Source organism: Rothia sp. HMSC064F07, from assembly GCF_001837265.1.
Lineage (GTDB): Bacteria > Actinomycetota > Actinomycetes > Actinomycetales > Micrococcaceae > Rothia > Rothia mucilaginosa.
In genome coordinates, this window is record NZ_KV831921.1 from 57,672 (window position 1) to 173,014 (window position 115,343).

The 115,343-nt window shown below is 57.8% G+C and carries 88 protein-coding genes and 2 tRNA genes (1 of these 90 only partly in view); 52 read left to right on the forward strand and 38 right to left on the reverse strand.

Features of this window, described 5'->3' with window-relative positions:
* The 6 genes from HMPREF2712_RS00935 to ilvA form a co-directional block, all read left to right on the forward strand.
* Positions 1 to 1,155, forward strand: the 3' portion of a protein-coding gene (locus HMPREF2712_RS00935) for an NAD(P)/FAD-dependent oxidoreductase (protein WP_070614686.1). The gene continues 231 nt to the left of window position 1, outside the view; the window shows 1,155 of its 1,386 coding nt (coding positions 232-1,386); the start codon falls outside the window, past its left edge; it ends in the stop codon at positions 1,153 to 1,155.
* Between the two features lie 288 nt (positions 1,156 to 1,443).
* Positions 1,444 to 1,517 (forward strand) — tRNA-Leu (locus tag HMPREF2712_RS00940).
* Positions 1,518 to 1,823: 306 nt separating this feature from the next.
* Positions 1,824 to 2,708: a Cof-type HAD-IIB family hydrolase gene (locus HMPREF2712_RS00945; RefSeq protein ID WP_083309134.1), complete on the forward strand. Its 885-nt coding sequence runs from the start codon at positions 1,824 to 1,826 to the stop codon at positions 2,706 to 2,708.
* Positions 2,709 to 2,905: 197 nt separating this feature from the next.
* Complete coding sequence (locus tag HMPREF2712_RS00950) at positions 2,906 to 3,913, forward strand: Bax inhibitor-1/YccA family protein (RefSeq protein WP_070614683.1); 1,008 nt, start codon at positions 2,906 to 2,908, stop codon at positions 3,911 to 3,913.
* Between the two features lie 171 nt (positions 3,914 to 4,084).
* Positions 4,085 to 5,311 carry an AI-2E family transporter gene (locus tag HMPREF2712_RS00955; RefSeq protein WP_049338706.1) on the forward strand — a complete coding sequence of 409 codons (1,227 nt, stop codon included), beginning with the start codon at positions 4,085 to 4,087 and terminating at the stop codon, positions 5,309 to 5,311.
* A 210-nt stretch (positions 5,312 to 5,521) separates the two neighbouring features.
* Positions 5,522 to 6,775, forward strand: a complete 1,254-nt coding sequence (gene ilvA, locus HMPREF2712_RS00960; RefSeq protein WP_005506856.1) for a threonine ammonia-lyase — start codon at positions 5,522 to 5,524, stop codon at positions 6,773 to 6,775.
* A 170-nt stretch (positions 6,776 to 6,945) separates the two neighbouring features.
* Here the strand turns inward: ilvA and greA are convergent, their stop codons facing one another.
* A complete protein-coding gene (gene greA, locus HMPREF2712_RS00965; protein WP_049327910.1) occupies positions 6,946 to 7,443 on the reverse strand; it encodes a transcription elongation factor GreA in 498 nt (165 codons plus the stop codon).
* Positions 7,444 to 7,861: 418 nt separating this feature from the next.
* Here greA and mca point away from each other — a divergent pair, with 418 nt between their 5' ends.
* From mca to HMPREF2712_RS00990, 5 genes are all read left to right on the forward strand, one after another.
* On the forward strand, positions 7,862 to 8,833 hold the full coding sequence (mca, locus tag HMPREF2712_RS00970; protein WP_070819023.1) for a mycothiol conjugate amidase Mca: 972 nt from the start codon (positions 7,862 to 7,864) through the stop codon (positions 8,831 to 8,833).
* A gap of 280 nt (positions 8,834 to 9,113) precedes the next feature.
* Complete coding sequence (gene uppS, locus HMPREF2712_RS00975) at positions 9,114 to 9,923, forward strand: polyprenyl diphosphate synthase (protein WP_070819024.1); 810 nt, start codon at positions 9,114 to 9,116, stop codon at positions 9,921 to 9,923.
* A gap of 111 nt (positions 9,924 to 10,034) precedes the next feature.
* Positions 10,035 to 10,562 (forward strand): prepilin peptidase, encoded by a 528-nt coding sequence (locus HMPREF2712_RS00980; RefSeq protein WP_049346792.1) that lies wholly within the window; start codon positions 10,035 to 10,037, stop codon positions 10,560 to 10,562.
* Between the two features lie 127 nt (positions 10,563 to 10,689).
* On the forward strand, positions 10,690 to 11,196 hold the full coding sequence (locus HMPREF2712_RS00985; protein ID WP_070819025.1) for an NUDIX hydrolase: 507 nt from the start codon (positions 10,690 to 10,692) through the stop codon (positions 11,194 to 11,196).
* A 416-nt stretch (positions 11,197 to 11,612) separates the two neighbouring features.
* Positions 11,613 to 12,884, forward strand: coding sequence for an MFS transporter (locus HMPREF2712_RS00990; protein ID WP_246823240.1), 1,272 nt, complete (start codon positions 11,613 to 11,615; stop codon positions 12,882 to 12,884).
* A gap of 132 nt (positions 12,885 to 13,016) precedes the next feature.
* Here HMPREF2712_RS00990 and HMPREF2712_RS00995 read toward each other — a convergent pair whose 3' ends face one another.
* Both HMPREF2712_RS00995 and HMPREF2712_RS01000 read right to left on the reverse strand, forming a co-directional pair.
* A complete protein-coding gene (locus tag HMPREF2712_RS00995) occupies positions 13,017 to 14,423 on the reverse strand; it encodes a class II fumarate hydratase (RefSeq protein ID WP_049338717.1) in 1,407 nt (468 codons plus the stop codon).
* A gap of 224 nt (positions 14,424 to 14,647) precedes the next feature.
* Positions 14,648 to 15,367 carry a carbonic anhydrase gene (locus HMPREF2712_RS01000; protein WP_070819026.1) on the reverse strand — a complete coding sequence of 240 codons (720 nt, stop codon included), beginning with the start codon at positions 15,365 to 15,367 and terminating at the stop codon, positions 14,648 to 14,650.
* A 417-nt stretch (positions 15,368 to 15,784) separates the two neighbouring features.
* Here HMPREF2712_RS01000 and glpX point away from each other — a divergent pair, with 417 nt between their 5' ends.
* The gene (gene glpX / locus HMPREF2712_RS01005; RefSeq protein ID WP_049327916.1) at positions 15,785 to 16,792 is read left to right on the forward strand and encodes a class II fructose-bisphosphatase; all 1,008 of its coding nucleotides are present in this window, start codon (positions 15,785 to 15,787) and stop codon (positions 16,790 to 16,792) included.
* A gap of 195 nt (positions 16,793 to 16,987) precedes the next feature.
* Here the strand turns inward: glpX and HMPREF2712_RS01010 are convergent, their stop codons facing one another.
* From HMPREF2712_RS01010 to HMPREF2712_RS01020, 3 genes are all read right to left on the reverse strand, one after another.
* A complete protein-coding gene (locus tag HMPREF2712_RS01010) occupies positions 16,988 to 17,989 on the reverse strand; it encodes a lipid II:glycine glycyltransferase FemX (RefSeq protein ID WP_070614668.1) in 1,002 nt (333 codons plus the stop codon).
* A gap of 19 nt (positions 17,990 to 18,008) precedes the next feature.
* Positions 18,009 to 18,647: a 5-(carboxyamino)imidazole ribonucleotide mutase gene (gene purE / locus HMPREF2712_RS01015; protein WP_070819027.1), complete on the reverse strand. Its 639-nt coding sequence runs from the start codon at positions 18,645 to 18,647 to the stop codon at positions 18,009 to 18,011.
* A gap of 99 nt (positions 18,648 to 18,746) precedes the next feature.
* Positions 18,747 to 19,937 carry a 5-(carboxyamino)imidazole ribonucleotide synthase gene (locus tag HMPREF2712_RS01020; protein ID WP_070614664.1) on the reverse strand — a complete coding sequence of 397 codons (1,191 nt, stop codon included), beginning with the start codon at positions 19,935 to 19,937 and terminating at the stop codon, positions 18,747 to 18,749.
* Between the two features lie 339 nt (positions 19,938 to 20,276).
* Here HMPREF2712_RS01020 and HMPREF2712_RS01025 point away from each other — a divergent pair, with 339 nt between their 5' ends.
* A complete protein-coding gene (locus tag HMPREF2712_RS01025) occupies positions 20,277 to 20,894 on the forward strand; it encodes a GtrA family protein (protein WP_070819028.1) in 618 nt (205 codons plus the stop codon).
* Between the two features lie 107 nt (positions 20,895 to 21,001).
* Here HMPREF2712_RS01025 and HMPREF2712_RS01030 read toward each other — a convergent pair whose 3' ends face one another.
* Positions 21,002 to 21,805, reverse strand: coding sequence for a TIGR03089 family protein (locus HMPREF2712_RS01030; RefSeq protein WP_070819029.1), 804 nt, complete (start codon positions 21,803 to 21,805; stop codon positions 21,002 to 21,004).
* 652 nt (positions 21,806 to 22,457) lie between these two features.
* On the opposite strand from HMPREF2712_RS01030, the gene HMPREF2712_RS01035 reads away from it, so the two are divergent.
* The 3 genes from HMPREF2712_RS01035 (at position 22,458) to HMPREF2712_RS01045 (ending at position 24,604) form a co-directional block, all read left to right on the forward strand.
* A complete protein-coding gene (locus HMPREF2712_RS01035; RefSeq protein WP_070819030.1) occupies positions 22,458 to 22,874 on the forward strand; it encodes a WhiB family transcriptional regulator in 417 nt (138 codons plus the stop codon).
* A 20-nt stretch (positions 22,875 to 22,894) separates the two neighbouring features.
* Positions 22,895 to 23,122, forward strand: coding sequence for a DUF3499 family protein (locus HMPREF2712_RS01040; protein ID WP_070614652.1), 228 nt, complete (start codon positions 22,895 to 22,897; stop codon positions 23,120 to 23,122).
* Between the two features lie 147 nt (positions 23,123 to 23,269).
* The gene (locus HMPREF2712_RS01045; RefSeq protein WP_070819031.1) at positions 23,270 to 24,604 is read left to right on the forward strand and encodes a TIGR01906 family membrane protein; all 1,335 of its coding nucleotides are present in this window, start codon (positions 23,270 to 23,272) and stop codon (positions 24,602 to 24,604) included.
* Positions 24,605 to 24,724: 120 nt separating this feature from the next.
* On the opposite strand, the gene HMPREF2712_RS01050 is transcribed toward HMPREF2712_RS01045, so the two are convergent.
* On the reverse strand, positions 24,725 to 26,371 hold the full coding sequence (locus HMPREF2712_RS01050; protein ID WP_005508926.1) for a dolichyl-phosphate-mannose--protein mannosyltransferase: 1,647 nt from the start codon (positions 26,369 to 26,371) through the stop codon (positions 24,725 to 24,727).
* Positions 26,372 to 26,555: 184 nt separating this feature from the next.
* Here HMPREF2712_RS01050 and rsmI point away from each other — a divergent pair, with 184 nt between their 5' ends.
* The 7 genes from rsmI to HMPREF2712_RS01085 all read left to right on the forward strand — a co-directional run bounded on the left by rsmI (position 26,556) and on the right by HMPREF2712_RS01085 (position 34,120).
* Complete coding sequence (gene rsmI, locus HMPREF2712_RS01055; RefSeq protein ID WP_005508925.1) at positions 26,556 to 27,479, forward strand: 16S rRNA (cytidine(1402)-2'-O)-methyltransferase; 924 nt, start codon at positions 26,556 to 26,558, stop codon at positions 27,477 to 27,479.
* Positions 27,480 to 27,529: 50 nt separating this feature from the next.
* Positions 27,530 to 28,603, forward strand: coding sequence for a TatD family hydrolase (locus HMPREF2712_RS01060; protein WP_070819032.1), 1,074 nt, complete (start codon positions 27,530 to 27,532; stop codon positions 28,601 to 28,603).
* Between the two features lie 216 nt (positions 28,604 to 28,819).
* The gene (locus tag HMPREF2712_RS01065) at positions 28,820 to 29,641 is read left to right on the forward strand and encodes a glycosyltransferase family 25 protein (RefSeq protein ID WP_070819033.1); all 822 of its coding nucleotides are present in this window, start codon (positions 28,820 to 28,822) and stop codon (positions 29,639 to 29,641) included.
* A gap of 389 nt (positions 29,642 to 30,030) precedes the next feature.
* Positions 30,031 to 30,852 (forward strand): glycosyltransferase family 25 protein, encoded by an 822-nt coding sequence (locus HMPREF2712_RS01070; RefSeq protein WP_070819034.1) that lies wholly within the window; start codon positions 30,031 to 30,033, stop codon positions 30,850 to 30,852.
* 45 nt (positions 30,853 to 30,897) lie between these two features.
* On the forward strand, positions 30,898 to 31,770 hold the full coding sequence (gene rsmA, locus HMPREF2712_RS01075) for a 16S rRNA (adenine(1518)-N(6)/adenine(1519)-N(6))-dimethyltransferase RsmA (protein ID WP_049332986.1): 873 nt from the start codon (positions 30,898 to 30,900) through the stop codon (positions 31,768 to 31,770).
* 68 nt (positions 31,771 to 31,838) lie between these two features.
* Positions 31,839 to 32,855: a GHMP family kinase ATP-binding protein gene (locus HMPREF2712_RS01080; RefSeq protein ID WP_070819035.1), complete on the forward strand. Its 1,017-nt coding sequence runs from the start codon at positions 31,839 to 31,841 to the stop codon at positions 32,853 to 32,855.
* Positions 32,856 to 32,932: 77 nt separating this feature from the next.
* Positions 32,933 to 34,120, forward strand: coding sequence for a glycosyltransferase (locus tag HMPREF2712_RS01085; RefSeq protein WP_070819036.1), 1,188 nt, complete (start codon positions 32,933 to 32,935; stop codon positions 34,118 to 34,120).
* An 86-nt stretch (positions 34,121 to 34,206) separates the two neighbouring features.
* Here HMPREF2712_RS01085 and HMPREF2712_RS01090 read toward each other — a convergent pair whose 3' ends face one another.
* Positions 34,207 to 36,051, reverse strand: coding sequence for an ABC-F family ATP-binding cassette domain-containing protein (locus HMPREF2712_RS01090; RefSeq protein WP_070819037.1), 1,845 nt, complete (start codon positions 36,049 to 36,051; stop codon positions 34,207 to 34,209).
* 234 nt (positions 36,052 to 36,285) lie between these two features.
* Here HMPREF2712_RS01090 and HMPREF2712_RS01095 point away from each other — a divergent pair.
* The 3 genes from HMPREF2712_RS01095 to HMPREF2712_RS01105 all read left to right on the forward strand — a co-directional run bounded on the left by HMPREF2712_RS01095 (position 36,286) and on the right by HMPREF2712_RS01105 (position 38,899).
* Positions 36,286 to 36,356, forward strand: a tRNA-Gln gene (locus HMPREF2712_RS01095).
* Positions 36,357 to 36,443: 87 nt separating this feature from the next.
* Positions 36,444 to 37,898: a bifunctional UDP-N-acetylglucosamine diphosphorylase/glucosamine-1-phosphate N-acetyltransferase GlmU gene (gene glmU / locus HMPREF2712_RS01100; protein WP_049352072.1), complete on the forward strand. Its 1,455-nt coding sequence runs from the start codon at positions 36,444 to 36,446 to the stop codon at positions 37,896 to 37,898.
* A gap of 20 nt (positions 37,899 to 37,918) precedes the next feature.
* Positions 37,919 to 38,899 (forward strand): ribose-phosphate diphosphokinase, encoded by a 981-nt coding sequence (locus tag HMPREF2712_RS01105; RefSeq protein WP_005508913.1) that lies wholly within the window; start codon positions 37,919 to 37,921, stop codon positions 38,897 to 38,899.
* Positions 38,900 to 39,036: 137 nt separating this feature from the next.
* Here the strand turns inward: HMPREF2712_RS01105 and HMPREF2712_RS01110 are convergent, their stop codons facing one another.
* Positions 39,037 to 40,167 carry an arsenate reductase/protein-tyrosine-phosphatase family protein gene (locus HMPREF2712_RS01110; RefSeq protein WP_070819038.1) on the reverse strand — a complete coding sequence of 377 codons (1,131 nt, stop codon included), beginning with the start codon at positions 40,165 to 40,167 and terminating at the stop codon, positions 39,037 to 39,039.
* Between the two features lie 721 nt (positions 40,168 to 40,888).
* On the opposite strand from HMPREF2712_RS01110, the gene HMPREF2712_RS01115 reads away from it, so the two are divergent.
* Positions 40,889 to 42,697 carry an ABC transporter ATP-binding protein gene (locus HMPREF2712_RS01115; protein WP_246828646.1) on the forward strand — a complete coding sequence of 603 codons (1,809 nt, stop codon included), beginning with the start codon at positions 40,889 to 40,891 and terminating at the stop codon, positions 42,695 to 42,697.
* 105 nt (positions 42,698 to 42,802) lie between these two features.
* On the opposite strand, the gene HMPREF2712_RS01120 is transcribed toward HMPREF2712_RS01115, so the two are convergent.
* Entirely contained in the window at positions 42,803 to 43,771 is a 969-nt protein-coding gene (locus HMPREF2712_RS01120; RefSeq protein WP_070819040.1) for a glycosyltransferase family 2 protein, read from the reverse strand.
* 2 nt (positions 43,772 to 43,773) lie between these two features.
* Positions 43,774 to 44,730 (reverse strand): alpha-1,2-fucosyltransferase, encoded by a 957-nt coding sequence (locus HMPREF2712_RS01125; RefSeq protein ID WP_168167385.1) that lies wholly within the window; start codon positions 44,728 to 44,730, stop codon positions 43,774 to 43,776.
* A 181-nt stretch (positions 44,731 to 44,911) separates the two neighbouring features.
* On the opposite strand from HMPREF2712_RS01125, the gene HMPREF2712_RS01130 reads away from it, so the two are divergent.
* The 12 genes from HMPREF2712_RS01130 (at position 44,912) to HMPREF2712_RS01185 (ending at position 58,727) form a co-directional block, all read left to right on the forward strand.
* Entirely contained in the window at positions 44,912 to 45,832 is a 921-nt protein-coding gene (locus HMPREF2712_RS01130; protein ID WP_070819042.1) for a glycosyltransferase family 2 protein, read from the forward strand.
* A 258-nt stretch (positions 45,833 to 46,090) separates the two neighbouring features.
* The gene (locus HMPREF2712_RS01135) at positions 46,091 to 47,089 is read left to right on the forward strand and encodes a CgeB family protein (protein ID WP_070819043.1); all 999 of its coding nucleotides are present in this window, start codon (positions 46,091 to 46,093) and stop codon (positions 47,087 to 47,089) included.
* The gene (locus HMPREF2712_RS01140) at positions 47,080 to 47,646 is read left to right on the forward strand and encodes an acyltransferase (RefSeq protein WP_012904026.1); all 567 of its coding nucleotides are present in this window, start codon (positions 47,080 to 47,082) and stop codon (positions 47,644 to 47,646) included. Before HMPREF2712_RS01135 ends, HMPREF2712_RS01140 begins: the two co-directional genes overlap by 10 nt.
* Positions 47,639 to 48,733 (forward strand): RNA-binding protein, encoded by a 1,095-nt coding sequence (locus HMPREF2712_RS01145; RefSeq protein WP_070819044.1) that lies wholly within the window; start codon positions 47,639 to 47,641, stop codon positions 48,731 to 48,733. Before HMPREF2712_RS01140 ends, HMPREF2712_RS01145 begins: the two co-directional genes overlap by 8 nt.
* The gene (locus HMPREF2712_RS01150) at positions 48,733 to 49,461 is read left to right on the forward strand and encodes an acylneuraminate cytidylyltransferase family protein (RefSeq protein WP_005508906.1); all 729 of its coding nucleotides are present in this window, start codon (positions 48,733 to 48,735) and stop codon (positions 49,459 to 49,461) included. Before HMPREF2712_RS01145 ends, HMPREF2712_RS01150 begins: the two co-directional genes overlap by 1 nt.
* Before the next feature lie 90 nt (positions 49,462 to 49,551).
* Positions 49,552 to 51,795, forward strand: coding sequence for an N-acetylneuraminate synthase family protein (locus tag HMPREF2712_RS01155; protein WP_070819045.1), 2,244 nt, complete (start codon positions 49,552 to 49,554; stop codon positions 51,793 to 51,795).
* A gap of 11 nt (positions 51,796 to 51,806) precedes the next feature.
* Positions 51,807 to 52,892 carry an acyltransferase family protein gene (locus HMPREF2712_RS01160; RefSeq protein WP_070819046.1) on the forward strand — a complete coding sequence of 362 codons (1,086 nt, stop codon included), beginning with the start codon at positions 51,807 to 51,809 and terminating at the stop codon, positions 52,890 to 52,892.
* The gene (locus HMPREF2712_RS01165; protein WP_070819047.1) at positions 52,889 to 54,004 is read left to right on the forward strand and encodes a glycosyltransferase family 4 protein; all 1,116 of its coding nucleotides are present in this window, start codon (positions 52,889 to 52,891) and stop codon (positions 54,002 to 54,004) included. The genes HMPREF2712_RS01160 and HMPREF2712_RS01165 overlap by 4 nt, the downstream gene beginning before the upstream one ends.
* Positions 54,001 to 55,404, forward strand: a complete 1,404-nt coding sequence (locus HMPREF2712_RS01170) for an O-antigen ligase family protein (protein WP_070819048.1) — start codon at positions 54,001 to 54,003, stop codon at positions 55,402 to 55,404. Before HMPREF2712_RS01165 ends, HMPREF2712_RS01170 begins: the two co-directional genes overlap by 4 nt.
* Positions 55,405 to 55,406: 2 nt before the next feature.
* Positions 55,407 to 56,447: a glycosyltransferase family 4 protein gene (locus HMPREF2712_RS01175; protein WP_070819049.1), complete on the forward strand. Its 1,041-nt coding sequence runs from the start codon at positions 55,407 to 55,409 to the stop codon at positions 56,445 to 56,447.
* Between the two features lie 66 nt (positions 56,448 to 56,513).
* Positions 56,514 to 57,467: a glycosyltransferase family 2 protein gene (locus HMPREF2712_RS01180; protein WP_070819050.1), complete on the forward strand. Its 954-nt coding sequence runs from the start codon at positions 56,514 to 56,516 to the stop codon at positions 57,465 to 57,467.
* Positions 57,468 to 57,479: 12 nt separating this feature from the next.
* Entirely contained in the window at positions 57,480 to 58,727 is a 1,248-nt protein-coding gene (locus tag HMPREF2712_RS01185) for a glycosyltransferase (RefSeq protein ID WP_070819051.1), read from the forward strand.
* An 84-nt stretch (positions 58,728 to 58,811) separates the two neighbouring features.
* On the opposite strand, the gene HMPREF2712_RS01190 is transcribed toward HMPREF2712_RS01185, so the two are convergent.
* The 4 genes from HMPREF2712_RS01190 to rfbA form a co-directional block, all read right to left on the reverse strand.
* On the reverse strand, positions 58,812 to 59,120 hold the full coding sequence (locus HMPREF2712_RS01190; protein ID WP_005506945.1) for a PqqD family protein: 309 nt from the start codon (positions 59,118 to 59,120) through the stop codon (positions 58,812 to 58,814).
* Positions 59,117 to 59,974: a nucleotidyltransferase family protein gene (locus HMPREF2712_RS01195; RefSeq protein WP_070819116.1), complete on the reverse strand. Its 858-nt coding sequence runs from the start codon at positions 59,972 to 59,974 to the stop codon at positions 59,117 to 59,119. Before HMPREF2712_RS01195 ends, HMPREF2712_RS01190 begins: the two co-directional genes overlap by 4 nt.
* Before the next feature lie 112 nt (positions 59,975 to 60,086).
* Positions 60,087 to 61,559, reverse strand: coding sequence for a tyrosine-protein kinase domain-containing protein (locus HMPREF2712_RS01200; protein ID WP_070819052.1), 1,473 nt, complete (start codon positions 61,557 to 61,559; stop codon positions 60,087 to 60,089).
* Between the two features lie 96 nt (positions 61,560 to 61,655).
* On the reverse strand, positions 61,656 to 62,516 hold the full coding sequence (gene rfbA / locus HMPREF2712_RS01205; protein WP_070688334.1) for a glucose-1-phosphate thymidylyltransferase RfbA: 861 nt from the start codon (positions 62,514 to 62,516) through the stop codon (positions 61,656 to 61,658).
* A 74-nt stretch (positions 62,517 to 62,590) separates the two neighbouring features.
* Between rfbA and rfbB the strand changes: the two genes are divergently transcribed.
* The 7 genes from rfbB to HMPREF2712_RS01240 all read left to right on the forward strand — a co-directional run bounded on the left by rfbB (position 62,591) and on the right by HMPREF2712_RS01240 (position 69,700).
* Positions 62,591 to 63,589 carry a dTDP-glucose 4,6-dehydratase gene (gene rfbB / locus HMPREF2712_RS01210; protein WP_044142793.1) on the forward strand — a complete coding sequence of 333 codons (999 nt, stop codon included), beginning with the start codon at positions 62,591 to 62,593 and terminating at the stop codon, positions 63,587 to 63,589.
* Positions 63,589 to 65,013, forward strand: a complete 1,425-nt coding sequence (gene rfbD, locus HMPREF2712_RS01215) for a dTDP-4-dehydrorhamnose reductase (protein ID WP_070819053.1) — start codon at positions 63,589 to 63,591, stop codon at positions 65,011 to 65,013. The genes rfbB and rfbD overlap by 1 nt, the downstream gene beginning before the upstream one ends.
* A 243-nt stretch (positions 65,014 to 65,256) precedes the next feature.
* A complete protein-coding gene (locus tag HMPREF2712_RS01220; RefSeq protein WP_005506952.1) occupies positions 65,257 to 65,877 on the forward strand; it encodes a 50S ribosomal protein L25/general stress protein Ctc in 621 nt (206 codons plus the stop codon).
* 187 nt (positions 65,878 to 66,064) lie between these two features.
* Positions 66,065 to 66,652, forward strand: a complete 588-nt coding sequence (gene pth / locus HMPREF2712_RS01225) for an aminoacyl-tRNA hydrolase (protein ID WP_070819054.1) — start codon at positions 66,065 to 66,067, stop codon at positions 66,650 to 66,652.
* A gap of 186 nt (positions 66,653 to 66,838) precedes the next feature.
* A complete protein-coding gene (locus HMPREF2712_RS01230) occupies positions 66,839 to 68,137 on the forward strand; it encodes an aminotransferase class V-fold PLP-dependent enzyme (RefSeq protein WP_070819055.1) in 1,299 nt (432 codons plus the stop codon).
* A 65-nt stretch (positions 68,138 to 68,202) separates the two neighbouring features.
* The gene (gene sufU / locus HMPREF2712_RS01235; protein ID WP_070616754.1) at positions 68,203 to 68,673 is read left to right on the forward strand and encodes a Fe-S cluster assembly sulfur transfer protein SufU; all 471 of its coding nucleotides are present in this window, start codon (positions 68,203 to 68,205) and stop codon (positions 68,671 to 68,673) included.
* 529 nt (positions 68,674 to 69,202) lie between these two features.
* A complete protein-coding gene (locus HMPREF2712_RS01240; protein ID WP_005508886.1) occupies positions 69,203 to 69,700 on the forward strand; it encodes an FAD synthase family protein in 498 nt (165 codons plus the stop codon).
* 159 nt (positions 69,701 to 69,859) lie between these two features.
* Here the strand turns inward: HMPREF2712_RS01240 and HMPREF2712_RS01245 are convergent, their stop codons facing one another.
* The 12 genes from HMPREF2712_RS01245 to HMPREF2712_RS01300 all read right to left on the reverse strand — a co-directional run bounded on the left by HMPREF2712_RS01245 (position 69,860) and on the right by HMPREF2712_RS01300 (position 89,260).
* Complete coding sequence (locus HMPREF2712_RS01245; RefSeq protein ID WP_070819056.1) at positions 69,860 to 70,357, reverse strand: DUF2505 domain-containing protein; 498 nt, start codon at positions 70,355 to 70,357, stop codon at positions 69,860 to 69,862.
* Positions 70,358 to 70,607: 250 nt separating this feature from the next.
* Positions 70,608 to 71,318: a glycosyltransferase gene (locus HMPREF2712_RS01250; RefSeq protein WP_070634151.1), complete on the reverse strand. Its 711-nt coding sequence runs from the start codon at positions 71,316 to 71,318 to the stop codon at positions 70,608 to 70,610.
* A 276-nt stretch (positions 71,319 to 71,594) separates the two neighbouring features.
* A complete protein-coding gene (pssD, locus tag HMPREF2712_RS01255; protein WP_049327955.1) occupies positions 71,595 to 72,077 on the reverse strand; it encodes a PssD/Cps14F family polysaccharide biosynthesis glycosyltransferase in 483 nt (160 codons plus the stop codon).
* A 201-nt stretch (positions 72,078 to 72,278) separates the two neighbouring features.
* Entirely contained in the window at positions 72,279 to 73,511 is a 1,233-nt protein-coding gene (locus HMPREF2712_RS09110; RefSeq protein WP_049327956.1) for a Wzz/FepE/Etk N-terminal domain-containing protein, read from the reverse strand.
* 66 nt (positions 73,512 to 73,577) lie between these two features.
* Positions 73,578 to 75,530, reverse strand: coding sequence for a lipopolysaccharide biosynthesis protein (locus tag HMPREF2712_RS09115; RefSeq protein WP_070819057.1), 1,953 nt, complete (start codon positions 75,528 to 75,530; stop codon positions 73,578 to 73,580).
* Positions 75,527 to 76,882, reverse strand: coding sequence for an O-antigen ligase family protein (locus HMPREF2712_RS01270; protein ID WP_070819058.1), 1,356 nt, complete (start codon positions 76,880 to 76,882; stop codon positions 75,527 to 75,529). The genes HMPREF2712_RS09115 and HMPREF2712_RS01270 overlap by 4 nt, the downstream gene beginning before the upstream one ends.
* 17 nt (positions 76,883 to 76,899) lie before the next feature.
* Complete coding sequence (locus HMPREF2712_RS01275) at positions 76,900 to 77,850, reverse strand: glycosyltransferase family 2 protein (RefSeq protein ID WP_005506972.1); 951 nt, start codon at positions 77,848 to 77,850, stop codon at positions 76,900 to 76,902.
* Positions 77,851 to 77,861: 11 nt separating this feature from the next.
* Positions 77,862 to 78,650: a CDP-alcohol phosphatidyltransferase family protein gene (locus tag HMPREF2712_RS01280; protein ID WP_070819059.1), complete on the reverse strand. Its 789-nt coding sequence runs from the start codon at positions 78,648 to 78,650 to the stop codon at positions 77,862 to 77,864.
* Positions 78,651 to 79,127: 477 nt separating this feature from the next.
* On the reverse strand, positions 79,128 to 82,502 hold the full coding sequence (locus HMPREF2712_RS01285) for a fibrinogen-like YCDxxxxGGGW domain-containing protein (protein WP_246828647.1): 3,375 nt from the start codon (positions 82,500 to 82,502) through the stop codon (positions 79,128 to 79,130).
* Positions 82,503 to 82,691: 189 nt separating this feature from the next.
* On the reverse strand, positions 82,692 to 83,552 hold the full coding sequence (locus tag HMPREF2712_RS01290; RefSeq protein WP_070819061.1) for a hypothetical protein: 861 nt from the start codon (positions 83,550 to 83,552) through the stop codon (positions 82,692 to 82,694).
* 344 nt (positions 83,553 to 83,896) lie between these two features.
* Complete coding sequence (locus HMPREF2712_RS01295; RefSeq protein ID WP_070819062.1) at positions 83,897 to 86,365, reverse strand: fibrinogen-like YCDxxxxGGGW domain-containing protein; 2,469 nt, start codon at positions 86,363 to 86,365, stop codon at positions 83,897 to 83,899.
* Positions 86,366 to 86,893: 528 nt separating this feature from the next.
* Positions 86,894 to 89,260, reverse strand: coding sequence for a fibrinogen-like YCDxxxxGGGW domain-containing protein (locus HMPREF2712_RS01300; protein ID WP_070819063.1), 2,367 nt, complete (start codon positions 89,258 to 89,260; stop codon positions 86,894 to 86,896).
* A 557-nt stretch (positions 89,261 to 89,817) separates the two neighbouring features.
* Here HMPREF2712_RS01300 and mfd point away from each other — a divergent pair.
* Together mfd and HMPREF2712_RS01310 are read left to right on the forward strand one after the other, a co-directional pair.
* Entirely contained in the window at positions 89,818 to 93,567 is a 3,750-nt protein-coding gene (gene mfd, locus HMPREF2712_RS01305) for a transcription-repair coupling factor (protein ID WP_070819064.1), read from the forward strand.
* A 153-nt stretch (positions 93,568 to 93,720) separates the two neighbouring features.
* Positions 93,721 to 95,139, forward strand: coding sequence for an NAD(P)H-quinone dehydrogenase (locus HMPREF2712_RS01310; protein WP_044142785.1), 1,419 nt, complete (start codon positions 93,721 to 93,723; stop codon positions 95,137 to 95,139).
* A gap of 143 nt (positions 95,140 to 95,282) precedes the next feature.
* On the opposite strand, the gene HMPREF2712_RS01315 is transcribed toward HMPREF2712_RS01310, so the two are convergent.
* From HMPREF2712_RS01315 to HMPREF2712_RS01330, 4 genes are all read right to left on the reverse strand, one after another.
* The gene (locus tag HMPREF2712_RS01315) at positions 95,283 to 96,683 is read right to left on the reverse strand and encodes an MFS transporter (RefSeq protein WP_070678591.1); all 1,401 of its coding nucleotides are present in this window, start codon (positions 96,681 to 96,683) and stop codon (positions 95,283 to 95,285) included.
* 383 nt (positions 96,684 to 97,066) lie between these two features.
* Positions 97,067 to 98,887: an acetyl/propionyl/methylcrotonyl-CoA carboxylase subunit alpha gene (locus tag HMPREF2712_RS01320; RefSeq protein ID WP_070819065.1), complete on the reverse strand. Its 1,821-nt coding sequence runs from the start codon at positions 98,885 to 98,887 to the stop codon at positions 97,067 to 97,069.
* Positions 98,888 to 99,038: 151 nt separating this feature from the next.
* A complete protein-coding gene (locus HMPREF2712_RS01325) occupies positions 99,039 to 99,770 on the reverse strand; it encodes a Maf family protein (protein WP_070819066.1) in 732 nt (243 codons plus the stop codon).
* 419 nt (positions 99,771 to 100,189) lie between these two features.
* A complete protein-coding gene (locus tag HMPREF2712_RS01330; protein ID WP_070819067.1) occupies positions 100,190 to 101,608 on the reverse strand; it encodes a dicarboxylate/amino acid:cation symporter in 1,419 nt (472 codons plus the stop codon).
* A 449-nt stretch (positions 101,609 to 102,057) separates the two neighbouring features.
* Here HMPREF2712_RS01330 and HMPREF2712_RS01335 point away from each other — a divergent pair, with 449 nt between their 5' ends.
* On the forward strand, positions 102,058 to 102,984 hold the full coding sequence (locus tag HMPREF2712_RS01335) for a hypothetical protein (RefSeq protein WP_070819068.1): 927 nt from the start codon (positions 102,058 to 102,060) through the stop codon (positions 102,982 to 102,984).
* 134 nt (positions 102,985 to 103,118) lie between these two features.
* Positions 103,119 to 104,411 (forward strand): glutathionylspermidine synthase family protein, encoded by a 1,293-nt coding sequence (locus tag HMPREF2712_RS01340; protein WP_070819069.1) that lies wholly within the window; start codon positions 103,119 to 103,121, stop codon positions 104,409 to 104,411.
* Positions 104,412 to 104,586: 175 nt separating this feature from the next.
* Here HMPREF2712_RS01340 and HMPREF2712_RS01345 read toward each other — a convergent pair whose 3' ends face one another.
* From HMPREF2712_RS01345 to HMPREF2712_RS01370, 6 genes are all read right to left on the reverse strand, one after another.
* Positions 104,587 to 106,344 carry a DUF885 domain-containing protein gene (locus HMPREF2712_RS01345; protein WP_070819070.1) on the reverse strand — a complete coding sequence of 586 codons (1,758 nt, stop codon included), beginning with the start codon at positions 106,342 to 106,344 and terminating at the stop codon, positions 104,587 to 104,589.
* Positions 106,345 to 106,577: 233 nt separating this feature from the next.
* The gene (locus HMPREF2712_RS01350) at positions 106,578 to 108,989 is read right to left on the reverse strand and encodes a restriction endonuclease (RefSeq protein ID WP_070819071.1); all 2,412 of its coding nucleotides are present in this window, start codon (positions 108,987 to 108,989) and stop codon (positions 106,578 to 106,580) included.
* A gap of 467 nt (positions 108,990 to 109,456) precedes the next feature.
* Positions 109,457 to 110,545: a restriction endonuclease gene (locus HMPREF2712_RS01355; RefSeq protein WP_246828648.1), complete on the reverse strand. Its 1,089-nt coding sequence runs from the start codon at positions 110,543 to 110,545 to the stop codon at positions 109,457 to 109,459.
* A gap of 297 nt (positions 110,546 to 110,842) precedes the next feature.
* Complete coding sequence (locus HMPREF2712_RS01360; RefSeq protein WP_246828649.1) at positions 110,843 to 111,256, reverse strand: acyl-CoA carboxylase subunit epsilon; 414 nt, start codon at positions 111,254 to 111,256, stop codon at positions 110,843 to 110,845.
* A 66-nt stretch (positions 111,257 to 111,322) separates the two neighbouring features.
* Positions 111,323 to 112,924 carry an acyl-CoA carboxylase subunit beta gene (locus HMPREF2712_RS01365; protein ID WP_005507002.1) on the reverse strand — a complete coding sequence of 534 codons (1,602 nt, stop codon included), beginning with the start codon at positions 112,922 to 112,924 and terminating at the stop codon, positions 111,323 to 111,325.
* Between the two features lie 325 nt (positions 112,925 to 113,249).
* Entirely contained in the window at positions 113,250 to 113,531 is a 282-nt protein-coding gene (locus tag HMPREF2712_RS01370) for a YciI family protein (protein WP_005508857.1), read from the reverse strand.
* A 231-nt stretch (positions 113,532 to 113,762) separates the two neighbouring features.
* On the opposite strand from HMPREF2712_RS01370, the gene HMPREF2712_RS01375 reads away from it, so the two are divergent.
* Positions 113,763 to 114,704 (forward strand): biotin--[acetyl-CoA-carboxylase] ligase, encoded by a 942-nt coding sequence (locus tag HMPREF2712_RS01375; RefSeq protein ID WP_070819073.1) that lies wholly within the window; start codon positions 113,763 to 113,765, stop codon positions 114,702 to 114,704.
* 123 nt (positions 114,705 to 114,827) lie between these two features.
* A complete protein-coding gene (locus HMPREF2712_RS01380) occupies positions 114,828 to 115,316 on the forward strand; it encodes a hypothetical protein (RefSeq protein ID WP_005508853.1) in 489 nt (162 codons plus the stop codon).
* Positions 115,317 to 115,343 lie beyond the last annotated feature (27 nt).

The following is a 115,343-nucleotide window of genomic DNA, read 5'->3' on the forward strand; positions in this document are numbered from 1 at the left end:
GACACCGAGCTGATTCCCGGCCGCGTTGTCTCCATCGACCACGCAGAGCGCACCGCTGTAGTTGAGCCCACCGACAACGGTGAGCCCTTCGAGCTGAAGTACGACGAGATTGTACTCGGTGCAGGCGCAGTGACCCGTGCATTCCCGATTCCGGGTCTGGCAGAGGTTGCTATCGGTCTGAAGACCATTGAAGAGGCAGTCTCCGTTCGTAACTGGGTTCTGGACCGCATCGAGGTCGCATCCATGCTGTCCGACGCTGAGGCACGCCGCCGCGCCCTGACCTTCGTCATCGTTGGTGGTGGCTTCGCTGGCGTTGAGACCATCTCCGAGCTCGAGGACATGGCACGCGTTGCTGTCGAGCGCAACGAGCGTCTCTCCGTTTCCGACCTGCACTTCGTCATGGTCGAGGCTGCACCGCGCATCATGCCCGAGGTCCCCGCAGACCGTGCAGAGAAGGTTGTTGCAGAGTTGCGTGCACGCGGCATCGAGATCCTGCTGAACACCTCCCTCTCTGACGCAACCGACGGCAACCTGCAGCTGATCAACATGGCTGACAAGTCCCCCGCAGGCGAGATTAAGACCGACACCCTGATTTGGACCGCAGGTGTGGCAGCATCCCCGATGCTGAAGAACACCGACTTCCCGATTGACGAGCGCGGCCGCGTTCGCGTGAGCGCAGACCTGCGCGTCACCGGCGACGACGGTGTGGTCGAGGGCGCTTGGGCAGCAGGCGACAACGCAGCTGTTCCGGATCTCTCCGGTGGCGGCGTGGGTGGCTTCTGCGTTCCCAACGCTCAGCACGCTTCCCGCCAGGCTGTTGTTCTGGCTAAGAACCTGCTGGCTGCTCGCCGCGGCGAGCCCCTGACCGACTACTACCACGAGACCATCGGTGTTGTGGCAGGTCTGGGTCTGTGGAAGGGCGTTGCAAACTTCAAGGGCAAGACCATTGGCGGCCCGCTGGCATGGATCATGCACCGCGGCTACCACGGCTCTGCAATCCCCACCACCGAGCGTACCGTTCGCGTTATGACCACCTGGGCTCTGAACCAGATTTTCGGTCGCGACACCTCCTCGATTCGCCACCAGCGCTCCCCGCGCCTGGCATTCCAGGAAGCAACCGGTACTGCACCGGCACGCCAGAAGGCAAAGCTCTAAAATAGCCTGACTTAGGGGTATGCCCCCTGAGATAGCGCACTTGAGATAAAGCAAAGGGCGGTGTGGAAGACTTTAGTCTTCTGCACCGCCCATTTTGCGCCTAGGTTTTTGTGTCTGGGTTTTTGTGTCTGGGCGCGTGCGGGCCGTCTAGCTTAGCCGCCCACCTGTGCTTTTGCATGGTGATTGCTGCGGCTGAGCGCGGGGAACCGTTTGAAATGTGTTTCCGCTTAGGTTCGGGTGCGTTTTCGTGGAATAATAGGTGTTTGTGCCCCGACGTATACGGGGTGCGCCCCCATAGTCCAATTGGCAGAGACAGAGGACTTAAAATCCTTGTGTTCTGGGTTCGAGTCCCAGTGGGGGCACTGCGTAGACACGCGTAGGTGCAGATAGGCGGCGGCTCTTCCCGTGGGGGAGGGGCCGCCGCTTGTGTGTCTGAGGGTTTACATGTCTGGGGTGTGGTGTTTGGAGTTTAAAAGGCGATGCCCCCGACCAGTTCGGTTGCCATGGGGATGCCCACCTGCTCGAAGGAAGCGATGGTACCCGTGGGCTCCACTCTCAAAAACGCCCGCATACCGTCTTCCGGAGCTCAAAAACGTGAGACCCTAGAAGAGACGCAGCCACAGATGCACCCCAGCCTGAATGGGGCAGCAGAGTCAGAAAGGCACAGCATGCAGACTATACCCTCCATCATTGCTGTCGATATGGACGGCACCTTCCTCACCGACTCCAAAACTTTCGACACCGAACGTTTCTCGCGCATCCTATCCCGCCTGCAGGCGCAGGGAATTCACTTTGTTGTGGCGAGCGGAAACACCTACGCCAAGCTGCGGGACTATATGCGTGGCTTTGAAGGGCGAGGTCTTACCTATATTGCTGAAAATGGGGCATACCTTGCTGATGAGAGCGGTCAGCTTGCCGTGCATCCCTTTGTGGAAGAGGATGTGCCGCGCATCATTGAGATAGTCCAGGGGCTGGATCAGATTGGTTTGCTGGTCTGCACTACCGAGGGTATCTACCTGCCTAAGGACCGCTGTGACCAGATTGTGCACATGATTCGCGGCTATTTTGAAGACACCGGTCAGGAGCTTCCCGAAACCCTCACCTTGGAGGACTTTGCGGCGTTCTTCTTCCCCGGCTCGGTCATGGTTGACTCTATTGAAGATTTTGAGGGTGCACCCATCAAGTTCCCGCTGCTGACCCCGCCGAAGCAGACGCAGCAGCTGAGCGTCTACCTGCGTGAGGCTCTTCCGCAGACCGTCACCCCGATGGTGAGTGGCTTCGGCGCCATTGACCTGGTGCGTACCGGTGTCAACAAGGCGACCGGTCTGAAGGACCTATGCGAGCGTCTGAACGCCGACCCGGCGGGCATTCTTGCCTTCGGTGACGGTGAGAACGACATGGAGATGCTCCGCTACGCGGGCTGGGGCGTTGCTATGTCTAACGCCCCGGAGGTTGTGCGAAATGCTGCTGACGAGGTGATTGGCTCGAACGAGGAACAGGCAGTTCTGGAGTATCTGGAGCAGCTCCTTGACCGTTTGGAAGCTTCGCAATAGACGCTTCACCAAGAGACGCGCAGAAGCGTTTGCGTGCGGGGCGGTGCGGACCTGGGTGAACCTCAGGTAAACACCGCCCTGAAATATTCTGGCAAAGCTGCTAGAAGCCCCTGCTGGTAACGAACAGCGCCCGTGAGCGCAGAATCTATCCGATAGAATTAACAGAATTAGTTTTGTACCCGTTTAAGGAGAGCATGATGGCGGGAAACCCGCTTCTGAATTCGATGACGAAGAATGTCACTCAGGGTGACTCTCGTTTCGGTCGCTTTGGTGCACAGCCTCAGCAGACCAGCCAGCAGGCGCAGTACGGTCAGCAGCAGACCTACGGCCAGTACGGTCAGCAGCAGTATGACCAGCAGGGCTACGGTCAGAATGCTTACGGCCAGCCCCAGTATGGTCAGCAGGCGCAGTACGGCCAGCAGCCCTATGGTCAGCAGTATGGCCAGCCCCAGTACGGTCAGCAGGCACAGTACGGCCAGCCGTACGGTGAGGCTGACTACGGCGTAGCAACCCCCACCTACTCGGAGCCCATCCCCGCAGGTGAGCGTCTGACCATGAACGATGTCATGGTTAAGACCGGCATCAACCTGGGCCTGGTCGCTGTCGGTGCCGCTGTTGCATGGAATGCACCGGTGCTGATGCTCCTGGGCCTGGTTGGTGGTCTGGTCCTGGGTCTGGTGAACTCCTTCAAGAAGAAGGTTTCCCCGATTCTGGTCATGACCTACGCGCTTATGGAAGGTCTGCTGCTCGGTGGCCTGTCCGCTGTTGTGGATATGCGCTACCCCGGCGTGGCAATTCAGGCGGTTCTGGCAACCCTCGTGGTGGCAGGTACCACCCTGGCTCTGTTCGCAAATGGCAAGCTGCGCGCAACTCCTAAGCTCAACAAGATTTTCATGATTGGCGCTATTGGTTACCTGGTGTACGGCCTCATCTCGATCCTGGGCGCGGGTATCTTCGGTTCCGCACTGGGTAGCGTGAGCCTCTTCGGTATTCCCCTGGGTCTGATTGTTGGCCTGTTCGCTGTTGCGCTGGCAACCTACTCGCTGCTGCTGGACTTCACCACCACCTCCGAAGCTGTGGAGGCGGGCCTGCCCGAGCGTGAGTCCTGGCGCCTTGCTTTCGGCCTGACCGCTTCTCTGGTCTGGCTGTACGTTGAGATCCTGCGTGTTCTCATGTACCTGGCAAGCATCTTTAGCAACGACTAAAGCTCACTTTGAGGCGGCGGTACCGTGATGGTGCCGCCGCCTTTGCCGCTTTACTTCCCTGCTGTATCGAGGCGCGGGGGAGAGCACACAATAACAACACCACACCGCCTCCGATGGGGTAGCTGAAGCTGCCCCTCACGAGTGCGACACCGATAACGATTTGGAGACACCGTGAAAATTACACCTGTTGCAGAAGAGCATGTAGCCGAGGAGGAGCGCGGCTACCGGGTTCCTTTTGCCATGGAAGTTGCCGGTGCTTGGGCGTGGCGCATCATTATGATTGCCGGTGCCGGCTGGATTCTTTGGAAGGGTCTGGGGCACGTCTCCCTGCTGGTTATTTCTCTTCTGGTGGCTCTGCTTCTGGCGGCTCTGTTGAGCCCCGCCGTGATGCTTCTGCGTAAGAAAGGTGTTCGTGCCGGTGGCGCGGCGGCTATTGCCGAAATCGGTATGATTCTGGTGCTCGCCGGTATTATTTCGCTGACCGGTCAGCAGATTCTGCGTGGTTTTGTGTCCATGGCGGATAAGGCGGTGCAGGGCTACCAGCAGCTGATTGGTTGGCTGAAGAACCTCGGCTACGAGTTCGGTGCCGACCAGATGAACCAGCTGTTGGATCAGATGGAGAGCGCTGTAACCAATAACCCCAGCTCCGTGCTGCACGGTGTATCTCAGGTGGGTTCGACTGCGGCTGAGGTTGCGACCGGTACCCTGCTGACCCTGTTTACCCTGGTTTTCTTCCTGATGGAGGGTGAGCGTATCTGGCTGTTCGTCACTCGCCTCTTCCCGAAGGACGCGCGTGCCGCAGTCAACGGTGCGGGTCGCGCGGGTTGGAAGTCCCTGGGTGCGTACGTGCGCGTTCAGATTCTGGTGGCGGCTATTGACGCTATCGGCATCGGTATTGGTGCCGCAATTCTGGGTGTTCCGCTGGCTATCCCGCTGGGTGTGTTGGTCTTCCTCGGTTCTTTCGTTCCGGTGATTGGTGCCCTCATTTCCGGTGCTGTGGCTGTGCTGCTGGCGCTGGTTGCTCTGGGTCCGGTGCAGGCGCTGATTATGCTCGGTATTGTTCTGCTGGTTCAGCAGCTCGAATCCCACATTCTGCAGCCGCTCATTATGGGTAAGGCTGTCTCCCTGCACCCGCTGGCTGTTATTTTCTCGGTAGCTGGTGGCTCCATGATTTTTGGTGCGGTGGGTGCTCTGTTCGCCGTGCCGACTCTGGCTGTGGTCAACGCGGTGGTGCGTTACCTGGCGAATCGTGACTGGGAGAAGGAGGCGCCTCGTGAGGAGGAGTTCCTCTTCCCGCATGAGTTGGAGCGCCGTAAGAAGGCTGAAGAGTCTGAAAAGGCGAAGGAAGCTAAGACTTACGAAAGCTCTGAAGAATCTAAGGAATCTGAGAAGGCTTAGAACTCAAGTCAATGTGACTAACCGCGGGCTAGACGCTCGCACATCACCTAGAGTAGGGGCTGTTTCTGCACTATCTGTTGAGAGTGTAGGGGCAGCCCCTGCTTTATGCCTGTGCATCCTCTAGAATGGAGTGTGCACTGTGCCACCGCGCGTCTTTCAGCGTGCGTGGCTAGGTGCCGCCAGAATACGTACCATCAGAATGGAAACCTCGTGAGCGTAGATCTCGACTCCCTGCCCGTGACCCTCACCGACATTGAACGTGCCGCAGAGCTGCTCGAAGGCGTTATTGAACGCACCCCCGTCGCTCATTCGCGTGCGCTGAGCCAGCGCCTCGGTTCAGAGGTTTTCTTTAAGTGCGAGAACTTGCAGCGTGCCGGTTCCTTCAAGGTGCGCGGTGCGTACGTGCGCATGGCGAAGCTCTCCGAGGAGGAGAAGAAGCGTGGCGTTGTGGCGGCGAGCGCGGGTAACCATGCGCAGGGTGTGGCTCTGGCGGCTGACCGTCTGGGCATTAAGGCTCGTATTTACATGCCGCTGGGTGCGGCGCTGCCGAAGATTACCGCGACCCGTGATCACGGCGCTGAGGTTGAGCTGCACGGCGTGACCGTGGATGAGGCTCTGGCGGAGGCGAAGCGCTACGCCGAAGAGACCGGCGCGGTGTTCGTGCACCCCTTCGACAATGAAGACATTATTGCCGGTCAGGGCACGATCGGTCTGGAAATCCTGGAGCAGGTTCCGGATGTTGACACCGTGATTGTGGGTGTTGGCGGCGGCGGTCTGTTGGCTGGCCTGTCCGCTGCTATCCGCGCGAAGGAGCAGAAGCTCGGCAAGAAAATCAAGATTATTGGTGTTCAGGCGGAGCACGCGGCGGCGTACCCGCTATCGCTGGCTGCGGATGCTCTGGTGCCGCTGAAAAAGGTTTCCACCATCGCTGACGGTATTGCGGTGGGCCGCCCCGGCCAGATGCCTTTCTCCATCATCAAGGAGCTGGTGGATGACGTGGCGACCGTGAGTGAAGACGATATCGCGCGCGCCCTCATCTTCCTGATGGAGCGTAACAAGCTTGTGGTGGAGCCTGCCGGTTCGGTACCCGTGGCGGCGCTGATGAACGGCAAGCTGAAGGAAGAGTACGGCGACCTGGGCACGGTCGTGTGTGTGCTCTCCGGCGGCAATATTGACCCGATGCTGATGCTGAAGGTGATTCAGCGCGGTCTGTCTGCGGCTGGCCGCTACATGACCGTGAAGATGATGCTTTCTGACCGCCCGGGTGAGCTGGCGACCATCTCCCGCATCATCTCTGAGAACGACGCGAACGTGACCGGTGTGGACCACACCCGCGTGGGTGGCTCGCTCTCCATGGGTGACGTGTCGATTACGATCGATATGGAGACCAAGGGTGTGGAGCACTGCCGCCAGGTTATTTCTGCCCTGGAGGATGAGGGCTTCAAGCCAATCATCGTCTACTAAGCCGATATATTTATTAGCTGACGAGCTGTAATAGGTGCGCCTGCGACTTATCGGCAGAACGCAAGAATAGACAAAAAAACAGTGCGGGGTGCTGACCGTTATAGTCAGCACCCCGCACTGTTTGTTTTAAATCTAGCGCTGTCTCGCAGCCTAGCTTCTTAGCTAGTCTCTTAGCCCTGGTAAGGGGTCACGGAGACAATCTTGGCGCTCAGTTCCTTACCGTTCGGAGCGGTGTAGGAAACCTCGTCGCCCTGCTTAGCGCCCATGATTGCGGCACCCAGCGGCGACTTCTCGGAGAAGACCTTCAGGTCGGTGCCGGCAGGGAGGGTGTCCTCAATTTCGCGGGAGCCGAGCAGGAACTTCAGGGTGCGGCCTGCAACCTCAGCTTCGATGACCATGCCGTGGCTTACCACGCCGTCATCAACGGGCGCCTCACCAATCTGTGCGGTTTCGAGCAGGTGCTTGAGCTGCTTGATACGCGCCTCGTTCTTAGCCTGCTCGTCGCGTGCTGCGTGGTAGCCGCCGTTCTCGCGGAGGTCACCCTCATCGCGCGCCTGGGCGATGCGGTCAACGATTTCCTGACGGTACGGACCGGAGAGGTGCTCCAGCTCCTGGGTGAGGCGGTCGAAGGCGTCCTGAGTGAGCCATGCACCGGTGTTTTCAGCCATGCGTGTCCTTTGCTTATGCGCCGGCTCTGCCGGTGCGAAACGAATAAACCCGCTACCGCGTGCCGCGTTCAATGCGCGGCGGTGCCGGTAACGGAATGAATCAACAGACCTATTCTAGAGCACCGGAGGATTTTCGGCTGTTATGCCGGTCGTATCTTCCCCTCTGAACGCATCTTCGTCGGTACGCACGCCGGTAGCTGAACACTCCGCCAGCATCAGCCTGTTTCATGCCCGTGAATCTGCTGATATGACGGAACGTTTCACGACGTCACACGGCGTCATCTGCGCTAGTGCACCGGCGCTATCCTTGGGTATCATACGAGAAGCTACAACCGTAAAATTTCTGCCGTGTAGCGCTCGTATTCGCGAGTCACAGACACATCATCGACCCCTGGCGCATCACCTAAAGGAGACCACCGTGAGCGAAGCCATTGAACAGCTGAAGGCAAACCTGCCGACTCACCCTCCCGTGGACTCCCTCAAACCGCTGGAGGAGGACTACACCGGTCTGCGCATCCTCGCGGTGCACGCCCACCCGGACGACGAATCCTCCAAGGGCGCCGGTACCGCCTCGGCGTATATTGCCCGTGGCGCCCGCTTCATGGTGGCGACGATGACCGGCGGCGAGCGCGGTGACATCCTGAATGAGGAGATCGATAAGAGCCCGCGTGCGCACCGTGACCTGCCGGGTCTGCGCCGCGCTGAGATGGCGGCTGCCCGCGAGATTATGGGTATTGAACACCGCTGGATTGGCTTCTTCGACTCTGGTCTGCCCGAGGGCGACCCCATGCCGCCGCTTCCCTTCGGTAGCTTTGGCACCATACCCCTGGACCGTGCCGCCGCGCCGCTCGTGCGTCTGGTGCGTGAGTACCGCCCGCACATCATCATCACCTATGACGAGATTGGCGGCTACCCGCACCCCGACCACATCATGACTCACAAGGTTGCCGTGGAAGCATTCGAGAAGGCAGGCGACCCGGAAGCCTACGTGGGTGAGGGCGAGCCCTGGACCCCGCTGAAGCTCTACTACGACCGCGCATTCAACCCCGAACGCACCCTCGCCCTGCACGAGCATCTGCTCGATACGCACGGTGAGAGCCTGCTGAGCGGCTGGATTGAGAACCTCGCGCACCGCGCCTCCTCGGGGGAGGCGCCTCGCCACGAGACTACGACCCGCATCCTGGTTCACGAGCACTTTGAGCAGCGCGATCAGGCTTTGCGCGCGCACGCCTCGCAGGTGGACCCGAACGGCGTGTTCTTCGCCGTTCCCAGCGAACAGCTGAAGGATATTTGGCCCTGGGAGGACTACACGCTGGCCGCCTCGCACGCTGAGGTTCAGCTGCCCGAATCTAGCCTGGACGAGGGCCTGAGCGACTACTACGTTATCTAGGCTGGGGTGCATCGCCCCGCGCGTTACAATGATGCCCTTCACCCACGATATGAGTTGTAGGTGAAGGGCATCATCCATTCTTAGGCGCGCGATGCGTGCAGCCCCTGTACACAACCCTGAATGCCGCCACCAGCCGCCATAAATTTTGAGCCGATTCTCAGCCCAACCGTGATGCCGATTGCCGCGAAGGTACGGCGCGGCGGCGTAGAATAAGAGCTTGGACTCTTTCGTTATGAGCCCGCTGAATTATCTGCCACGACAGCCGAATGAGGTATGAGCTATGAGCGCCAACGCCCTGCCCGCGATTACTGTGCACGGCCACGCCAGCAACCCCGGCACTGTCACTGAGCCTACCGTCTATGAGCAGGCTCTGGCGCGCTCGCTGAGCCCCGAATCCCTGCCGGCACATATTGGAGTGCTGGTGGACGGTAACCGTCGCTGGGCGGCTCAGCGCGGCTTGAGCACCCGTGAGGGCCACGCCGCCGGTGCGGAGCGAATTATTGATTTTCTTGCCTGGTGTACTGAGCTGTCGATTCCGCAGGTGAGCCTGTACATGCTCTCCACCGAGAACCTGAAACGCCCCGAGAAGGAACTGACCGGTCTGGTCGCTGTGATTGATGCGTTCTTGGTGCGTCTGGTGGAGTCCGCCTGCGGTCCGGTGCGCGCTATCGGCAATATTGACCTGATTCCTCGCCAGCTGCACGAGCGCCTGGACTGGGCGATTGAGCAGACTGCGCACCTGCCCGGTGTTCGCGTGAACATTGCGGTCGGTTACGGCGGCCGCCAGGAGATTGTGGACGCGGTCCGCTCGGTTCTGCGCGAGGCTGCCGCTGAGGGGGCATCCTTGGACTCGCTTGCCGAACAGCTGAGCGTGGAGGATATTTCTTCGCACCTGTACACCGCCGATATGCCCGACCCGGACCTGCTGATTCGCACTTCGGGCGAGCAGCGCCTGTCCGGTTTCATGACCTGGCAGAGTGCGTATTCTGAGTTTTACTTCTGCCGCGCCCTGTGGCCGGATTTCACACGCGTTGATTTTCTGCGTGCCCTGCGGGATTACGCGAACCGTTCCCGCCGCTTCGGTTCCTAGAACCTATGCGTTCTAGCGCCGCCGGCGCGTGTTTCTCGGCCGGCTGGCTGGCTGGTTCCTGGCTAGCAGCCTCCGGTAGTACAGCCTCCAGCAATACAGAATGGACGTTCTATGCTCGCTGAGCTTTCCCGCCTCTACAACGCTGGAGGCGCCTCCACAATTGCCGCTCTGGTGCTCGGCAGCTACCTGCTGTATTTTCTGTGGTGCGCCCTGCGGCTGTGGCGTATTGATGTGCGGGAGCACCGTCTGCCGCACCGCATCCTGATTCCTTTGGCTATTGCCACCTATACGGCGCTGCCGGTGTCTTTGCTTTTTGCCGGTCGCCCCGCCGATATTTGGCGTGTGATTGGTGCCGGTCTGGTGCTGTGGTTCTGCTACCTGCTTCTGCGTATCCTGTCTTTTGGCGCGCTGGGCCGCGGGGATGTGAAGCTTGCCGGTATTCTGGGCGGCGTGCTCGGGTACCTGTCCTGGGCGAATCTGGGCTGGGCGTCGCTGGTGACGTTCCTTGCCGGTGGTCTGGTGTCTTTGGCTCTGGTGTTGTTTACGAAGGCGCGCGGTAGCACCCGCATTGCGTTTGGTCCGTTTATGCTTTTGGGGGCGCTGGTGGCGTTGGCTGCTCCGGCGTATTCTCTGTGGTAGATTTCGAAGTAGGGTGACCGTCCGGCTAAGTGGCGGGCTTGTTCTGTATGCGGCTTATGGCTGTTTGCTCTGCTCTCTAGCACCTATTTCTCGGCAGAACTGCCGGGGCTTTTGAAAGGTTGATGTTATGCCTACTCCTCCCTATATCCGTAAGCTGCGTGAGCGGATCGGTTCGGATTACCTGTGGCTGTCCGGCGCGACGGCTGTGGTGTACCGTGAGCAGGATTCTAAGGTGCTGCTGGTGCGCCGTAGCGATAACGGGGCGTGGACCCCGATTACGGGCATTGTGGACCCGGGGGAGAGCCCCGCACTGACCTGCCTGCGTGAGGCGCAGGAGGAGGCGAACGTGCAGATTGAGGTGCTGGAGCTGGCGCAGGTGAAGGCTGACCCGCCGATGCAGTTCGGTAATGGTGACCGCTGCCAGTTCTTGGATCATACGTTCTTGTGCCGCTGGGTTTCTGGTGAGGCGAAGGTGAATGATGAGGAGTCCTCGCAGGTGCGTTGGGCGGATGTGTCTGACCCGGTGGAGCGTGCGTTGCTTTCGGAGCGGATGCTGGACCGTATTGATGCGGCGCTGAACTATGACGGCCACTGCCGTTTTGGTTTGGAGTCGGTGCCGCCGGAAGAGCTCTAGACCGGTTACTGGGACTGAGTAAAAGCTGCTGAACTAAACCTGCACATACAGAAGGAGGGGCGACCCGCCGTCATGGCGAGTCGCCCCTCCCTCATTTTTGTGACAGTTTGTTACATGTTATTGGGTGGTTCTTCCTGCTTTTCTGTGGGAGTGGGGGACTGGAAGCCTAAATGTTGCCGTGGTTTTATTTTGTTTTTGTCTTTTTTACCTTAAGTTGTGCCTGCGTATCGAGCTATGAGTGGTGTACATGAGATGCTTTATATATGACACGGGTTACATTGGGAGTGACGGCCCCGTATTAGTCAGTAACCCGAGAAAGATTCGTTCACGTGATGTTCTGGTGAGCGTAGTCGCTTTCCTTTTACTCTGCCTATAAATCTTTAAGGCATGCCATTTTTCTGTGAACTAGGCTCATTGTGTTCATCGCAATTCTTGGGCGCTATTTTGATGCGTCCTGGAAGGAGCAAAGCATGACAACACATAAAATACCCTGGAGAATCTACGTAGCCCTTATTGGCTCTCTGGTAGGTACAGGAATATATTCCTTCGCCCTACCCATTGCGATTCTCGCTAGTACAGGCGAAATTGGGCTGGCTGGCGTAATGGCGGTAGCCATGCAAATCCCCAATATCGCCTTGGCATATCCACTAGCAACCCTATCGGATAGTCTGCCTCGAAAACCTATGATTGTGATTGCCGGGGCAGTAAACATCCTCAGCATCCTTACCTTGGCGTTGATGATTGAGCAGCATATGCTGTCATGGTTCGCCATCGCCGCACTAGGATTTGTGAGCGGTGTCTTCTCCGAGCTGGCTGCTGCCTCAGAAGCAGGATATATTCCGCAGCTTCTCGGACGAGAAAACCTTCTTTCGTATAACGCACGTCGTGAAATTTGCGAGGGAATATCCGCAATCGTTGCGCCCCCTACGGCAGGATTTATTGTTCTTGTCGCGGGTGCAACGGTCGGTCTTATCGTCCCGGTGCTCCTTTTCGGAGCGGCAACTATTTCATACGCAACGTTGCCATCCGTAGAGATGGAAACTAAAACTGAGCAACGCGAAACCGCACAACGTGGATTTATTCACCGCATGTTTGACGGTATCCAATACATGTTCTCCGGCGCCCCGCAGAGACTTATCCTTGTCTACACGTTCTTCTTGGCGGCAGCTACGGCATCGTATTCACTCATCATTATTTACCGCCTGTATGAGGAACTCACTTTTGAAGCCTCAGTGGTAGGCATGATTATGGCCTGCAGCGGTATCGGTGGTATCGTCGCGGCGCTCATCATCGATCGTTTCCTCTCTTTCGAGAACACACGAGGAATGCTGCTGGTCGCCAATGTCGTATCCCTGCTTGGAATACCGCTCGTCACCGTCAGCAATAACCCCGTAGTGCTCGGCGCCCTGCTCTTCATCCTGGACGTAGGATGGGCATCAGCTTTCATCTTCTCCAACAATCTGCGTGACTGCATTACACCGAATGAGCTACTGGGGCGTGCCAGCTCCCTTGACGGTGCCGTGTTTGGGCTAGGAACGCTGTACTCCATGGGCGCGGTAGCACTGATGCTTGACCATCTCGGCTCCTTCAATGCTGCGCTTGTCGTCAGTATCCCGGCTGTACTCTGCCTCATCTACACGCTGGTCCACTATAAACAGTTCAAAGTGTTTAATATCGTTGAACAATAGCGAGAACCCGCTACCAACTCATTGACGGAGCAGAGAACACATACAGAGGGAGGGGCGACCCGCCGTCATGGCGAGTCGCCCCTCCCTCTATGGTTAAGCCGCGAACCTCAGGTGAGGTTCAGGCGGGTGAGATTAGAAGTTGCCCAGCATCTTGGTGACGTCCAGAGCCGCATCCAGCTGCTCCTCAGTCACTTCGCCGCGCTCCACATAGCCCAGAGCCACAACTGCCTCACGGACAGTCACCTTGTGAGCCACCGAGTACTTAGCAATCTTCGCAGCAGCCTCGTAACCAATCAGCTTGTTCAGCGGGGTCACGGTCGACGGCGAAGCCTCAGCCAGGAAGCGGCAACGGTCAACGTTAGCGGTCAGACCGTCAATCATCTTCTCAGCCGAAACGCGGGAAACGTTAGCGAGCAGGCGGATCGACTGCAGCAGGTTAGCAGCCATCACCGGGATACCCACGTTCAGCTCAAACGCGCCGTTAGTGGAAGACAGAGCAATGGTTGCGTCGTTACCGATAACCTGAGCGGCAACCATGATGGTAGCCTCACAAATCACGGGGTTGACCTTACCGGGCATAATCGAGGAGCCGGGCTGCAGATCGGGGATGTGTAGCTCGCCCAGGCCGGTGTTCGGACCCGAACCCATCCAGCGGATGTCGTTGCTGATCTTCATCAGGCCGTACGCCAGGGTGCGCAGCTGACCGGAAACCTCAATCAGGCCGTCACGGTTAGCCTGAGCCTCGAAGTGGTTACGAGCCTCGGTCAGGGGCAGGCCGGTCTCCTCAGCGAGCAGCTCAATCACGCGAGCGGAGAAGCCGTCCGGGGTGTTAATGCCGGTACCCACAGCGGTACCGCCCAGGGGAACCTCAGCCACGCGGGGCAAGGAAGCGTTCACACGCTCAATGCCGTAACGCACAGTTGCGGCGTAGCCGGAGAACTCCTGGCCCAGGGTGATGGGGGTTGCGTCCATCAGGTGGGTACGACCGGACTTCACAACGTCCTTGAACTCTGCGGACTTGCGCTCCAGGGACTCAGCGAGCACCTCGAGAGCGGGAATCAGGTCCTTCACCAGAGCCTCGGTCACAGCAACGTGCACGGAGGTGGGGAAGACGTCGTTGGAGGACTGGGATGCGTTCACGTGGTCATTGGGGTGAACCTCAATGCCCTTGGACTCTAGGGAACGGGTTGCCAGGGTTGCCAGAACCTCGTTCGCGTTCATGTTCGAGGAGGTACCGGAACCGGTCTGGAAGACGTCAATGGGGAAGTGGGCGTCGTACTTACCGGTTGCTACCAGATCCGCTGCGTCGCGGATAGCCTGGGCGCGCTCAGCGTCGAGCACCTTGAGTTCCTCATTGGCGGTCGCGGCTGCCTTCTTCACGAGGGCAAGCGCACGAATATGGGCGGATTCGAGGGTCTGACCCGAAATCGGGAAGTTCTCGACTGCGCGCTGGGTCTGTGCACGGTAGAGTGCATCAGCCGGAACGCGAACTTCGCCCATGGTGTCATGTTCAATGCGGTATTCAATGTTTTCAGCCATATCTCTAGGATAGGCGTTCAAAGTGGCTTACGTCGCCTCGAAAAGGTGTCAAAAAAGGAAAAACGCTCATAAATTTTGAGGCGTGAGAAGGCGCGTAAAAACCCCGCCCCGGTAGATGTGTGAACACGCTACCGTGGCGGGGGTATCCCATAGAAAAATCTGTTGTTAAGTGCGAGCATGTGGGTTCTCGCGCTAAGGCTCGTAATGAGCGGAGAAGAGGAAACCTAGTCCAGGTTCTCGGCAACCACAATGCGCGGGGGAGTCTTCACGACCACCGGAAGCGCCTGAGTCGGCGGGTTCTGCGCGTCGTTCTTCTCCTCCGGCAGGGTCAGGTCCTGCGAGCTGAACACCAGCTCCGCCTTACCCTCCTTCAGATGGTAGAAGACACCAATCACGGCGACCTTGCCCTCAACCACCGCATCCGAAATGATGTGGGACTGCTCAATAATGCGGATGGCGGTCTGGCGGGTGTGCTCACGCACCATGTCGTTAACGACCGGGTTCTCCGGCAGCTTCGGGGACATCACCGAAGGCAGGATGTGCTGCACCAGGTTACGGATGAAGCCGTGCGGCATCTCACCGGACTCCAGGGACTTGCTGGCCGCAGTCACAGCACCGCAGGAGTCGTGACCGAGAACCATCACAATGGGGGTCTCAAACTCATCAACCGCGTACTCCAACGAACCGAGCGCGGCATTCTCCAGGACGTGGCCGGCGGTACGCACCACGAACGCGTCGCCCAGGCCCAGATCAAAAATAATCTCTGCCGCGAGGCGAGAGTCACCGCAACCGAAAATCGAGGCGAACGGGAACTGCCCCGATGCCAGGTCGGTACGGCGAATCGTGTCCTGGTTGGGGTGCTCGTTGCTACCCTCAACAAAACGACGGTTACCGTCCTTCAGACGCTTCCATGCTTCTGCGGGAGTCGGTTGGATGCCAGCCATGTGATGCTCCTTAGCGGACAAATACAGATAACGCGTGCCGTCGGAGCCAGCGAATCTGCGAACGGGTATGTGGGGCTTCAGGCGCTCGCGCTGAAGCTGAGTTTCTCGCCGGGAGCCTCCCGGAGAAAGAACCTACCTCAAATATGCCTTAAATATGCGAAAAATAGCTAGTTTGGCGCGCCTTCACAACACCCAAAATCAGTGCCTCAGAGTGTATGAAGTGCCGAAGAGAGATGAAGCCCTCACAGATTTGCCGCATCTGCTCACCTTAAAGTCAACACGCACGCAAACTCGTTCAGAACAAGAAAAACGAAGCGCTCGCGCGCTATCCTGAAAGGAGCACTACTGCGTCGGCGACTTCGTGCTGGAAAGAACCAGCCAGCCGACGGTGTATTCAGAAATCTCGAAGGTGAGTCTATGACTACGAACAACAACCACGGCGATCGCAACCTCGCAATGGAACTGGTCCGCGCGACTGAAGCTGCAGCAATTGCTGCAGGCCCCTGGGTCGGCGCAGGCGAAAAGAACCTCGCAGATGGTGCAGCCGTAGACGCAATGCGTTACCGCCTCTCCACCGTCAACTTCAACGGAACTGTTGTCATCGGTGAAGGCGAGAAGGACAAGGCTCCCATGCTGTACAACGGCGAGAACGTCGGCGACGGCTCCGGTCCCTCCCTCGACGTGGCGGTTGACCCCATCGACGGTACCCGCCTGACCGCACTCGGCATGGACAACGCCCTCTCCGTGATTGCTGTGGCAGACGGCGGCACCATGTTCGACCCCTCCGCAGTGTTCTACATGGAGAAGCTGGTCACCGGCCCCGAAGCCGCAGAGTTCGTCGACCTGCGCCTGCCCGTCAAGCAGAACCTGCACCTGGTCGCTAAGGCTAAGGGCAAGAAGGTCAGCGAGCTGACCGTATGCGTGCTGGACCGCCCCCGCCACGCCAAGCTGATCCAGGAGATTCGCGAGGCAGGCGCCCGTACCCGCATCATCCTCGACGGTGACGTCGCCGGCGCTATCGCAGCCTGCCGCGAAAACACCGGCGTGGACCTCATGCTCGGCACCGGCGGCACCCCCGAAGGCGTTGTCGCAGCGTGCGCTATCAAGGCAACCGGTGGCGTTATCCAGGGCCGCCTGGCACCAACCGACGAGGCAGAGCGTGAAAAGGCACTGGAAGCCGGCCACGACCTCGACCGTGTGCTGACCACCAACGACCTGGTCACCAGCGACAACTGCTTCTTTGCCGCAACCGGTATCACCGACGGTAAGCTGCTGCGCGGCGTGCGTTACAGCAAGAACGTTGTGACCACCCAGTCGCTGGTTATGCGTTCCTCCTCGGGTACCGTGCGTACCGTTGAGGCGGAGCACCGCCTCTCCCGCCTGCGCGAGATTCTCTCTCACACCAAGAGCCCCGAAGAGCAGTAATCCTCGAAGAGTAGTAATCTTCGCCCCCCGCAAGGGCTGAGGAGTCTTAGCGAGACTCCTCAAACATTGCACATACATACGCAGGGAGCCGCCCCCACCGAAGAACTCGGTGAGGGCGGCTCCCTCGTATATTTAGCTCGTATATTTAGCTTTTAGTTCTCAGAGTGCTCCCCGGTAAGGGTGCACCTGAACCCGTTAGCGAGAGCGAAAAGACTGAACCTTCGCCTTCGCCTTCGACACCGCATCGCGAACTGCCGGGCGTGCCTTATACGCCAGGGTGTAGGCGCGGTAACCCAGCGAGGACACCGGAATATCCCAGGTACCCGGGTACTCCACGGACTCGCCGCCGAAGGACTTCTTGAACTTCGTGAAACCGGCCCACTCGTGATCCGGCTGATCCTCCGGCGCGATGCCGAAGAGGTCAACGTACTTCAGGCCCTTACGCTTAGCGTCCAGGATTAAGTTCGTCATCACCACAACACCGGCACTAAGGGTGCGGTGCTCGAAGGATGCCGCCGCGTGCGCGTAGGTGCGGGTATCGTCCGAATCGTACACGAACGCCGCCGCAATCGGGGCGCTCTCGCCGTTCTCGCCCGCCAGCTTCGCAATGTAGAGCGACGCCGCACCGGCGGGCATCAGCACGCGAGCCGCCTGCATCAGGTAGTCGTCGTGCTGACGGTTGAAGCCGTTACGCTCCGCGGTCTCCTCGAGGAAGCCGAAGAGAATCGACATATCCGAGGGATTGGTCGACACCTCAACGGTCACGCCCTTCTTGTGGATATTACGATGACGAGTACGATAACCGGAAATCATTCCCTTGATGATCTCATCCTCGGTGCCCGAGAGGTCAATAATCTGCGTGTGCGAAGGCTGCACCTGGCGAGGAGCCAGAACCGCACCGCGACGAGCCAGGAACGCCGCAGCATCCTGATCGCCCCAGATGGCGGACTCAGTAGGCTCAATACGCACAAACAGACAACGAAGCTTCGCGGCCTCTTCCTTCAACGAGGCAAGAGCCTCGTCGAAGGCCACAGCGCTCGAAGCAACCGGTCCGTACGGGCTGTACAAGTAGCGGCCGGTAGCACCGCCCTCAACGGTCGCAAGGTACGACCAGCCGTTACCGCTCTTACGAATTACGGTGTGACCATTAGATTCCTGAAAACGTGCCCAAATATCGGACTGAAGAATATTGCTCATACTTCTAGTGTATCCGAGCTTAGGGAACGTAAGCCTGGGGCTCCGACGAAGCTTCGGGTGCAGGAGTGGGGCGGGGTGCGGAGGAGCTCTCCTCAGCCTCACGCTCGGCCGCTGCCTTGGACTTGGCCTCGGCAACGCGGGTGCGCAGAGCTGCTCCCTTGTCCATTGCGGTCTGGCGCAGATTCTGAGAGAACTGACGCAAATCAGCGTGAACCTGCTGAGCAAACGCATCGGTGCCCGAACCCAGAATACGCAGAGCCAGCAGACCCGCATTGCGAGCGCCGTTAATGGAGACGGTAGCTACCGGAACACCGGCGGGCATCTGAACAATCGACAGCAGCGAGTCCACGCCCTCGAGGTTCTTCAGACGCACCGGAACACCAATTACAGGCAGGGCGGTGACGGAAGCGAGCATACCGGGCAGGTGAGCGGCACCGCCGGCACCGGCAATAATCACGCGAATACCGCGGCTGTGAGCCTTCTTGCCGTACTCAATCATGTCCTCGGGCATGCGGTGTGCAGAAACGACATCAGCCTCGTAAGGGATGCCGAACTCGTCCAGAACCTCGGCGGCGGCCTCCATGACCGACCAGTCCGAATCCGAACCCATCACAATGCCAACAATGGGCTGGGAAGAATTATAGGGAGACTGAGACATAATCCTCATATCCTTTCAGGATGCGGTGGCGAACCACCATCAATAGGGTGCGTCGGATACGCAGGATGCTCTCACCCCACGCACCGGCTAAAAATAGGGCTACAGGGGGCGGCCGTCACGCAAAATGGAGGCGGCATTCGCGGCGCTATGACGCAACGCCTCAAGCTCAGCCACCGTGCCAGAAATATTCACGTGACCAATCTTGCGGCCCGGGCGGGTTTCCTTGCCGTAGAAGTGAATCTTTGCGCGCGGTTCAGCCGAAAGCGCCAGCGGGTAGACGCCAAAGATATCTTCGTTCTCGCCGCCCAGGTAGTTCTTCATCACGGCAACACCCTCCAACACGGAGGTATCACCCAGCGGAAGGTCAAGTACCGCACGCAGGTGCTGCTCGAACTGGCTGGTCACCGAGCCGTCCTGAGTCCAGTGACCGGTGTTGTGCGGGCGCATCGCCAGCTCGTTGATGTAGAAGCCGGCGGGGGAGCCGGGAACCTCGAAAAGCTCAGCCGCCATTACACCGGTCACGCCCAGCTCGGAGGCAATGGTCACAGCAGCGGCTGCGGCAGCCTCAGCGATCTCGGGGTCCAGGTCCTGTGCGGGTGCAATGACCTCGTCACAGATGGAGTTCACCTGGATGGTCTCAACGACCGGCCAGGGGCGCACCTCGCCGCTTTCACGGCGAGCCACTAGAGCGGAGAGCTCACGGGTGAAGGGTACTTTCTCCTCGGCAAGTAGGGCGGAGAAATCGGTGCGGGAAGGCAGCTGCTCGAACCATTCGGCGCTGCGCTCGCGAGCCTCCTCGGGGGAATCCAGAACGAGTACGCCCTTGCCGTCGTAGCCGCCGCGCGGGGTCTTCAGCACCACGGGCCAGCCGATTTCATCGCCGAAGGCGAGTAGTTCGTCCAGGGTAGAAACCTTAGCCCAGCGGGGGTTCGGCAGGCCCAGACGCTCAATAGCGGCGCGCATCAGGAGCTTGTCCTGAGCGTACTGGAGAGCTTCGGGACGGGGCTGAACATTCACACCCTCCGCCATGAGGGTGCGCAGAAATTCGGTGGGCACATGCTCATGGTCGAAAGTGATGACATCCTTGCCGCGAGCAAATTCGCGGAGGGTGTCGAGATCTTTGTAGTCCCCGACGGGGGCGGTACGTACCGCTGCCACGGCGCCGACGGTGGGCGCCTCCGCGAGAATCTGCAGGTTCAGGCCAAGGTTAGTTGCTGCGGGAGCCATCATGCGGGCCAGCTGGCCTCCGCCGATGACGCCAATTACGGGTCCAGTCACAGGGTAAGTCACAGCACCTAAGTGTACCGGTTTCAGAGTGCTTATGGGAGCAAGACCACATTAAGGTCACAGAATGGGTTTAGCTGGGCGGCAGAGCCCAATATTTGGGCGTAAAAGCCGGAAGAAATCGTAAAAACCTGCCTTCTGCCCAGTCAACGTGAGATGAAAGGGAATGTCTCGTTAGCTGGGAGGTCTGTGGAAAAACTCTCAAAGGTACAAACAACCAACCGGGACTGTAATAACATATAAGAGCTTGTAAAAGAGGCTGACGCACTCCATAGTGGCGGCATGAATGACACCCACCGTAACAGTGCCAGCTCTTTCCCCTGAACTCCTCTAGATAGGTCCCGCATGAGCGCACAGACGAAACCGACCATTACCGAACGCCTGAAATCCCTCTGGGACAGCTACGGTATTGAGGTTCTCAAATTCGGTACCGTGGGCGGCGCCGCCTTCATCGTGAACTCTGTGACGGTGTGGGTGCTGATGATGACCATCATGTCGGAATCCCACACCAAGGCGAAGATTATTGCAAGTATCGTTGCAACCATCTTCTCGTGGCTCATGAACCGCCTGTGGACCTTCCGCGACTCCCGCTCCGAAAACTGGAAGCGCGAAGCCATCGAATTTGGCCTGGTGAACCTGCTTGGCATCCTCGTTGAAGCAGGTTGTGTGGCATTCAGTACCTACGTGCTGAACCTGCGCACCCCCGAGGCGTCCTTCATCTCCGGTACGATTATCGGTACCATCCTGGGTACCATTCTTCGCTACTTCCTCTACCGCTTCTGGGTCTACGGTTCGCACCGCCAGAAGGTTGACGAAGGTGAAGGCACCGACCACGAAGAGCTCGGCCGAATGTTTGACGAAGCTGCCGCCATTCTCGACGGCGAAGAGCCTGCAGCACGTAAGGCTACCTCTGAAGCAGCCGCACCCGAGTCGCAGGCGAAGCCCGGTTCGCAGAAATCCTAGACCCCGCCTAACACCGACCATCAGCTAAGACGTGTTCTAAAAACTTATCCCCCGATACGGCGCGTATCGGGGGATAAGTTTTTTAAAATCCAGGAAACTTGGAAGAATCACTCGCCGCGGGGAATCTCCGCCGCACGCTCGGACGCCATCAGGGATGCAAGCTGCTCACCTTGCCAGTCCACACTCGGGTCAGCCACAAACACCGCATGACCGGAGAGCAAAATCGCCAGAACCTCCAACAGGGTGCTCAAGGTCGCCTCCGAGGCATCAAAACCGTAGTCGGGGCTCAACTCCAAAGCGAGCGCACGCTGCCCCGAAGGTAGCGTATAGCCCGCCGTACGATAGGCCTGTGCCTGCGTGAGAGCCTGCTCGTAGGCTTCCGCGTAGCTGAAACCCTCAATGATTTCTACCGAATCATCGGGAAGTAGACCCGAGTACTGGTCGCCAAAGCTACGCACCAGAGCGCAGTAATCGAGCACCTCCTCGGCGTGCGGAGCCAGCGACTGCAGATCGCCGGCGTAAGAAAGAGCCAGCGGTGCACGGTCAACCGCCAGAAGGTACGCGGGGTCATTCGTATAGCCCGCCTCCTGCTCGGTGCAGACCGCAGCAACCAGCGGCTCATCCCGCTGTAGCAGAGCGCCCACGCGCAACGCCGCTAAGCCCAGAACAATAGTGCGCCAGTGCAGGGGTGCCTGCAGATCAAAACCCTCACCGGGCTCCAGCTCGCATTCTTCAACCAGCAGGTTTGCGCTCTTATCAACCCAATTCATGAGGACCCTGCCGGAGAGCTCGATGCGCTCGCCGTTTGCTGAGTACCAGATGAGGGCGGGGGTCTGCTGGCTGCTGAGCTTCTCAAAGAAGCGATTCAGAGTTGTGGGCATGGATGCGCCGGCGGGGGAGAGAGTAACCATGTGTTTCACTCTACCGCACCGGGGGTGGAGCGGTCAGGGAGAATGTGCGCGGTGCTAAAAGATGCAAAGGTAAAGTAAAAACGCCTAGGGTGCCCTAAAAACCTAATGGTTCAAAATATTTGACAGTCCTAAAGCCTCATTTTGGTAATGTGGCATAAAAATAAGTTGGAAATGTAAATGCTTCGCAATGCCTCGGAAAAATATTCAGAAACTGCATAGTGAAAAGATAAGTTTTTCTTATCTAATTATTAGATTCTTTCCCTGAGCTCGAGATGGGATGGGTGGGATGGTTGCCGTAAGCCCTTATATTTGCAGTCAGGATGCGAATTTTGCAGGCGGTGGAAAATAGCCCTGGAGAAGGGGAAACTTAAGGTGCTCCTTAGGTGTGAGTGAGGGCAAGTGGTGCGTGCGAAAATATATAAAGGTCAAATTTACATTAAATATGACGCCCCTAACACATACATCTAAATATTGTTTAAGTCTAGTTTGACGAAACGGCGTGTCGCACGTCTAATAGATATATAAGCGTGTTTGCTCTGGAAGGGACCGTAGAGGCCAAAGCAAACCATGCCACACCATACACACTAAGATTCCGTCCACGACGGATCCGCAGACTCATTAAACTCACAATGAGAACACGGAAGGAAAACCCATGGGCTCCTACATTGCATCGGACCGCTCCATCGCGGCCGCGCGCGCATCAGGCGCTCAGCACCGTAGCATGAATCCCACTCAATCTCTCGAAAAAGCCGCCGACGCCTTTCTCTCAGACGCTGAACGAAACATGCCTGCCTGCACCGACGTATGGACCGCAGCGGCAGGACTCTACGGAACCGAAGGCGAAGACGGAGAACTCGCCTGGCAAGCTGAAGCACTCTGCGCCCAGACCGATCCCGAAGCCTTCTTCCCCGAGAAGGGTGGCTCCACCCGGGACGCCAAAAGGGTATGCGGTGTATGCCCCGTGCGCGAAGAATGTCTACAATATGCAATGGACAATGACGAGCGCTTCGGAATCTGGGGCGGCCTGTCAGAACGTGAACGCCGCCGACTGCGTAAGCAGGCGAACTAAGCCAGGAAGGTACCACCCACATGCAGACCGCACGACTGTGCTCCCGCCAGACCTGCCAGCGAGAGGCGACTGTTACTCTCCAGTACTCCTACGCAGACTCCACGGCCATCATTGGCGCTCTCTCTGAATTTCGTGAGCCCCACGCCTACGACCTCTGCGATGATCACGCTGCACGGCTGACGGCACCGCAGGGTTGGCGAGTGGTCTACAAGGTACCCGTCCAGGGTTCGGACACCACCGAATCCTAGAATTCGAACCCAAGAATTTAAACACCCGAATGCAAAGAACCTTCCGTGAATTCATGCGGAAGGTTCTTTGCGTATGAGAAACTGGCAGATAGTACAGACACCCGCAACTCACTCAAACACCATTCACTCGAAAAGAACGCGAGATCCATGAGCAAAGAAACACACCGAGGAATGTGGGGCGCACTGCGCCCGGCCATCCGTCGAAATAGCGCCGAAGAACTCCTCAAAGCTCGCCGAGCAGAGACCGTGACCAGCGAACCGGCACCGCACACCGGAGCCTTCGGACGCATCGTAGCAGACGTACCCACCGTCGCCGAAGAACCCGACCTGCCTACCGGTTCCGTACCCGTTGTCCCCGCACGTAGCAAACTCCGCGAACAGGGCGTCGGCACCCGCGTACGCACCCGCACCAACGTCTCCACCGGCTTCGTGCCCCTCGTGCGCGATTCGCAGAGCACCCCCAAAAACCCGACGCTCAGCGACCTCAACCGCGAAACCATGCAGAGGGCAGCCGAAGCAGAAGCAGCTGCAGCAGCAGAAGCCGAAAATGCGGCTGAAGCAGAAACCGTCGCTACCGCGGAGGCGGCAAGCGCCTCCACCGCCGGACGCAAGTACCGCACCGAAACCACCCGCACCGGTCACACCCACGCGGTCGCGGACCCCAACGCACCGCTATCTTCCCTGGCTGCCTCGCCCGAAGCTGCAGAACGCGCCGCAGCCCGCGAAGACGCCGTGGAAGACACCCCGCGCTTCCTCAAGCTCCGCGCAACCCTCATCGCGCTCACCGTACCGCTGACCGTACTCATGATCGCAATCCGCGCTGTAGCCTCCGCGCCCTTCCTCTGGCTCGAATACCACCGCCCCGGATTCCCCGAAGACAGCTACGGCTACTACCTCGTCGAGAGGATGCGCCTGGGCTCCTACGGCGTGGACTACATCAACAACTTCGCGCCGCGCGAATACCTCGCCCGAGTCACCACCGGTGCCGACAACACCCTCGCCTTCACAGAAGCAGAAGTGAACCACATGCACGACGTGAAATGGGTACTGCTCATCGCCACCGTAGCCGTTGCCGCACTCTTCCTGCTGACGCTCTTTAGCAGCATCTCCCTGCGCGAGCGCGCCCCCGGCACCATCCGCCGTAGCCTCTTTGCCGGCGCATGGATTACCCTGGGACTCATTGCGGTGCTCGGTGTCGTGGGCGTCTTCGGTTGGGAATGGCTGTTCACTACCTTCCACCAGGTGTTCTTCCCGCAGGGCAACTGGGAATTCTCCGTACGAAGCTCCCTGATTCGCCTCTACCCGCCGCAATTCTGGATTGACGCGGCAATCGCCGTAGCGGTCCTCGTAGCAGCGCAGATTACGCTCCTGCTCGTGACCACCTGGCCCACCAAATACCGCAAGCTCAAGGCAGAACGCCGCCGCCAGGAACGCCAGGAACTGCGCGTCAAGCTCGCCTCCGCACGAGTCGGCGACAACTAAAATCATCAGCCACTTCACCGTGCAAACCAGCGCGGAAAGGGTGCAACAAAGGGGGCTGGGCTCTACCACACGGTAGAACCCAGCCCCCTTCGCTATACCCAAGCTCGTATCGCTCGAGCCCTAAATCCAGGACTTAAACCACATGTGCGAATACCACTGCTCATACGGAATCACCTGAGCAGTCCACAGCGGCATAAAGTACGCACTCAACATGAGCACACCCACCAGGTAAATCGCCACCAGCGTCACGCCCAAACGGGCACGCAACACCGAACCGCGAGCACCCGACAGCGCCAGACCCAAAACACCCGCCAACAGCAGGATCAGGAACGGCTCAAAGGACAGCGCGTAGAAGTAGAACATCGTGCGGGTCGGGTACATAAACCACGGGAAATAGCCCGCACCGAACACAACCAGCAGCGCACCAAAACGCCAATCACGCTTCAACAGCAGGACCAGAAGCGCCACAATAATCGCCGGAATAAACGCCCACCAAATCGCCGGGTTACCGATATTCAAAATAGCCTCGGAACAGGACTTCACGGTACAACCCGAAGAACCCAGCTTCGGCGACTCATAGTAGTACGAGGTCGGGCGACCCAAAACCAGCCACTGCCACGCCTGCGAAGCATACGTATGCGGGCTACTCAAACCAGAATGGAACTTAAACGCCGACACATGGTACTCCCACAGGGAACGCAGATCCTCAGGAAGCCACATGACACCCTTGCCCGGGTTCTCAACAGCCCAACGGCGGAAATACGCATTCGACGACTGGAACCAGCCTGCCCAGGTGCTCAAATACACCAGCAGACCCACACCAATCATCTGGAAGAACGCGGGGATGCCGTCACGCACCAGCGCCGTCAAACCCCACTTGTCCAGGCCCACAATACGGCGAGCATTAATATCCCAGAACACCGTCAGCAGACCCATCGCCGCAACGAAGAACAGCGAATTCCACTTCACACCCACCGCGGCACCGGCACACACACCGGCAGCGAAACGCCACAGGCGCAGACCCATGCTCGGGCCCCACGGCATCGGCGGAAGCACACCGCTATTCTGGCGTGCCGCCTCCGCAATATTGCGCGCCAACACGCGCCGCGCCTGAATACGGTCAAGCACCAGACACACAAAAGTCGCGAGAATCCAGAACATCTGGAAAATATCCAGCAGAGCCAAACGAGACTCCACCAGCATCAGACCATCCACAGCAGCCAGCAACGCCGCAATAGTCGCCACCGTCATCGAACGGAACAGCAACCAGCCAACATAGGCAATCAACGCCACCGACAGGGTGCCAATCACCGCAGCAGAAACACGCCAACCAAAGGGATTATTATCACCAAAAATCGCCATGCCCGCGGCAATCATCCACTTACCCAACGGTGGATGCACCACATATTCCGGCGAATCCGTCAACAGACCCGACGGGTGACCGGCAGCAAAGGAAGCATTAGCGTCCTTCGACCAGCTCAACTCATAGCCATAATGCACATACGAGTAGGCGTCCTTGGCGTAGTACGTCTCATCAAAAACAATGGCATTCGGATGCGCCAAATTATAAAAACGCAGAATACCGGCAACCAGCACAATCAATGCAGGCACCAACCAACCCCAACGCGGGGCACGAATATAGGCAACAGCGAGCGCATCCAGCAGAGAATCGAGGCCGTAACGACCGCGTTCAGACGAAGAACGGGTCAAATCGGCCGGACCAACCGGAGCGGCAGATGCGGGAGAAAGTAGCTTAGGTATCTTCACCCCATCAATCCTAAAGGGTCAGAACGCACGATGCACCATTTCAGCCCGTGAACGGCTTATATGAAGCACCCTGAACCTGCGCCTGAGGCAGCGCCCCGCCCGGCAAGATCACCCGGCGCCGGACAGAGCGCGGGCGTTACACTTAGTGGGTACACGAAGACCAGACACAGACACGAGGCCTGCCATGACCGCACCCGCAGAATACACCGAAGAGATCGTCGACCCCGCAGAAACGGTCGAGGCGCCCGATACCGCTGTCACCTCCGAAGAAGACGGCGTACTCATCCTCGGCGGCACCCCCATCGGCAACCTCGCTGACGCCTCCGACCGACTGCGCTCAGCCCTCGCCACCGCAGACCTCATCGCCGTTGAAGACACCCGCAAGCTACGAACCCTCGCCTCCGGGCTTGGCGTGCGCACCCGCGGCCGCGTCATCGTCAACCACGACCACAACGAAGCTGAACGTAGCGCAACCATCGTGCAGGCGGTGCAGGAAGGTCAGCGCGTGCTGTTGCTCTCGGATGCGGGCATGCCCACCATCTCCGACCCCGGCTACGTTGCCGCCGCAGCCGTCGCGGAAGCCGACCTGCCCGTCACCGTGGTGCCCGGCCCCTCCGCTGCACTGACCGCGCTCGCGCTCTCGGGTCTGCCCACCGGACGATTTACCTTTGAGGGTTTCCTCGCCCGCAAGGGCTCCGAGCGTTCGCGCCGCCTCGCCTCGCTGGCGGGAGAGGAGCGCACCATGATTTTCTACGAATCCCCGCACCGCACCGCCGCAACCCTGGCAGACTTCGTGCAGATCTTCGGCGCTGACCGCCGCGGAACGGTCAGCCGTGAGCTAACTAAGCTTCACGAAGAGGTTCGACGCGGTACCCTGGCTGAGCTTGCCGAATGGGCTGAGTCTGAACGCGTCCGAGGCGAAATCGTCATTATTGTTGAGGGCGCGCAGGCCCCCGAAACTCCCGAAGCGCAGGACGTCGTGCAGCTGGTTCTCGACCGTGTAGCGGGCGGCGAGCGCCTCAAGAGCGCCTGCGCCGCGGTCGCTGCCGAGACCGGCACCTCCAAGCGTGACCTGTACGAGGCAGCCCTGGCTGCCCGCTCCGAATAACCCAAAACACCCGCAGTTTTACCCCGCAGTTTTATCCCGAGGATTTATCAATGTGTCAGAGCCACCCCGGTCCTGAAATCACCCAGGAGTACCTGAACTCCCTCGCCGCCCTGGCGAACTACACCCTGCCCACCCCCGCGGCACTCCAGGCAACCGCCCTGCCTAACGGCTGGGAGCCGGTGCCCGGTGAAGTACCCGCACCCTATAAGGCGGAACTCTACACCGGCATCAGCGACGCCGAAGGCGGAGAGGGAACCCGCCGTCGCTCCACCACCGGCGAGAACGGTCGCAGCCGCAACCTGGTCTTCCCGCCCGCCCCCGAGCCGCTACCGTACCCGATTGTGGATAACCACACCCACATGGACCTGCTCGACGGCGAGGTAGAAATCAGTGCCCGCGATGCGCTCGATGCCGGTGAGAAGCTCGGCATCGGCGCCATCGTGCAGGTCGGATGCGATATCCCCTCCTCCCTCTACGCCGTGGCCGCCGCCCAGGCTGACGAGCGTGTGCTGGCCGCCGTCGCCATTCACCCGAACACCGCCCCCGAGCTGGCTGCAGCCGGACAGTTGGAGGCGGCGATCGCCACCCTCGACGAGCTTGCCACCGCCGACCGCGTGCGCGCCATCGGTGAGACCGGCCTGGACTACTTCCGCACCGGAGATGAGGGTAAGGAAGCACAGCACTACAGCTTCCGCGAGCACATCCGTCTGGCAAAGAAGCATAACCTGGCGCTGCAGATTCACGACCGTGACGCGCACGAGGACGTTGTGCGAATCCTGGATGAAGAGGGTGCGCCGGAACGTACCGTGTTCCACTGCTACTCGGGTGGGCCCGAGCTGGCCACAATCTGTAACGAGCGCGGCTGGTACATGAGCTTTTCGGGTACGGTTACCTTCAAGAACTCGAAGGGTATTCAGGAATCGCTGGCGATGGCTCGTCCCGAGTTGATTCTGGCTGAGACGGATGCGCCGTTCTTGGCCCCGCATCCGTTCCGTGGCCGCCCGAATGCGTCTTATATGACAAATTACACAGTGCGTTTTATGGCGGCTCATCGCGGTGAGGAGCTGGAAGCACTATGTCGCCTCATCCGCGAAAATTCGGAGCGCGTGTATGGCCAGTGGTAGGCGCGTACAGCCTGTAGCGGATAGCTACTCTGGGCGGCTTCGCGGTGCGTGTCTGCGTGCTAGACTGTAGCGACTACAAATAACTCACTCAAACAGCTATGCCATGATTTGGTTTGCAGTATTTAGGTGCGTATAGTGCCTCAATAATTGGTGCTGCGAACATCCCGACAAGAGTTTATGTATAGCACCCCATGGCTGGTGTTTTAGGAGGATACTATGGCAAAGATTCTGAAGTATGTTCTGGGACTGGATGGCGCGAATCGTTTTGAATCGTTCTATTCGGTTGGCATACCCGCGAAGGATTTCGTGCCTTATTCTGCGGTAGATAATCGCGACGATCACGTCACTGATGCACAATTCGATAGCAAGTTGTTCTTGACTCGTTACGGTAAAGAGCCGAGGCCTGCCGAAAAGGGTTGTGCTTTGAGCCACTACCACATGTGGAAGGACTTCCTCGCTTCAGATGCCGACTGGGCTTTGCTGGCAGAGGATGATGTCCTCATTTCCCCTGACCTGCAGCCTGTAGTGGAGAGGATTATCGAAAAGTATCCTCACGTGCAGATGGTTAACCTGGGCGATATCTACGCTTCTGAAGCTGGCAAGCTCAACCCGCAGGTTGATTATCCCCGTCTTTCGTTGCTTGCTCCTTTTGTGTACGGCAAGTACCGTATGGGTCGTGCCTATGGCTCAAAGCCTCTGTACGGTGCTGCCTTGTATCTTCTTTCGCGTTCTGGGGCTGAACGACTCGTAGAATGTTATGGCGAGACGGTTCCCGGCGTTGTCGCTGACGATTATTCTCTCTACCGAGAATGGGGAGTGGACGTATATTTGGTGCAGCCCGGCCTGTGCGGTTGGGAGGGCACCAGCCTCATTCAAACTTCTGGCGTTCGTCACTTGGAAAGTCTCAAGAGCACGCAGCATGGCACCGGTTTTATCGACCGGTTGCGCATCGCCTTGGCGCCGAAGAAGCGTATTGCGAACGCGAAGAACATCCTGGATGCCACTCTCGATGATGTGAAGCAGCGTCTAGGACGATAATCCAGAGATGGATTGGGGTACTACTATCGCATAAAAATGTATATGTGGGTCTTCTGCCCTGTCGTTTATCCCCTCTCTATTGTGTGTGTATATGGTAGGGAGAGGATTGTTTTTACTGTGCATCGGTACGACGCGTGCCGTACCGCGTTTTAACCTCCGGACACCTGAGATTAGCGCCTGGTGAATGATAGAATTCTTTCTACATTGCACAGTAGTGTGCGTATTTATCACACGCTCAATATTCAGACTTCATGCCATTAATGCACCGATTTTTAAGATTGACGAACCCATCTGTTGTGCAGGTGGCCTGATGTTCTGAAAGCTCGCCATTAACCGACGCAATCTTCTATTGCTTAGGTTTTCTGGATGAGCTATTGAAAGGAAAAAATATGGCAAAGATTCTGAAGTATGTTCTGGGTCTGGACGGCGCGAACCGTTTCGATTCGTTCTATTCTGTGGGTGCGCCGGCGCAGGGCTTTATCCGTTATTCTGCGGTGGATAACCGCGATAATCACGTCGCTGATGAAGAATTTGACGTTGAGTTTTTCCGTAGCCGTTGGCATCGTGACCCTAGCCCCGCGGAGAAGGGTTGCATGCTCAGCCATGTGAATATGTGGCGTGACTTTGTTGCGTCGGATGCTGATTGGGCGCTGATTGCCGAAGACGACATCCTTCTTTCTCCGGATGCTGAGGCGGTGGTGAACGCAATCATCACGAAGTACCCGCAGGTGCAGCTGGTGAACCTTAGCGATTCTTTTGCGAATGATGCCGGCAAGCTGAACCCGCAGGTGGAATACATCCGCCTGTCTCTGCTGTCTCCTTTTGTGCACGGTAAGTACCGTATGGGCAAGCCCTACGGTGGCTGGCCTCTGATTTGCACCGGCTTGTATTTGATTTCCCGTTCGGGTGCTGAGCTGTTGCTTAAGCAGTTTGAGGATAAGGTGCCGGGTACTGTGGCTGATGATTACAAGCTGTACCAGCAGTGGGGTGTGGATGTGCGTTTTGTGCAGCCGGGCCTGTGTGGCTGGGAGGGTAGTAGCGTCATCTTAGAGTCCGGTAAGCGTCATCTGGATAAGGTGAATAGCCTCCAGCACGGTACTGGTCCTCTGGATCGAGTGCGTATTGCGTTGGCTCCGAAGAAGCGTATTACGAACGCTAAGAACGCTCTGGAAGCCACTCTTGATGAGGTAAAGCAGCGTTTCTCGCGGTAATCTAAACTGTAACCTCCCCACCATCCACCTATGTGAAGGAACGCTGTGAACGATCTGCCCCTGCTCGGCCCTGCTGAGATTCGCGAGCTTGCCGAGATGCTCGGTATTCGTCCGACGAAGACTCTTGGGCAGAACTTTGTGATTGACCCCAATACGATTCGTCGTATTGTCAACGCGGCAGAGATTTCACCGGAGGAGACGGTGCTGGAGGTCGGCCCGGGCCTGGGTTCGTTGACCCTCGGGATCCTGGATGCTGCGAAGGATATGGTGGCGGTTGAGATTGACCCGCCGCTGGCGCAGCAGCTTCCGCACACGATTGAGAAGTTCCGCCCCGAGAAGGCAGGCGATATTGACGTGGTGCTCATGGACGCCCTGAAGGTCACCGAGCTGCCTCGCACTCCGGATGCTCTGGTGGCGAACCTGCCCTATAACGTGGCGGTTCCGGTGCTTCTGCACCTGTTTGCGCAGTTCCCGAGTATCCGTCACGCCCTGGTGATGGTTCAGGACGAGGTTGCCGACCGTCTTTCGGCCACCCCGGGTTCGAAGATCTACGGTGTGCCCTCGGTGAAGGCTAATTGGTATGCCGAGGTTTATAAGGCGGGCGTGATTGGCAAGAACGTGTTCTGGCCTGCACCGAAGATTAACTCGGGCCTGGTGGGTTTCCGTATGCGCGAGGAGCCTCTCTCGACCGTTGACCGTGACCTGGTGTTCACGATTGTGGACGCGGCCTTCGCTCAGCGCCGTAAGACTCTGCGCGCTGCGTTGAGCTCCTGGGCGGGCTCGGGTGCGCGTGCGGAGCAGATTTTGGTGGCTGCCGGTATCGCTCCGACGGAGCGCGGCGAGAAGCTGGATATTCACGGTTTTATCCGCATTGCGGAGGCTTCGCTGACTGTCCCGGCTGAGCCTGTAGCGGAGTAGCTTCTTCCCGCTCTAAATTTTTCACTGACGTTCTCACGCGAGTTCCCGCGCGAAAGGTGTATGTGCTGATGAGTACCGCCTCCCAGGTCGCTATTTCGGTTGATGCTCCCGGTAAGGTCAATCTGTACCTTGCCGTGGGGGATGTTCGTCCGGACGGCTACCACCCGTTGATTACGCTTTTTGCGGCGGTCTCTTTGATGGAGACCATCACGGTCTCTGAGGGGCAGGCATCGGGGCTGAGCTTGAGCATGGATATTGTGCCCGGCTCCCTGGTAGATCAGCAGATGCAGGCTGGCCAGTTCGATCCCGTCGACGTGCCGATGGACGAGCGGAACCTCGTATACCGTGCCGCCGAGCTGATTCTTGCCGAACACGGTATTTCTGGGCACGGCGTTGAATCCGCGCCGGCACTGCACCTGCATATTGCGAAGGCTGTGCCCGTGGCTGGCGGCATGGCGGGCGGCTCAGCGGATGCGGCGGCGGCTCTCATCGCCACGGACCGCTACCTGCACGCAACCGGCCGCACCGGCGCGCAACTGACCCAGACGGAATATGAACGTCTTGCCGCGCAGCTGGGCGCAGATATTCCCTTTAGCGTGCGTGCCGCGCTGGGCCAGACCCTCGCCCTGGGACAGGGGACAGGCACCGAGCTTCAGAACGTTGCTGCGCCTCGGGAGCCCCTGCACCTGGTGATTGTTGCCGCACAGTTTGGCCTCTCAACCCCCAGCGTGTTCAAGCAGCTGGACGCGGGCCGTGCCGCCGGTGAGTATCCCGCCTCCGGCGAGCTGATGGAACCCGTAGAGCTTCTGGAAACCCTGAATTCTTATGACGGTTCGGAGGCGGCGCTCGCCTCCTTGGCGCCGCTGCTACGTAACGACCTGCAGGCTCCGGCGCTTTCGTGCGCCCCGCAGCTGGCTGAAACCCTGGCCCTGCGCAATGACGGGGCAGCGCACGCATCTCTGGTGTCTGGCTCCGGTCCGACCGTGCTGCTACTGGCCTCTTCTCAAGCACGAGCAGAGGCTCTCGCTACCTCTCTTCGTGTTGAGGGCCACCACGCCGTAGCTGCCGAAGTTACTAGTGCGTAGCTCGTATATCTGTCACACTAGATAACGATTTATCACTCACTGACTTCTATTATTCTCTGGCGGAAAGGGAGAATCTTATGAAGGTTAAAAATATTGTTATCGCCCAGGACCGTTATAGCATTCTGGGTGGTATTAGTACCGTGAATAAGCTTCTGGGCCGTGCTTTTGAAGAAGCTGGGTACAACGTAAGTTATATGGCGCTCTTCGACAATACCGCCGGTCATCCGGACGCTCTTGAGCCGGATTTTGTGGTTAATTCGGGTCCTTTGGTGAATAAGACAACCCATAACCGACTGGTGTACAACAATCCCGGTCCTTTGGGAGCTGTATTGGCGGTTAAGAAGGGTTTTACGGTCCTGTGGGACTGCTATAACACTTTCCGGACCCGCCGTTACCTGCGGTCCTTCGGTAAAGATACTGTTGTTTTGACGTCTATGGCGAAGACAGCAGATTACATGGCGAAGTACGCTCAAGCCGATCAGAAAAAGGGAATTGGGTATATCCACGAGTTTCACAGTGGATATAACAGCGCCTATCGTCTGGACGAGGAAAAGACTCTCCGCAAGGTTGCTACGTCTTATGACTCGTTTGTAACGTTATCTGAGGGAGACGCTAAGCTCTTTGCTCAGTGGCTGAACCGCTCTGTGGACGCTGTTCCTAACCCGGTGGAACCTCTCTCAACAGAAGCTTGTGAGAAGGTACGTGAAATTGAGAAGAAGCCCATTATCCAATTTGTAGGACGATATGGACCTGAAAAAGGCCTGAATCGTATCCTCGAAAGTTTTGCTGCGTGTGCTGCTGATTTCCCTGAATGGGTATTGCGTATTAACGGTAACGGCTTGGAAGAGGAAATCCTCGCCGTTGAGAAGTACCTAGCTCAGCTTGATCCAGAAACCGCTCAGCGTGTTGAACTGGGGGGCGTGCTCAATGCAGAGGAAGTTATTGAGCATTTTGCTGAGAGTTCTCTAGCTGTTATGGCATCGGATTTCGAAGGTCTTCCCATGTCTTTCTTGGAAGCTATGCAGGTGGGTACTCCTCTGGTCTCCTATCCTTCTTCCAGCGCGCTTCAAGAGATGGTGCCTGAAATGGGGTATCTTGCGGAGGAGCCCAGCGTTGAAGCTCTGCAAGAGCAAATGCGTCTGGCGATGAGCGATGCTCAGTTGCGGGGTCAAAAGTCTGCGTTGTGTCGTGAAAAGTCTCGCACTTTCTCGCCCGAATATGTTGTTCGGCATTGGGAAAAGCTTTTCGAATCTATCCACCGTTAGTAGCCGCTGTAACGGAGAACTAAATATATGCGCAAATGCCGGTTCTAGATTCAATCTAGAACCGGCATTCCTTATATCAGTAGACCTTAGCCCAGCAATTCGGAGAGTTCGAGCCAGCGCATTTCTAGCTCGTCAATCTCATCCTGAAGTGCCTGCTGCTGCTCGCCGAGCGCCGCCAAACCGGCGTAGTCCGAGGCATTGTGCGCGCTCATCTGCTCGGAGAGCTTCTCCTGCTCTGTAGCGAGCTTGGCGAGACGGCGCTCAATCGCGCCGGATTCCTTCTGTGCTGCACGTTGCTCGGCACCGGAAACCTTCGGCCTGGCGGGCGCCTCCGCCTCCTGTGCCGAAGCCTTCTGCGTCGGAGCGGTGGAACGCGCCTGTGCGGAGCCTGCCGCCGAGCCGCCAGCACCGGCAGCAGAGAGCGCCAGGTATTCGTCCACACCACCGGGTAGGTGACGGAACGAGCCATCAATCACCGCGTACTGCTGATCTGTTACGCGCTCCATAAGGTAACGGTCGTGGCTGACCACCAGCAGGGTGCCGGGCCAGGTGTCCAGTAGATCCTCCATGGCTGCGAGCATGTCGGTGTCCAGGTCGTTGGACGGCTCGTCGAGAATCAGCACGTTCGGTTCATCCAGCAGAATCAGCATGAGTTGCAGGCGACGCTTCTGACCACCCGAAAGGTCCTTGACCGGGGTAGACAGCTGCGCGCTCGTAAAGCCCAGACGCTCCAGCATCTGCGAGGGGGACAGCTCCTTACCATCGGCAATGTAGCTACGCTTCTTGCGGCCAATCACATCCGAGACGCGGTCGTTAGCAACCTCGTTGAGCTCATCGAGCTGCTGGGTCAGGGTCGCAATCTTCACAGTCTTACCGTGCTTGACGCGGCCCTCGGTCGGCTTAAGATCACCGGTCACCAGAGAGAGCAGAGTGGACTTACCCGCGCCGTTCACGCCCAGGATTCCGGTGCGCTCGCCGGGGGCAATACGCCAGGTGACCTTCTTCAGCACGGGACGCTTGCCGCCGGGCATCGAGGGGTCGTCGTAGACGACGGAAACATTTTCGAGGTCGACCACGTCCTTGCCGAGGCGGGAGACTGCCATCTTCTTCAGCTCCACGGTGTCACGCACCGGCGGGACGTCCGCAATGAGGGCGTTGGCGGCATCAATGCGGAACTTCGGCTTGGAGGTACGCGCGGGCGCACCGCGGCGCAGCCAAGCGAGCTCCTTGCGCATCAGGTTCTGACGCTTTGCCTCCGCTGCGGCTGCCTGACGGTCACGCTCCACACGCTGCAGGATGTACGCCGCGTAGCCGCCCTCGAAGGGCTCGACGATGCGGTCGTGCACTTCCCAGGTGTCGGTACAGATTTCGTCGAGGAACCAGCGGTCGTGGGTGACGACCATGAGTCCGCCAGCATTCTTGGACCAGCGGGACTTCAGGTGGTTAGCGAGCCAGGTGATGGCTTCAACGTCCAGGTGGTTGGTGGGCTCGTCGAGCATCAGCACGTCCCACTCCTGCGCGAGCAGGGAGGCGAGCGCTACGCGTCGGCGCTGCCCACCGGAGAGCGAAGAGACGGGGGCATCCCAGGGCAGATCGGAAACCAGGCCCGAGATGACGTCGCGGATACGGGGTTGCGAGGCCCACTCGTACTCGGGGGTGTCGCCCACAATCGCGTAGCCAACCGTGTGGTCGTCGTCAAGAACATCGGACTGGTCAAGGTAGCCGATGCGGGTGCCGCCGCGCACGGTGACGCGGCCGGAGTCCGGTTCGAGCCGGCCGGCAAGGATCTTCATGAGGGTGGACTTGCCGTCGCCGTTGCGACCGACAATGCCGATGCGGTCGCCTTCGTTCAGACCGACCGTGATGCCCTCAAAGATGGTTCGGGTAGGGAATTCGAGGTGCAGCGATTCGCCGCCAAGTAGATGTGCCACGCCTTCTAGGGTACAGGGTGAGCCTTCAGTTCAAGTAGCGCTCCAAGCTTTGATGAGGGGGTACTTGGCGGTGCTGAGAAAAGCTGTGGGGATTGCGGGGTGCGCGGCTAAGTTGAGCACAGATATTTGATAAACTGAGGAAAGCATTTCCTGCATTGCGCTGTTCTGTGCCCAAAATGGCGGTCAATGACAATGGGGGCCCGTAGCTGGGAACTCATATGAATGTATGGATAATCCGCCATGGTGTAATGGCAGCACAGCGGCCTTTGGAGCCGTTTGTCTAGGTTCGAGTCCTAGTGGCGGAGCGTAAGCACTCAACGGCACCGTTGATAGAGAGTTGGCGGTCCGCGCTCACTCCTCACTCTTACAACCTCGTCTAAGGAGTCTTCCCAGTGAACACTGAACTGGCACCCTCTGCAGTGATCGTTCTCGCCGCAGGCGCTGGTACGCGCATGAAGTCCGCGACCCCCAAGGTCATGCACGGCATTGGTGGTCGTTCCATGGTTGAGCACGCTGTCGCTGCTGCACGCGACCTGAGCCCTGAGCGCCTCGCTGTTGTGGTACGTCACCAGCGCGATAAGGTTGCTGAGCATGTGCTTGCGTTTGACCCTGAGGTAACCATCGTTGATCAGGATGAGATTCCGGGTACCGGCCGCGCTGTTGAGGTCGGTCTGAACGCTCTGGATGCGCAGGCACCCGTCTCCGGCACCGTCCTGGTGACCTACGGCGATGTTCCTCTGCTGCGCCCCGAGACTCTGCGCGAACTGATTGCCTTCCACGAGGAAGACAAGAACTCCGTAACCGTCCTGACCACCCACATTGATGAGCCCGGCGCCTACGGTCGTATTGTCCGTAACCAGGCTGGCGAAGTGACCGCTATTGTTGAGGCGAAGGACGCTTCCCCCGAAGAGCTCGAAATTACCGAGATTAACTCCGGTATTTACGCTTTTGACGCCGCTGTTCTGCGTGAGGCACTGCTCGAGGTGACCACCAACAACGCACAGGGCGAGAAGTACATTACCGACGTTCTGTCCATTGCTCGTTCGAAGGGCCACCGCACCTCCGCTCTGGCTATTGAGGACCGCTGGGAGGTTGAAGGCGCTAACGACCGCGTGCAGCTGGCTCAGCTGGGCCGTATGCTCAACAACCGTATCCTTGAGGCACACATGCGCAACGGCGTGACCATCGTTGATCCGCAGAACACCTGGATTGACGTTACCGTCACCATTGAGAACGATGTGACCCTGCTGCCCGGCGTGCAACTGCATGGCTCCACCACCGTTGCTACCGGTGCCACCATTGGCCCGGACACCACCCTGACCGATATGACCGTTGAGGCTGACGCTACTGTCATCCGCGCTCACGGTTTCGGTGCTGTCATCGGCGAAGGTGCAACTGTTGGACCCTTCGCATACCTGCGCCCCGGTACCACCCTGGGCAAGGGCGCTAAGCTTGGCACTTTCTGCGAGGCTAAGAACTCGCAGATTGGTGATGGTGCCAAGGTCCCGCACCTGTCCTACGTTGGTGACGCCACCATCGGTGAAGGCGCAAACATTGGTGCAGGCTCTATTTTTGCGAACTATAACGGTCTGGTGAAGAACCGCTCCGTTATTGGAGCACATGCCCGCATGGGATCCGCGGGTATTTACGTCGCACCTGTTACCGTTGGTGACGGTGCCTACTCTGGCGCGGGCGCGCTCATCCGTAAGGATGTTCCTGCGGGCGCCCTCGCCTACTCTGAGACTTCCCAGCGCACTATCGAAGGCTGGGTCCTGAAGAACCGTGCTGGTACCGAACCCGCCGAAGCCGCCAAGGCTGCCGGCGCGCAGGAACCGGCAGAATCTTAATTCGAGGAAAGAACAACACCATGAGTAGCGAGATTACCAACCCCGGTGAGCGCAAGCTTGTAGTGGTCTCCGGTCGAGCACACCCCAAGCTTGCCGAGGAGATTGCACAGGCCCTTGATCACGACCTGCTGCCCACCTCCGCATACACCTTCGCCAATGGCGAGACCTACGTCCGTTTTGAGGAGTCGGTGCGCGGTGCGGACGCTTTCGTGATTCAGTCGCACCCGGCACCCATCAACGAATGGCTCATGGAGCAGCTCATTATGATTGATGCACTCAAGCGTGCATCTGCTCGCTCTATTACCGTGGTGTCTCCTTTCTACCCCTATGCTCGTCAGGACAAGAAGCACAAGGGTCGTGAGCCTATTTCGGCACGTCTGATTTCGGACCTGTACAAGACTGCAGGTGCTGACCGCCTGATGTGCGTGGATCTGCACACTTCGCAGATTCAGGGCTTCTTCGACGGCCCGCTGGATCACCTCTTCGCGATTCCGGTTCTGGCTAAGCACATCCGCGAGCGCGTGGAAGACTTGTCCAACGTGACCGTTGTGTCCCCGGATACCGGTCGTGTCCGAGTGGCTGAGCACTGGGCTGATCTGCTGGACGGCGCACCCCTGGCGTTCGTGCACAAGACCCGCGACATTAACGTCCCCAACCATGCTGTTTCTAAGACTGTTGTGGGTGACATCGAGGGTCGTACCTGTGTGCTGATTGACGACATGATTGACACCGGCGGCACCATTGCTGGCGCTGTGAAGGTCCTCATGGACAAGGGTGCAAAGGAAGTTATTATCGCAGCTACCCACCCGGTTCTGTCCGATCCGGCTGCTGAGCGTCTGTCTCAGTGCGGTGCTGTGGAGGTCATCGTGACTAACACCCTGCCCGTGCCGGAAGAGAAGCAGTTCGATAACCTGACTATTCTCTCCATTGCTCCGTTGATTGCTCGCGCTATCCGTGAGGTCTTCGACGAGGGCTCTGTGACCGAGATTTTCGATCACTAAGTTTTCTCAGAGCATGTAGAAAGTCCCCCGCTGACCGTTAGGTCGGTGGGGGACTTTCTTGTGCTGAGACTAAAGCTAACCCGGCAGGAGTAGATATCTGTTCCTGCCGGGTTAGTGCTGTATTTAGCGTCGTATGCTTAGCGGTGTGCCTGTGCGAGCCAGGGCAGAATCACACGCAGGGACTGCTCCACCTCATCCACTGCAACCTTCGCTGCTGCGGGGCCACGGCGGTAGGGGTCTTCCAACCTGTCGATATCGAGTGGGCGGGTACCGTAGGAGTAGAGGTAGGAAAGCGGCTCGGCGCGGCGTGCATCCTCGCGAATGCGAGCAGCCTGCTTGAGCAGCTTGATCTTGGAGTGGTGCTGGGGCCACTCGCGCACAATCCAATCAGCGTGTACCTTCTCGGCTACCAGGATGATGGTGGCGTTCTCGATAATCTGCTCGTTGATCTGGCGGGATGCGAAGCCCTCCGGATTGTAACCTCGTTCGATGAGCTCGTTAGCTACGTGTTCGTAGACGCCGTGACCGACGAGGGCACCGGTGCCTGCGCTGGAGAAGATCCACTTGTCTTCCAGCCCGTATTCTGCGGCAAGGTGCTTGGAGATGACCTCACCAGATGCGCTGCGGGCAATATTGCCGGTGCAGACGAAGACAGCTTCGAAGGGGCCGTCGCCGCTCGTACTGCCGGTACGGTTGAGGGTTTTGGGGGAGAGCTTGAACAGCGGGGTGCGCTCGCCTCGGGAGTCAGTAGCGGGGGAGGACTGTACGTTTCCTGCGCTCTGGTTGTTGGCTTCTTCGGGGTCGGCGAGCTCTTCGGCATCGATCGTGGGCGCGTTGTGGTGGCCGACGCGGATGATGCTGGGGCCGGTGGTCTTACCGTCTACGTCGAGGATGTCGCCGGGGGTGGCCTCGATGTCGGTGTGGATGAGGGGCTGCGCGGAGACGGTTGCGGTACCGTCGGCGCTGAGCTCTTCTTCAGGCGTGACTTCCTGGCTGGCTACCTCGGTGGGGGAACGGACTTCGTAGTCTTGGATGGCTTCGCGGAGCGAACCGTCGGGGGTGATGGTACGGCTGGCTACCCCGCGGCGGTTCTTGCCCGCCAGTTCGGGGTTGCTCTTAATGAGGGAACGGACTCCGTCGGCAATATTTGCGGAGGAAGAAGCGGGGGTTGCCGGGTGCTCCTCGGCGGTTTCTGCCGAGTTGGTTTTGTCCTCGGAGGACCCCCACGCGTACTTGTCCTTGAGGGACTTAATGTTGAAGATGCCCATCAAAAAGCCTTTTCTAATTGACGTACCCAACAGTGAACAGGGAAGCCGGAAGTGCTGGGTTGGTTGAATGAATAGTATCTATCATACCGAGTTACTTGCACCTTCAACGGTTCCTTTTCCTGTGTGTGGCGAATGCCCTACAGGTGTACGTAAAGTTGACATCTCTCCCAGTTTTTCCACGAAAGATGACCTAAAGTACAGAAAACCCTCTAAAGCTGAGGAAAGCCTGCGTGCTAAAATTATGCCTAGCATCTGCTCATCACTCCTTAAACTCATAGGCCCGCCTGTATCTTGTGGGCGGGTCGAGAAAGGCATCATGAACCTTCTCGCAACAAAAACTTCGGTTCTATCCGCATACCCTAGATCGGCTTTTTCTCAAAAGATGCTGAGATTTAACGGGCTTCTTTATAACCTGTTACATTTCTCTTCTCCAAACGACGGCAGTAAGGGAGGCACGGAGAGCGTATCTCCCTATGGCGGGTAGCAGAGTTTAAACAGACTTACGACACCAGAAACGATGTTTATGGTGCAGAATGTTATATTTTGAGATATTTATTTCAAGCTTGTTTATTTTTGAAAGCATTGCATCGCATCTAATGGTAAAATTTGGATTCAAATCCGGAGTTTATCACAGATACTGTAATTGTTTTTCTCATGCTCAAGTTATTTGTTCTATTGCGGATGGTTATCTGCAGAAGGTACAGGTTTTATCGTGAAGAGTATGTACTCTAAGATCCGACTTTTCTTCCCTGGTAAGAAATTTAGGCTCCTTATCGTCAATGTCATTGGTCTTTTCCTTGTGTCGCTATTCGAGATGCTTGGTGTTGCGCTGGTGCTTCCCCTGGTAAACCTTGCTATGGGAGCCCCGCGTGAGGGTGTCATTTTGGAAGTTTCTAATTTCTTTGGCAGTCCGGACACACCGACCTTGATTATCATCTTTGGTTTGACTCTTGTTACAGCGTTTGTCCTTAAAGGTGTTTTTTCGCTTGTGGTCCGTCGCTGGAGTCTTAGTTTTCTTGCCACCCAGCAGAGTGCGGTATCTGTAGCTCTCTTGAACAGGTATACTCGTGAGCCTTACTTGGATCACCGCAAGCGTGGTGCAGCCCCAATTTATAACGCGGTGAACGACGTCACTGCCCAGACATATGGAGCGTTTGTTGGTGGAGTATTAGGATTTATCGGTGAATTGCTGTCGATTCTAATGCTTATGGTTATGTTGCTGGTTATTATGCCTGTGCCGGCGTTATTGGCGATGGTTTATTTTGGCTTGACGTCCTTCGTCCTGCAGAGTGTTCTTAAGCGTAAGAACCGTGAGCAGGGTGTTATTGTCCTGAATGCGACTAAAGGCGCATGGTCTGCGATGATTGAGTCGGTAGATAGCTTCCGTGAGATTCGTCTGTATGACGCGACTGATCGTTACATGTATCGTTACCAGGAAAAGCGTCTGGATGCGGTAAGTGCTTCTATGCGTAGTGCTTTCCTGTCCGAATTTCCGAAGTACACCCTTGAAATTATTTTTATCTTGGGTATTGCGGGTCTTCTTGCGTTTATGAGCGCAACTCAGGGTGCAGATAGCACTGGGTATCTGCTTCTCTTCGCGGGTGCTTGTATCCGAATCCTGCCGAACTACACTCGCATGGTGGCATCCCTTGGCAACATTCGTGCAGGTGAACATGCCAGCGACGAACTTGTGAAGGAGATTGAGCAGCTCACGCCTGAAGCCCGAATGTTTAACCTAGCTTCCAAGCCTGTTGTTCCGGATGATTACGAGTACATCAATAAAACGATTGAACCGATTAACATTCAGGTTGATAATTTGAGCTTCCAGTACCCTGATGGCGATAAGCCGGTTCTTAACAATATTATGCTGGATGTCCCGATGGGATCCTCAATTGCCTTCGTGGGTGGCTCTGGGTCGGGCAAGACGACTCTAATTGACCTAATCTTGGGCCTCTTTGCTCCGACTAATGGACAGGTACTGAAGAATGGTGAGTCGATTCAAAAGGATTTGCGTTCTTGGCATCAGCGTATCGGTTATGTGCCTCAGGATGTTTTTATCGCAGACTGTACTGTAACTGAAGCAGTTGCTTTTGGCCTTGAGCCACATGAGATTGATGTGGAGCGTGTTAAGTACTGCCTTGAAGTTGCTGCGCTGACTGAGGTAGTAGAGTCCTTGGAAAATGGCCTGGACACTAAACTGGGGTACAACGCGACCCGTCTTTCGGGCGGCCAGAAGCAGCGTATGGGCATTGCCCGTGCCCTGTACCGTAACCCGAGCGTGTTGATTTTGGACGAAGCGACCAGTGCATTGGACAACGAGACTGAGCACAAGATTACGAAGACCATTGAGCGAATCTCGAAGGATATCACTGTAATTATTGTCGCTCACCGTCTATCGACAGTTCGCAATGTTGATCAGCTGGTTTATCTCTCCAATGGCCGAATTGCTAATCAAGGCACCTTCGCTGAGGTGCAGCGAGCAAACGCAGAGTTCGCTAACCTGGTGAAGCTGGGCCAGTTGCCGGACTAGTCTCATAGGTCGCGTATCTAAATTAGAGGGGCTCTCGTCATGAACGAGAGCCCCTTCTTTTATTACAACATGTTATTGTATTTTTACCGTCTGGAAAGATCTGTGTTAAATACCTGTACTCGTCTTCTCTTTGAGCAAATGAACGATTTCTTTAAACTCTTGAGGCAAAGAGCCAATAGGTGTAAGAGGGCCGGTTGGATGCCAAGTGATAGTTTCATTGTCAACCTCGCCGTGTAAAAGTGCTTCCCAAAGGGGGGTAGCACTTTCAACGGTTATATCACCATTACGTCTCCAATGGTAGCCCATATCTTCAGGCAGATCGGTGGCTTCCAACGCCTTAGCCCCTTGATGTAGCTTGCGAGCAAATTGTTCCTTTGAACGCCAGGGGTAGTGGATAATAGCAACTTCATTAAGTTTCTGCTTACCCGGCGCAATGACCTCATGGTTGCCCATTTTGATAACTGCATTTTCCCAGCGCGAGAAACACACTTTCAGGTCCCAGTGGGGAGTCGGATCAATCCTGAGAGTAGGTCCTTCAATACTGGGAAAAACGTTGTATAGCTTCGTCAGCTCGATAGTGTGACTCTTTTGCGAGCGTAGGACTTCCGATAGCGGAGCCGAAACACCATACCAAAATTCATCAGCGTCGAAAGGGATAATCCATTCAGCGCCCGCTTCCATCACCCGGTCAGCAAGCCAAGTCATTTTCTCTGATTGGTAGTAGGCTAGTTCACGGTCCTGAATAACGTGCACGGGTAGAATCTTGCTGAGTTCGAGCAGTATCTCATAGGTCCCGTCTGAAGAGCCATTATCAGCTGCTAAGATATGGTCCACACCTTGACCGAGTAGATGTCGGATTGTCTGCTCGACGATATCTGCTTCGTTCTTCACCATGGTTATGCCCCAGATAAAGGGGCCGGAGGGGAGAACCGTGTGGGTAAATGTTTTGTTAAGCGAAGCGTAACGTTCTTTAAACTCAGCACTCTCACGAAGTGCAATGGCTTCGCGTTTATTATCATGATTTATCTTTAGCAGGAAAAGCTGGTGCTTGAGGGATTTAAGAATGTTAATCACAGCTACTCACCCGTAATCCAGTTTTTACCTTCGGGGTGATGCACAGCAACCCAATGAGTGCGGTGCATCTTTGGGCGGCGCTGATAGATATGGGCATCTTTAGGAAGAAGTTGATGAATATCAGGGGAAAAGACAATCTTCTGAGTCAACAACTCACCGATGTAAGCACCCCAATAGCCGAAGGTCGTATTAGTTAGAATTAGGTAAGGTGCGCTGGCCACAAGCGCCAGGTCATCGAACATGCCGGAACCCTGCTTTTCGAAAATGCATGGCGCAACCGAATTTAGATGTGAGAGATTTTCCTCACACCACTGAAGATCGTCCGATACAAAAATAATCTTTGAAGGAGTAACGGTCTCCTGAAGCTTCTTCAGCGCTTCCTCCACATAGGTCACCGTATCAATTCCGAAAATCTCATTAATTTGAGGCACAGAATAGTAATCGCCACGGCGAATGTTAATAACGAGAGAACTTTCATCCACTACGTTCTGCATTCTTGCAAGGCGCTTGCTAAAGGATTCTGAAGAAAGAAGGTATTCGCGAATAAAAAAGTGCAAATCTTCTTCGCTGATATCCTTTTCAATATCCGTCGGGAAGTAGCCGCTACGGCGGGTAAAGAACTTGTACTCTGACGAGGGAGCCGTAATGGAGGCAAGCTTCGGGAACTCCTCGGTCCATGCCTCCATTCCGGGACCATAGAGCAAAGATGCTTTGTCGGTACCGTGATGGCGCAGAGTAGCGGCGCGGGCCCATAGATACAGCCAATTACCTCCCCGGGAGATAGGGTAGGAAAGGAGAATAAATTTTTCGCCACGACGCAGAAGGTTAATATATTTCGCCAGATACTTATGGTGAATAGAATTGTAAGCCGCATTGACAGCACGTTTGAAAGTGGGTTGCTGAACAGTGTATACAGCAACCCTTTCTGATTCATTGATGGTTTGGATATCAGAATCCACGAGAAAGTCCCCTTTCGGATGTATGAGATAGCGAGTTGATAGTGGGTGAGTATTTGTCGACTGCATAGGTAAATGAAAAGTGCAGCTGAAAAAGTAGTGAAGTTGTATAATCCTAGAGACGATAGTGCCCACAGTTACGGTGGTTTCTATCATCCCTCTCACTCAAGAAAGATTGTAATACATGACCTTCCATCCCCGCGTATCTGCGGTTATTCCTTTCTACGGCGAGCCGGAGCCGGTTCTTGCCATTATTGACACTCTGCGTGCTCAGCAGGGTATTGACCCCGCCGATATTGAAATCGTCGTCTCGGATGACGTTTCGCCCACCCCCTTCCCCGAGGTTGAGGGTGTGACCGTGGTTCGCCGCCCTGTGAATGGTGGTTTCGGTAAAGCTGTGAACTCCGGTGTTGCTGCCGCGACCGGTGAATGGGTTTTCATCCTCAACAGCGACCTGGAACTGGATAACACCTTTGTCTCGCGCATGCTCGCAGCCGTGGAACGCCACGGCGAGGTGCTGGCTAGCCCGCAGATTATTGGCCACGACGGCAAGCAGCAGTGGGTCGCACGCAAGTTCCCCACCGCAGCGCATGTGGCGTGGGAATGGTTCACTCTGCTAGCTCGTTTCAAGCCGACTAACTGGTGGCACCGCGGTGTCGGCCACGATGTTGAGGCATGCACCGGCACCTCGGACGCGAAGGTCGACTGGGTTATGGGTGCGTGCATGGTCGTTCCTCGCGCGACCTTCAACCGCATTGGTGGCATGGATGAGCGTTTCTACATGAACAGCGAAGAGGTGGATTTCCAGTACCGCCTCTCGAACGCTGGTGTGGACCGTTACCTGATTCCTTCGGTGACTGTAACCCACGAGGGTGGCGGATCTTCGCCTTCAGCACGTCGTATTCAGTGGCTGACCACCGCCCGCTTCATCTATGCGGATAAGTGGGGCTGGGAGAAGAAGCTCGCTGTTGCTTTGCGTGCTACCAGCTACGCGAACTTCCTGGTGAACTCGGTGCGCGGCCTGCGCAATAAGGACGTGGACGCTCGTGGCTTCCTCGCCACCGAGCTGGAGCGTATCGCCAAGGCAGAGCGCCGCGAGAACTAGGCGCGAAACGTGCGGAATCTACAGCGGCAGTTCCGCAAGATTTTTAGCCCTCTTCGTCAGAAGGTGCATATAGAACGTAGGAGGCGACACAGTGCATTCGAGTGTGTCGTCTCCTGCTTTCGTTGTAAAATTTCAGTAGGTATGTTTTGCCTCAAGCTGCAGGTGAAACTTTCCGTTCCTCTTCACTCCAACACATAGCACCGCACGGTTCTACCCTGCGGGTTCTCATAGCAAACGCCGACAGGATTCAATCCTCATATGACTCAGCCCAAACTTCTACTGCTCTCACCCGCATTCCACGGGTACTGGAAGGCAATTCAAGCATCCCTGGAAGTGCACGGATACGAAGTGTGCACCCACATCTACGATGCGCCGGGTACTCTGCCCGAGCGCATCCTCAACAAGCTTGCCCACGAACTGCCTGAGAAGTACCGCCCCGAAAGCTTCGCAGCGCAGGCAACCCGTAAGGCTATTGACGCTTTCAACGAGTTCCGCCCGGATATTGTGCTGGTCATTAAGGGCGATATGCTCTCCCGCGAATGGTGGGACCTGCTGGATACCTCCGGTGTTCGCTACGGCACCTGGCTTTACGACGAAATGCGTCGTATGAGCTACACCGAAGAGGACCTGCACCACCTGGGTGCGCTGGCAAGCTACAGCCCGCTGGATGCGCAGCACCTGCGTGAGCAGGGCTTCGAGGTGCTCGACATGCCCAACGCCTACGACACCCATTGCCCGGTTGTCCCCATGCGTGAGGATTCCATCAACTTTGTGGGCGCTAAGTATCCCAACCGTGAGGAGACCCTGCAGGCGCTGGTCGCAGCCGGTCTACCGGTGCGTGCTTACGGTCGTGCCTGGTCGCGTCACCCCTACGATATTCTGCGCACTAAGCAGTTCAAGGATTCCGGCGTGCCCGCAGGTCGCGATGTTGACCGCTCCGAGGCGTACGGTATTATGGCGTCCTCCCCGGCAACGCTGAACATCCACAATAACCAGGATGGTTTCACCATGCGTACCTTTGAGGCTCCCGGCGTGGGCGCTCTGCAGGTGATTGACCGCGCTGACGTGGATCGCTACTACATTCCTGGGGAAGAGGTTCTGGTCTACGAGAGCATTGATGAGCTCATCGAGATTTGTACCCGTATTTTCCGTGAGCCGAAGTGGGCTCGTCAGATTCGTGAAGCTGGTCAGAAGCGTACTCTGGCTGAGCACACCTTCGATCAGCGTGTAAAGATTTTGGAGCAGCTATGGGCCTAAACCTTTCTAAGATTGTGACCAAGATGCCGAGCGTGCGTTGGCACATGGCAGACCTGCTGGGCAAGACCCTGTACTCGCGGGCGTTCGGCTCTTTCGGTTCGGGGACTGTTCTTGTCCGCCCTCTGCGTATGGTCGGTGTAGAGAACATCTACCTTGGTGACCAGATCGCAATTTACGAGGATGCCTGGATCGCTTCTGAAGCCGGAGGTATTCTGCGTATTGGTTCTGGGACCTATGTCGGTCACCGTAGCCATATTCACGCTCTGTCGAATGTGACTATTGGTAAGGATTGTGTCTTTGCCGATAACGTGATGGTCAATTCTGGCGAGCACCCTCTGGACTCTCTGCATGATGTGCAGCCCGGAGGCGACATCGTGATTGGCGATCGCGTTTTCCTTGGTCAGAATGTGTCCGTGCTCGGTGGTGTCACCATTGGAGATGGTGCGGTGATTGGTGCTGGAGCTGTGGTCACCCGCGACATTCCGGCTAACGCTGTGGCTGTGGGCATCCCGGCTACCGTTATTCGAGTCCGTTCTGGGGAGAAGCAGGATGCTTAAATACCCTCTAGATTTGGATGCTTGGCAGGCGTGGCAGAGGCGTCAGAAGAAGCTGAAGTGGGCTAAGTATAAGCTGAAAGCGCTTCTTGACTCTGCACGTTCCCGAACCATTGCGGAGGAACCCGTACACGGCCTTCTGTACACTCGCGGTACTAAGCCTCAGGTGCTGATCGTTATGGATTCGTTCTCTCCGACGAACCGCAACGCAATCTTGGAGCCTCTTAAGCATCTAGATGCTGTTGACGTGGCTCTGTGGGTTCCTGAGGACGCTAGCGAGTACCTGGACGGACAGTACGCGAGCGAGCACTACTCGCGCAAGGACTGGACCGAGCAGGAGATTTCCGGTGACGAGCTGATGCGCCTCCTGCCTGATATTCGCATTGTGCTTTCTGCAGCCCAGTTCCTCAGCCGCGGTGCAGTAGCTTACGAGTTCTCTCGTGCAATTGGCGCAGAGTACTGGATGGTTCAGCACGGCCTGCTGGTGCCTCAGGCACCGCCGCTACCGGTCGGATGTACCCTGCTGGCTTTCAGCGAAGCTGATGCCGAATTCTGGGCATCAGGCCGCCGCGATGTCACCACTCACGCGGTGGGTTCGCAGCTGCTCTACCTCGCGGCGCAGAAGGCAGCCGGTGCTGAGGCGCAGAAACAGAACGACCTGGAACCGATCTTCCTAGGACAGATGCACGGTGCGGAACTGCCGCGCGCATCCTTCGCGTACGCTTCGCACTCCTTCTTGAAGAAGTTTGGTGGAACCTACCGCCCGCACCCGAGCGAGAAGGACAAGCTGTCGGTGCTGACCCACAAGCTGTGGGAGAAGGAAGGCATCCGCATTGACCGCTCCGGCACTCCGCTGAACGAGGTGCCAAACCCGGTGGTGTCCATCTTCTCTACCGGTGTTTTGGAGGCTGCGATCCGCGGTATCCCGGCGTGGGTTTACCACCCGGCACCGCCGGCATGGCTTGTGGAATTCTGGGACCGCTACGGCATGAACCAGTGGGGTCAGGAACCGACCCCGGCACCGGTTCAGCCGAAGAAGGAACCGGCACAGCGTATCGCTGAACTCATGATTGAAACTTTGGAGGCATAATGCGTATTCTCTGCGTCATCCCCGTGCGCGGTGGCTCAAAGGGCATTCCGCGTAAGAACCTGCGCCCCATCGCGGGTAAGCCGCTGGTCGCATGGACCATCGAGCAGGCACTGGCTGCTAAGGAAGAAGTAGCCGGCGAGCACGAGCTGCGTGTTGTCGTCTCCACCGACGATGCTGAGCTGGCTGATATCGCCCGCGAGTACGGTGCTGAGGTACCGTTCATTCGTCCGGCACACCTGGCTGAAGACACCACCGCAACCGAGCCGGTCATCGAGCACGCCATCGAGTTCTACACCGAAAACGGTTGGGAACCCGAGGCTGTCATGTTGCTGCAGGCAACCAGCCCGGTGCGTCTGCCCGGTACTCTGGCTCGTGCGGTCCGCCAGTTCGCGGAGAACGGTAAGGACTCCATGGTCGGTGTGATTCCGATTGGTCCGTTCATCTGGACTTGGCACGCTGACGGTGAGCCCACCGCGGCGTTCGAGATTATGGCTCGCCCGCGCCGCCAGGAGCTGACCAAGGAAACCTTCCGCTACCGTGAGAACGGTTCAATGTACATCACCAAGACCCACGTGTACACGGACCACCACAACCGCCTGGCGGGCTACCCCGGCGGTACCATTGATTTGTTCATGCTGGACGAGGTCGAGGGCGTCGACATTGACGCGCCGATTGACTTCTCCGTGGCAGAGCACCAGCTCACTCAGATCCTGGCCGAAGGCAAGTAACCTTCACCCGCGGCAGTACCTCGTCTGCCGCTCCCGGCTTGACCGGCACTCAGGCATTCAACTAAACACTCAAACGAAAAGGTCAAAATCGTGATTATTGAACGCAACATTGCACCCTACGTGGTCTTCGCTGAAGACCCGATTCTCAACGCTCTGCAGAAGATTTCTGCTAACGGCCAGCGCATCATCTTCCTGGTGAACGAGTCCGGTATTCTGCGCGGTTCGCTCTCTGACGGCGACTTCCGTCGTTGGCTGATTGCTAACCCCACTGCATCCCTGGAGACCAGCGCCCTGGACGCTGCAAACACCAACCCGCAGACCGCACCGGCTGACGCTGATCCCGAGACCCTGCGCGCATACTTCGCGAAGGGCATCAACCACGTGCCGCTGACCGACGAGCGCGGTCACCTCGTGGCACTGGCAATGGACGAGCAGGACGTTCTGCGCATCGGTAAGCACACCATCAGCGAGGATTCCCCCTCCTTCATCATTGCTGAGATTGGTAACAACCACCAGGGTAGCGTTGACTTCGCTAAGGAACTGGTGGATTTGGCTGTTGAGTCCGGCGCGGACGCTGTGAAGTTCCAGCTGCGCGACATGGACGCTCTGTACCGCCAGCGCGGTGCGGCAACCGCAGGTGAGGACCTGGGCGTTCAGTACACCCTGGACCTGCTGTCCCGCTTCTCCCTGACCGTTGACCAGATGTACGAGGTCTTCGACCACGTCAAGCAGCACGACATGGACATCATGTGCACCCCCTGGGACGCACCCTCCGTTCAGGCGCTGGTTGACTACGGCATCCAGGGTATGAAGATTGCGTCTGCTGACCTGACCAACCACGAGCTGCTGCGCGACGTGGCTTCCCGCGGCCTGCCCATGCTGGTTTCCACCGGTATGAGCCGTGAAGAGGAAATCCGCGAGTCCGTTGCCCTGCTGCGTAACGCAGGCGCATCCTACGCTCTGCTGCAGTGCCAGTCCGCATACCCGGCACCCTTCAAGGACGTCAACCTGGCGTACATGGACCGCCTGGCTGAGATTGGTCAGTGCCTGGTCGGCTACTCCGGTCACGAGCGTGGCTACCACGTGCCGATCGCTGCTGTTGCTCGCGGCGCGAAGATCATTGAGAAGCACTTCACCACTGACAAGACCCTCGAGGGTAACGACCACACCGTCTCCCTGCTGCCTGAGGAATTCAAGGCAATGGTCCAGCAGATCCGTGAGGTTGAGGCGGCTATTGGTTCTGCTGCTCCTCGTGAGGTGTCCACCGGTGAGCTGATGAACCGCGTGAACCTGGCTAAGTCCCTGGTTGCTACCCGCCACATTGCTAAGGGCGAGGTCGTGACCGAGGCTGACGTTGCTGTGAAGTCCCCCGGCCGCGGTCTGCAGCCGAACTACCTGCCGCAGTTGCTGGGCCGCACCATGCAGCGCGACGTTGAAGAAGGCTCGTTCTTCTTCGAGGGCGACCTGAAGGACGACCTGGTGACCCGCCGCGACTTCAAGTTCGACCGTCCCTGGGGTCTGCCGGTTCGTTACCACGACTACAAGCCGCTGATTGAAGAGGCAAAGCCGGACTTCCTGGAGTTCCACTTCTCCTACAAGGACCTCGAGATTAACATCGACGACGTCTTTGACTCCAAGCTGGACATGGGCTTCACCACCCACCTGCCCGACCTGTTCGCAGGCGACTTCCTGGTGGACCTGGCATCCAAGGACCCCGAGGTGTGGGAGCGCTCCATCGCTGAGGTTCAGCGCACCATTGACATCACCCGTGACCTGACCCGCTACTTCACCGTAGACGAGGACCCGGTCATGGTCGTGACCATGGGTGGCTTCACCAAGGACAAGCACATCCCCGCATCGGCACGTGCTGAGAAGTACGAGCGTATCGGCGAGGCGCTGAAGCGTCTGGACGCATCCGGCGTTCGCCTGGCGGCTCAGACTCTGCCCCCGTACCCCTGGCTGATGGGTGGTCAGCAGTACCACAACCTGTTCCTGGATCCGAAGGACACCGCAGAGTTCTCGCGTGCATTCGACACCGCGCTCTGCCTGGACATCTCCCACACCATGCTTGCTTGCAACTTCCTGAACATTCCGCTGTCGGAGGCTGTTAAGCAGCTGGCACCGCTGTCCATCCACCTGCACCTGGTGGACGGCACCGGCGTTGACGGTGAGGGCGTTCAGGTCGGCGAAGGCGATGTCGACTGGGCATCCCTGGGCAAGCAGCTGCGTGAGCTGGCACCGAAGGCATCCTTCATTCCCGAAATCTGGCAGGGCCACATCAACAACGGTGAGGGCTTCTTCACTGCACTGGACCGCCTCGAGAAGTGGCTGTAGGACCGGCATCTATGGCCAAGTCTCAGACCGTAAAAGCTCGGGAGGGTGAAGTTCTAGATCAGGACTTCATCACTCCCGGGCGTTTCCGGGAGCTGGACGGGTTCCGCGGCCTGGCTGCTATTACCGTGGTGATTTATCACCTGGGTGTTCCCGCTACGGAGAACTATCCGCGGATTGCCCCTTCGCCCTATGACATTCCTCTGGGCGAGTTGGGTGTTCAGCTCTTCTTCATCATTTCCGGTTTCGTGATTCTGCTCAGCGCTATCAAGAGTGGGTCGGCACTGAAGTTCGCGGTTTCGCGTTTTTCTCGTATCTACCCGACCTATTGGTTTGCGCTGGCTGTATCGGCGCTGGTGTATTTCATCTACGGAAACCCCGGACGCCATATTACGATTCCGCAGACCCTGATTAACACGACGATGCTGCAACGCTTCCTGCGTGTGGATAACGTGGATCAGGTGTACTGGACGCTGGCAGTGGAACTGCAGTTCTACGTGATGGTTGCCCTGTACCTGATTATCCGGAAGGGAAAGATTTACCGTGGGGAGCTGACTACGATTCTGCTCACCTGGTCGGTTATTGGTACGGCTCTGTGTCTGCTTTTCCACCCGGAGGCTTCTCTCGGTGGAGCACCTAAGATGATTGTGTGGGCTGCGGTTGCGGAACATTCTTCGCTCTTTAGCCTGGGCATGATGTTCTTCATGTACAGCCATGATCGAAAGTTCACCTGGCACATTCCGTACTTTGCGATTCTGGCTTCCCTCAACGCGGCGCTGATGCATGATCTTGCTCATGGAATTGGTGTGGCATTGATTAGTCTGGTGTTCTTCATCGTTGTATACCTGAAGAACGTTCCGGTACTTTCGAGGGGTCCGCTGAATTTCTTGGGACGCATTTCCTATCCCCTTTACTTGGGCCACGCTATGGTCGGTTATATGCTTGTTGATATGTTCTACCCGGTGGCTGGTCCCTGGGGGGCACGTATTATTGCATTGGTTTTGGTGATCTGCTTCGCTTACCTGGTGCATATTTCCATTGAAACTAAGGTTTCTGCATCCTTCCGTTCTTTCCTCACTCGAAAGTTGACTAAGGCATGACCTCTACACCAACGGCTCTATGGGTCGTTCCGGTTCCCGATTTTGGTGGAGTAGCTCGGCACGTTGTCGATATGGCACGTGCCGGGCTCCCCGGCTTTAACCTGGTGGTTCTCGCGCCCGAGGGTAAGCTCACGAGCCGCCTCGAGGAACTGGGCGTCACCGTCATCAAGGCTGAGTTCGGCCCCGACTACGGTTTTAAGACTTCTTTTGCTTCTTTGCAGAAGGCTGTTGAGCAGCTCCGCCCGGACATCGTCCACAGCCACCTGGCGTATGCGGACGTTGTCGCAACCGCTGTGGTGAATGCTCTGCGTATCCGTAGCGTTATCAAGCGCGGCACCTGCGTGCCGAAGCTCCTGACCACTGAGCACGGCATTGCCGGTAATGACTCGGTGTACCACGGTAGCTCCTGGCGTTCTAAGCTCATGGAGACCGTGCATCGTGTGCGCCTGTGGGGTACCGATCAGGCGATTGCTGTTTCTCGTTCTACCGCTGATCAGATGCGTGCCAAGTGGGGCGCTCGTGGCGTGGAGCGGGTGTACAACGGCGTGGATATCCCCGAGGTGCACGCGGCTGTTGAGCAGCAGCGTGTTCCCGCAGAGGGAGGTCCGCGTATTCTCTCGCTGTCCCGTCTGTCCCCTGAGAAGGGCATTGACGTGCTGCTGGATGCTTTTGCACAGCTTCGTGCTGATTACCCGCAGGCTCATCTTGAGATTGCGGGCTCTGGCGATTTGGCGTCCGAGTTGCAGGCTCAGGCTCAGCGTCTGAACCTGGGTGATTCGGTGACCTTCAGCGGCTTCGTTAACCCGATTGAAGCGATGGGTCGTAGTGACATGATTGTTCAGCTGTCGGTGTGGGAGAACTGCTCCTACACTCTGCTGGACGCTAAGGCTGCTGGCCTGAAGACGGTCGCTACCGCTGTGGGTGGTAACCCGGAGATTTTGGGTGCCGACGAGCTGGTGGACCGCCAGAGTGCAACCCTGACTCAGGATGTTCTGCAGGCTATGCGTGCGCAGCTGCAGAAGGATGAGTCTGAGCCTTTCACCTGGATTTCGAATGAGCAGATGGCTGCTCAAACTACCGAGATATACGCTCGTACTTTGGAGAAGAAATGACTGTAGCTCACTCTCAACCTGCGTCTGGAACTAAGTATCCAACTTCCGCAGGTACCTCTTCGGGTAACGCTACTCGTTATGGACAGGCTGCGAAGGCTGAAGCGAAATACCTTGCTAGTAGTGTTTCGAAACTATCAATGCTTGACTTCTGGGCAGGGTTTGGCCTGATCTTCATTGGTATTACAACAGCGTTTTTTGCTATGCCAGTGGGAACTGTCGTGGTGATGGTGCTTGTACTCTACAACTTGACTAAGCCTGCCAAAATCGAGAACACCTACAACGGGCTATTCTTTACGATTCTTCTGTTAGCCATTGGCTGGGCACTATTTGAGACTTTGACGTTCAACAGCTTCCCTATTGAGTATGCGATTCGTCGTGCTGTGCGTATGGCAGTTGTGGTACTGCTAGCTCTGCAGATTGCGCAGAAGAAGATTGATATCCGTTCTCTACTGTTTGGTGTGGCCTTTGGCCTCTTGGTCAACGTCATTGGCTTCTATGCGGGTATAGCACCTGATAACTATGGTGGTACATTGACCGGTTGGCTTAACGATAAGAACCAATCGGGTCTGTACTATGCGCTTTTCGGTTTCCTCTTTGTCGCCATGGTCAGAAAGACAAGTCACCGCCTTGCCGCTATCGCTATTACTGCGGGAATGCTGTGGCTAACTGGTTCTCGTACTTCATTGGCTGCATATGCCTTCGCCGTCCTGTGGTTGTACTTCTCCTACCGTCTGAATCTCTTCGGCAAAGCTGTTCTGGCGTATCTGTTCTACCTAGGCGTGAACTACCTGGAAGATAACTTTGCTCGTGCTGGTGCCTTCGCGGATCGACTCGGTAGTGACCTTCTGCGTGAACGAATCGATGAGACCATGTACCGCATGATTGATGTGGTTCCTTGGTATGGTGGCGGTCTGGGTACCGCTCAGGTGTGGCTTCAGAATCGTTACTTCTATTTCCACAATTCATATATGACGCTGGTCCAGGAGGCTGGATGGCTCTATATGATTGTGATTGTAGCCCTGATGATCTCTGCCGCATTCATCTGGAAGCAGCCGCGTGCTCAGCGCATTGTTATCGCCGAAGCCGCAATGGTGATTATCATTATTACCTCTCAGCGTCTTGGTGAGGTGATTCTGACTGTGCCGTGGGCTATCGTGGTGGGTCTTGCACTGCTGTACCTGAACCCGGATAAGGATCTGGACGCTTCGGATAGCGGACATCATGAACCAGGTGCTATGCAGAAGGCACAAAGCAGCGATGAAACACCTGCGCTGCAGAACGGCGAGCTTATTGAGAATGAAGCTCCTGCCCCTGTAACCCATCAAGAAATGCCCAAGAAGTCGACTACTTCTAAATCGTTTGACGTCAGTTCTATCCGTCAGCAGGCGAGGAAAGTATAACGATGAAAGAACTCTACATCGCCACCAATAACGGTGACATAGGCGGCGGCGAGGTCATGCTTCTGAACATCGCCCGCGCAGCCCGTAGCCTTGGCTACAAGGTCACTATTGTGGGTCCTTCCGAGCCGAAGCAACTTGTAGAAGCTGCTGCGGATGAAGGTTTTGCGCGCGTGGTACTGCCAGCTAAGAACCGCGCACAGTACATGGTGGCTCTGCGTAGCTGGCACGCTCGCCACAAGGATGTTCTGCTGTGGTGTAACGGTCTGGTTCCCGCAACGGCAACGGGCGGTCGCAAGAACCGCATCGTGCACCTGCATCAGCTTCCTACCGGTGTGAACGCGAAGCTCGTACCCTTTGCCCGCCATAAGGCGTCTGTCACCCTGGTCCCGAGCCGCTATGTGGCTCGTGCCTGCCCCGGCAGCGAACTGTTTGCGAACTGGGTCAGCGGCGTATCCACCGAGCTGGATCACCGTGTGGGGGAGCGCCGACTCCGCGTCGGTTACCTGGGGCGTTTGACTCCGTCTAAGGGCATCGCGACCCTGTGCCAGGCGATGAGTTCCCTGAACGCTAACGGCATTGAATACGACCTGGTGATTGGTGGCGAGCCTGTCTTCGCATCTGATGAAGAACGTGCGGAGGTTGAGGATGCGCTAGCTCGTGTTGCTGCCTTCAGCACGCGTCTGGGCTGGACTACCCCGGACCGTCTTTTCGGTGATATCGACATGCTCGTTGTACCTTCGATTGCCCCCGAGTCTTTTGGCTTGGTGGTCGCTGAAGCGATGAGTGCACGCGTCCCTGTAATCGTCAGTGATGCTGGTGCTCTGTCGGAGGTACTGGGCGGTGCATCGTACCCGTACGTTGTGCCTGCTGACCAGCCGGTAGCTCTTGCCCAGGCTATTAAGAGCCTGGGTACTGAGCTTCGAGAAGATACGGATGCGCTGGCGGAGCGAACCTCCGAGCTGTTCTGGCGTTGGCAGGAAAACTACTCGCCTGAAGCAGGTAAGGTCCGTGTTGGTGAGATTCTGGAACGTTTTATCCGCTAAGGTGCTTCTAAACGTATAGGCCATTCCCAACGGATATCCTCTCACTCAAACCCCCGAAGGAAAATTATGACGACTACTCACCGCTACAAGGCTGCGGTTATCATTCCCTCTCGCGGTGGTGCAGATATTCTGCACTACCCGCTGGATGCGCTTGCCGCTCAGACTGAGAAGGACTTCCAGGTTATTGTGGTCCTCGACGGCGATATTGACAACAGTGAAGCTGTGCTTGACCGCTACATTGCAGAAGGCAAGCTGAACTTGACCAAGATTGTTTTCGAGGAGAACCGCGGCCGCGTGGCTGCGTTGAACGCTGGTCACCGTGCGGCTGATGCGGACATCCTTATCCGCTGCGATGACGATCTGGAACCCGATCCCAACTACGTTGCGAACCACCTCAAGTACCATGAGGCTCCCGGTGAGCACGGCGTAATCGGTATCTACTTGAACCAGTTCCCGGACACTCCCTACTCTCGTGTGTACGGTAACTACCGCGACCAGAAGTTCCGTGAAGCTGCGTACCAAGTTGCGCCTGAGAAGCGCTGGATTTACTGGGCAGGTAATGTGTCTATGTCGAAGAAGCTCTTCGACGAGATTGGTGGCTACGATCCCGCGTACCGTCTCTACGGTTGGGAAGACGTAGACATGGGTTACGAGGTTGCTCAGCACGGTGGCGAAATCCATATTGCCCCTGAGCTGGCGACTAAGCACTACGTGGCTGCTACCACCACTGCAGTGCGTGCCCTGCGTGCCCTGCACTCGGGTTCTGCCCGCACCATCTTCGTGCGTAAGCACGGCGATGCGGCGCACCCTGCCCCGAACCCGACCGGTCCCTGGGGTTTCTTGGTCAAGACCCTCGCTCGTTTCACCACCGAGAAGACCATCAAGGCTCTGGGGGATGCGAGCGATAAGATTCTGCTCAAGCTGCCCGCTAAGGCGGCTGAGAAGCTTGTGGCTTTGCAGGTTGAGGCTGCATCTTACGCCGGTATTCACTATCCTGAGCGAGCTCAGAAAGTTTTCTAGGAGGAAAAGAAAATGTCACTCACTCAGCTCTTGACCTCCGCTCCGTTTACCGGGCCGAAGAACCCCGACGCGGTGCTCGCGGATATCCCGAAGAGCCTCAAGAAGCTTGGCCGTCTGGCGCGCCGTTACGTGCCGCTGGTCAAGCCTGAGGCTACTGAAGAGATCGCTATTGCCCACGACTACCTGACTCAGCGCGGCGGCGCGGAGCGTGTTGTGCTGGCAATGCACCGTGCGTTCCCGGACGCACCGATTTACACGACTCTGTACGACCCAGAGGGTACCTTTCCCGAGTTCAAGGACGCGAAGATTATCACGAGTCCTTTGAACAAGATTGGTTATCTGCGTCGTAACCACCGCATGGCTTTGCCGATTCTGCCGTTTGCTTCTTCTTTCTTGAAGGTGCCGGCTGAGCGTGCTGTGGTGTCGACGACCGGTTGGGCGCACGGCTTCAACTTCGCCGGCCGTAAGTTCATCTACTGCCATTCGCCGGCGCGTTGGCTGTACCTGAGCGATCAGTACTTGGGCGAGAAGAGCACCGGCCCCGTACCTCTGCTGCTGAAGACCCTGCGTCCTGCACTGATGTTGTGGGATCACTGGGCGGCTCACCGCTCGGCGGTGTACGTGGCGAACGCGAGCGTGATTAAGAAGCGCATCGAGAACGTGTACGGCAAGAAGGACGTTCCGATTTTCTTCCCGCCGCACTCGGTAGACACCACCGCACCGGTTGAGCCTATTCCGGGTCTCGAAGAGTTCACCGAATCGGACGATTATTTCCTGATTGTTTCTCGCCTGCTGCCCTACAAGAATGTTGATAAGGCTGTTGAAGCCTGCAATGAGTTGGGTAAGAAGTTGCTGGTGATTGGCCGCGGTCCGGAGAAGGAACGTCTGGAAGCGCTTGCGGGCCCGACTGTTCGTATTGCTTCGGGTGTTTCGGACGCGCAGCTTCGTTACGCGTACCGTCACTGTCTGGCACTGCTGGCTATCTCGTATGAGGACTTCGGTATTACTCCGCTGGAAGCGGGTGCTAGTGGTAAGGCCGTGATTGCCTACCGTGCGGGCGGCTTCCTGGATACCATTCAGGAAGGCAAGACCGGTATGTTCATCAACCAGCCGACCGTGGAGCAGCTGGTGGAAGCTCTCAAGGCTTTCAACCCGGACGACTGGGATGCCGACTACATCCGTGAGCACGTTGACGGTTTCTCGGAGGCTCGTTTTATCAGCCGTTTGAAGACCTACGTGCATGCTTTGCCCGAAGACTAAAAGAGCTCGGCTCATAGAAGAAGGCGGGGCCGGCAGAACTATAAAGTTCTACCGGCCCCGCCTTCTTTATTTGTTCTGAGAGCCTTAGCGGGCCTCTAGGAGCCCCTTGGAGAGCAGTTCAGGAATGAAACCCTCAATCTGCGGTCCCATGGTCTCTATGGGCTGTTCATACATTTCGCAGAGCACGTCGATAGCATCCTGCAGAGACATCGGGTCCTCAAAAATACTCCAAATAATGGAGGCAGAATCCTGAAGAACAGACAGCTCACCGTTGGCAAGATTCGCGAGATAAGTTGCCGTGGGGGAGTACTTAGCGAACTCTTCAGAATGAACATACGCGATGTTCTCAGGGATGCCGTATACGGTCTGACGGGAATCTACCGGATTGCTCATTTTTTCACCTTGATTCCGAAACGCTCAAAGAACTTGGCGTACACCTCCGCGCGGGTGGGGGTGTGCCCCAGCTGCATGGCGAGGTGGTCCTTGTTCACAAGGAAAATATTTTTGAGGGTGCGCAGCTTATCGCGCAGGGTGGTTGCTGACTGCAGGCGTCCAATCCACTGAATATAGTGGGGGACATCCTGCGAGACCGACAGCCACAGCAGGTAGTCCCGGTCGCCACGATACTGCTCCAAGCCGCCCATGGCCGCGCTATATGCGAGGGAGGAGTCAAGTTCTTCCGCGCGGGCTCGCAGACGCTCCCAATCACTGTAGGAGAGCAGAGAGACCAAGTAGTTAATATCAGCGCTGTAGCGTGACGCTGCGCGGGCACGGTGAAGTACCACGAGAAGACGCGCATCCAGATCGCTGGGTACAACGCAGGGACGGTGAGCGATCATACGGGTCTTACGCGCCGCCCAGATACGGTCAAACGCCTTCTCATAGTCGCCGTGGCGTCCTAGACCGGGGAAGAAACGATGAATATCAGTCAGACCCCACGAAGCGTGGTAGAGCGTCATTGCATGCTCGAAGACAGAGCCTGTTTCGAAGTGGGCTTGGATACGCCATCCATCTGCCAGAAGGATCTCTACAAAGCGGTCCACGTGAGAGGGACGGACGAGCAGGTCGGCATCGGAGCTGTACCTGCCCTTGCGGTAAATTTCCTGGGAGAAAGCGTAGCCTTTGACATGCAGAATATCGATGGAATGCATGTCGGCAATCCGCTGGAAGTAGGCGTGCGCAAGCCGAATCCGTGCCGCAAGAGGAGTGGTCTGCGGCTCCGGGGTATTGGGTGAGTGAGTGGTCACAATAGCCTTTCGGTGCACATGTATACCAGATAAGTATAAGGCGGGATGGGCAGAAAATACTGCCCATCCCGCCCTAAGTCGCTCCCTATGATTTAGGGCGCTAATTACGTTATTACTTCTTAGCAGAGGACTTCTTCGACGACTTCTTGTCGCCGTCCTTGCCGTAACCGTAGTAGGTGGAGTAACCGACGTACGAGCTTGCGTAACCGAAGCCGTAGTAGGAGTTACCCAGGCCCTTACGGGGTGCACGGTTCAGAACCATACCGAAGAGGTTAGCGTTGACCTTCTTCAGGGTGCTTGCAGCCTCAGTCATCTGCTCACGGTGGCTTCGACCGATAGAACCAACGAGGATTACGCCATCCACCGAGTGGGAGAGCAGCGAAGCATCGGTCACGGGCAGCAGCGGCGGAACGTCGACGACCACGATGAACTCTTCGGAGAGCTCGTTGATCAGCTGGCGCATCTTATCCGAGCCCAGAAGCTCGGAGGGGTTCGGGGGAATGCGGCCTGCCGGCAGGACGAAGAGGTTCGAATCGCCCAGCTGGTGTACAGCGTTAGCAATCTCAACCTGGCCAGCCAGAACCTGGGTCAGACCAACCTTAGCGTCGAGCTTCAGCTTCTTAGCCACGGTCGGGCGGCGGAGGTCAGCGTCAATGAGGATGACGGGCGAACCTGCGTCAGCCATTGCACGAGCCAGCGACAGCGACACGGTCGACTTACCTTCACCGGGCACCGCGGAGGTGACGATGAACGAACGAGGGGGAGTGTCAACGTTCACGAAGCGCAGGTTGGTACGCAGCTGACGGATGGACTCCTGAGCGATGTGGTCGTCGGTGCCACCGTTAACGATGTTCTCTTCGCTCAGGTCATCACTGACGGGTAGAACACCCAGGATGCTTGCGCCGGTTGCCTTGGTAGCGTCGTCACGGGTGCGGATGCGCTGATCCAGTGCGCGGCGCAGGAAGATAGCCAGGTACACCAGCGCCAGGCCAGTAGCGGCACCAACGAGTACGTTCTGCTGGTAGTTCGGAGCCACCAGCGGCGGGTTCACGCTTGCGTTGTTCAGCGGAATCACGCGGACGGTGTTGCCGCCGGTCGGGGTTGCGCCAGTGTTTTCGCCGTTCACCAGTGCCTGAGCGTTACTGGGGTTCTGCTCAATTTCCTTAATGTAGTCGGCGGTAGCCTGTAGCGCACCGTTAGCGAGCAACTGTGCGTTCTTCGGGGAAGAAGCCTGCGCGCTCACAGTAATCAGTGCAGCATTGTCACCTGCGGTTGCGGTGAGGCTAGAACGAATCTGACCGGTGGTCAGGGACAGCTCGGGGGTGTTCTGCTTAATCTTCTGCGCCACGGCCTCAGAGGAGACGATAGCTGCGTAGGAGCGAGCGCGTTCCTTAGCGGCTGTAGAGCCCGAGAGAACATCCACCGTACCGGACTCGCCCACGGTCACGTAGCCCGAGGACGATGCAGCGTAGACCTTCGGCTGGAGAGAGGCATAGCCGAAGCCCGCTGCGGCACCGACAACGATGCCAATGATCAGCAGCCAGAGGTTAGCCCTTGTGGTGCGGAAAAATTCCAAAATGGTCATGGTAGTGAGAATACTCCAGAAAGTTTGAGTTAGTGTACCTGCAACGTGGAGTGTTGCTGCAGGTGGTAAAGGGATACGAAAATCCCCTGGTGTTTATTAGCGGAGCAATCCGAGCAGGTAGCTACCGTAACCACTCTTGACGAGGGGGGTAGCAATGTCGCGCAACTGCTCATCGGAGAGCCAACCGTGGCGCCACGCAATTTCCTCCGGGCAACCAACTGACAGACCCTGACGGCTCTGAACAGTGCGGATGAAGTTAGTGGCATCAGCGAGTGAATCAAAGGTTCCGGTATCGAGCCACGCGGTACCGCGAGGCAGAACCTCAACCTTCAGTTTACCCTGTTCCAGGTAGACACGGTTGAGGTCAGTGATTTCCAGCTCACCGCGAGGGGAAGGCTTGATTTGACGTGCGTACTCTACAACCTTCGAGTCGTAGAAGTACAGGCCCGGAATAGCGTAGTCGCTCTTGGGGTTCTCGGGCTTCTCTTCAATAGATAGTGCGTTGAAATTCTCATCGAACTCCACCACGCCGTAAGCGCGAGGATCAGCAACCCGATAAGCGAAGACGGTCGCGCCATCCTTCTGCTCGTAGGTGGCAAGCTGAGTACCCAGACCGGGACCGTAGAAGATATTGTCACCGAGCACGAGGGCTACGGGGTCGTTGCCAATAAAATCAGCACCCAGAATAAATGCCTGTGCCAGACCATCCGGAGAAGGCTGCACCTTGTATTCGAGATTAATACCGAAACGGGAACCGTCACCGAGCAGTCGCTGGAACTGCTCCTGATCGGTAGGAGTGGTAATAATCAAAATATCGCGGATACCCGCCAGCATGAGAGTGGACAGCGGGTAGTAAATCATCGGCTTGTCATAGACCGGAGTGAGCTGCTTGCTAATACCCTGAGTGATAGGGTGCAAACGGCTTCCGGTGCCGCCGGCAAGAATAATTCCCTTCATAACTTCTTATTGTGTCATGTTTATCTCTTTGTTGAGGCATAAAAATCGCTATTTAGGCAGGTAAAATATACCGTATGGCTCACATTCTTGTTACCGGCGGTGCCGGTTTTATTGGTTCGAACTTTGTTCACCACCTCATCGATAACACTGATCACACTATTACTGTGCTGGATAAGATGACCTACGCCGCAAATGCTGCGTCTTTGGAGGGTCTTCCTGAATCCCGCTTCAAGCTCGTCGTAGGCGACATCGCCGACCGCGAGCTGGCTGACGAACTGGTCGGCAAGGCAGACGCTGTCGTTCACTACGCTGCGGAATCGCACAACGACAACTCCCTGTCCAACCCCGAACCGTTCATCCACACTAACCTCATCGGTACTTTCAGCCTCCTGGAAGCAGTCCGTAAGCACGGCACTCGCTACCACCACATCTCCACCGACGAGGTCTTCGGTGACCTCGAGCTGGACGATCCGGCAAAGTTTACCGAAACCACTCCCTACAACCCCTCTTCCCCTTACTCCTCCACTAAGGCAGGCTCCGACCTGCTCGTGCGCGCATGGGTCCGCTCCTTCGGTATTGAAGCAACCATCTCTAACTGCTCCAACAACTACGGCCCCTACCAGCACATCGAGAAGTTCATCCCCCGCCAGATTACTAACATCCTCTCGGGTCTGACCCCGAAGCTGTACGGCGAGGGCCTGAACGTCCGTGACTGGATTCACGCATCCGACCACTCTTCTGCTGTGCTGCGCATCCTGGAGCAGGGCAAGATTGGTGAAACCTACCTCATCGGTGCAGACGGCGAAGAGAACAACATCACCGTTCTGCGCACCATCCTGCGTCTGATGGGCAAGGACGAGAACGACTTCGAGCACGTGGTTGACCGCCCCGGTCACGACCTGCGCTACGCAATCGACGGTAGCCGCCTGCGTGCAGAGCTCGGCTGGGAGCCGAAGTTCACCGACTTCGAATCCGGTCTTGCCGACACTATTAAGTGGTACACCGATAACCGCGGCTGGTGGGAGCCCCTGAAGGCTGAGGTTGAGGCAAAGTACGCAAAGGCTGGCCAGTAATGACCAAGGAATTGAAGGTTACTGAAACCGAGATTCCCGGCCTGCTCATCATTGACCTGCCGGTTCACGGCGATAACCGCGGCTGGTTCAAGGAAAATTGGCAGCGCGAGAAGATGGTCGCAGCCGGTCTGCCCGACTTCAACCCCGTGCAGAACAACATCTCGTTCAATGCTTCGGTAGGTACCACCCGCGGTATCCACGCCGAGCCGTGGGATAAGTACGTTTCTGTTGCGACCGGCCGTATCTTCGGTGCGTGGGTTGACCTGCGTGCTGGCGAGTCCTTCGGTAAGGTCGTCACTGTGGAGCTGGGCCCGGACACCGCAATCTTCGTGCCTCGCGGCGTGGGTAACTCCTTCCAGACCCTGGAAGAGAACACCGCCTACACCTACCTGGTGAACGACCACTGGTCGGCGGATGCAGTATCCGGCTACAGCTTCCTGAACCTTGCCGATGAGACCGTCGCAATCGACTGGCCTATCGACCTGGCGAAGGCAGAGCTCTCCGAGAAGGACCGTAACCACCCGCGTCTGAACGAGATCAAGCCCCTGGAAGCCGACCCGATCCTGATTATTGGCGCTGGCGGTCAGCTCGGCACCGAGCTGGTTCGCCAGCTCACCGAGCAGAACGTACCCTTCCTGGCTGTGGATCGCGACCGCCTCGACCTGGGCAAGCCCGAGCAGTGGCGCGACGCATTCCGTTGGCGCTCCTTCCGCGCGGTCATCAACGCTGCAGCGTACACCGCAGTGGATCAGGCAGAAACCCCCGAGGGTCGCCGTGATGCCTGGGCAGCTAACGCTCTGGGTGTGAGCGCTCTTGCCTCCATCTGTGAAGAAGCTAACCTGCCGCTGGTTCACGTATCCACCGACTACGTCTTTGACGGTTCCCTGCCCCTGGGCGAGGAATACCCGGAGGATCACCCCCTGGCACCGCTGAGCGTCTATGGCGCATCCAAGGCTGCCGGTGAGGTTGCCGCCGCCGCATGGCGTAAGCACTACACCCTGCGCACCAGCTGGGTTGTTGGCGCCGGCAAGAACTTTGTGGGCACCATGGCATCCCTGGCTGAGCGCGGTATCGACCCGTCCGTGGTCGCCGACCAGTGGGGCCGCCCGACCTTCACCCAGGACCTGGCAGCAGCTGCCCTGCACCTGCTCTTTTCCGGCGCTGAATACGGCACCTACAACGTGTCGAACACCGGTGAAGTCATCAACTGGGCACAGTTCGCTCGTGCAGTGTACGAAGGCACCGGCCACGACCCGGCACGAGTCAGCGACACCACCACCGAGGAATACTTCGCCAACGCTGAGCTCTTCGCTCACCGTCCGACGAACTCGGCAATGGACCTGTCCAAGCTGATTGCTGCAGGCTTCACCCCGCGCAATCACCGCGAGGCGCTCGCCGCCTACCTTGCAGAAATGGGTTCCTAATCCTCTAGGATTTGGTCCTATATCTGCTGATAACAGCATAAAAGGCGTGAAAAGCGCCATATCACAGGTTCCCGGCCCTTGAAGAAGAGCCGGGAACCTGTACAATATTGTCTTGGCCAAGGCGGTGGAATACACGAAACGTGTAGGTCCGTAACTGACGGTGGCTGGTTGGAAAGAGATTTCTGGCGCCAGTCCCTATTCCACTTGGCGCATCACTTCTAACCAAGAAAGGATGGACGACTCATGTCAGATACCATCAAAATTTCAGCTACCGTACGTAGCGACTTCGGCAAGGGCTACGCGCGCCGCATCCGCATGGCAGGCGACATCCCCGCCGTCATCTACGGCCACGGCGAAGAGCCCAAGCACGTAGTACTCCCCGGCCACGCAACCACCCTGGCTGCCCGCGTCCCCAACGCTATCCTCGACCTCGACATCGAAGGTGAATCACACCTCGCAATGATCAAGGACATCCAGCGTCACGCAATCCGCCCCGAACTGCAGCACATCGACCTGCTGACCGTTAAGCGCGGCGAGCGCGTTGAGATCGAGGTTCCTGTACACGTTGAAGGCGAGCCCGCTGTTGGCGCCGTTGCTAACCAGGAAGAAACCGTTCTTCTGGTTGAAGCTGACGCACTGAAGGCACCCGAAGCTTTGACCGTGAGCATCGAAGGCCGCGAAGCTGGCGCTCACGTTCTGGCATCAGATGTTGAACTGCCCTCAGGCGTAACCCTGGTTGCAGACGCTGAACTGCTGATCGTTAACGTTTCTGAGCCCGAGGAACTCGACGTTCCCGAGCCCGGTGAAGAAGGCGAAAACGCACCCGAGGGTGACATCGTTGAAGCTTCCGAGGAATCAGATTAGGCTGGCGAAGCTCACGACTCAGATAACTCAAAGCACTAAGACCGCGCCCTGCGCCTAGCGCAACAGTGATCTGTGGATGGCCCGCCGCTACCTCTCTTCTGAGGTGGTAGCGGGCCATACTCATAGAATGGTGTAGTCCATGAATTTTCTAAAAAACCTTTTACAGCGCCGTGGAAAGGGCGAAGATATGTCTGATGCGTGGCTCATTGTTGGTCTGGGGAACCCGGGCCCGGAGTACGAGAAAACCCGCCATAACATCGGCCAGATGGTGGTTGATGAACTGGCGCGTGAAGTAGGCGGTGGCTTCAAGAAGCACGGACGCGCGCGCGCCCAGGTGCTGGAAGGACGTTTGGGTATAGGCGGACCCAAGGTAGTGCTGGCCAAGCCCCTGACCTATATGAACACCTCGGGCGGCCCGGTATCGGCTCTAGCCCAGTTCTACGATATTAACCCCGACCGTATCATCGCGGTGCACGATGAACTGGATATCCCCTTCGACACCATTAAGCTCAAGATTGGTGGGGGAGAGGGCGGCCATAACGGTCTGCGTGATATCACCAAGGCGCTGGGTACCAAGGACTACTACCGTGTGCGCACCGGCATCGGTCGACCTCCCGGACGCATGGACACCGCAGACTTCGTGCTCAAGCCCTTCAGCAGCACCGAATCGAAAGACCTGCCCTTCCTCATCTCGAACGCCGCTGATGCCACCATGATGCTCGTGAAGGAAGGCCTGCTGGCAACCCAGCAGCGCTACCACGGCGCAGGCTCCTAGCGCGTGACCGCACCGGGCAAGCACTGAACCGGGGCAACGCATGATTCGGGTCGAGGTGTGAACTAGGCTCTACCTAACTATGCAAGAGCCCGGCGAGGGAATAAGCTAGAAAAGAATGACGTTATACGCTCCACGACGGGAAAATACCCGACCCGTGGAGCGTATGAGCGAGAGAAGAAGGTACCCGTGGCTGAATACTCCACCCCCGCCAACACCCCGCTGAGCGACGACATCGTACGCCAGCTTCGCCAGGATTTCCTGATCCTCAACACCGAGGTCAACGGGCATCCCTTGGTCTACCTGGATTCGGGGGCGACCAGCCAAAAACCCCTTCAGGTGCTCGACGCTGAACGCGACTTCTACCTGCACGCTAACTCCGCAGTACACCGCGGTGCCCACACCCTCGCGGTTGAGGCAACCGACCTGTTTGAGGACGCGCGCATCACCGTCGCGAACTTCGTTGGCGCCACTGATGAAGAGCTCGTGTGGACCTCTAATGCAACCGAGGCGCTGAACCTGGTCGCCTACTCCATTGGCAACGCCTCTCAGGGTATCGGCGGTCCGGCTGCTGAGCGTTTCGCACTGGGCCCTGGCGACGAAATTGTCACCACCGAGATTGAGCACCACGCGAACCTCATTCCCTGGCAGATTCTTGCTCAGCGAACCGGCGCAACCCTGCGCCACATCCCCTCCACCGAGGACGGTCAGCTCGACTACGAGGCAGCCGAGGGCATCATCAACGAGAAGACCCGCATCGTGGCGTTCACCCACGTCTCGAACGTGACTGGCGCAATTACTGATGTGCCCCGCATGGTTGCTATGGCTCGTAAGCACGGCGCAATCGTTGTACTGGACGCCTGCCAGTCCGTGCCGCACATGCCCGTAGACTTCCACGCCCTGGACGTCGACTTTGCGGCGTTCTCCGGCCACAAGATGCTGGCACCCACCGGTATTGGCGCCCTCTACGGCCGCGCAGAGCTGCTGAACGCCCTGCCGCCCTTCCTGACCGGCGGCTCCATGATTACCCGTGTGGGTCTGCAGGACGCCGAGTACATGCCCGCCCCCATCAAGTTTGAGGCCGGCACCCAGCGTGTCTCGCAGGCGGTCGCTTTCGCTGCTGCTGTGTGCTACCTGCAGCACTTGGGCATGGAGAACGTTGAGGCGTGGGAACACGAACTGGGCGCTCGCCTCGTTGAGGGCGTTCAGAAGATTGAAGGCGTGCGACTGCTTGGCCCCACCGATCCCACCAAGCGTGCCGGCCTGGTCGCTCTCGCCATCGAGGGTGTACACCCGCACGATGTGGGTCAGCTACTCGACACTCAGGGCATCGCCGTGCGCGTGGGTCACCACTGCGCCCAGCCGCTACACCGCTGCGCCGGCGTGACTGCCTCGACCCGCGCCTCCACCTACATCTACAACACCACCGAAGATGTGGACGCTTTCCTGAAGGCACTCGCCGAGGTACGCCCCTACTTCGGCCTCTAAAACAGGCGTGTTAGACGCTAACGCCCCGAATTTTCAGACATACCAACTGACGGAAGAAGAACACTGTGTCTCTTGAATCCCTGTACCAGGAAATTATTCTGGAGCATTCTAAGCAGCGTAGCGGCGAGCACCTCGTAGAGGTACCCGCCGGTCACGCAAGTGCCGATAACCACCAGTACAACCCCACCTGCGGTGACGAAATCAACCTGCGTGTGGTGCTCTCTGATGAACTGAAGGATGGCGAGAAGACCATCGAGTCGATCTCTTGGGAAGGCGACGGTTGCTCTATCTCCATGGCTGCCGCTTCTGTGCTCTCTGAAATGGCTCCTGGCATGACGACCTCCGAGCTTCAGCGCCACGTGGATGCGTTCCGCGAGATGCTGCGCTCGCGCGGCAAGGTGACCCTGGACGAAGAAGAGTACGGCGATATGGCTGCATTCTCCGGTGTTTCGAAGTTCATGGCGCGCGTGAAGTGCGCGATGCTCTCCTGGGTTGCCGTTGAGGAAGCCACTAAGGAAGCAACTGCGAAGAACTAAACCTTTGCTGAGAAGGTAGGCTGAACCGGTGGGGGAGTAGCTAGTATTTGAACGCCAATCGAAAATACCGAATGGCTACTGAACCTAAAATATTGCACGAGAGCGTAAGCATATGCGGTCAAAGCATGTAGAAAATACTGGCTAAAACTCTTCGCTAAAACCTCGTAGATAATTGTTTATCTATATAAGCTTTCTTTGATTTCAAGCGACGTATAGAAAATATGAGGCGGATACTACACTGTATCCGCCTCATATTTATATCTTTCCCTTTTTCCTCTAAAAAGGTGACTGGTAAAATAAAAGGACGAAGGGCGCCCAACCAGCACCCTCGAGAAACTCTTTTCGGACCCGCAGACTCTGAGGCGACGGCGAGAAGAAATAGGGCAATAATAAGAAAATATTTTCTCAATATTGCACAATCTTCACTTATTCTTAGGCTCTCACCTTAGAATGCGGATATGTTTCTCACCCTCCGGTACCTCAACCACACCGGAATACCCATCGCCGCTACCAACCACAAGGAAGCCCCATGATTATTGGCTACGCCGCAGGCGCCTACGACCTTTTCCACTACGGCCACCTCGAGATTCTCCGCAAGGCCAAGGAAAACTGCGACTACCTCATTGCAGGCGTTGTGCACGATGACGTCCTGGAAGTGACCAAGGGCCGCCGTCCCGTCATCCCCATCGAAGAGCGTGCCGCTATCGTCAGCCACATCGACTACGTGGACGAAGTGCACGTCGAAACCACCCCCGACAAGCTCGAAACCTGGAAGCAGAAGCCCTTCAACGTCTTCTTCAAGGGCGACGACTGGAAGGGCACAGACAAGGGCAACGCCCTCGAGGCACGCTTCGCAGAGGTCGGCGTGGAGGTACACTACTTCCCCTACACCGAACACACCTCCAGCACCAAGCTGCGCAAGGTTGTTGACCTGCTCGAAGCAGAGCACGACCTGCGTGTAGAGATGCGCCGCTTCGCCGAGCTGCTCGGCGAGCGCGAGTACTCCGAGGCGATTGTTGCTTCCTAACGCTGTCGCCTCCTAACGTGCATAGGCCCTTATCAGGGCGCTAGAGCTCGTAGAGACCCATAAAGAACAGAGGATCCCCGCCGTAATTACTTACGGCGGGGATCCTTTGTATATTGGCGGTATATCAGCTACACCTCAAAGGTGAGCGTCTCATAAGCTTTAGCGCTGTGCCAGCCACTTCTCAGCGGAGGTGCCCAGAACCTTCAGCACGCGGCCAACCTGGGGCTCAGCAGCGGCTGCAATCTTCTTGCCCACCAGCGGGATGGAGCAGGAAACCTCACCGTTGACGTCCAGGCGGGTCTTGTCACCCTCGGGAATCAGGTGCTGGGTAGCCTGAGCGGACACGGGAACGCCGTTAACCTTCACCTCGGTGGAGACGGTGCGGGAGCCGTCAGCGGCCGGTGCGCTCACGGTGTCCACCTGGGTCATGGAGACGCCGCTACCAACGAACTTACGAGCGATGTCCGGCACGCGATCAGCGGGCACGGTACGCTCGGTGGTTGCGGTGAACTCAGCGGAGGTGTCACCGGAAACGGAGAAGCTACCGAACTCGACGCCAACCTCGGAGCAGACGAAGCGTGCGAAGTCCTCGCTGGAGAACGCCTCGATAACCTGCTCAACGCTTGCGTTGATAACGGTCGATTCCTGAACTGCCATAATTGTTCCTTTCGTAGTGCGCGAAAACCCCGCGCATTATCCCTTACTAAGGATACGGTGCGCGGGGTTTCGCAACCAATGTAACGACGCGAATCCACCTGAGAATATGCCGTGAACAAGGGAAAACATCCACAGCCTCTCACAGGGTGGTTGGAGGATTCGCATGCCGGTCTAAAAATGTGGGAAGCACCCGGCAGGGCACCTCCCACACCGCATCACGGGGATGCTGAGCTTAGAAAGCAAGAAAACCTTAGGCGCTGGGAGCCATCGCGTCGATGCGAGCCATCTCAGCCTTGCCCGCACGGTGCGCGCGAGCAGCCTGCTTCAGACGACCCCAGAAGGAATCCTTGCGGTGGGTCTTGCCAGCGAGCAGATCCTGCAGTTCCTCGCCCAGCTGAGCTGCGGAAATCTCCGGAGTGGAGACGTACGGCTCAGCGGTACGGAACAGGGAGGGGTTCGCCAGAGCAAGATCGAGCTTAGCGAAGAGGTCTTCACGGCTCTCAACGACAACAGCGTGGCCGCGCTTCTCCATCAGAGTGGTGAAGGGGACCTGGTGGTTGTCAACAACCTCATCGAACTCTGCGCGGCGCGGAACAGCCAGGGGCAGAGCGCCGGTGCGGCGTGCATCCTGGATGGAACCGGGGCCGCCCTGAACCAGCACTACGCGTGCGGTTGCGTAGTAGTCCAGCAGTTCGGATGCGGGAAGAAGCTTAAGGTTGTCTGCGTGCTTAATAGGCGCAGTGTGGCCGTGCTGCACGAGGCAGGTGACCTCGGGGTGAGCCTCAAGGTAAGCCTCAACCCAGCGCAGAAGACGATCAAAAGTGTGAACGTCGGTGCCGAGGGACACCACCAAATCGTAAGTCTTGGTAGGAATACGAACGGGCGCGACGGCAGGGGTAAATACGGGCAGGTCGAACTTGGAAGTATCAACACTGACGTGGGGGAAGTTCTGAATAGACATCGCCTATTCCTCTCTATGTATTTATCGGTAGTAACCCCGTATACCTGACGCAAAAATCCGGAGGGCATCATGGGTATACGCGGCGGCGTCGTGCCGGAGAAAATGGTGAGTAATCTCCGCATACGCTTCTCTGGCGAGTGGTTAGTTCGCTTGGATGGTGAGTCCACAGTGGAGCGCACGACTTATGCGTATCTGTATGTTTAATAAATACTATACCCTGAAAATAACGCCCCCAGCACACGCGGGGACGCCATTTCCAGGATAAATTCATCACTCTTAGAAAATGGGATGAATCACACGAGAATCAGGGAAATTCTCCTGCTGCTCCTCACTCTGAACAATAATTCGATCAGCAAAGGTGTACAGCATCTTGCCGGTCATCGTCGGCAGAGTCGGGCGGTCAAAACACTCAATATAAAGAGTCTTTACGCCAAAAAGTTTAGCCGCAACAAAGAAAGGAACAGCAACACCCGCACCCGCAGAAACAACCGCATCCGGGCGTTCCTTCGGGAAAATACGAAATGCCAAGAACAAATTACGAATAGCGTTCTTAATATTTCGAGTGGTCGGGTAATACGCCCAATAGGTCTTCTCATCAGCAAGAGAAGATTCAACATCGGGCTGCTTAAAGCTAACCCACACACGGTCATAATCCTGCCACGCAGCAGAAGTAGCCGTCAGATGCTTCAAGTGTCCGCCACTGCTAGAAACCAGCAGAAGCTTCTTCTTCGGTGCCTGAGAGGAAGTTGCCTCAGTCATAGTGTTCTCCTAAAGCCCCAATACAAGAGAAAAATAAGAAGAGAAGATAAGGGTGAGCTGCCGGGTCCGGCAACACCTGTATCAACAGACCTGCCGCAACAGATCCGCCTCAACAGGCGTTACCTCACCCCACGCTCAAGGACGAAGGACTAACCCGCACAGAAGCGAGGCATCCATCAACAGAAACCCGATTACCCGCAATTACTCGCGGTCCAGGAACACAGCCAGAGCGTTCACGCCCTCAAGCTGATCCAGCTGAGCGAAGAGCTCACGAACCTGCTGCAGAGAAGTAGCCGCAGTCACCGGAATCAGAGCCACGCCGCCAGCTTGAACGAAACGCAGCTGGGTCGACAGGGGAGTAGCGGTGCTCAGGCTAATCACCAGAGGAGTCTCGCTCTTCTCAACCAGCGACTCGGGAGTGTGGCGGGTCAGAGCGTCACGAACCGAAGCGTAATCGGTGAAACGTGCGTACTCAGTGGGCAGAACACGCTGCAGCATCTGGTACAGGTGCTCAACACCGCGGTCGGTGCCGGGCAGAATCACAATGCCGGAAGCGCCAGCGCTCTTCACGTCGCCGTCGGGAGCACCAATGGTGCGCAGCAGCATGAACGCGTCATTCGCCTCAGAAGTGGAACCCAGCTCGTGAACGGGGATACCGGCATCTTCCAGACGATCAGCGTAACCAACGTGACGCATGGTGCGGTCACGACCATACGCCAGCACAGCACCAATCAGCAGACCTGCAACAGCACCAACAATACCCATCTTCACCGGGCCAAGAGCCGAGGAAGAAGACGGAACCTGTGCCTCGCTCATCACACGGCCACCGGTGGTGGAAGTCAGCTGAATCTGAGCACGACGCTCCTGCAACTGAGAGAGCAGAGCCGCACGGTTGTTATCACCCTCGAGAGCAGAAATCTGCTCATCAATCTGGTGCAGAGCAGAATCAACGCTGCTCTTCAGCGCCTCAGAACGAACCTGCAGGTATGCGTTCGCCATAGCGTTAGCGTAACGTGCCGCATCCGTGCCGTTGGGGCGGGTCACCTCAATATCCAGAACAGCAGTCTGGGAGGTGCCGGTCACCTTGACGGAGTTCATGAGGCGGCTGGTCAGCTGAGCCTCAGAGAGGGTATCGCCATTAGCAATCAGAGACTTTGCCGCGTTCTGTGCAACCTCGCGAGAGGATGCAACGCGAGACTCGGTCGCAATATCCACCTTCGCGGAGTTAGCGCTACCGGTACCGGCGGGATCAACCACCAGCGGGTAAACAACCAGCGAAGCCTTAGAAGTGTACTTGCTATTGGTCATGTAGCCGTAGACGGCACCCGCCACAGCGAAAACCACAACCGACAGCAGAATCAGCAGACGGTGTCGGAAAATGCGACGTACCTGGCTGCCAAGGGTAACCGAGGAGGTATGAGAGGTGTTATCCATGAGGACATCCTTGAGGAAGAGAAACGGACACTAAATATCGGAGAAAAACGTAGAAGAAGCGGAAGGCTAAGACTTCGCTCGGCGGGCGGAAAGGAAACGCTCAATACCGAGTGCCTTACGGAAGCGGAACAGCACCGCACCGTACACCGGTACCAGCAGCACCACATACACGATGACACCCAGCACGCTCTGACCCAAGAAAGCCAAAGACGCCAGAGCACACACCGTCGGAACAGCCGCGCCCAAGAAGAGCGAAGGAGCCATCTCACGGACCGAAGCGCGAATACCCACCAAACGGAATACCTGGTAGCTCGCCAGGAAGGTATCAATCAGCAGAGCCGATGCCCACGCCGTCACTGCACCGTACAGGCCCCAAACCGGAACCAGCGTGAAGTTCAAAGTCACAGCCACCACCAGCGAGGAGAGCTTGTTCAACAGCTGCCAGCGGCTCTTACCGCTCATCAGCAGAACAGACTGCACGCCACCGGCACTCATCGACAGCATCGCCGCCGGGCAAATCACCCAGAGGATACCGGCGCCAGCCTCAAAGCCCTTACCGAAGAAATGCAACAGCACGGGACCAAAGAACGCCAGGGAGAGGTAGAACGGCCACGACAGAGCAGTCAATACACGAGTGGTCGACAAGAAAATCTCTCGAGCACGGTCCAGCTGACGGGTCGCCAACGCCGCACTAATCGACGGGCCAGTCACCACACGACCGGTGTGCTCAATCATGGTGCCCACACGAACACAACGGTTCACAGCACCATAGATACCACCGGCAGCGGCACCCAAGAACGTCGTCACCACCAGCACGTCAATCCACTCCAGGATCGTCTCCACAACGGTAGCGACACCGCGTGCAGAGCTGAAACCCCAGAACGAACGGAACGTCTCAGTCGGAGAATCCTCAGAAGGAAGAACCTCCACATGCTCCTCGTTGGGGAACGCCCGCTCCAAAAGCCACAAAGCAACCACCGCAGTAATTGCCACCGGAACAGTCCATGCATACACCAGATCCATGAGCTGGCCCGAGAACAGAACCACCAAACCCACAGCCGCAAAACGCAGAGTAGGAAGCAGAACATTCTGCAAGACCGTAAAGGTCACCACTCGGTGCAGACCACGCAGCGCGCCGAAGAACACCGTCATCAGCGCCGCAACCAGAACGAAAGCCGAACTGACGCGCATAGCCGACTGATATTCAGGAGCCATCGGCACAACCTCGGTGTAGATGTACACACCCGCCACCAGAAGCATCGAAGTCATCAGCGCAGGAATCAGACCGTACCGAATCAGCTGCGGCAACACGCCGTAACGACCCAGCGCACGCTGAGCGCTCATCGTACGAACTAGACCCGTATCCGCGCCGAAGGTCACCAACGAAATCGCAATCGCGAACAACGCCATCAGACGGAAAAACTCGCCCGAACCCTCAGTACCAATACCATTCGACACCACCATCGTGGTCACGAACGCGATACCGGCACCGTACATCACGCACAGAGAAGCGAGAGAACCGCTCTTCGCGAGGCTGGGCTGCTTACCCTTCGTAGGAGCCTTCTTCGCTGGAGCATCCTTCGCTGAGGCACTATCGGTCTGTGCCTTCGAATCGGCAGACTCAACAGTAGCTGATGCCGTCCTGCGAGAACCGGGCAGATGAGCGCCCACCACAGTGGCAGAGCTTGCCTCCGAAGAACCAGCAGTCGAAGTACCCGAAGAACTCGCTTCCAAAGAATCGGAGAGCGACTTCTCAGGAGCAAAGCCCTGAGCGGGAGGCACAATCGACAGCGCCGTGGTCGCAGGAAAACGACCGGAACGGATGTCATCCACCGTGGGAGCAAACTCATCAGCAGAAGACTCTGCCTGAGAATCAGACTGTTCCACTACCGGATCCACATACTCGCCGCTCTCACGCAGACGCGCACGACGGCTAGGATGACCACCCATCGAATACGCATCATCAAAAGACGAAACCGAAGCGGTATCTAAACCACGAGGGGACTGATCCTTCGTCATAGCCCCTCACCATCCCGAATGGAACGCATGCATGCCATCGAAGCGAGCATCAGAATCGTCAGCTGAGCAATATCGAAGCTGTAGAAAATAAAGACAACGCAGCACGCCATCGGCACACTATGCAACCAGTACCCGGAGGCGGTCTTCACTCGTGCGCCGCTTGCCACAGTGCACATCATGAAGAGTGCGAATAGTGCCAGACCTACGAAACCGAAGCAGAACATCAAAGTCCACAGGTAACCCTGGGTACCCATCGACACACCAATGCTCGGTTCCATGCGCGGGGTGCCATAACCGATAATCGGGGACTCCAAGGTCGCATTCCAGGTAGCACGGTAGAGCGCCGCACGACCGCCGGTCGAGTCAGAGTAATCCTGACGGCCCAGAATATTGTCCACAGTGCCCGAAGCGAAAAGTGCCACGATGACAGCCGCAATCGCTGCAACACCCATACCTACAGCACGCCAATTAGCTGCCAGGAACTGACGCAGCAAAACATATGCTGCGCTAATACCCAGACCAATGAACATACCGCGGTTACTGGTTGCAATCGCCGGCACTGTAGAAAGTGCCATGCCGATTAGCAACGCAATACGCAACCAGATGGAACGCAGACGCAACAGGCACGCCAGCATCACCGGGGTGAGCAGGGTGTACGCCAGACCCCAACTATTCGCGTAGGGGAACGGTGCGGAGGGGCGAATATACGCCTCAGGTGCACCCCACGGGCGCTGAACCTCCGCCAGAGGAGGAAGCATATAGTCACGCACCAGCGGGTTCTGCATGAAACCAGAAGGCATGATGAAGCTCATCGGGGTACGCAGACGGAACTCGGGGAAGAGAACGCCGCCATAACCCAGCACAATGAGGGTCACCCACAGAGTCGCCAGACCACCCAACAACCTGTTGAGGCTAATAGAGGAGCGCGCATTGTAGTAGTACAGGGCGTAAATGCCGGCGCTGAGAATGTTCACAAAGCGCAGACCCCAACCAATCATGTCGGTGGAACGGGTCAGAGCAAGTGCCGCAACAACAACCCATACGCAGAATGCGCCCCACACCCACAGGGAACCGGGCACACGCACATTACCTCGAATGGTGAGGTAAAAAAGCATGATCGCTGCCAGTACCAGCGGCGCAATCTGAAGCAGCCCCAGAGCCCACAGCGCCGGGAAGCCGTACAGCAACGCCAGCAGAGGCCATGCGGGGAGCTTCTTCTGCGCTGTCGACATCGGACGGATGCGCGCGCGGGCACGCAGAATACCGCTGGGCGGCGTACTAGCCGACCCTGCGGAATCCTTCAGCGCAACAGGCGAAGCACCCGGATGAGAAAGAACGGAAGAGGAGACCATGTCTGTGCGATACCTGGTTAGAGACCTCGACCGGTCTTCTGGACGAGATCAAGAAGCGTAGCGGGCTTAATAATGCCGGTGGATACAACGTATGCTGCCCAAGCACGAAGCTGCTTGGGGTCACGGCGCAGAGCGGAGCGAGCGTACGCGCGCGCCTCCTTGTTGTTGCCCAAAGACGCCTGAGCGTACGCAATCTGACCGGCAATACGTGCCAGGCCCTTGGGATCCTGCTCAAATTCGGGGAACTTACGCAGAATGTAGCTCAGACCGTCAACCATGGACTGCCACTTGCCAGAGAAGAAGGAAGGACGGTCCCAGAGCACCAGAATCAGCGGCTCGGGCACGCTCAGCACATCGCCGTGGCGGGTTGCGCGTAGCAGCAGGTCGTAGTCTTCACCGTAGGCGGCGGGCAGCTCCTCATCGACCAGACCGATGCGGGCGGGCTGACCGTCAACGCCGAGCAGATCCTCGCGGGAGTACAGCATGGCGGAGGGGTGAATTTCGGTAATGCGCGAACGCAGGAAGTCAGCGAAGGTCGCGCGCTCGGGCGCCAGGCGCACGATGTCCTGACCGCCGGAACGGACGGTAATACCCGAAGAGATAGCGGCTGCTTCGGGATTTTCGCGCCAGAGAGCGACCTGCTGGGTGAGCTTGGAAGGCATCCAGTAGTCGTCGTCATCGCAGAAGCCAATCATCTCACCGCTGGAGGCGATGATGCCGCTGTTGCGGCCGCCAGCCAGACCGCCGGAACGGGTGTTGGAGACAATCTTCAGGGCACGGTTTTCGCCGACCTCAATATCCTCGAGGCGGTCGGGCTCAACACGGTCAAAGACGACAACAACTTCAACGAAACCGCGGTAGCTCTGCTCAAGGATGGAGCGGACAGCCACGCGCAGCAGCTCGGGGCGCTTGCCGTTGGTCGCGATAACGGCGGAAACAGCAGGGTTGCGAGAGGTGAAGTGCATCATTGGGATTCTCCTTACTCAGCGGGGGTCGCGAGGCTAACGTACTTGCGACGCATGGACAGCAGGACGGTTGCGGCATTAGCCAGCAGAAGCAGCGCGTAGACGATAACGAATACGGGGCCGATGCCAACAAAAATGTAAATCCAGCAGAGGGTGCCAGCGTCCATGTGCAGGTTGATGAAGGAGCGCAGGGGGCCACCGGTGGGCGGTGCTGCGGTCTTGCGGTTGTTGCGCAGCTGTTCAGCCAGAATCTGGCTCATGAAGTGACCGGCGGTCAGAGCGGTGAAAATCATGGGCATCGCAATGATCCAGCCGTTGAAAGCGCTAGAGCCGGTGAAGGAATAGTGTGCCGGGTACAGCAGGAAGGAGAGCAGAGTTGCCATGTGCACGGAGGGCACACGGATGGAGTCGACCACGTGGTCGAGCCACTCACCGGCGGGGGAAGACGCACCGGTCACGCGAGCAACCTGACCGTCAGCAGAGTCCAGGCCGTAACCGAGGGCGAAGAGTAGTGCAACGCAGATACCTACACCAACGCTGGGCGGGCACGTAATCAGAACGACGAGGCCTGCTGCGGAACATGCGGCGGAAATAGCGGTGACGCCGTTGGGGGTGATGCCCAGTGCGACAGCTGCCGCAGCGAAGTAGCGTGCTACTCGGCGGTTGACCCAGCGGGTGTAGGCGGGAACGCCAATGCCAGGCTTCTGCGCTGCTTCAAGAGAGCGCAGGGTGTGAGAAAACTTCGCAGAAAATCCCGATGCGGGCGCGGAGTTTGGGGTGTGAGGTGCCTCAGAGGTGGACATGCACATTCCTTTTAATCGGTGAGAGGAGTGAAGGAGAGTGAATTACTCCCTTTCGGGGCGGTTGCGAGAAAGTCCGGAAGTCCCGCACGCGAAAAAAGAGGTGGTTGGTCCCTTTTTTCACATACACCACTATATAGATATTTTACAACGAGATAAAGTGCGACAGGGGGCGTGTGGTCAGGGTCAACAATTGTGTCGCAAAAAGCCGCTGACAATGCTCTATAGTGCAGATTGGCGGGTTTCTGCGAGCAGGGTAGGAGCCTAACAAACCGGGGGTATCGACGCCTTCATCCTGTGAATTATGGTTTTAGAATTCATATCTGAACATTGTGCTGAGATACACATAACAGAAACACAAATAACAGGAATAAATGATGCAAAAAACACAGAAAAACGGGTAGCACACGCAAATGGGGTTTGATTTCCTGAATCATTCAGAAAATCAAACCCCATTTGGCTGAGATTGTCTAGAAGGTATTAGTTCCTTCGAGCCTGCATCGGAACGCGGGTTCCGACTCCGTTATTGACGATGCGTCGCTCGCCCCGGTCGGCTGCCGCGTTGTTCGCGTTATCGACCATGGGCTGCTCAGCAACCGGCGCCTTAGCAGTTGCCTGCAGGTCGAAGCTTACATTCGGGCGAACGTTACGTCGACTAATGCCCGGGTGAACCTCAACTGCGATGAGGTTCTCGCCAACCTTCAGCTTGGACGCCGGAACGGTGAAGGTCACCGGAGTCTTCTGAGCCTTAGCGGTATCAATCGAGCTCGATGCAACCGCGCTATTCCACAGTTTGCCCCTGATGTTGAAGTTGGAACGGCCAACCTCTTCACCGTTGACACCCACCGCAATAGCGTCATCCGCGTAGGTGGTCAGCACCAGGTCGCGGCTCGCCTGCTCACGAGTGAGCTGGATGGTGGTGTAGGCGTAGATATTTTGGCGGTTACGCACAAGCGGAACATGAACGGAGGTGTTGAGGTTACCGGTGCCGACACCAATCGGGGTCTTGCCGGTCTGCCATGCTTCCTGCGCGATATCTTCCAAGGTGAAGTGGAAGTTGTACTTCCAACCGTACTTACGGTTAGGAGCTTGACTGGAGACCATGTACTTCCACTCGGACGCGTAGGGCAGAACAATCTGGTCCTTAGCGGCCTCTTCCTTCGGATCCTCGGGCTTGGGATCGGCAGGCTTCGGGTCCTCGGGCTTGGGCTCCTCAGTCTTCGGGTCCGGATCCTGGGCCTTCGGCGCCTCAGTAGTTGCTTCTGCACTCGGGGTAGCGCTTGCCGAAGCACTGGGGTCAGCAGTAGCGGTCGGATCAGCGGTAGGAGTCTCGGTCGCGGTCTCCGTGGGGGTAGGAGTCGGTCGCACCGGAGCTACCTGGACCGGAGTGGATGCAGAGTAGTTATCTGAGCTGTCCACCGCACGTACAAAGTAGCGTGCGTTATCGGTGTGGTCAATCTCGAACTTAGTACCCGAAGTGCTAGCGATGACTCGGTCATCACGCAGAATCTGGTAGCGGATGCTACCGGCGTCCTGAACCGAATCCCAGGTCAGAACATCCTTATCGTCCTTCAGCTCGACCTGCAGGTTCTGCGGGGTAGCCGGAGGAGTCACATCGCGAGCCTCAAAACGGGCAAAACCGACAGTCTCCTGAGTACCGTGAACACCCAGCGAACGGTGGATATCGCCACCAACCCACAGAGTGCCCTTAGAATCAACGAAAGACTCCCAGATACCGAAGCCGTGGTCACCCTTAATAGCGGGGGAGAACTCCGGCAGCATCTTACCGCTGTCCTTATCGAACGCAGCAACCAGCTTGATCGAATGAATCACGCTTGAACCGCTCACCGGGAACGGCTTATTACGCGAATCCTGGTAGAGGAAGTCACCACAGTGGCAGGCACCATAAATGGTGTTGCCGTTCAGATGCAAATCCTGGAAATCTCCACCATCACGGGTAATTGCAGTGTAGGTGGGGCTCAGGGATGCCTTGTCGTAACGAGAAATAAGGTGCTCAGTACCGCCCACCCAGACGCCGGTACCGGCATCCTGAACGTCGAACTGGAAACCCCAAATCTTGGTTTCGCTACGCAGATCAGAGACATTAGCGCCGGTAGGAATCTCAGAGTGCTGGTACACCCACGGGCTACCCTTCTGCATGTTCTGAGTAATATCAGCCACGCGGTAGGCAAGACCGCCGTTGAGCCAAGTGAAGTAACCGGCGACGTAAACGTGAGAGTTATCAGCGGAGGCGCTAATACCGTTGACAGTACCGTTGAACACCTGGCGCCAGTTACGGTCTATACTCACAATACCGGGCACGCCGTTAGAAGGCTCGCCCAACTTAAAACGGGCAATATTGCGCGAATACGCCTCACCCGCATTTTTACTTTCATGAACGTGGGTAAAGGTGCCACCAATATACACGTAGTCACCCTGACGATGGATGGTCTTCACCATCATGGGCTCGGTCAAAATACGGTCTTCGACTTCAACCTGGGCCCATTCTGGGGCAACTTCACCGGTCGTGGCGTCAACAACGACGAAGCTCTTATGCTCCTTACCGTTAACCAGGGTAAAGGCGCCACCAACCGCTAGACGGTTATTCGGCAGAGCCTCAACAGCCTTCACCTGACCATTAACAGTCAGCTTGAAGTCGCGGCGCAACTCGCCGGTTTCCGGGTCAAAAGCAGCAATATTAGATTGCGCAACATGCTCACCGGTAGAGGACTCAAGGTACTCGAAGTCGCCGCCAATAAACACGCTGGAGGTGCCGTTGCCGTGATTGACCTCGGTGATGGCCTCAACATAGGTGTTCATCTCGGTGGTTTTACCGGAGGCGGTCTTAGCACTGGTGCGCCAGCGCCAATCCGCCGAACGGCTACTGGGCAGGGCACGACGAGCGCTCGCCTGAGTGCCGGAATCCGGGATAGCGCCCAGATGCAAATCGTTCTGGGTCAGCTTCGGGCGCAGGAACATCTGGGTGTAACCGAATGAGGTTTCACCCTTACCGTCCTTACCGTAAATGTAAGAGTTCTGCGCGTCGGTCATCTCCGGCTCAGAACCGCCATGTGAAATGGGGGCGTTCGCACCGTAACGGAAACCCATACGGTAATCCTGCGAAGCCTTTTCCTCAAAGAGCATCGTCTTGAAGCCGTTGTTCTGGCCGCCAAGCATATGGTCTTCCCACGTGCCGTTATGCCAGTCCCTGCGGCCATTTTCATTGTAGGAAGAGAACTCGTCAGGGTTCGTGACGATCGCGTTCGACCAGACAGCGTTCGAACGCAGAGCCCAGGTCCACTCGGAGGTCTGGCGGCGATCCACCGTCGCCTCCTGCCACTTGGTGCCCGAAGTGTTCAGGGCGCGGCGGAAACGGTAACCATCGGGCAGCTGATCGGGACGAACACCATTAAGTAGCTGAGAAATAGTGGTACCCGAAAGCTGAATCGGGGTCTTCGCTGCGGGCAGGGAGCTCAGAGCCTTACCCTGCTCAAGCGTCAAACCGGACGATGCGGGTGCCGCATCGCTGTAGAGCTGAGACGTATCGCCCTGACCCTCGTAGTTTTCGGTCCAGCCATCGCGACCCTCACCAATCTTGAGCCAGCCGCCGCCATCAGTTTCCTGATCGCAGTAGAACTGTGCCGGCTGGCTCATTGCGGGGGTGTATAGCCAGTAGGCGCCGCTCTTTGCCTCGGGGTTAGCCTGCTTGGCTTCCCAACAGCTGGCGGCAGCACGCTCGGAGGTCGTGCCATTGTAGAAAGCAGAGTCCCTTTTTTCCGCAGTCTGTTCGACAGCGGTACTCGGCGTAATAGCGGGGATAGCTACGGGCAAAGCCAAAGCCGTAGCAATGCTCAAGCAAAGAGTTGAGCGAGTTATAGCAGAACGAGAAAAGCCGGAGCCCGTCATGCCAAGGTGGGCTTTCATAATATCTCCAAATGAATGCCAAGAAATGTTATCGAGTGCGCATCAACATTAATGCGCTATGGATGATAATGCGCGGGTTCCAGCGAATCATAGCTGGAAACCGGCATCTTTAATTAGACCCTAACAATCAGGATTGTTCGGGAAATCATGGGTCGCAATCTTCCACTGACCATTGACCTGAACGAGGGTGTAAATATTGAGTGAACGCTTAGGAGAATTATCATCCTTAACGGGCTGATTATTCTCGTCATAGATCTTCACCAAGGAAGAATCCATGCATACTTCCAGCATGCGCGCGGGCTGACCCTTGTACTGAGTCTCAGTCATACGGGGAGTGCCCACCACAGCGGAAGAACCTTCGTAGTGCCAGCCAGCCAGTGCGTATTCGGAAGCCTGCACGGCAAACTCAGCGGCAGCGGAATCCACAGCTACCGCCTCGATGGAGCGAATCGTCTCATCATCGAGAACAGCACGCGCCTGCTCAACGTTCTGCTGCTCAGCCTCTTCATCGCTGCTCGGGTCAGCGGTACGCTCGGGAGAAGGAGCAGCGGAAGGAGCCGCCTTGACCTTGGTCAGAATGGTTTCAAAAGAGTTAACCAGTTCGGTAGTCTTCTTAACCTCTTCAGCATCAACGGGCACGGAAGAAGCTTTCTTCATCTCCTCAGCGCCAGTGTAAATCTCTTCAAGCTTCTGACCATCAGAAGAAGTAGCCTCAGCATCTGCCTTGGGAGATGCCTCGCCCGAAGCATTAGCGGATGCAGAAGCGGTGCCCTGCTCAGAAACCTGAGGGGAAGCGCTCGAAGACTGAGCGGAAGAAGCGTGGGCAGAAGCGGAAACGCTTGCTGACGCAGAAGCGGAGGAAGAACTATCGGAGCTCGGGTTCTCGGTGGCGCAAGCGCTCAGAACCAGGGCGGATACCGCAACGGTGCCCAAAGTGCCCAGGAGGCGGGACCGGGAGGGCTGCTTGAAGAATGCTGACATAGGAAGCCTCTTTAGTGGTTGGAGTGAGATTGACTATTTCCGGAAGATAATACCTTGCACGATGACAAAGCACCTAAAGGCTAACACGCAAAGCTGGGAGAATACTTGGACTCGCAAAAATAACGTTTTTATAAATGATGAGAATAGGCCCTAAATAATGCTCTATTTCGGGTCGAATAGAAGGTAAATATGTATCTCTGAATGAAAAAACCTTCATGTAAATGAATGAAATAGATTCACAATGTGCAAAAAAGTCCCGGGCTGGTTATGAACCAGCCCGGGATAATAGGGCGAACATCACTAAAATTCTTTGTCACAAAAGTGCATATCGCCCTGATGAGGTGTTATGCTGCCTGGACAGCCTCGGTGCTTGCCGAATAGTTATCTGCAGTATCTACCGCGCGCACATAATAACGGGCGCCATCGCGGTGATCCACCGAATAGCTCGTACCCGTAACCGTCGCAATAGGACGATCATCGCGCAGAATCTGGTACTTCACATTACGTTCGGAAATACCCGACCAAGTCAGCTGATCCTTGGAGCCGTTCTTCGTCACCTTCAGATTGCTCGGAGTAGCTGGAGGCGCCACATCGCGAGGCGCATAACGAGCGAAGCCAATAGTCGGCTGCACACCATTAGCACCCAGCGACTTACGGATATCGCCACCAACCCACAGCGTGCCGGTCGAATCCACGAAGGACTCCCACACACCATAGCCGTAGGCGCCGTTCATAATCGGAGCCCACTCCGGTAGCACCTGGCCCGTATCCTTATCGAACGCTGCGACCAAACGAATCGTCTGGGCGTCCGTAGCGTTCACCCACTTCGAATCAACCTTGGTTGCACCCTGGTAGATGAAGTCACCGCAGTGGCACGCGCCGTAAATGGTATTGCCATTTAGGTGCAGATCCTGGAAATCGCCACCCTCGCGAGTAATCGCGCTGTAGGTGCGGCGCATACTCGACTTTTCGTAACGGCTAATCATATGTTCGGTGCCACCCAGCCAGACGGAGGAACCAGCGTCCTGAACATCGAACTGGAAACCCCACATCTTACGCTCGTTCTTCAAATCCCAGGTCTGGGCACTGGAAGGAACGTACGAGGGCTCATGAGTCCAGTCGCCGCCGCTCTGGCGGGGATTGGTAATGTTGGCGATACGGAATGCCTCACCACCGTTAAGCTGCGTGAAGTAGCCGGCCACGTACACGTGGCTGTTACCCTCGGAAGCGTTCACACCGTTAACAGTGCCGTTAAAGACCGGACGCCAGTTCCAATCCACCTCACCATTGCTCAACTTAATGCGAGCCAGGTTCCTCGAGTACGCGTAGGTCGGGGAGGTCTGACCCTTCAAATGAGTGAATGAACCACCAATGTACAGGTAGCCGTCACGCACGTGCAGGGTCTTAACCTGAACCGGAACAGAAGCAATACGGCTGACCACACGGATATCCCAGTCCTTAGCCACCTGACCGGTCTTCGGATCCAGAAGCACGAAACCGTTATAGTACTCGCCGTTCACCTGGTCGAAAGAACCACCCACGGCAAGCAGGCCATTCGGCAGAGCCTCAACCGACTTCACCTGACCGTTAATCTTCGGGCGGAAAGACCGGCGTAGCTCGCCGGTACCTACCTCGTAACCCGCGAGGAAGGCCTGCTCGACCTTCTCGCCGCTTGCGGACTCAACGTACGCGAAATCGCCACCGGTAAAGACAGCGCCACCAACCTCGGTAATCGCCTCAACCTGGGTGTTCATTTCACCCTTCTTGCCGGTACCGGTGTCAGTACTCGTACGCCACTTCCACTTCTCAGAGTAGCTATTGGGCAGTGCACGGCGGCTACTTGCCGGAGCACCCTGCTGGCCGTAAGCGTGCAGACCCTTAGCCGCCAAATCGTTCTGAGTCACCTTCGGGCGCAAGAACATCTGAGTGAACACCAGGGGGGTGGTCGAATCATTTGCCGGGCGGTAGATATAGGAAGAAGTCCTATTCAACAGGTAATCCTGGAACCAACCCGTAATCTTAGCGCGCGAGCCATAGGTAAAGCCCAGCTTATAACCCTGCGAAGGCTTCTCCACGAAGTGCAGGGAACGGAAATCGTCCGAATAGTCGTAACGGAAGATATTGCCCGCCGTCTTCTCCTGACGGTAGTAGTTGTAACCACGGTACTGTCGCGGATGAGTAATCGAAATGTTCGACCAGTACATCGTTGAGCGAAGGGTCCAAGACCACTCGGTGCTCGCGGCACGCGTAGCCTTAAAATCCTGCCATGCGGTACCATTCACGTTCATGGCGCGATGGAAACGCACGCCGTCAGGCAAATCCTGCGGATGGGTGCCGTTCAGCAGCGCGTTCACCGTCTGGCCCGGCAACTGCACCGCATCAAAACCAGTGGGATTCTGGTGAAGCTGCTTAGCATCGCCACGACCGTTGTAGTTCTCGGTCCAGCTCTCACGACCGCGGCCAATCATGACCCAGCCGCCGCCGTCAGTTTCCTGATCACAATAGAACTGCTCAGGAGTGCTCATCTGCGGGGTGTACAGCCAGTACGCGCCGCTCTTACCCCGCGGATTATTCTGCTTAACTTCCCAACAGCTTGCTGCTGCGCGCTCACTCGACGAACCGTCATAGTAGCGAGCATCAGCAGCCTGAGCCCCCGAAGCAATCGGGCCCAAAGAAGCCGCAACCATCGCAAAAGAAGCAGCCGCAGCACCCAAAGCGCGGGAACCAGCACGAGAAGCTACTCGAGAGCCCTCAGAAGCGGACGAAGCAGCGCCCTGCGAACGCCCTCCACGCGCGAACGGAAGAAAATTCATTATGTCTCTCCTAGAGACCTCAACCGGTACACAACAGAAAAATGCAATTCACACAGCAACACCCACCCAACACAGGGCACAGCATAGTAACCATGCATCGGGGAGGGAAGAAGCGTTATGAACTGCACTAACAGAGAGTCTGCTGCCGGAATCAGTGAGTGTAGTTATCGGAAATTGAATGAATACGCCCCGCCCCTCACGCACGAAGCCAACAACGGCAACGCACCCGTAAGAAACAGAACGCTAAAAAATCTGTGAAGCTTCCCCTGTCGTACCAACAGTGAAAAAACACCACAGACCAAGATTCAGCCCATCATCGGAAGGATGGAAGCAACCCATCCGACGCAATGAATCCCAACCCATCATAGCCGCCACAGGGGCGAAGAGATAGCAAACTGGGAAATCCGGACCGAACCAAAACTATAGAGGGCATACACCCCGGGTACACCGCCGCCTGATCCGGACCCCGCAAACCCTGCAGAGCCCGAACCAGGCGGCGGTTCAAAGAAACTAGATCAACAATCTGACCTAAGCCTGAGCAGCTCCCGTGGAAGCCGAGAAATTCTCAGATGCATCGATGGAGCGTACGTAGTAGCGAGCGCCATCAGTATGCTCAACCTCGTAGCTGGTACCAGAGACGGTAGCAATCACACGGTCATTACGCAGCACCTGGTAGCGAGCACCATTCTCTCGAACGCCAGACCAGGACAGCTTATCCATCGAACCATCACGCTGAACCGACAGGTTCGACGGAGTCGACGGGGCGGTCACATCGCGAGGAGCAAAACGAGCGAAACCGACAGTGCGCTGCTCACCATTAGCACCCAGCGAACGGTTAATGTCGCCACCAACCCACAGGTTGCCGCGAGAATCCACGAAGGACTCCCAGACACCGTAGCCGCTAGCGCCCTTCAGAACCGGGCTGAACTCGCCCACAACCTCGCCGCTGTCCTTATCAAACGCCGCGACCAAACGCATGCGGTGAACCGCCTTCGATTCCTTCCAGTAGGTGTGGTAACCGGTTGAACCCTCAAAGAGGACGTCACCGCAGTGGCACGCGCCGTAAATGGTGTTACCGCTCAGGTGCAGATCCTGCCAGTCGCCACCATACTTAGAAATCGCAGTGGAAATACGGCCGTAACCGTTCTTCGAGTAGTTAGCAATCAGGTGGTCAGCACCAGCAGTCCACACGGTCGAGCCAGCATCCTGAACATCGAACTGGAACGCGTACACAATACGGTCAGTAATATTCAGCTTCAGCGACGGCTCCCACTCCCACCTAATGTTCGAAGCATCCGAGCCGTTCAGAGCAGCCAGGCGGAACGCACGCTGGTTATTCAGCTCAGTGAAGTAACCCGCAGCGTGAACAGTCGAGTTATCGGAGGCAGCGGTAATGCCGTTGACCGTACCGTTGAAGTTCGGGCGCCAATTCCAGTCCACCGCACCGTTCGAAAGCTTAATACGAGCGGCACCACGCGAGTAAGCGTACGCCTTAGACGTATTGCCCTTTACATGGGTGAAGTTACCGCCAATGTACAGGTAACCGTCCTGAACCAGCAGGGTCTTCACCTGAACTGCATCGCCATTACGGCGCTGAATCTGGAGATCCCACGTGCGGTCGATCTGGCCGGTGGTTGCGTCCAGAATGACGAAGTGGTTGACCTTCTCGCCGTTAACCTCGGTGAACTCACCGCCAACTGCCAGGCGGTTATTCGGCAGAGCCTCAAGAGCCTTAATCTGACCGTTGAAAGTCGGACGGAAAGAGCGAACCAGTTCGCCCGAATCCACGTTATAGCCCGCCAGGTACGACTGGTCCACGCGCTCGCCACCAGCCGACTCCACGTACTTGAAGTCGCCACCGGTGAAGACGGTGTCGCCCACCTGAGTAATAGCCTGAACGTAGGTGTTCATCTCGTTCTTCTTGCCGGTGCCAGTCTGCTCACTGGTGCGCCAACGAACGGGCATCGTGTAGCTATTCGGCAGAGCACGACGGTTGCTAGCGGCAGAGCTAGAACCAATTTGCGAGAAGTTCAAGTCACGCTGAGTCAGCTTCGGACGCAGGAACACCTGAGTAAAGGGGATGGAGTAACCAGCGGAACCACGCTTGTGGTAAATGTATGAATCCGGATTCTCATTACCGAAGTTCACCAGCGCACCGTACGCAAAACCAATCTGGTAGCCCTGGTTCGGGTTCGCGAAGAAACGAACAGAACTGGTGGTAATACCCGGAGCCATCTCCGAAGCATGACGACCCATATGAGCGGTGCGGTTAATGCCGGCACCGGTGAACTTCACGGTGCCCCAACGCTGACCGTAGCTCATCGCCCAGGTCCACTGCTCAGTCTGAGGACGCTGAACATAAACGTTCTGCCACTGGGTGCCCCTTGCATTGTGGGCACGGTGCAGGCGCATGCCATCGGGAAGGTCCTGAGGCTTAATGCCGTTCAGCAGAGCATCGACAGTGTTTGCGGGAAGCTGGACGGGAGTAAAAGCGGATGGACCCGTGGGGTTCTGGTGCAGTTGATTTGGGTCGCCGGTGCCGTTGTAAGACTCGGTCCAACCCTCACGACCGCGACCAATCATGACCCAGCCGCCGCCATCAGTTTCTTGATCGCAGTAGAACTGCGCCGGGCCGCTCATCTGCGGGGTGTACAGCCAGTAAGTGCCAGAGGAGGCAGAAGGATTAACCTGCTTGACCTCGTAACAGGAAGCAGCCGCTTTATCGCTGCTGGAACCGTCATGGGTTCCGGTTGCAGCCGAGGCGGGAGTAGTAGGAGTAAGAGGTGCCGCAGTAAAAGCAGTACCAAAAGCGAGTGCGAAAGCACCCCACTTCTTAGCAGACCATGAATGGGCATGGCGCTTTTCAGCGGGTTTGTTCGTGTATGTGGTTGTCATATGCGTCTTTCTGATGCGACGTTCCGGAAGAAACATCGAAAGATACGGTGAATTTAGCGCACTAGAAAAACCGCAGTAAATACTGAAAACCTGAGGTTGGTTGGAAGAGGTAAACAGAATCCGGAAGGGGATATACTGTCTGGTTTTTCTCTAAGTGTTAATGATTAGGGTACAGGATTAAGCTGTGAAAATAATGGTGCACAAAGTGCAAAGATGCCCGTGGATGTGTGATTTGCACCCCATGTGATGAACGTTGTGGCACAGGAACAGACACGGAAGAAAACCATACTCAAGTATCACCCACGAAAGCGACAATCAAGTGCAAAAAGGAATATATTCCATCGCAGAAGAACACCAGAGAAAAATGCCAGAAAAAGCAGACTAGCCCTACAATGGAAAAGCTGCATAAAACACACCCAAAACACATATAAAGCACCGTGAAATAAAGGCAAATTCACTCGGACACCCCCAACCGGCACCGCCCAATACCGACCATCCATAGCAGCCCTCCACCAGCTCAACCGCTGCAGGCGAAGACCCCAGATTCAGGAGAACCCGTGAGCACCACCCGAAAAGCTACCGCACAGCCCCTCGAGGCACCCCTGCACCCCCTCCTGAACACCCTCAACCAACTCAGCAGCTGGGCCGCGATCCGTACCGCCGCCTCCGCGAAGCCCACCGAACGCAGCGCACGCTCCCTCATCGGCGCCGTCGCCGGAACCCACGCTGCGCTCATTGCAGACATCTCCACCGCAGTACGCGATACCACCGCTGAAGCGCTCAGCCTCATTATCGCCCCCACCGACCGCCAAGCAGAAGACCTCGCCGCAGCCCTGCGCTCCTACCTGCCCGCCGCAGACATCGCGCTCTTCCCCGCCTGGGAAACCCTGCCCCACGAACGCCTCTCACCGCGCTCCGATACCGTAGGCCGCCGCCTGCAGGTACTGCGCGCCATGACCGGGGACGCAGATAAACGCCCCCAGGTCGTTATCGCACCCGTACGCGCCGTCATCCAGCCCATCGTCACCGGCATCGAAAAGCTCGAACCCGTGCACCTGGTCCGCGGCAAAGAATACCCCTTCAAAGATGTGGTGCGCGGCCTCAACGACGCCGCATACTCCCGCGTAGACCTGGTCGCCAAGCGCGGCGAATACGCCGTACGAGGCGGCATTATCGACGTCTTCCCGCCCACCGCAACTACCCCCGTGCGCCTCGAATTCTTTGGCGACGAACTCGACGAAATGCGCCACTTCTCCGTCGCCGACCAGCGCACCCTCAGCGGGGGAGAAGAGCTCACCGAACTCACCCTGCTGCCCTGCCGCGAACTGCTCATCACCCCCGAGGTCATGAGCCGCGCCGCACGCCTGAAAGCCGACTACCCGGCCGCCGCAACTATGCTCGAAAAGATTGCCGGCGGAATCTACGTCGAAGGCATGGAATCGCTCACCCCGTTACTCATCGAATCCATGAACACCCTCACCGAGCTACTGCCGGCTGGGTCTATGATTATCAACGTCGAACCCGAGCGTGTGCGTGCCCGCGCCGAAGACCTCGTCGCCACCAACGAAGAATTCCTCGCCGCCGCCTGGGACACCTCCGCAGAAGCCGACGCAGTAGCACCCATCGACCTCGGACAGCTCCGCATGAGCGACAGCGGATTCCGCACCATCGACCAAACCACCGCACAGGCACTCGAAGCCAAACTCAGCTGGTGGGAAATCACCGAACTCGTCACCGACGCAGACCTGCTCGAAGACGCCGCCGCAGGCGCACTCGAAAACCAGAACATCGCTGACGCCATCGAAGATGGCATCGACACCTACACTGTCAACGCCACCCCCGCAACCGCATTCAACGGATCCGTCGAACGCATGCTCAGCCAGGTCGGCGACCTCATCCAGCAACAGTGGACTGTCCTCGCCCTCACCAACGGCCGCGGCTCCACCGACCGCCTCATCGACCTCTTCCACTCCGGCGAAGGGGCACCCGCCGTACCCGCAGCCCGCCGAACCAGCCTCGAAGCCGACCCCGCCGGGGACCTCGAACACGGCATCGTTGAGGTCTGCGAGGCGCCCGCCTCCGCAGGCTTCCTCATCGAGGAGGCGAAGCTCGCCGTCTTCACCGAAGCCGAACTGCTCGGACGCCGCGGCACCTACGCACCCCGAGGCGCCGCCGGACAGAAATTCGCCACGCGCCGCCGCCGCAACGCGGTTGACCCGCTCGCGCTGAACCCCGGCGACTACGTGGTGCACGAACGCCACGGCATCGGTCGCTTCGTCGAGATGACTTCTCGCCCGGTGGCGGGCGCCTCCCCGGTCAACGGTGTGCAGCCCATGAAGGAATACCTGGTCATCGAGTACGCCCCCGCCAAGCGCGGCGGCGCGCCCGACCGTCTCTTTGTGCCCTCGGATCAGCTGGACCTCATCTCCAATTACGTGGGTGGTGAGAACCCGAGTCTGTCCAAGATGGGCGGCAGCGACTGGGCCAAGACTAAGTCCCGCGCTCGCAAGGCCGTCAAGGAAATCGCCGCCGACCTGGTGAAGCTCTACTCGGCGCGCCAGGCCTCGCGAGGCCACGCCTTCGCGCCCGACACCCCCTGGCAGCGCGAACTCGAAGAGTCCTTCCCCTACAACGAGACCCCCGACCAGCTCACCGCCATCCACGAGGTGAAGGAGGACATGGAGAAGGAAATCCCCATGGACCGCCTCATCTCGGGCGACGTAGGCTTCGGCAAGACCGAGGTTGCCGTGCGCGCCGCATTCAAGGCGGTGCAGGACGGCAAACAGGTTGCCGTGCTCGTACCCACGACCCTGCTTGCGCAGCAGCACTACGAGACATTCAGCGAGCGCTTCTCGGGATTCCCCGTGAAGATTCGTGTGCTCTCCCGCTTCCAGAAGGCGAAGGAAACCCGCCAGATTACCGAAGAAATCGCATCCGGCGCGGTGGACGTGGTGATCGGTACCCACCGCATCCTCTCGGACAGCGTAGTGTTCAAGGACCTGGGCCTGGTCATTATTGACGAGGAACAGCGCTTTGGCGTGGAGCACAAGGAGAAGCTCAAGCAGATGCGCACCAACGTGGACGTGCTCGCCATGAGTGCAACCCCGATTCCGCGCACCCTGGAAATGTCGCTAACCGGTATTCGCGAGACCTCCACCCTCGCCACCGCGCCGGAGGAGCGCCACCCCGTGCTGACCTTTGTCGGTCCGCGAACCGACAGTCAGATTACCGCCGCAATCCGCCGCGAGCTCATGCGTGAAGGACAGGTCTTTTTCGTGCACAACCGCGTGGCTGACATCGACGATGTTGCCGCCGAAATCGGCAAGCTCGTGCCGGAGGCGCGCATCGCCACCGCCCACGGCCGCATGAGTGAATCGCGCCTGGAGCAGATTATTGTGGACTTCTGGGAGCGCCGCTTTGACGTGCTGGTGTGCACCACCATCGTGGAGACCGGCCTGGATATTTCGAACGCGAACACCCTCATTGTCGACCACGCCCAGAACTACGGTCTGAGCCAGCTACACCAGCTGCGTGGCCGTGTGGGCCGTGGCCGTGAGCGCGCCTACGCGTACTTCCTGTACCCAGTGGATAAGACCCTCGGCGAGATTGCACACGAGCGTCTGAAGGCTGTAGCGACCCACAATGAGCTGGGCGCTGGCCTACAGCTTGCGATGAAGGACCTGGAGATCCGCGGTGCCGGCAACCTGCTCGGCGGCGAACAGTCCGGCCATATTGCCGGTGTCGGTTTTGACCTGTACCTGCGCCTGGTCGGCGAGGCGGTGGCGAACTACCGCGGCGAGAAGGAAGAGCGCGAGGTCGAGACGAAGATTGACCTGCCCGTCAATGCGCATATTCCGCACACCTACATTGATTCGGAGCGTCTGCGCCTGCAGGCGTACCGCCAGATTGCTGCCGCCGATACCGAAGAGAAGATTGCGGAGGCTCGCGAGGAGCTGGTCGACCGTTACGGCGAGCTGCCGGAGGCGGTAGAGAATCTGCTTGCCGTGGCGACGGTGCGTATGCACGCCCGTGCCGCCGGTATTCACGAGCTGGTGGTGTTGGGTCCGAAGGTTCGCGTGGTAACCGCTACGCCGCTGCCGGAGTCCCGCCAGATGCGCCTGAAGCGCGTGTACCCTGGCTCCACACACGCCCAGCCGAAGGGTATGGACACCTGGCTGACGCTGGTTCCGCGCCCGAAGACCATGCCGGTGGGCGGTAAGGACCTGGTGGACGGCGCGATGCTGCAGTGGGCTGAGAAGTTTATCAACTCGATTTACGCGGAGAAGCCGCAGGCTCTCGAGGAGTAGAGACCTGCAGGGTAGGCACCGCCCAGTCATATCGGGCTGCCGAACCATGATGCCGAACCATGAAGATGCTCGCCGTGCAGATTGCCACAATATGGCACATCTGCACGGCGAGTGCGTTTGCCCCGTAGGGGCGGCATAGCTCACAATTAAGGCATGACTTCAACGGTGAACTATGCATCTCAGCGAATTGTAATTATTGGTGGTGGCCCCGGCGGCTACGAGGCAGCGATGGTGGCTGCCGCATCCAACGCGGACGTGACTTTGATCGAACGCAATGCCATTGGTGGCTCCGCCGTTCTGACTGACGTTGTGCCCTCTAAAACCCTGATTGCTACGGCGGATATGATGACCCGCTTCTCCGAGGCGGGTAGCTTGGGCATCGAGAACACGAAGGGTAAGGCGCCGCAGCTTCGTGTTGATATGGACCGCGTGAACCGCCGAGTCCGCGACCTGGCCCAGCAGCAGTCTGCCGACATTAAGCGTGCCCTGGCCTCTGCAGGAGTGAAGATTATTCACGGTACCGGTAAGCTCCTTGACCGCCACACCGTTCAGGTGACCGATGAGGCGGGCCTCGTCTACCCCCTGCACGCGGACTTTGTGCTGTTGTCGGTGGGTACGCATCCGCGTGAAATGGCGACCGGTATGCCTGACGGCGAACGCATCCTGACCTGGACTCAGCTGTACAACCTCTCCGAGGTTCCCGAGGAACTGATTGTGATTGGTTCGGGTGTGACCGGTGCGGAGTTCGCTTCGGCGTATAACGGTCTGGGTTCTAAGGTGACCCTGGTGTCTTCGCGTGACCGCGTGCTTCCCGGTGAGGACGAGGACGCAGCCCGCGTGCTGGAGGACGTCTTTGAACGTCGCGGTGTGCGAGTGATGCCGCGTTCCCGTGCGGCTGCTGTTGAGCGTACTGAGGACGGCTCCGGCGTTATTGTGACTCTGTCGGATGGTCGTAAGGTTTCTGGCACTCACTGTCTGGTTGCTATTGGTTCGATTCCGAACACTGAAGATTTGGGCCTGGAAGACGTCGGTGTTGAGCAGACCCCGAGCGGTCATATTAAGGTGGACGGTGTGTCCCGTACGAGCGTGAACAGCATTTACGCCGCCGGCGACTGCACGGGCGTGTACCCGCTGGCTTCTGTGGCTGCGATGCAGGGCCGTATCGCTATGGCGCACATTCTCGGTGATGCGGTGCGCCCGTTGCGTACCGATAAGGTTGCCGCGAACATCTTCACCTCCCCGGAGATTGCGACTGTAGGCGTGAGTGAGAAGGACCTTGCTGAGGGCGCCTACCGCGGTGATGCGGTGACCCTGCAGCTGGGCACGAACCCGCGCGCGAAGATGATGGCGATGCGCGACGGCTTCGTGAAGATTTTTGCTCGCCGCCACTCCGGCACCGTCATTGGTGGCGTGGTGGTTGGTCAGCGTGCTTCTGAGCTGATTTACCCCATTGCCCTGGCGGTGGAGAAGAAGCTTGCGGTGGATGATCTGGCGGATACTTTCACGGTCTACCCCTCGCTCTCTGGCTCTATTGCTGAGGCGGCACGCAAGCTGCACACTCGCGGCTTGTAGCCCGCACATAGATACCCTGGGCCTGTAGAGAGCCGGTATCTCTGAAGCGCACAAAAGCGGTGGGGGTCGCCTCCTGATTCTAAGGAATTCAGGAGGCGACCCCCACCGCTTTGCTGTAGAGACGCCTTAGCCCCTGCGAAGTTTTACTTCGTGGTGCTGACAGCGTTCATGTCCACGTCACGGGTTTCGTGAGTGAGCAGGATGAAGATAACGCTCAGGATCGAGGCGAATGCCAGGTAGCCGCCCACTGCAGCCACACCGTAGGAGGTGTTCAGCCACACAGCCACGAACGGGGTCAGCGCCGCACCGAGGATGGACGCCACGTTGTAGGCGATACCGCTGGCGGTGTAACGCACGTTGGTGGGGTACAGCTCCGGCAGGTATGCGGACATGGAACCGAAGGACAGACCCATCAGGCACATACCGATAAAGATGAAGAGGGTAACCACAGCGGCGTTTGCGTTCGCGCCGGTACCAACAACGGAGGGGGAGATGAACAGACCGAAGGACAGACCGAAGACAGCCATCGCGATGGTGGTCCACAGCTGCTGGGTGCGGCGGCCGTACTTATCAGCCAGCCAACCCGAGATCGGAATGAAGATTGCGAAGCCAATAATGGAGATCAGCTGAATGATCAGGAACTCGCGGTAGGGGATAGCTAGGCCGCCCTTATCCGCCTTGCCGATACCGTAGGAGAGGACCCAAGCGGTCATCAGGTAGAACAGCACGTAGCATGCCACCATGATGAAGGTACCCTGAATCATGGGCCACCAAGCGACCTTGAAAGCCTCAACGAGCGGGGTCTTAACCTTCTCGTTGTTAGCTGCTGCTTTGGCGAAGACGGGGGTCTCCTCCAGCTTGAAACGAACGTACAGGCCAACAGCGACCATCACGATGGACAGCAGGAACGGAATACGCCAACCCCAGATGAGGAAGGGATGCTCGAGGTTCTTCGCGTCGGTTGCGGAGTTGAAGGTAATCCAGCTGGTCAGCAACAGCATGAAGCCGTTCGCAAGCACGAAGCCGATGGGTGCACCCAGCTGAGGCCACATCGCGGCGCGGGCGCGCTTGCCATCCTCAGCGTATTCGCTCGCGAGCAGCGCCGCACCGGACCATTCGCCGCCCAGGCCCAAGCCCTGGCAGAAACGCATGATGGTCAGCATGGTCGGTGCCCACAGACCAATCTGGTGATAGGTGGGCAGCAGGCCGATGATGAAGGTTGCCAGACCCATGGTGAGCAGTGCACCGACGAGGGTAGCCTTACGGCCAATCTTGTCACCGAAGTGACCGAAGATCACGGAACCGAGAGGGCGCGCGATGAAGGCGACGCCGAAGGTGGCGAAGGACGCCAGAAGTTCGGTGGTTGCGTCCTTCGAGGGGAAGAACAGTACGGGGAACACAGCCACTGCTGCAGTGGCGTAAATGTAGAAATCGTAGAACTCGATGGTGGTACCAACGAGCGAGGCGAGAATAACTCGACTGCGAGGAGTCGTATTCTTCACCGGTGCAGCAGACGCTTTCGTGTCGGATGCAGAAGCGCTCATGAGGAAAACTCCCGAGATGGTGAATTTGTGTGTACACATGGAGCCTGAGGTAGGTGTTCCGTTGCCGGTCAGCGCGGGAGGCGGGATGTGCCACGGACGCTGAACGGGTGCCGGTACCGCACCGGGTGGGGTGCGGCAGGCGTCGGATTCTGAAAGGCTCCTCTAAAGTGCAACATTATAACTCTGTTCAGAAAAACCCAAACAAATACAGCCACTATCTGGACGCGAACACAAGGGTTAGCGGCGTAAATCCCACCTAAACAGGCAAGAGCGGACATAGAAAATCCCCCGGAAAGATACGAGACGTTACCTCATGCCCTTCCGGGGGATTCGTATAGCCTATGGCGCTCGCGGTATCGAGACCGCAGTAGCGAGATAGAGCGTTACTTAATGGTTGCCAGTACCGCGCCGGAGGTGACGGTATCGCCCGGCTTAGCCGACAGACCCGAAACCTTACCCGCCTTGTGTGCGGTAATGGGCTGCTCCATCTTCATAGCCTCCAGCACCAGAATCAGGTCGCCCTCAGCGACGGTATCGCCGTCAGAAGCCGCTACCTTCACGATGGTGCCCTGCATGGGGCTGGTCAGCTCGTCGCCGCCACCCTTCGCCGCGCCGCGTGCCGAACGGGACTTGCGGGTCTTGACGGCGGGCTTAGCGGCAGGCTTCGCGCCACCGCTCAAATCGGGCAGGGACACCTCCAAACGCTTACCGTTGACCTCAACAACCACGGTGGTGCGCTCGTCCTCATCGGAATCCACGCTGCCGGGCGCACCGGAGTACATGGGGATGGTGTTGTTGAACTCGGTCTCAATCCAGCGGGTGTGCACCTTGAACTCGCCGCCCTCAGCCGGCGCGAAGGCGGGATCATCCAGCACGACGCGGTGGAACGGGATGACGGTGGGCATACCCTCAATGGTCAGCTCAGCCAGGGCACGGCGGGCACGCTGCAGAGCCTGTTCACGATCCGCGCCGGTAACAATGAGCTTAGCCAGCATGGAGTCGAAGTTACCGCCGATAACGTCGCCAGCCACGAAGCCGGAATCCCAGCGCACGCCGGGGCCGGTGGGCACGGTCAGCTTCTCGATCGTGCCGGGGGCGGGCATGAAGGAACGGCCCGCATCCTCGCCGTTAATACGGAACTCGAAGGAGTGACCGCGCAGAACCGGGTCCTTCTCCTCAATCTTCTCGCCGCGGGCAATACGGAACTGCTCACGAACCAGGTCCAGACCGGAAATCTCCTCGGAGACCGGGTGCTCCACCTGCAGTCGAGTGTTGACCTCAAGGAAGGAGATGGTGCCGTCGGTACCGACCAGGAACTCACAGGTGCCGGCACCCTGGTAGCCAGCCTCGCGCAGAATCGCGCGGGACGCCTCGTACAGGCGCTCGTTCTGCTCAGCGCTCAGGTAGGGGGCGGGCGCCTCCTCAACGAGCTTCTGGTTGCGACGCTGCAGGGAGCAGTCACGGGTGGAAACCACCACAACGTTGCCGTGCGCATCCGCCAGGCACTGGGTCTCAACGTGGCGGGGCGAATCCAGGAAGCGCTCGATGAAGCACTCACCGCGACCGAACGCTGCGGTAGCCTCACGAACAGCGGACTCGTACATCTCAACAATGCTCTCGCGGTCGCGTGCCACCTTAATGCCGCGGCCACCGCCACCAAATGCGGCCTTCACCGCAATGGGCAGACCGTGCTCATCAGCGAAAGCAACAACCTCATCGGCGGACTTGACCGGGTCCTTGGTGCCGGGCACCAGGGGAGCGCCCACCTTCTGCGCGATGTGGCGTGCCGCTACCTTATCGCCCAGCTGGGTAATGGACTCGGGGGAGGGACCAATCCAGGTCAGCCCCGCGTCGATGCACTTCTGCGCGAACTGCGCGTTCTCAGAAAGGAAACCGTAGCCGGGGTGCACAGCGTCAGCGCCGGAGCGGCGAGCGATTTCAATGAGCTTGTCCATCACCAGGTAGGACTGTGCCGCGGTGGCACCGCCGAGAGCGTAGGCTTCATCGGCGAGCTTTACATGCTGGGCGTCGCGGTCGGGGTCAGCGTAGACGGCGACGGTCTGCAGACCCTCATCACGGGCTGCACGAATCACGCGGACAGCAATTTCGCCGCGGTTAGCGATTAGAATCTTGCTGACCGGGCCGGTGTGACGGCCGGGGACTGCAGTAAATTTCTTGGCGGCTTCTGCCTGGTGCTGAGTCACTTAAAGCTCTCCTTTAATCTCCTGCTCCAAGGATACATCGGCAGGATTGGCGAATATAACGCGCATCATACTGTTCTATCTTATCGATTGGTGTTCAATAATGTGTATTCCAGGGCGCGCTTTGAGACAGATTTATACGATTGCGCTGAATCTAATCTTCATCTTGGGGCGCCAGCCACAACTCGGTTACCGCTACTTCGCGGCGGCGCAGCATATCGCGTAGCGCGTGGATGGACAGGCCCACCACCGTGTGGAACTCACCCTCAATACCGCGAATAAACGCCGAACCGTAACCGTCCAGGGTGAAGGAACCGGCTACCCAGAGCGGCTCGCCGGTAGCTATGTACGCCTCGATTTCTTCGGGGCTGAGCGTATCAAAGTGAACGGTGGCACTACGCAACTCAGAAACGGTGGGCAACTCAGAAGTAGCGGACAGCTCAGAAGTAGCGGACAACTCGGCACCCGGTTCAAGACCGCGCAAATCCACGAGCGCGTGACCGGTATGCAGCACACCGTAGTTGCCGCTCATCGCGCTGATGCGCTCGCGTGCCGCCTGGGCAGTGTGAGGCTTGCCGTAGGCAACACCCTCAAACTCGAAGACCGAATCGCAGCCCAGAACCAGCGCATCGCGCACACCCTCGGCGGCAAGTTCAGCGGCAACTGCCTGCGCCTTCAACTGCGCCAGCAGGGATGCGGTTTCAGCCGGGGTGAGTCCCGCACGTCCCTGCGCTCGCGCCTGTTCGTTGGCGACGGCAAGTGCGGCGTCCTCATCTACGGAGGAGACGTGCACCGTGAACGCGATGCGGGAGTCTTCCAGGAGCTTGCGGCGCGCCGGGGATGCGGAGGCAAGAATCAGTCGGGTTGATGAAGCGCTGGTAGTCATGGGTTCTATTTTAGAGCGTTGTCGGTGAGCTTTACTCTCGGGTGCAGATTGAGGGTCACTGGGTGGAACCCTCCGCCGGTGTGTCAGCGTTGAACACGGGGCATTCGCATAATCTGGGGGCGTAATCTGGGGGGGGGATCTGCGGGAGGGCTGGAGCGCCGAGCCGAGGGGTATAACGAGGTGGCATAAAACCGGCGGGCATAGAAAGAGCGTGTCCCATCCCCCTCAACCACGTAGGAGATGGAACACGCCGTTCAAAATCATAACTCTTCTCAAACCTTAAAGAAAAAAAGAATCAATAGTGACACTTTTATGACGTTTGACAAATGTATTTTGCCCATGCTGAGGCATGGGTGGTGGAGAAGCTACACGGCGCTAGGCAGTACCGCCTAGCGCCGCGTGCGTGAGCCTTCGTCAGATTAGCGGTGTGCCGCGGCGGTGTTGTCTTCCACCTCGTGAAGTCGCTGCGCCTCGCTGGCGATGCGCTCATCGTAGAATTCCTGAGCCACGAAGCCACCCTCAGAACGGGGAGCGTTGTAGAGCTCCTCATCCAGAATGCCCTCGCGGCGAGCCACAATCGCGGGAACCAGAGCCTGACCGGCAACGTTCAGAGCGGTACGGCCCATGTCAACGATAGGGTCAATCGCCAGGAGCAGACCCACACCGTCCAGGGGCAGACCCAGAGTGGAAAGGGTCAGGGTCAGCATCACGATAGCGCCGGTCGTACCGGCAGTCGCAGCCGAACCGAGCACGGACACCATCACAATGAGCAAGTACTGGGTGAAGTCCAGCTGAATACCGTAGAACTGAGCCACGAAAATCGCGGCAAGAGCCGGGTAAACCGAAGCGCAACCGTCCATCTTAGTGGTTGCACCCAGCGGAACCGCGAAGGATGCGTAGGCGCGGGGAACACCCAGGTTACGTTCGGCAACGGTCTGGGTCATCGGCATCGAACCCATCGAAGAGCGGGACACGAAGCCCAGCTGAAGCGCCGGCCACACACCCGAGAAGTACTGGCGGACCGACAAGCCGTTCGCGCGAACAATAATCGGGTAGACCACGAGGAAAACTAGCAGCAGACCAATGTACAGGGCGATAACGAACGCGACCAGCGAACCCATCGACGCCCAACCGTACGCGAACACTGCCTTAGCAATCAGACCCACGGTACCCAGCGGTGCCAGGCGAATAATCCACCACAGAATCTTCTGAATAATTGTCAGAGCGCTCTTGACCACGTCAATGAACGGCTTGGCAGCCTCGCCGACCTTCAGCGCGGCAATGCCGACTGCGCCGGAAATGACCAGAATCTGCAGGACGTTAAAGGACGCCGACGCGGTGATGCCGGAATCACCGGACTTAGCGCTGACACCCAGACCCAGGAAGTTCACCGGAATCAGACCGGTCAGGAACGCGGTCCACGAACCGGTCGAGCCAGTGTACGCCTTGCCCTGCACCTGCGCACCCACGCCCGGCTGAACGATCAGGCCCATCGCAATACCAATGAGCACCGCGAAGAACGCGGTAATCGCAAACCAGATGAGCGTGTTAACCGCCAGGCGTGCCGCGTTCGTCACCTGCGACAGGTTAGAGATGGAGGCGACCACGGCGGTGAAAATTAGCGGAACAACGGCAGCCTTCAGCAGGGTGACGTACGAGGAGCCGATGGTATCTAAGGTCACCATGAGCCAGTTGGGGTTGCTCTTCGCGTCCCCACCCAGTGCGAGGGCGAGCGCGCCGAGAACGATACCCAGAATGAGTGAGGCAATGATTTGGTTGCCGAAAGAAGTAGCCCACTTGGGCAGACGTGAACGAGATGATGCATGCGGTGTAGACATGTGGCATACTCTAAAACTTTTACGCGCTCCGGCGCGAGTTTGTGTGAAGAAGTGTTTCAATCCGGTGCAGTGGAGGGGATGTGTGACGAACCGTGACCTTCCGGTGGCACCTTTCGGCTGTACATCCCGCAGTCTAACCAGCAACGCAGCCCAACCCAGCTGCCCAACCAACGCCGCCGCTGGTGCCGCCAGCAGCCCCCCACATAGGCGGTTAAATCGGCTGATAGTTAATTAGGAATTGCCGCAAAAGCAAACAGAAAGGAAACAACTGCGCAACATGCGGCGAAGCTTACTGAGATTTTGCCGTCAGCTAATAATCCGAAAGCTAGGGCTTGATATGCTGGAACCACACCGATAGTCCGGCGAAAGTCGCCGGATGATGCTGTACCCACTCAGCTTCATGTACGCGTTGAGCGTTACGCCACGCACCACCTTTCAAGGAGAGATGCATGAGTTCTGCTCCCCAATACCCCGGCGGAACCACCACCCCCAACGGCCCGAAGAAGCCCCGCAATCGCATGGAGGCGGTTGCAGATTTCGCTACCCGTGCCGCACAGACCTCTGCCCAGCAGACCCTGAACCTGGGTGCGACCCGCCCCGGCATCGCCAAGATGATTGCCGTAGCTGGCGCTGGCGTGCTGCTGGTTGGCGGTGGCATCTTCGCCTACAACTCCATGCACCAGGAAGAGAACGCGTTCCTGTCGCAGGGCGAAGAGTACGCCCGCGTCTGCCAGGACGCGAAGACCGGCCTGCGCGTGGAAGATAGCGAATGTGAGAAGGCAGGCGTTCAGGAGCCGACCGACTCGTCCAGTAGCGATTCCTCGGGCTCGTCGAGCTCGTCGGGTTCTTCCGGTTCCTCCAGTTCTTCGGGCTCTTCTGGGTCTTCAGGCACTTCTGGTTCGACCACCACCCACAATAATTCGAATGCGTTCCTCTGGTACTACCTGGGTCGCCAAAGTGCCGCTAATTCTTCCGGATCCCACTACATTCCTCCTGTAGGTTCCAAGCTTTCCGGAGGTAGCACCACCCGCCCCAGCAACGGCACCGTCTATAGTGGCGTGTCCTCCAAGGGCGGCGGCTTCGAGGACTCCTACCGCACCGCGAAGAAGTCCTCCACCGTTTCCTCCGGCAAAGTAACCAGCACCAATAACTCCGGTAAGACCTCCTCAGTGCGTAATAAGACCACCGGCTCGGTCTCCAGCGGTAAGCAGGGCACCAGCAATAGCGGTAGCACCGGCTCCTACAGCAAGTCGAATACCTCAAAGTCCTCCTCGAAGTCTGGTTCCTCGTCCAAGTCTGGCTCTTCCTCGAAGTCCGGTAGCAAGGGCGGTTTCGGTGGCGGTTCCAAGTCCGGTGGCGGCCGCTCCGGCGGCTAAGCCATCAGCCATGACATTGAATGCGGGCAGGGACTGAGCGGTCCCGCCCGCATTTTCCTCACTTGAACAGCCACACTTGCGGTGACGCAACAACACCGCTTTCCATTCACTACTTCGAAGGAGCCTAGCCCCTCATGCGCCGTGAAGAATTTCCCGTCGGCCGACCCGACTGGGAGAACGTCATCATTGAGGAAGGCCTCACCTACAGCGTGGACGGCCCCCACGACACCGACCACTACTGGAACGAATACGCCGCCTACATTTTCAGCCCGCAAGAAATGGACTCTGTGCGCGCCCAGGCGGAAGAAATGCACCGCATGTGCCTGGAAACCGTCGAGTACATTGCCTCCGGCGCGTTTGGTACCCTCGGCCTGCCCCAGGCGGCGTTCAACCTCGCGGTTGAATCCTGGAACCGCCGCGACGCCGACTTCTACGGCCGCTTCGACTTCACCTACTCTGGTGTGCCCGGCGACGCCATGAAACTGCTCGAATACAACGCCGACACCCCCACCGGCATCGTGGAGGCGGCAGTCAGCCAGAAAACCTGGGCGAAAGACCAGCGCCTCGACACCCGCGGCTACGCCCACTGGGGTGAAATCGGCGAAGCCTTCACCAACCGTTGGCGCCACATCTTCGCCCCCGAAATCACCGCGGGCGTGCAGCCCGTACTGCACCTGGCGCACGTGCCCCCCGAGATTGACGAGACTAACGAGGACTACAACAACCTCTGGCTCATCGCCTACTCGGCACAGCAGGCGGGCATCAAAACCCACATGATTCCCATCGACGAAGTCATCTTCAACGAAGACACCAAGAGTTGGGAAGACGCACAGGGACGGCGCATCACCAACCTCTTCAAGCTCTACCCCTGGGAAGACCTGGTCACCGACAGCGAAGCAGGTTACGACAAGCTCCTCTTCGCCTACCACGGCGCCATGGACCGCTGGATCGAGCCTGCGTGGAAGATGTTCCTCTCCAATAAGCTGCTACTCGCCGCGCTCTGGGACAAGTACCCCGGACACCCGAACCTCGTACCCACCTACGCGGGGCACCGCGGCGGTATGCGCAACTGGGTTCGCAAGCCCCTCTTCGGACGTGAAGGCGACGGCGTAGAAATCTACGCCCCCGACTACGACGTCTTCATCAAGCCCGAAGACGACGACTTCTTCGCCAACGCCCCCGAAAGCGAATTCATCTATCAGGAGTACATCCCGGCACCGCGCTACGAAGGCATTATTAACCCGGTCAGCCACCCCATCCTTGGCGTGTGGGTGGTCGACGGACGCACCGTAGGCGTGGGCATCCGCGAATCGAACGGCGCGCTCACCGACTACTGGTGCCGTTTTGCCCCGCACCTGGTGGACCTGAACGACTCCACCGGCATGGGATTCGGCACCACCGACCCCGGCGCCGCAAACTTCGGATAGCCCCCAGAAGATATAGTCCCCAGAAGACATGGACTTCAGAAGACATAGCCTTCAGAAGACACGAAAACACAGCGAAGCCCCCGCCTCAGCCAAAGCTGAAGCGGGGGCTTCGTCTATAGAGCTCCTAATCAGAGACTCCAGAGATCCACTCAACGAGGAGCGAGCAGACTAGAGGCTACTCGTCGTCCTCATCGTCGTCATCCTCAGTATCCAGAGGAAGCATCATCTCATCGGTCAGGGCGCGGCGCAGAGTGTCCAGACCTACCGAACCGAGCAGAAGAGCACGCGTGTGGAAGGCACGCATGTCATCGCCGCGGCGCACAGCCTGATCGCGCAGTTCCAGCCAGAGGCGCTCGCCAATCTTGTAGCTCGGCGCCTGACCCGGCCAACCCAGGTAACGCAGGAACTCGAAACGCAGGTGACCCTCGGACTCGTCCAGGTTCAGCTTCAAGAACTCGTAACCCAGCTCAGAAGTCCAGATGGTGCCCGGCTCAACGCCCAGCTGCTCAGCCCACTCATCGGGAATCGGCATCTCGCAGTGAACACCAATATCGAAGACTACGCGGGCGGCGCGCATACGCTGAGCGTTCAGCATGCCCATGCGGTCACCCGGATCCTTCAGGTAGCCCAGTTCCTCCATGAGGCGCTCGGCGTACAGCGCCCAGCCCTCACCGTGACCGGACACCCACAGCATGTTCGTGCGCCAGGAGTTCATGGTGCCCTGCAGAGCCGTAGCAATAGCAATCTGCAGATGGTGACCCGGAACGCCCTCGTGGTACACGGTGGAGGTTTCACGCCAGGTAGTGAACGTATCCTCACCCTCGGGAACCGACCACCACATGCGGCCCGGACGCGAGAAATCGGGAGAGGGACCGGTGTAGTAAATACCGCCCTCGTTCGTGGGCGCAATGCAGCACTCAATACGGCGCATGGGGCCGCCAATTTCAAAGTGGCTACCCGCCAGGTTCTCCACGGCGGCGTCTGCGAGCTTCTGCATCCACGCCTTCAGCTCATCGGTGCCGTGCAGCTGACGCGCCGGATCCTCATCGAGCAGCTGCTTAGCACGCTCAATGCTTGCGCCCGGCTCAATCTCCTCGGCAACCTCACGCTGACGAGCGATAATGCTCTCCAGCTCCTTCACGCCCCAAGCGTAGGTTTCGTCCAGGTCAATGGTGGTACCCAGGAACGAACGGGAGTGCAGGCTGTACGCCTTACGGCCCACAGCGTCGCGGGAGGGAGCGGCCGGTTGCAGATTCTCCACCAGGTAGCTGTTGAGGCGGCGGTAGCCTTCCTTTGCAGCCTCGGCACCTGCGGCAGCCTCATCCTTCAGCGAGGGGACAGCCTCGGCGACCTCAGCGGCAAGCTCGTCAAAGAAACCACCGGGAGCGTAGTACGCGGCGGTCTGCTCAATGACAATATCCACCTGACGGCGCGGGGCGACCTTGCCCTCTTCACGAGCTGCTTCAAGGGTCTGGATGTAGCCCTCCAGCGCCTCGGTCACGCGGTGCATACGACCAATAATGTGCTCCCAGTCCTGCTGGGTGTTGCGCTTCATCAGGTCGAAGACCGAGCGTACCTCCTGCGGGACGGAGGCAATATTGTTCATCTGCCAGCCACCAAAGCCAGCCTTGTGCTGCTTGCGGTACAGGCTCAGGCGCTCCTGCAGAGCATCCAGGGTGACCAGGTCAACGTCATCAATAGGCAGGACATTATCGACCTTCTTCAAAGTCTTCTTCGCAAGGCGCGCAAAAGCCTTCTCGCCGGCGGGCGAGTAATCGGGGTACAGAGTCTCTACGCCCTTACGACCAAGCTCGGTTGCATGGACGGGGTTCAGGTCGAGGACCTTTTCAAAATATTCGTTAGCAATCTGATCGACGTCGGTCAGCGAGCGCTTCAATCGGTAGATGCTGGGAAGTTCCTGGTAAGTGCTCATGTTCATATCCTAACTCAGGGGTGTGCCTTCAACCACGATTTTCGGTGATTTAGCTCGCTTAAACCGGCAATATTACGGGCTGAGCGGCACCGAATGCGAGGAAAACAGCTCACCTGTGGACAACTCACCGGGGCTCAGGCGCGAAAACGCCCCAGCTTTCCCCTTCCTGAACATGCAGGAGAGGGAAGACCGGGGCGTGCCCAAGATGGGCTACAAGCTACTAGCGGGGTAGGCTAGCCGGCGAAGTATTCGCCGTTGAGTTCCAGCAGACCGTTCGCGCCCTCGACCACGCCGAGGCGGTGCGCAATGAGGCGGTCCTGCAGCTCATCGCCGGACACCAAATCCACCAGAATGTTCGGGTATTTGGTCGAGCAGCGGATGAACTCGTCGTACGCCTCATCGCTGAACGGTGCGTTCGTGATGAAGGTGCCGAGCTGACCGCCGCGGGCGTGAATCGCCAGGAAGAACGCGGTAATATCCTGCGGCTGAACGCTCGCGGACAGCACGCCGTTAGCTGCCGGGCGCAGAGTACGCACGTAGAATGCGCGTTCTTTTTCTCCGGTGGCGGGGGTTGCCACGCCGTCCACGCCCTGAGCCTCCAGAGCCTCCACGGTGTAGCCGCGCATCAGGAACAGATCGAAACCAATACGGCGGAAACGCTCCTCGGACACCTGCGCCAGGGCGGGGGCCAGAGCCTCACGGCGGAAGACCTGACGGTAACGCTTCAGAGCCTCACGCACCTGGGCGGCAGCAACCTGCAGAGCGGCCGACGGCTCAGCAGTCGAAACAGCCGGAGCGGAAATAACCGACTGGGCGGGGGCAGTAGCGATCGGTGCAGCAGCGACCGGTGCAACCGGAACCTCAACCGGCACCTGAGCGGAGGCCGCCACCGGCGAACCAGCCGGACGCGCCAGCAACGCCGGAGAAGCACCCGGCACCGGAGCCAACGACTCACGCGAAGCACCCTCACGAGCCGCCAGACGAGCCTGACGCTCCGCCGCGCGCGCCTCCTTAGCAGCCTGAAGAGCCTCCTCACGAGCCTGCAACTCAGCCGCAATATCCTGAGGTAGCTTGTGCTTGAGCGACTGCGGCGGCAGCGGCGCCATACGGGCGGTCACAGCCTCCGGAGCACCCTCCGGGAAGCGCTTGAGCAGCTCCTTGCCCGCCTCGCTCAGCTCATAACGCTCCGGGTTCTTACGGGAAGTACGACCGGTACCCTCACGCAGAGCGTTCAGGTAGCGCTCGCCCTTCAGCACGTGCATCGCCACCGAATAGCGGTTACGCAGACGCGGGGTCAGCTTGTAACGGTGCGGAGCGACCTCACCCTGCAGATACGGGATATCCAGGGCGAGCTTCAGCTCATCGTAAATATCGTAGTAGGAGATGCGCGGGCTCTCCTCCACAAGCTTCAGAATCGGGTGAAGCAGCTGGTGCGGGTACGGCAGAGCGTCCACAGCGGCAGGATCCAGCAGCGCCGAAGCCACCAGCTTCTGAATGCTCGGCTCAGCCATCTGCGCCAGGGCAGGCGCAAGCGCGGAACCCAACGAGTAGACGGTCTCACGCTCGGACAGGTAATGGTGGGCAATCAGCACATCGTAGATGTAATCCTGCGCGTCAATCTGCGCAAAATAGGGGTTTGAGGACGCCTGCTGAATACGCTCATCGCGGTCAAAGACCTGCTCCAGGCTCGGAAGGCTCAGCTCCACATCGGCACCGTGGTCGTTGAGAGTATTGAGCAGAAGAACACCCATGTGGGTCAGCAAAGCATCGGTTGCGGAAATATCCTCGGCGGTAATCGAGGTGCCCTCATCCTTCACCGACGCCAGCACGGAGCTCAGCTCGCTCGCCGGCACGCCGGTCTCCTCGTGGCGGGTCACCAGTTCCTTCGCCGAAGGCGACAGCGAGTACAGAGTCAGCGGAGAATCCGTGTGCTCGTGAATCGTCTTGGTGCGCAGGTAGCCCTCACGGGTCAGTAAGCTCAGCGCCTGAGCAATCACCGGCTCAACAATGCGCTGCTCCAGGTACGACAGGCCGTACCAGCCCTGCACAAAACCGCACTCGCGCAGCACCAGCTCACGAATCTTCACGGGAGCCGCCGCGGGATAGGCCGGGGTAACACTCAGGACGATGGGCAGAAGCTCACGCACCGTAATATGCGAGAGCAGAACCGGGTAGAACTGCTTCAGGTAGTAGAGGTACACGCCGCTGAGGAGGGGCAGAACCGGCAGAAGAGCCTGCGCCTGCTGTTCCTTCGGGGTACCCAAAAGTTCACGGCCAGCCTCGCTGAGGGTGTAGTGCAGGTTGCCCGGATGCAACTGGCTGAGGGACACCTCAAGATAGTCAGCGTTGACCAGCGCCGCAATCAGCTTATTGAGCGCCTCACGGAAGAGAACATTGTCACCGACCGCAATGAAACGCTGAGTCATGTTGAAACCCAGGTCCACACCTACGGGAGTGTACATATCGGGGAAGAAAACCTTCTCGCCACGGTCCTGAGCGCGCTCAAAATGGCGGAGCAGAGAGAAAGCCGCCGCAACGCTGAGAGTGCGTGCTTCCTCGGGTAGGGCCTCCCACGAGGTTTCCTGCTGCAGAGAGTGCAATTCGGAATGGTCGATATGGAGCATTGTTTTATTCACGAAAGCCACGCCGGGCTCCTTATCTGGTGTTATTTATCGTGCGGGCATTCTTCATAAAGTGCAGTCATTCGAGCGGGAAAATATTCACACAATACTGGGCGACACCATCTTTATTTTTGGGTCGACACTTTGGTAACCCCTCGTGAAGAGAAGCAGGAAAGGCGGATTTCTCAGCCCGTTCCGCTCACGTACCGTCTTCAATGACGAACACTTCAGAAAAGAACGCTATAAATTAGGGTGAAGTGCTGATACCGTCACGGGTATATACACTTCGTGAAATAATGCGAAGAATATATAACGCATTACCCTCTCATTGTATCGGCTGGTTCAAGAAATAACCTAGATTTCTAAAACCAGCCGATATATGAAAAATATCCTCATGGAAAAGTGAAAATACATTTAGTGAAATAACGTGGGAATGTGCAAAGAGCAGAGACGTTCAGAGTGAAACACTCACCCCAAAATACCCCCCCCGGCTACTCCATGCCGCGGGCAAAATACTCCTCGTCAATGCGATAACCGCACTCGCCCTCACCATCAAGCACGCCCACACGGTGACGAATCATCAGCTCCACCAGCTGATGCTGATCAACCAGAGCAATATTGCGTGCCCCCGGCAAACCCTGCAAATACTCAGGCACCGGCTGCGCAAAAGCACCGCAGGTCACCAAAACACCCTGCAAACCGCCGTGCAGAAGCACCGCACCGGCAAGCTTCTGAATCTCGTTAGGAGTGACCTTCATGGTTCCGCAATAGTGCTTCACCTGAATATAAATCGGCGCGAAATCCAGACCATCAGAGTAGCGGGCAATCACATCCACGCCCTTATCGTCGGCGCCGCCGGTCACCTCGGTACTAAAACCAAGAGTCGTAAAAATATCGGCAACAATCTGCTCAAAATATTCCGGAGTCACCGCGTGAACATGCTGAATTAAATCCTGCGTAAAGTGCTCAGCAAATTCCGCCTGAGCATGAATAACCGGTGAATCGCTGGCGCGCAAAATAATATCCATAGGAGACTGGCCCACGGGCCAGGTCTTGGCAATACCCGCAGAATTCAACGAATGTGCAAGGTGCTCCGCACCGGTTGCCTCATGGGCGGAGGTGGTTTCCCCGGTATCGGTAGCAGGGAGGAACGGCTCCATACCGGTGACTGCATCACCATCAGAAGCACCAAAAATGAGACGATGCTCCGCCTCTGCAGTCGCCAGGAGTGCATTCGCCTGCTTCTTGAGCTTCTTCGTCGTCCTCGCCGTCAAACTCTGAGCACACAGCGCATGCACCTGCTTCACCACACGCGGCGGCACCGAACCGTGCAGATGCGGTGTGCAGGTCAGCTCGGCACCCAGAGGAGTGAGCAGGTACTTCCTCTTCTCCCACGGGGTCAGGCGAGGCATCAACTGGGCATAACGAAGTGCCACCAAGATCTTCAAGGTGGTACGTACAGCCACCGCAAAATCGGCGGATTCAAGATCGGGTAGGTTCTTCTTCGACCCCAATGCCTTAGTCTGCTGCCGCAACTGCTCACTAACATAGGCGGCGGTGCGAGGCACAGTCTTCGACAAGCGCCGTAGCGTCGGCAACAGAAGCGCGATATAGACATCCGGTGGGGGCCTATGGTTTTTATTCAGCATCTTTGCCATGGTCCCTGCCAATTTATTAACACTAATGTGACGGTATATACATCGTAGCATCAGTACGTATCATCATGACTTTATCGTTTCTAATATGACAAAACCACAAGAATCAGCGCATTAGATGTTGAATAACGCAATATAAATCTTGAATTTGAGGCAAAACAATAAAATCCCGTCACACCAGCTGGTGCAACGGGAATTTATTATTCAGATGAGCCGCCCGCGTTACATGGGACGCGCACGCCTCCACGAACCGGGGCCCGGACGCAACGAAACACCCAGGCGCTGACCGCGGTTCAGGATGCGCGAAGCGGCACCCACCAGCAAGTTCTGCTCCTGCTGCGCGGTATTCGCCTGCATCATCGCAACCACAGCAGTGAGGGCGGCAATCTCCTCCGGGGTGGGGGAGCCCTTAACCACCTTCAGCAGCGGCTCCTGCTCAGCGTCAGTATCTACCGAAGACTGAACGGAATCCTTCGCGGTGCTGGGAGCGGTATCCGCGCGCGCAGAAGAACTGGCGGAAGAGGTAGCACGGGAAGACCCGCGCTCAAGCTGCTCGGCGCTCTCAGCAGCCTCCGAACTATCCTTCTTCTTGCCGAACGAGAAATAACTCAGCGGATTGTAGCCTGCCAAAGGCACGCCTCCTTAGAAAACCTAAAATCGTGCGAAGGCCCGCGCCATACACGGCGCGGGCACAGCGGAAGCCTACAGCGGGATGTTACCGTGCTTCTTTGCCGGGGTAGCCGCGCGCTTATCGTGCAGGGCACGCAGCGAAGAAATGATGCGCACGCGAGTCTCGCTCGGGGCAATCACCTCGTCAATGTAACCCAACTCGGCAGCCTGGTACGGGTTCAGCAGCTCTTCCTCATACTTGGCAATCAGCTCAGCGCGGCGAGCCTCAACATCGCCACCCTCAGCCGCCAGAGCCGCCAGCTCACGACGGTACAGAATATTCACCGCACCCTGAGCACCCATCACACCAATCTGAGCGGTGGGCCACGCCAGGTTAATATCGGCACCCAGCTTCTTCGAACCCATCACAATGTACGCACCGCCGTACGCCTTACGGGTAATGACGGTAACCAGCGGAACGGTCGCCTCCGCGTAAGCGTAGAGCAGCTTAGCGCCGCGGCGAATAATACCGTTGAACTCCTGATCGGTACCGGGCAAGAAGCCGGGAACATCCACAAAAGTCAGAATCGGAATGTTGAACGCATCGCAATGGCGCACGAAGCGGGCAGCCTTCTCGGACGCAGAAATGTCCAGGCAGCCAGCGAACTGCATCGGCTGGTTCGCCACAATACCGACCGTGCGGCCTTCAACGCGGGCGTAACCAATCATCACGTTCGGGGCGTACAGCGCCTGCATCTCCAGGAAGTGGCCGTCATCGACCACGGACTCAATGACCGCACGCATGTCGTAGGGCTGGTTCGCCGAATCCGGGATCAGGGTGTCCAGATCCAGATCGTCTACCGTCACCACGGGCTCCTGGTCGTGCTCCAGGGGCAGGGGCTCAGCAAGGTTGTTCGACGGCAAGAATTCCAGAAGCTCACGCACAAAATCGAACGCGTCTTCTTCATCCTCAGCCAGGTAAGTGCTGGTACCGGTCACGGAGTTGTGCTGACGCGCACCACCGAGGGTCTCCATGTCCACGTCCTCACCGGTCACGGTCTTAATGACGTCCGGGCCGGTAATGAACATGTGCGAAGTCTTATCCACCATGATGATGTAGTCAGTCAGAGCGGGGGAGTACGCGGCACCGCCGGCACAGGGGCCCATAATGACAGAAATCTGCGGAACCACGCCGGACGCACGCACGTTCATGCGGAAAATGTCGGCAAACATCGCCAGGGAAGCCACGCCCTCCTGAATGCGGGCGCCACCACCATCGTTAATGCCGATGACCGGGCAGCCGTTCTTCAGAGCGAACTTCTGCACCTTCACAATCTTCTCGCCGTTCACCTGCGAGAGGGAACCACCGTACACGGTGAAATCCTGAGAGTACACGGCAACCAGGCGACCATCCACGGTGCCGTAACCGGAGACCAAACCGTCACCCAGGGGCTTCTTCGCCTCCATGCCGAATGCGGTGGTGCGGTGGCGGGCGAGGGCATCAAACTCAACGAAAGAACCCTCGTCCAAAAGCATCTCGATGCGCTCGCGGGCGGTGTTCTTGCCGCGTGCGTGCTGCTTCTCGATAGCTGCCTCACCGCTGGGCGCAAAGCTGCGCTCTCGACGTGCATAAAAATCAGCGAGCTTACCGGCGGTGGTGCTCAAATCAAATTCCTGCTGGAGGTTCTCGGACATTATTCCTCGTTCCTGCTCCACCCGATTGTCGGGAGCCAGTGGTTGCGGTGATGGTTGTTCAGAAGGCCCCGAAGAGCGCTCTTGAACAATGTGCATATCCCTCAACTATAGTGCGAACTAGGGCACATATGCCAGGTGAGAAGCCAGAATATCAACACTAGATACACTTTTATGCACTCAGCACCCAAGAAGGTGTATATAGTAAACAAAAAGTGCGAAAGAGCGGCTCAAAAGAGCGCAGAAAACCCCCTCTCGCGCCGGCAATCCTTGTCGACGGAAAGGGGGTTTACGTTCAAGCTTTTCCAGCGTGAAGCGGTGCTCGACCTTAGATGGTGCCCAGAACCGGGTTCCACTCGGTCACGGTGTGAGACAGAACCGCGCCACCAATGTTCATCGGGTCGTTAGCCACAATCTTTTCGGCTGCCTCAGCGGAATCAACCTTTGCAATCAGCAGAGCGCCAGCGGGGGTCTCGCCGTCCAGCAGGGGACCGGAAACGATCAGGTTGCCCGCCTCAATCTGCGAACCAAGGTACTCGCGGTGAGCCGGACGGTACTTCGCCTGCTCCTCGGGAGCTGCGTAAACGTAAGTAATTGCGTAATAAGCCATAGCGGTCTTCTTTCGAGCAGGGCGGAGGAACCTCCGCAGCCGGTCGGTGCTTGATGCACCCTCACTGTCTAATGTACCGTCTCGGGTACCGGGTGGGCATCACCGGTGGCAAGAAATTGATATGGTGAGAAATCAACGTGACTCGGCAGAAACTGGCTGATTATGGCGGCGAGTTGATAGCGGGTCGGCGTATCGCAGAGCTGATTCAGATAGCGCAGAAAGGCACATGCCATGGAGAGAAACACACACACCCAGAGCGACCATTCGGTTTTGGATGCTCCCCGCATCCGCACCACCGCGCTGGATATGGGCTACTCCAGTGTGAACCTCTACGATCAGGTGGATTCCACCACTACCCGTGCCCGCGAACTGCTCATGGGCGGCACCGACCCCGAACGCGAACAGCTCGGTGAACTCTCCGTCTACGCCAGCCTCTACCAAAGTGCCGGACGCGGTCGCCTCGCCCGAGCCTGGACCGCACCTCCCGGAGCCTGCCTCGCCGCAAGCATTGTGGTGCGCCCGCACGCCTCCACCGACCCGCTCGCCCGAGAACTCCCCGAAGACAGCTACCACTGGATGACCCTCATCGCCGGGCTCAGCGTGGTCGATATTTGGCGCGGCTACGGTGTGGATGCCGCCCTCAAATGGCCCAACGACGTCATCGCGCAGGGAGCCAAAGGCTGCGGAATCCTTGCCCAGCTCGTCCCTGAAAGCGGCGCTACCGAGGGGCAGCGCAGCATCATTGTGGGCATCGGTCAGAATACGAATATGTCCGCCGAGCAGCTGCCCGTACCCACCGCCACGAGCCTGAGCCTGTGCACCGGGCAGGTCATCGACTCATCCGAGGTCCTCACCCGACTGCTGAGCATCTTCGCCCGACGCTACCGCGCCTTCGTGCGCGCCGGCGGCGACCCCGAACGCCCCGACCCGCTCACCCCTGATAGCCTCAGCCTGCTTGACCAGGCGCGCGCCGCCACCGCCACTCTCGGCGCCAGCGTGCGCATGAGCTTGCCCGACGGAAGCGCCGTAGAAGGCATCGCCGAAGACCTCGACGCTCAGGGGCGCATCCTTATTCGCCGCGAGGACGGGCCCCTAGAGCCCTACGCGGTGGGCGATATTGAGCACCTTCGCCCCGCCAACGGTAGCTACGGAGATTTTCAGCAGGCACACTAGAACCAACCCCTAAAATTTCAGCCCACAAAATTTCTGCCCGGCACGGCTACACTCAACGAACCCGCACCACCTCAACCGGCGCCTCTAGCCGGAATATAACAACCAGCACAGCTAAGGACCACCATGCGTTTGCGCGGAAAACTCAACCCCGGTGAGCATGTCATCATTGCGACCCGACAGCACTACGGTGCCCTGCTGCCCACGCTTGCCTACCTGCTGGTTGCAATCGCCGCGTCAACCTTCGCCTCCACGGCACGGTCCTCACCGATTCTGTGGACTCTCGGCACGATCTGTGCGGTAGGTACCCTGCTCGGTGCCGTGCGCACCGCCTGGCGTTGGGCAACCACCTACTACCTGCTGACCACCCACCGGCTCGTGGTGCGCCGCGGCATCATGACCCGCAGCGGAGATGAGTCGCTCTACCTGGACTCCATGGGGGAGCGCTGGGCAAAACAACCCGGTCCGGGAGCCTGGCTGGGGTACGGGTCGGTGTACGTGGTGTGCCGCGGGGTGCACCACCGTCTGACCTACGTGCCCGATCCCAAGCGCTTTGAAAAAGAAATTAAAGCCGCCCGACGCGACTACTACGCCCTGCGCGCTCGCTATATTTAGGGCTTCATCGCCTCTGTGACCGAGTTG

What these genes read in the sequence shown, in the direction of transcription:
- HMPREF2712_RS01085 (WP_070819036.1), top strand. Translation starts at nt 32,933, where the DNA reads ATGAAGGTTAAAAATATTGTTATCGCCCAGGACCGTTATAGCATTCTG.
- HMPREF2712_RS01245 (WP_070819056.1), bottom strand. Translation starts at nt 70,357, where the DNA reads ATGGCAGTTCAGGAATCGACCGTTATCAACGCAAGCGTTGAGCAGGTT.
- HMPREF2712_RS09110 (WP_049327956.1), bottom strand. Translation starts at nt 73,511, where the DNA reads ATGGATAACACCTCTCATACCTCCTCGGTTACCCTTGGCAGCCAGGTA.
- uppS (WP_070819024.1), top strand. Translation starts at nt 9,114, where the DNA reads ATGAGCGCCAACGCCCTGCCCGCGATTACTGTGCACGGCCACGCCAGC.
- HMPREF2712_RS01040 (WP_070614652.1), top strand. Translation starts at nt 22,895, where the DNA reads ATGCAGACCGCACGACTGTGCTCCCGCCAGACCTGCCAGCGAGAGGCG.
- HMPREF2712_RS01240 (WP_005508886.1), top strand. Translation starts at nt 69,203, where the DNA reads ATGATTATTGGCTACGCCGCAGGCGCCTACGACCTTTTCCACTACGGC.
- HMPREF2712_RS01190 (WP_005506945.1), bottom strand. Translation starts at nt 59,120, where the DNA reads ATGAGCAATCCGGTAGATTCCCGTCAGACCGTATACGGCATCCCTGAG.
- HMPREF2712_RS01315 (WP_070678591.1), bottom strand. Translation starts at nt 96,683, where the DNA reads ATGAGCGCTTCTGCATCCGACACGAAAGCGTCTGCTGCACCGGTGAAG.
- HMPREF2712_RS01335 (WP_070819068.1), top strand. Translation starts at nt 102,058, where the DNA reads ATGAGTTCTGCTCCCCAATACCCCGGCGGAACCACCACCCCCAACGGC.
- HMPREF2712_RS01310 (WP_044142785.1), top strand. Translation starts at nt 93,721, where the DNA reads ATGACTTCAACGGTGAACTATGCATCTCAGCGAATTGTAATTATTGGT.
- HMPREF2712_RS01150 (WP_005508906.1), top strand. Translation starts at nt 48,733, where the DNA reads ATGCGTATTCTCTGCGTCATCCCCGTGCGCGGTGGCTCAAAGGGCATT.
- HMPREF2712_RS01220 (WP_005506952.1), top strand. Translation starts at nt 65,257, where the DNA reads ATGTCAGATACCATCAAAATTTCAGCTACCGTACGTAGCGACTTCGGC.
- HMPREF2712_RS01025 (WP_070819028.1), top strand. Translation starts at nt 20,277, where the DNA reads ATGAGCGCACAGACGAAACCGACCATTACCGAACGCCTGAAATCCCTC.
- HMPREF2712_RS01185 (WP_070819051.1), top strand. Translation starts at nt 57,480, where the DNA reads ATGTCACTCACTCAGCTCTTGACCTCCGCTCCGTTTACCGGGCCGAAG.
- HMPREF2712_RS01345 (WP_070819070.1), bottom strand. Translation starts at nt 106,344, where the DNA reads ATGAGCACTTACCAGGAACTTCCCAGCATCTACCGATTGAAGCGCTCG.
- HMPREF2712_RS01380 (WP_005508853.1), top strand. Translation starts at nt 114,828, where the DNA reads ATGCGTTTGCGCGGAAAACTCAACCCCGGTGAGCATGTCATCATTGCG.
- HMPREF2712_RS00985 (WP_070819025.1), top strand. Translation starts at nt 10,690, where the DNA reads ATGCCTACTCCTCCCTATATCCGTAAGCTGCGTGAGCGGATCGGTTCG.
- HMPREF2712_RS01165 (WP_070819047.1), top strand. Translation starts at nt 52,889, where the DNA reads ATGACCTCTACACCAACGGCTCTATGGGTCGTTCCGGTTCCCGATTTT.
- rsmI (WP_005508925.1), top strand. Translation starts at nt 26,556, where the DNA reads ATGACCGCACCCGCAGAATACACCGAAGAGATCGTCGACCCCGCAGAA.
- HMPREF2712_RS01370 (WP_005508857.1), bottom strand. Translation starts at nt 113,531, where the DNA reads ATGGCTTATTACGCAATTACTTACGTTTACGCAGCTCCCGAGGAGCAG.
- pssD (WP_049327955.1), bottom strand. Translation starts at nt 72,077, where the DNA reads ATGACTGAGGCAACTTCCTCTCAGGCACCGAAGAAGAAGCTTCTGCTG.
- HMPREF2712_RS01300 (WP_070819063.1), bottom strand. Translation starts at nt 89,260, where the DNA reads ATGACAACCACATACACGAACAAACCCGCTGAAAAGCGCCATGCCCAT.
- HMPREF2712_RS01180 (WP_070819050.1), top strand. Translation starts at nt 56,514, where the DNA reads ATGACGACTACTCACCGCTACAAGGCTGCGGTTATCATTCCCTCTCGC.
- HMPREF2712_RS01045 (WP_070819031.1), top strand. Translation starts at nt 23,270, where the DNA reads ATGAGCAAAGAAACACACCGAGGAATGTGGGGCGCACTGCGCCCGGCC.
- pth (WP_070819054.1), top strand. Translation starts at nt 66,065, where the DNA reads ATGTCTGATGCGTGGCTCATTGTTGGTCTGGGGAACCCGGGCCCGGAG.
- HMPREF2712_RS01060 (WP_070819032.1), top strand. Translation starts at nt 27,530, where the DNA reads ATGTGTCAGAGCCACCCCGGTCCTGAAATCACCCAGGAGTACCTGAAC.
- HMPREF2712_RS01030 (WP_070819029.1), bottom strand. Translation starts at nt 21,805, where the DNA reads ATGGTTACTCTCTCCCCCGCCGGCGCATCCATGCCCACAACTCTGAAT.
- HMPREF2712_RS01290 (WP_070819061.1), bottom strand. Translation starts at nt 83,552, where the DNA reads ATGTCAGCATTCTTCAAGCAGCCCTCCCGGTCCCGCCTCCTGGGCACT.
- HMPREF2712_RS01010 (WP_070614668.1), bottom strand. Translation starts at nt 17,989, where the DNA reads ATGAGCAATATTCTTCAGTCCGATATTTGGGCACGTTTTCAGGAATCT.
- HMPREF2712_RS01160 (WP_070819046.1), top strand. Translation starts at nt 51,807, where the DNA reads ATGGCCAAGTCTCAGACCGTAAAAGCTCGGGAGGGTGAAGTTCTAGAT.
- HMPREF2712_RS01080 (WP_070819035.1), top strand. Translation starts at nt 31,839, where the DNA reads ATGAGTACCGCCTCCCAGGTCGCTATTTCGGTTGATGCTCCCGGTAAG.
- HMPREF2712_RS01000 (WP_070819026.1), bottom strand. Translation starts at nt 15,367, where the DNA reads ATGGCTGGCATCCAACCGACTCCCGCAGAAGCATGGAAGCGTCTGAAG.
- HMPREF2712_RS01200 (WP_070819052.1), bottom strand. Translation starts at nt 61,559, where the DNA reads ATGACCATTTTGGAATTTTTCCGCACCACAAGGGCTAACCTCTGGCTG.
- HMPREF2712_RS01295 (WP_070819062.1), bottom strand. Translation starts at nt 86,365, where the DNA reads ATGAATTTTCTTCCGTTCGCGCGTGGAGGGCGTTCGCAGGGCGCTGCT.
- HMPREF2712_RS01250 (WP_070634151.1), bottom strand. Translation starts at nt 71,318, where the DNA reads ATGTCTATTCAGAACTTCCCCCACGTCAGTGTTGATACTTCCAAGTTC.
- HMPREF2712_RS01340 (WP_070819069.1), top strand. Translation starts at nt 103,119, where the DNA reads ATGCGCCGTGAAGAATTTCCCGTCGGCCGACCCGACTGGGAGAACGTC.
- HMPREF2712_RS01275 (WP_005506972.1), bottom strand. Translation starts at nt 77,850, where the DNA reads ATGATGCACTTCACCTCTCGCAACCCTGCTGTTTCCGCCGTTATCGCG.
- HMPREF2712_RS01115 (WP_246828646.1), top strand. Translation starts at nt 40,889, where the DNA reads ATGTACTCTAAGATCCGACTTTTCTTCCCTGGTAAGAAATTTAGGCTC.
- HMPREF2712_RS01140 (WP_012904026.1), top strand. Translation starts at nt 47,080, where the DNA reads ATGGGCCTAAACCTTTCTAAGATTGTGACCAAGATGCCGAGCGTGCGT.
- HMPREF2712_RS01110 (WP_070819038.1), bottom strand. Translation starts at nt 40,167, where the DNA reads ATGGGCATCTTCAACATTAAGTCCCTCAAGGACAAGTACGCGTGGGGG.
- HMPREF2712_RS00945 (WP_083309134.1), top strand. Translation starts at nt 1,824, where the DNA reads ATGCAGACTATACCCTCCATCATTGCTGTCGATATGGACGGCACCTTC.
- HMPREF2712_RS01070 (WP_070819034.1), top strand. Translation starts at nt 30,031, where the DNA reads ATGGCAAAGATTCTGAAGTATGTTCTGGGTCTGGACGGCGCGAACCGT.
- HMPREF2712_RS09115 (WP_070819057.1), bottom strand. Translation starts at nt 75,530, where the DNA reads ATGACGAAGGATCAGTCCCCTCGTGGTTTAGATACCGCTTCGGTTTCG.
- rfbD (WP_070819053.1), top strand. Translation starts at nt 63,589, where the DNA reads ATGACCAAGGAATTGAAGGTTACTGAAACCGAGATTCCCGGCCTGCTC.
- HMPREF2712_RS00995 (WP_049338717.1), bottom strand. Translation starts at nt 14,423, where the DNA reads ATGGCTGAAAACATTGAATACCGCATTGAACATGACACCATGGGCGAA.
- glpX (WP_049327916.1), top strand. Translation starts at nt 15,785, where the DNA reads ATGACTACGAACAACAACCACGGCGATCGCAACCTCGCAATGGAACTG.
- HMPREF2712_RS01135 (WP_070819043.1), top strand. Translation starts at nt 46,091, where the DNA reads ATGACTCAGCCCAAACTTCTACTGCTCTCACCCGCATTCCACGGGTAC.
- HMPREF2712_RS01130 (WP_070819042.1), top strand. Translation starts at nt 44,912, where the DNA reads ATGACCTTCCATCCCCGCGTATCTGCGGTTATTCCTTTCTACGGCGAG.
- rfbB (WP_044142793.1), top strand. Translation starts at nt 62,591, where the DNA reads ATGGCTCACATTCTTGTTACCGGCGGTGCCGGTTTTATTGGTTCGAAC.
- HMPREF2712_RS01105 (WP_005508913.1), top strand. Translation starts at nt 37,919, where the DNA reads ATGAGTAGCGAGATTACCAACCCCGGTGAGCGCAAGCTTGTAGTGGTC.
- HMPREF2712_RS01365 (WP_005507002.1), bottom strand. Translation starts at nt 112,924, where the DNA reads ATGTCCGAGAACCTCCAGCAGGAATTTGATTTGAGCACCACCGCCGGT.
- HMPREF2712_RS00980 (WP_049346792.1), top strand. Translation starts at nt 10,035, where the DNA reads ATGCTCGCTGAGCTTTCCCGCCTCTACAACGCTGGAGGCGCCTCCACA.
- purE (WP_070819027.1), bottom strand. Translation starts at nt 18,647, where the DNA reads ATGTCTCAGTCTCCCTATAATTCTTCCCAGCCCATTGTTGGCATTGTG.
- HMPREF2712_RS01280 (WP_070819059.1), bottom strand. Translation starts at nt 78,650, where the DNA reads ATGTCCACCTCTGAGGCACCTCACACCCCAAACTCCGCGCCCGCATCG.
- HMPREF2712_RS01145 (WP_070819044.1), top strand. Translation starts at nt 47,639, where the DNA reads ATGCTTAAATACCCTCTAGATTTGGATGCTTGGCAGGCGTGGCAGAGG.
- greA (WP_049327910.1), bottom strand. Translation starts at nt 7,443, where the DNA reads ATGGCTGAAAACACCGGTGCATGGCTCACTCAGGACGCCTTCGACCGC.
- HMPREF2712_RS01375 (WP_070819073.1), top strand. Translation starts at nt 113,763, where the DNA reads ATGGAGAGAAACACACACACCCAGAGCGACCATTCGGTTTTGGATGCT.
- HMPREF2712_RS01065 (WP_070819033.1), top strand. Translation starts at nt 28,820, where the DNA reads ATGGCAAAGATTCTGAAGTATGTTCTGGGACTGGATGGCGCGAATCGT.
- HMPREF2712_RS00950 (WP_070614683.1), top strand. Translation starts at nt 2,906, where the DNA reads ATGGCGGGAAACCCGCTTCTGAATTCGATGACGAAGAATGTCACTCAG.
- rfbA (WP_070688334.1), bottom strand. Translation starts at nt 62,516, where the DNA reads ATGAAGGGAATTATTCTTGCCGGCGGCACCGGAAGCCGTTTGCACCCT.
- HMPREF2712_RS01270 (WP_070819058.1), bottom strand. Translation starts at nt 76,882, where the DNA reads ATGGTCTCCTCTTCCGTTCTTTCTCATCCGGGTGCTTCGCCTGTTGCG.
- HMPREF2712_RS01330 (WP_070819067.1), bottom strand. Translation starts at nt 101,608, where the DNA reads ATGTCTACACCGCATGCATCATCTCGTTCACGTCTGCCCAAGTGGGCT.
- HMPREF2712_RS01035 (WP_070819030.1), top strand. Translation starts at nt 22,458, where the DNA reads ATGGGCTCCTACATTGCATCGGACCGCTCCATCGCGGCCGCGCGCGCA.
- HMPREF2712_RS01170 (WP_070819048.1), top strand. Translation starts at nt 54,001, where the DNA reads ATGACTGTAGCTCACTCTCAACCTGCGTCTGGAACTAAGTATCCAACT.
- HMPREF2712_RS01175 (WP_070819049.1), top strand. Translation starts at nt 55,407, where the DNA reads ATGAAAGAACTCTACATCGCCACCAATAACGGTGACATAGGCGGCGGC.
- HMPREF2712_RS01325 (WP_070819066.1), bottom strand. Translation starts at nt 99,770, where the DNA reads ATGACTACCAGCGCTTCATCAACCCGACTGATTCTTGCCTCCGCATCC.